Source organism: Candidatus Omnitrophota bacterium, from assembly GCA_028715415.1.
Lineage (GTDB): Bacteria > Omnitrophota > Gorgyraeia > Gygaellales > Profunditerraquicolaceae > JAQURX01.
The window spans coordinates 1-115,343 of the sequence record JAQURX010000004.1; the positions used below are offsets into that span (position 1 = coordinate 1).

Genomic DNA, 115,343 nt, shown 5'->3' on the forward strand with positions numbered 1-115,343 from the left:
ACAATGGAAATCCTTGCGATATCTTCATCCTGCAAAACATCTCCTGCCCCGATCTCGGAAGCAAGCCTTTTTGCAATCTTAAGAGTTTTAGCGCTATCAGCTTTATTTATAGTAAAAGAAATGTCTGTCTGGCGAAGGTGGCTTACATTCTGGACGATCATATCAACACTAACCCCATTGTCAGCTAGTTCTTTAAATATTTTTGCAGCAGCCCCGGGTTTATCGGGAACATCACAGATAGTAATCTTTGCTTCAGTTTTATTTAATGTTACAGCAGAAACCAAAACATCTTCCATTCTTTTAACCTCCTTAATAATCAACGTCCCGGAATTATGGGAAAATGATGATCTAACATGTATAGGAACATCAAATTTCTTTGCAACCTCAATTGAACGCGCCTGCATTACCTGTGCGCCTAATGACGCCATTTCAAGCATTTCATCATATGTAATGGACTCTATCTTCTTTGCCTTAGGCTCAATCCTTGGGTCTGTAGTATAGATTCCATCCACATCAGTATAAATTTCACATTCATCAGCGTGCAATTCTTTAGCAAGAGCAACGGCAGTCAAATCTGAACCGCCCCGGCCAAGTGTCGTAATATCCTGTCCAAGAGTTACTCCCTGAAAACCCGCAACAATGACAACTTTACCTTTTTTTATCTCTTCTTTAATTTTATCCCCGTTTATTTTTTTAATCCTCGCGCGTGTGTGGCTTGTATCAGTAATAATCCCGACCTGAGAGCCGGTAAAAGAAATCGCCTCAACTCCCAACTTATGGATTGCCATTGCCAAAAGAGCAACAGAAATCTGCTCGCCGGTTGAAAGCAGCATATCCATCTCACGCTCACTTGGCTCTGTGTTAATTTTCGCCGCTAGTTCAATCAATTCATCGGTAGTATCTCCCAACGCAGACACAACCACTACTAAATCATGGCCCTTCTTTTTATAACTAACCACTCTTTTTGCAACATTTTGAATCCTCTCAACATTCGCAACTGATGAACCGCCAAATTTTTGGACAATCAATTTCTTATGCATTAAAAATTCTCCTTACAATCACCCTTCGCTGTGTTTAATAAAATAATCCATTACTTCAGAACCTTTGTCAAAATACAATTCTGATTTCTGTGCTTCTTTTTCGCTATAATTTAAAAAACCCTTTCCGATGATACCGGTCCCGAAAATCCCGAAAAGCACAGGCTCGGGAGTATGTGTTTTTACCACAACGGGAGTTGCATGGTCCGGCATTACCAACACGCGGAAATTTTTTTTATCCTTAAAAGCGTTTAAAACCGTTCCGACGATTAATTGATCAAAACGCTCAATAGCCGTTATCTTCTCTCTTAAATCTCCATTATGCCCTGCTTCATCAGGAGCTTCAACGTGAACAAAAACAAAATCGTCAATTTCTAATGATTTTAACGCAGCCCGCGCTTTACCTGCATAATCAGTATCATAATACCCTGTTGCGCCCGGGACTTTAATCACATTTAACCCTAAGATTTTTCCCAAACCGTTTATCAGGTCAACCGCAGAAATAACGCTCCCGGTCAGGCCGAATTTTTCTTTAAAAGAAGGCAGCAATGGCTTTCTTCCCTGCCCCCAGAGCCAAATCATATTAGCAGGATTCTCTTTTAAATCAATCCTCACTTGGTTGATTTCGTTCTTCTCCAGAATCTTGCGCGATTCTTCCATTAATCTAATCAAAACCTCGCTTCCCGGGCCCGAAGGAAGATTTTTTGAAATACTTTGCCCGGTTATATCATGCGGAGGCCTACATCTTGTCTTTTCAAGCTCCTCTTTAATGCCGTTTTTAACAACCATCAAGTGCCGATAACTGATACCGGGATAGAATTTTATCCTGTCAATCCCAAGATTTTTATCAATAAATTTAATAATAAGGCTTGCCTCTTTGGTGCTGATATGCCCTGCACTGTAATCTACAAGCTTATCATTAGTCGCGGTAATAAGATTACACCTAAATGCCACATCCTCATCTTCAAGATTTACCCCAAGGTTTGCAGCTTCCAATGGGCCGCGCCCAGTGTAATATTTTTTTGGATCATAACCCAATATGGATAAATTAGCAACATCCGAAGCCGGGTTCATTTTTTCAGGAATGGTTTTTGCTCTTCCCAATTGCCCATGCATTGCTATAAAATCCATATTGGGAGTGCGTGCTGCTTCAAGAGGCGTCCGATTGCCAAGCTCTTCAACCGGGTAATCCGCCATCCCATCTCCAACTAAAACTAGATATTTCATTTTATAATAATTAGAATTTTACTTCAGGAACATTTTTCGCTGATTCCTGAGATTTAAAATATTCCGGAATTCCCCCGATTTTGGCAAATCCCGCTATGATATTTCCCGGAAAAGTCCTAATTGTAATATTATAATCTTTTACTGATTCATTATAGCGCATTCTTTCAACGGCAATTCTATTTTCGGTTCCCGCTAATTCATCCATCAACTTCAAAAATGTTTGGTCGGCTTTCAGATTTGGATAATTTTCCACAACTAAAAGCAATTTTGACAATGCATTATCAACTTCGGATGCAGCCTTTATTTTATCCCCCATTGTTTGAGCAGCTGCCCATTGAGAACGGGCATTAGTAACTTCTTCTAAAACAGTTTTTTCATGAGAAGCATAGCCCTTAACACTATTAACTAAATTTGGTATTAAATCATTCCTTCTTTGGAGCTGGCTTTCCACCTGTGCCCATCTGGATTGAATAGTCTCGTGCTTCGCAATAATGCCATTATATACTGAAACAAATACTCCAATGACTAACGCTGCGGCTACTGCTAATGTAATAAAGAAACCTTTCATTTCAAACCTCCATTTTTAAAAACCACCACCTGCTCCACCGCCTCCGCCTCCGCCACCGCCAAAACCGCCGCCACCTCCACCACCACCAAAACCTCCTCCTGAACTCCAGGAACCTCCGGAATACGTGCCTCCGTATGACTGCGGACCCCAGTAGCTGCCTTTCTTTGAAGCTGGTAATTTATTCCAGTAAAAATACCTGAATAACATAGAACAAACATAACCAAGAATTATCAAAATACCTGCAACAGGAGAAAAAGAGAAAAATATAAACGCAAAAAACAGAGTAAAAGGCAAACCAATAAAAATTGGCCAAGGTAAATTCCAAACTGCAAAGAAAACTGGGAGAAAAATATAAAAAAAGAACGGGACAGAATCACTTTGTTTTCTTGCGCCTTTCTTCTCAACACCGGCTAAACTTATCTTAGCTTCATTTGCTATTTCAGTTGCTATAGCATTTACCCCGTAATACAAACCTTCTGAATAGTTTCCGGTTTTAAAATAAGGCACCATATAATTCCGGCCAATTTCTCCGCAAAGCCCGTCAGGCAGGAATCCTTCAACCCCATAGCCTGTTTCAATGCGCCAGCGCCTTTCTTTTATCGCTAAAAGGACCAAGACTCCATTATCTTTTCCCTTTTTTCCCGGTTTCCAACTGTCAAAGATCTGCCTTGCGTATTCCTTTTCATCCAGAGGAGCAATTGAATTAACTGTAACTACCCCGATTTCTGATGATGTCTTCTCTTCTACTTCTTGTATTAAATTCTCTAATTTTGATTTATAAGGCTCGTTAATTACATTCGCGTAGTCATTGACCCAGCCCACAGGCTTTGGAAAATCCTGCGCAAAGGCGAACGCCGGAACAAAAAGAAAAACCAACAGATAAAAGAACTTTCGCATTAAATTTTATCCACGACACTAACTAAATTATCAAGCTCTTTTACAAATTCAATAAACAAAACATCTATTTCAGAAGGCTTAACTTCAATTTTTTTGTTTTTGGCTGATAAAAGGCGCTTCCAAACTTCATCATTAATTAAAAATTCCTTAGCTAAATCATTTATGATTTCATCTTTAGAATAAACCGGGGCCTTTCCTTTTAACCGTAAAAGATTCCTTGCAATATGCAAAGTTGAAGTAAACGACCTGAATAAGAAATCTTTAAGCTCAATATTATTCTTTGCTATCTTAATATATGATTGACGCAAGTTAATTAATTTAGCCTTAAGCTCATGCTCGCACTGAAACCTTAAATTCTTTAGGTCAATGTTTAAATCTTTTAATAAATCCTCCCCGTACAGAACCGCGTAATTCTCTTTCATATCAAGGAATTCTATTGGAAAAACATCCAAAGAAGAAATAATATAGTTTTTATCAAAGAACAAAGCGTTTATCTCGGGATATTTTTTAATTATGATTGCTGACTTTTTTAAATCAAGCAGATCCGCTTTTTTTAAAACGGCTAAAACATTTAGATTTGAATGCCTGTCAACAAACTCTCCGCTTGCTGCGCTTCCATAAAGAATAACGGAAATTAAATCAATTGAATAGATATCACTTAATCCTTTTACAAATTCTCCTAACCTAACTTTTAGCTTAACCGGGAGCTTTAATTCTTCCATAATTTTTTATCTATTGAATTAATTAACTTATCAACCATTTCTGCTTTATTATGTGCAGGGCTTGAAATATTATTCTTCTCCACAATATACGCGCTATAAACGCCTTTATTTTGCGAATTGGCAACCACTAAATCCGCTTTTGTCCGACTGATAAGCATCCGCGCTTCTTTGATAAGCGCCTCTTTTTTAGCACAAGGCTCATATTTAAAACCAACTAAGAACGAAGAAGGGCTTACCTTCTTAACCCTATCAATAATTTTTGGTAGCGGCACTAAATCCAATTTCCAGTATTTTAGGCTTGAACAAACCTTCTTCTTTGAAACTTTTTGTGCCCGATAATCAGAAACCGCTGCCGCGTGAATTACAACATCATATTTGCTTTTTAATTCTTTATTAACCAAATTCAATAACTCGTCAAAATACTTAAAATTAATTACTCTTATTTTTTTATCCACACAACATTTATTTACCGGGCCAAGTAAAAGCGTTACCTTTGCCCCTAAGCCAGCAAACTTTTTAGCTAAGATTAAGCCGGTTTCACCAGTTGAGATGTTGCTTATAACTCTCGTATTATCTATCGGAACCCAGGTTGGGCCTGAGGTGATTAAAATTTTTTTAGTAACCAATTTCTTTTAAAATTGATTTAAGCTGCGGTTTTACAATCTTTGGGGAACTAACGCTTTTTATCGCCCTGTCAGGATCTTTTAAGCCATGCCCAGTCAGGATACAAACAATCTTAGTTGTTTTTGATTTCTTTGCTCCCCTGAAATAACCTTTCTTTACAAGCTTAATTAAACCTGCAACTGAAGAAGCGCTTGCCGGTTCAGCAAAAACGCCTTCTTTTAAGGCCAATAATTGATACGCTTCAAGAATCTCCTTATCGCTGACTTTATCAATCAGTCCGCCTGATTCTTCTTTAGCTTCAACTGCTTGTTTCCAGCTGGCTGGATTTCCAATGCGAATCGCTGTAGCAATCGTTTCAGGATTCTTCACCGGATGACCCAAAACAATCGGAGCAGACCCGGAAGCTTGAAATCCAAGCATCTTTGGGAGGCTTTTTGATTTTTTTGCTGCTTTATATTCTTTATATCCTTTCCAGTATGCAGTAATATTTCCGGCATTTCCAACAGGCATAATTTGAAAATCAGGCGCATCCCCCAGAAAATCACAGATTTCAAAACTACCCGTCTTCTGGCCTTCAATGCGGTATGGATTTAACGAATTAACCAGAGTTATCGGATACTTCGCCGTAATATCCCTGACTAAGTCAAGCGCATCATCAAAATTACCATCAACTGCCAAAACAACTGCTCCATGGATAAGAGCTTGGCTTAATTTTCCTAAAGCAATTGCTCCGCTTGGAATTAATACAATACATTTTATCCCGGCCCTTGCAGCATAAGCAGCAGCAGAAGCTGAAGTGTTGCCCGTTGAGGCACACATTACCGCTTTTGAGCCTTCTTCACAAGCTTTAGAAATTGCCAGAGTCATCCCCCTGTCCTTGAAAGAACCTGTGGGATTTAATCCTTCATACTTTAAATAAACCTCAAATCCCCGGCCAACAAGTTTACTAAAATATTTGGCATAGATTAAAGGCGTATTGCCTTCATTTAATGTAATTACCGGAGTTTTGCTTGAAACCGGCAAATATTCTTTATATTTCTCAATTAGCCCCTGATATCTATTTTCTCTCATAGGAATTCTTCAATCCTGATTGCTATTGGTTTCTCGTTTATAACATCAAGCCTGCTGATAGCATCCAAAGACTGGCGCAAATTCTTTTCCTTGGCATCATGCACAACCATTACAATAGGAACAACCTGCGACCTGCTTCTTTCTTTTTGAGAAACAGAAGCAATGCTAATTCCATATTTTGCCAAAATCCCCGAAATCTTTGCCAACACTCCCGGTTTATCCACTGCCTGAAAACGGATATAATACCGGCTGACAAAATCGTCAATCTTACTTAAGCCCGAAATTGATTTATCTGCAATTATGTTTAAAGTTGGCTTAAATAGCCCGGCTTTAATATCCTGGGTCAAATCAACGATATCAGAGACAACAGCTGACGCAGCGGATAACTGCCCTGCTCCGGGCCCGTAAAAAAGCAAATCTCCTGCTAAATCGCTTGAAACATGGATTGCATTAAATACTCCGCTAACTGAAGCCAATAAATGAGACTCAGGAATTAATGTCGGATGAACCCTTACTTCCAAATTATCGTTTTCTTTTTTAGCAATTGCCAGAAGCTTTATTTCAAAACCTAATTCTTTGGCATAATTAATATCCGCTAAAGAGACTCTTTCAATCCCTTCAACAAAAACATCATCAAGCGGAATAAATTTACCAAAACATAGATAGGTCAATAAAACCAGCTTATGAGCGGAATCCATGCCTTCAATATCCAAAGAAGGATTTTGCTCGGCATAACCAAGCTTCTTGGCTTGGGCAAGCGCGTCCCCAAATGAACAGTTTTTCTCCGACATCTGCGACAGCACAAAGTTTGAGGTTCCATTTAAAATCCCAAAAATGCTTGCAAATTTGTTTGCAACCAAGCCTTCCCGCAAAGATTTAACGATAGGAATACCCGCTCCAACAGAAGCCTCAAAATAAATATTCTTTCCGCGGTCTTTTGCCTCAGCCAATAAACCATGCCCATCTTTTGCAAGCAAAGCTTTGTTTGCGGTAACAACATGCTTTCCTTTTTTCAAAGCCTCAAGGATAAATTCTTTCGCAGGATGCTCTCCTCCAATTAATTCCACCAGTATGTCAATTTGAGGGTCATCAATAATATCTTTTGCGTCTTTAGTTAATAACTGCTTATCGATATTTACATTTCTTTTACTAGAGAGGTCTTTATCGCAGATTTTCTTAATATTAATCTCTAAACCAATCTTCTCCGATAAAAAAGATTTTCTTTCCCTTAAGATCTTAACAACCCCTGAGCCGACATTTCCAAACCCGATCAGCCCTATATTAATACTGCGCATAATTTATCCTTTCTTTAAATAATAATCCACTGTCTCATTTAAAGCTTTTCTGTGCCTTTCATCAACTGCCAAAAATGTCAATCTTGTATCATAAATTAAATTTTTTGTAATTTCTTTTGATTCTATAACTTTCCCGATAAGCATTATCGGATTTGGGTCAAACGGCAACCTGATTTCTAAAGCAAGGTTAGTCCCAGGGTCAAGCTGCCTATTAGTAGTAAGAAGCATACCGCCAAGGCTGACATTCTTTGTCTGAGTTAAATCAGTGTTATCCATTTCCTCAAGAATTCTATAAGAAACTATAAACCGACCTGAAACACGCGGATTTCTACGCCTCTCTGGTCCACCATAAGCCATTTTGACCTCCTCAAAGTTTACGCAACTTATTTATAACTATAACGCATTATGTCATTCCCGCGAAAGCGGGAATCTACGCTTTTGTTTCTCCTTGCTCGCTTTGCTCGCAAGGATTTAATTCGCACAGCAACTTATGTTCACTTCGTTCCATAAGTTGCGTGCTCATTAAAATCGGGGCGACAGGACTTGCCCCGCTAAATCTCTACAAATACATGAAGCGGGACTGCGTCAACAGTCTGATACCCGTTAAAACATCGGGGCGACAGGACTTGAACCTGTGACCTCTTGAACCCCATTCAAGTGCTCTAGCCAAACTGAGCCACGCCCCGTAAATCTACTCTTCCTTCTTTTCTCTTGTCATTAAATCTTTTAATGCCTTAAGAGCAGATTTATTTTTATAAAGAACATAATAAATTTCCCTGGTTATAGGCATATCTACCTTATACTTTAAACTTAAAGCATAAGCTGATTTCGCAGTTGGAACACCTTCAGCAACCATCTGCATATGAGATTGTATCTGCTTAATGGTTTTGCCTTTGCCTACTTCCTCTCCTACAAATCTATTCCTGCTATACGAACTAACACAAGTAGTAACTAAATCACCTAATCCGGTTATCCCGCTAAAGGTAGCAATCTTAGCGCCCATTGCTGCCCCAAGGCGGGCAATTTCCGATAATCCTCTGGCAAGAAGCGCAGCTTTAGCGTTTGAGCCGAATCCCAACCCATCAGATATCCCGCAGGCAATTGCTATAACATTTTTAAGGCTTCCGCCTAATTCAACGCCTGTAACATCATCGCTTGTATAAATCCTAAAGCGGGGCGTCATAAATACTCCTTGCAGGAATTTTCTTGTCTTCTCGCAAGAAGAAGCGATAACTGAAACAGCGGGCAAACCCTTAGCAATTTCATGGGCGATAGTTGGCCCGGAAAGAACCGCTAATTTAACATTCCCAAGCTCTTCATGAATAACCTGAGACATTGTTTTGAGTGTCTCAATTTCAATTCCCTTGCTTACGCTTAAGAATACTGTATCGCGATCAAACCCAGCATTGCTAATTTTTCTTACAACTTCCCTCATATGCTGGGACGGCGATGCTAATACAATTAATTTTCGCCCTTTCAAAGCTTCACTTAAATCATTAGTAATCTTGATGCCTTTAGGAATCTTAATCCCCGGGAGAAATTTCTTATTCTCCCTATGTCTATTCATATACGAAACATTATCAGCAAAGACTCCCCACAAACAAACATTATTATTCTTCTTGCTCAACAAAATAGCAAGAGTTGTCCCCCAGCCACCATCTCCTATAACACAAACATTAAAGCTCGGCATATTAACTTTCAGCATTCTCCGGCATAAAATGGACTTTTGGATAGATATTTGTCAGGTTTTTTTCTTCCCTAGTCAAAAATTTAATACCCACTTCAAAAGTTTCACTACTAAGAGGCTTAGTTCTTACAACCTTTCCTACAATACCGTTTTGATAAATAAAAACATTCTTTTCTAATTCTTCACAAATAACCAAAGTTGCCCTGTCAAAACTTAACCAGAGAATTTCCCCCTCCGAAACATTCTCTTTTATTTTACAAAGAAGCCCGTTTTGGCTTACGTTTATAGTATATCCACTAAATAATTTTGATACCGTTTCTTGCTTACATACTTTATAATTAACAGGAGATGTATGCTCCAACCTTAAAAACTGCCTTCGTTCAGGCCCATGATAAGCTTCTTTCATATATAATAACCCTTAGTTCCTTTCCGATTATTTAGTTAAAGCTATTTTTTGAAGCGCCAAGGGCGCTTGTTTATTCGTCCTTAGTTTTGCCAAATCCCACGCATAATCATAAAGATGCAAACCCTTGCTTACTGCCACAATCTCTCCATCCTCAACTCCAATTTCTTCCGCCATATATTGTTTTACTAATTGCAGCCCGCCAAGATTAGAAGGAAAACCTCCCCAGAGGTCCCATGAACGGAAATATAGGATAAAATGGAGCTTCCCGTAGCGAACCCTCGTATCAATTATCCTAAGGCAAGGAGGGTCGTTTAATTTTATATCAGAGGGCATGCCAATCTCCATCGTCGCTTGGTTTGTGCCAAACCCCTGAGACTTATAAATCTTAATCACCTCTTCAACCTGATTGACATTAAGTGGCATTTCTTTAGTTAATTCCTTGCCATCAAGGTCCTGTTTAAATTTAACCTTCGGGTCAACAAGCCTTTCTCCGTATGTGTAATCTTCTGTCTCCGTTTTTGCTCCGGTAAGAAGATAGCTTAGATAACCTTGGATATAATCCATATCGGTAGGAGCGGGGATACTCATCCCTTCCGGGATTATAGGAATAATCTGATGGGAAGGTTTTTTAACTCTAATAGTTACAAAATCAAACTCAAGGCGCTTCTGGCCTTCATAACTTCCACGGGTAATTGTATATACATGCCCATTATCCAATATCTCAGATAAACACTGGAACCATGCATCATCCAAATCAAAAGCATCAATATATACCGGTTTTAAAGATTGCTCATTCATAGTTTCCTTATTTTTTTTCTTTCGCAGTTTTAACAAATAACCTGAAATTGCTCATAATCTGTGAAATGGGCATATTTTTTCCGATGTATCCAGAACAGCCAAACTCCCAAGACTTGGCAATCAAATCTTCATCGTAGCCAAATCCGGTAATCATGATTACTATTAATTCTGGCTTTATTTCTTTGAGCTTCTTTAAAACATCCAACCCGCTCATATCAAGAAGCTTGATATCAAGAAGGACAATGTCAAAAAGCTCTGTATTGATTATATCAATTGCGTCTTTCCCGCTAGAAACAGACTTAACAGTGCAATCTTCTTTTTTAAGCAAATCGGTGAACAATTCCCTCACAGGAGCTTCGTCATCAACCACTAATACATGATAAGGCATATAAACCCCCTTTTTTCCTTAAACAAACGGTAATTTAATGATAAAAGTTGTCCCTTTTCCCGGCTGGCTTTCTACATCAATTGAGCCATTATGATTCTTTACAATATTATAGCATATGGAAAGCCCAAGCCCAGTTCCTTCTTTTTTTGTGGAAAAAAACGGCATGAATAGATTTTTCAAGTTATCCTGAGAAATTCCGCTGCCGGTATCACTTATATTAATCTGAGCAAAGAGATTTTGGAAATTAGATGTGGTTATGCTCAAAGTCCCGCTTTCCGACATTGACTGCATAGCGTTAATGAATAAATTGACAAAAACCTCCTGCAGCTGATTAAGATCCCCCCTGACAGGCGGAAGGTCTTTCCCGAAATGTTTTTCAATAGAAATCTTTCCACGCTGTATCTTATGATAAGAAACTAACGGTAAGACGCTTTCAATAATTTCATTTACATCCAGAGTCTCAAGTTTAGGGGGTGTTTTGCGCGCAAACCTCAAAAGGCGTTCAACTAACTTTCTAATCCTTTCGGCCTGCTCGCTGATAGAATTAAGTTCTTTTTTTAAAGACTGTGAAATCCTTTTACGTGACAATAAAAGATCAACCTTACCGGAAATTACAAATAAAGGGTTATTTATCTCATGCCCCATACCAGCGGCAAGCTGGCCGATTGCAGCAAGTTTTTCAGACTGAAAAATCTGGTATTCTAACTTTTTCTTTTCTGTAATATCCTTAGCGATAAAAATATACCCCATCTGATTCCCATCGCTATCCAAGAATTGGCTGACAGTCAAGATAACAGGAAAAAGCTGGCCGTCTTTCTTTATCAAATCAATTTCTGTCTCATACTGCCCGCTTTTCCTAACCTGCTCCAAAATCAAAGGCAGCTTACCCGTGATGTCATCCGCGGCATGCAAGAGGCTAACATGTTTAAAGACGATTTTATTCTTATCCCAGCCAAACATAAGTTCTGAACCCATGCCAAAATAAGTAATATTACCGTCTAAATTAACTACATACAAAGCATATTCTTTTATGCTTGAAAGAATATTCTTAAGCGTATCGTCTATCTTTTTAAAGGCTGCTTCTCTTCTTATTAATTCAGTCCGGTCATAACCGATAAGAAGCACGCCTTCTAATTCATTCCTGTCTCCAAGTATTGGGCTAATGCTCCATAGAAAATGTTTCTCTTTCTTATCTCTTCCGGTAATGACATCTTCAAAGTCATTAGACCTCTTATATTTGATAGAATCATCCATCATGGCTAAAAACATTTGTTGTTTTATAAGATTGCCGTCATCGCCATATAATGCCTTTAGCCAATAAATCCCAAGGATATCTTTTCTTTTCTTACCGATAAATTCTTCGATATTCTTATTGCAAAGAACAATATTACCTAGTGAATTTAAATAAAGCAGATAAACATTCGCGTTGTCAATTATTTTATGGATTATCTTGTCTGTGTCTTGATTGTAAGGAGTCATTTATTAATTTAAGAGCGGGAGAAGGGAATCGAACCCTCATATATAGCTTGGAAGGCTATTGTTCTGCCATTGAACTACTCCCGCATGGTGGACAGGAGAGGATTCGGACCTCTGAAGCACAAGTGCAGCAGATTTACAGTCTGCCCCCTTTGGCCACTTGGGTACCTGTCCATGATTTCATTTAACTTTAAGCCGGCGAGAGGAATCGAACCCCCGACCCGCTGTTTACAAAACAGCTGCTCTACCAACTGAGCTACGCCGGCGTTAATTACACCTCTTGATTGCCTCTGGGATTTTAGCAATAATGTCCGATGCAATCAAGGAAATTTGTGTTTTTTTCAAAGCAGCAAGGTCGCCTGCAACGCCATGCAAATAAACTCCGTATTTAGCAGCCTCAAAACCAGTTAAACCTTGTCCCAAAAAAGCCCCGATTATCCCACTTAAAACATCTCCACTGCCTGCAGTAGCCATTCCCGGGTTACCGGTTGTGTTTAAAAAAGTTTTTCCTTTTGAATCCGCTACTATCGTCTTGTGGCCCTTGAGGACAACTATGCAATTATAATCTTTTGCTAATTCCTTAGCAAGCTTTTTTCTATTTTTCTGCACGTCGGAAACTTCAATTCCCAAAAGCCTTGCCATTTCCCCGGGATGAGGAGTAAGTATTTTTGTCCCCTGGAAAACATCAAGATTTCCGACAAGGGCGTTTAAGCCGTCTGCATCAATAACCGTAGGCTTTTTTATCGTATAAACAATCTTGCGTGCGAGCTGCAAAGTTTGGTTATCTTGAGAAAGGCCCGGCCCAAGCACTAAAACATCGGCCTTAACCATAAAATCTTTTATCAAACTAAAAGCTTTTATCCCCAGGCTTACCTGTTTTGTTTCAGGTAAAGGCAAGGTCATTACTTCTTTAGGCTTAATTTTAATTATCGGATTATTTAAGCTTTTAGGAATCCCTAATGTAACTAACCCTGCTCCGCTGCGTATCGCTGCTTCGGAACATAATACTGCCGCCCCGGAATACCGCGAGCTTCCCGCCAAGATAAAAATATGGCCAAAATTGCTTTTGTTGGAATCAGGCTTTCTTCGTAACAACTGCGTTGGCAACCGCATAATTTTTTACGTGTGAAATAGACAAAAGAACTAAAAGTTTATCAGCCCTGCCGTTTAGGATTTTACAAACAGGCTTGCCTTGTTTATCATTAATAATTTCTACGTCTTTCCAGTTTAAGTTCGGGTCCCCCACTGCTTTAAACACAGCCTCTTTTGCGGCGAACCTTCCGGCAAGATGCTGATAAAACGAACCGCGAGTCTTAGCATTTTCTAACTCATTCTTAGTGAAAACGCGTTCCAGGAATGACTTTCCCCATTTCTCAACCACTTTTCTCAAACGCTGGACTTCGGTTATATCTACACCTGTTCCTAAAATCATATTTAATTAAACGCGAACTTCATCTCTTTTACCGCCCGGTCCAAGCCAACAAAAACCGCACGGCAAATTATTGAATATCCGATATTCAATTCTTCAATTTGTTTGATTTTCGCTATTTCTTTTACATTGTTATAATCCAAGCCATGCCCGGCAAAAACATTCAGCCCGCATTTACTTGCAAATATTGACGCCTTTTTAATCTCTTTGTAATATTTAACCTGCTCTTTTTTATTTTTAGCATCAGCATACTTTCCGGTATGCAATTCTATCATCTTGACTCCGGATTTCTTTGCAGCATCAATCTGCCTTAACTCAGGGTCAATAAACAAACTAACATCTATTCCGCAAGACTGTAATTTTTTAACTGCTGATTTTACTTTCTCAAAGTTAGATACAACATCCAACCCGCCCTCAGTAGTCAACTCCTGCCTCTTCTCCGGGACAAGAGTTGCCTGGTCAGGGCTAACTCTACAAGCAATTTCTACAATTTCCTTTGCAATAGACATTTCTAAATTCAATCTTGATCTGACTGTCTTTCTTAGGACAAAAACATCATTATCATTTATATGCCTGCGGTCTTCTCTTAAATGAACCACAATACTATCAGCCCCTGCTGCTTCACAGATTCTTGCGGCAATAACAGGATCCGGCACATCACCTTTTCTTGCCTCCCTTAATGTTGCAACGTGGTCTATATTTACTCCTAATAACGGCATAATATTTATATTAATAGTTAAACCTGCCGATTTCATCCCTCACAAAAATCCAAAGAATGACTGCCAGAATCAATGCAACAATCTTTAGCCAAGGGTGATAAACAAACCAATGTTTAATCCGATATACAATCGTAACTTTTTCTTTAGGCATCTTTATCCACAAGTTTCATTGTTTCTTTTATTTTCGTTAGCAATTCTTCTCTACCTAAATCTTTGTAAAGCCTGCCCTTGTAAACAAAAGAAAAATCCTGTCTCTCCTCAGAAACAACAATAATAAGAGCGTCAGTCTCTTCGCTTAGGCCTAAAGCCGCCCTATGCCTTGTGCCATATATACGGCTCAAATCTTGATTCTGCGTAAGCGGGAAAAGGCACCCTGCTGCCGCAATCCTTCCATGCTGAATAATCAATCCTCCATCGTGCAACGGGTTATTCGGAGTAAAAATTGCCTCTATCAATTCAGCACTCACATGGCCATCAATAACAGCGCCACTTTCCACATAAATGGAAAGCGGGTCCTTTTTCTCAATAGCAATTAATGCCCCAAACTTATTATCCGCAAGCCTAATAACACAACTGGCAATTTCTTTTAAAACAACGTCTAACTCTTCTCCTCTAATTGAAGCGCCGAAAAAATGCCTTTGTCCTAAACGGGCTAACCCATGCCTAATCTCTGGATGGAAAATTATTAAAATCGCAATGACTGAAATACCAAATAATTTAGTTAATAACCAATCGAGAGTCTGCAGGCCGAATTTTTCAAATATAAAAAATGCCAATAAAAGAACAATTATCCCACGCAAGACCTGAACCGCGCGGGTTCCTTCAAAAAAAAGCATAATATGGTAAATCACCAACCAGAGTATCGCAATCTCAACTACCGGCTTCCAGTATAAAATAAACATGTCTACTATCATATTTTATCTTAGCTTCGCAGCTCCATTTACAGCATCTGATATTCTTAACGCTTGTTTTACTTCTTTAACATCATGGACCCTGACAAGGCTTGCTCCATTAGCTGCAGCAAGGACACAACTAGACACGGTCCCAAAAACTCTTTCCTTTGGAGGCGCATCCAACATCTTACCGATAAAAGATTTTCGGGAAGTCCCAACAAGAATCGGGAATCCCAACACTTTAAACTCTCTAAGATTCTTCAACAATTCCAAATTATGCCCTATAGTTTTACCAAACCCAATTCCCGGATCAATAATAATTTTATCTTTTTCAATACCATCTCTGATTGACTCAACTACAGATTGCTCCAAGTATTGAATTATATCGGTAATCAAACAGTCATAATTCGGGTTGCGTTGCATATTAGCGGGCCTACCCTTCATATGCATAATCACAACACCTGCTTTATATTTTGCTGCCAATTTTCGCATACGGGAATCGCGCATCCCGGAGATATCATTAACCATGCTTGCACCACTTTCTAAAGCAGCTCTGGCGACTTCCGGCTTAGAAGTATCTATTGATACCGGAATATTGACTTTCTTAACTAATTCTTTTACAACAGGGATCGTCCTTGAAATTTCCTCCTTAGCGGAAACAGGCTTTGCTTTTGGCCGGCTTGACTCTCCTCCGACATCAAGCACATCAGCTCCGTCATCTGCTAATTTTTGTGCATAGCGCACTATAGAATCTTTAGAAAGATTAAGGAGCCCATCACCGCTAAAAGAATCAGGCGTAATGTTTAAAATTCCCATGATATGAGTTCTCTTACTCAAGTCAAGTTTATGCTTACCCAGATTCAGGATGAATTTTTCTTTTTGATAGTTAGCCAAAGCTTCCGCTAAATCTTCGGAAATCTTCTTTAGGCCAAAGGGTTGCAATTTAAGCTTTTGAACCAAATTATTGTATTGGGAAAAATTTCCCATAAGCAGGCATCCGGTTTCTTTTGTTTTCCCAGTCAATGCTCCCCTTGCAATAGCAGTATCTCCCCCTAAAGAAAGCATTTCTTGTTTAAGTATGTTTGCTGCGATATTTGAAACAGAATTGATTTTTACCAGGTATGGCTGTGCTTTTGGAAGCATAATTTTAATGCCATAAGGATCCACGCAAATATCTTCCATGCAACGCAATAAACTTTCCCTATTTAAATACTGAAGGATCTGGATCATCTGATAATTATCTTAAACAAGGTCCTGTTTCTCAATGCCTAACAACTTCTTAACCTCTTCGCCGTTTAATACTTCTTTTTCAAGCAAAGCATTTGAAAGAATCTTTAATTTATCGTTATTCGCCAATAAAATTTCTTTGGATTTTACATAAGAGTCATCTACTATCTTTTTAACTTCCTCATCAATGAGCCGCGCTGTATCGTCGCTGTAATTCCTTTCTTCCATAAGGTCGCGCCCTAAGAAAACCAAACCTTCTCTTTTGCCTAATGTCATGTGGCCTAACTTTTCAGACATCCCGAACTGAGTTACCATGCGCCGGGCCATTTGCGTTGCCATCTCTAAATCGTTCTGGGCTCCGGTAGTAACTTCACTTAAGTTTATTTCTTCTGAAGCACGGCCCCCTAACATCATAGTAATTTCGGCCATTAACTCTCTCTTGGTCCAATAATGCCTATCCTCCAGAGGAGGGGTAAAAGTATACCCTCCAGCAAGGCCTCTTGGGATAATAGAAACTTTTTTAAGAGGATTTACTTCGGGCAGCAAAAGAGATAACAAAGCATGCCCTGATTCGTGAAGAGAGGTGATTTCTTTCTCTTTCTTAGACATAATGTGGCTCTTTTTTTCCGGACCCATCAAGACTCTTTCAACAGACTTCTCAAATTCTATAATCTCTACAGAATCCTTATTGTGCCTTGCCGCAAGAAGGGCGGCTTCATTACAAAGATTAGCCAAATCAGCACCGGAAAAGCCCGGTGTCTGAGCAGCTATTGACCTTAAATCTACAGTAGGCCCAAGCTTGATTTTCCTAGTATGAACCTTGAGGATTTCTTCTCTTCCTTTTATATCAGGCAGGTTTACAATGATATTACGGTCAAATCTTCCCGGCCTAAGCAATGCCGGATCTAATGTGTCAGGGCGATTTGTTGCTGCGATAAGTATTAAACCTTGCTGTGCATCAAACCCATCCATCTCAACCAAAAGTGCATTCAAAGTCTGTTCGCGCTCATCATGGCCGCCGCCAATACCGGAAAAACGAAGCCTTCCAACTGCATCAATTTCATCAATAAAAATAATTGCCCCTTTACCGGAAACTTTTCCAGCACGCCTTCCTTGTTCAAATAAATCTCTCACCCTGCTTGCGCCAACTCCCACAAACATCTCCACAAAATCAGAACCAGAGATACTAAAGAATGGGACGCCTGCTTCACCGGCGACTGCTCGGGCAATTAAAGTTTTTCCACAGCCGGGAGGCCCAACCAACAAAACTCCTTTAGGAATTTTTCCGCCCAAACGCTGAAATTTCTTAGGGTCTTTTAAAAACTCAATGACTTCCTTGAGTTCCTCTTTTGCCTCATCAACTCCCGCAACATCGTTAAAAGTAGCTTTTTCAGTCTCGCCTTGTATTTTCGGCCTGACTTTCCCAAAACTTAAAATCCTGCTTCCAAGCTGTTCGCCACGGGCAGCCATCATCCACCAGAAAAATATCAAGAGCAAAATTGGCCCTAAATTAAATAACAAACTCATCCAGAAAGTCCGTGGAGGTTTAACTTCAAAACTCTTCAGGTTCTGACGCATTAAACTCAGTAAATCTTTATCATCATTTGGAATATGTAAAAAGAATTTCTGTGAACTTGTAAATTCGCCCTGAAGTATAGTCTCAGTCATAGTTACGGACTTAATCTTGGAAGGATCGTTTTTTAAGGTATCATAAAAAGCACTATAGCTAATCTCCTTAGGAATTTCTGAAACCGGGACATTAATAAAACGCATCAACAAGAAGAAAAGCAAGATAGGCAATATCCAATTGAAAGGAAGCTTTTTGAGGAATTTATTATTCTTAAACTTAGAATGATTTTTTGTCATATTTTCCTTTAGTTTTTTGTTTATTTTATCGGTTTTTAGAACGTAATTGAGATTTTTATTATATACTTAACTATTACTAAAATCAAGTATTTATTAGCGATTTTTTAGATAAAACTGGAGGGAATTCCTCTTCTTAGCTACTGAAACGCCTTTTGGAAGGTCAACTATAGAATTTAATGGCCTGTTCAAAATCAAATCCTCTATTTCTTTAATATGGCCGAATGTAATTCTGCGGGTATCCCCTTTAATTTGCGCAATTGCATTACGTAAAACAAGCCTTTGCAAGGCTGGATGGAGCCTAAGGAACTTTCTTAATTGAATATTCCCGTTTAACACCTTCATCTTCTTCTTGGCAGAAAAACTTAAATAATCATAGTCTAAAGAAACGCTCTGAGCTAAACTTGCAAGCACATCTTTAATATTTTTATTGTAATATTTCTTTAATAAAACCAAAAGCTTATTCCTGATTTTATTCCTGAAATAAATATCCTCAAAATTAGTCTCGTCAATCCGTGCCTTAATCCTTCTTTTCTTTAAGAAAGACTCAATATCTTTACGCTTCACCTCAATAAGAGGCCGGACTATTGAAAAGCCATAAATTTCCCGCTTGGCTGATATGCCTCCCAACCCATACAAACCGGTCCCTCTTAAAATACGCATAAGCACTGTTTCCGCCTGATCGTCCAAATTATGTCCTAATGCAATTTTACGGGCTTTGATTTTCTTTGCAACTTTAAATAAAAAATCCAAACGGGAATTCCTGGCATTTTCTTCAATTGAGCCACTTTTAAGGATATCCTTGCTTTTTGCCTTTGTTATGGTTACCGGGATGTTTAAATCCTCGGCAATATTCCTCACAAAATCCGCATCCTTAGAAGAATTTTTTCTTAAATTATGGTCAAAATGAGCAATATGCAAACTTAAGCCAAATTCATTCTTTAGTTTGTTTAAGATTAAAAGCAAAGTTAGAGAATCAGGCCCCCCGGAAACTCCAATTAATACCTTGTCTTTTTTTGCAAAAAGGCCATATCTTCTGATCGTGTTTTTTACTTGGTCTATAATCATTTATTATCAGATTCCAGTGTTAATACGCGAATGCTTAATTTCCGGCTTGGTAGATTCTGAATGCTTAGAAAATGCCCCTTTTTTCTTTTTGCAGTGGTGCAGATCACAAGCCTGTTTTTTGCTTGGTCCAAATGCTTTTCTACCTTTAGACATACATTCTCCTTTCTGATTTGATACTTTTATGATTTTACCACACACAGAAGATGTTTAACACTAATTTCTGCTAATAAATTTACTAACTTTTTAATTTTGTTAGTGATATAATACTCCTACAAGGAGGTAACATGAAAATACTTTTTATTTTAATAATATTTCTTTCAATCTTTCCTTTTATCAGCTCTGCAGAAATTATTATTAATACAACCAGCCCCACAGATGATCCAAGCGTAAACAGTAGCTTCTCTGATTTAGTCTACCGTGATTATTCTACGGGCCAAAGGATTGCTTTTGATAAACTAGTATTAATCAAAAACCTAAAAGACAAAACTTATCTTTTAGGTTTTATTGTTGACGAGAGCTCAAAATTCACAATAAAATCGGTTGAAGCAAAATTTCCAACCACAACTTACCAATTAGCATTCTTGGGAAATTCTTTTGAAAATGCGATTAAAGGCGATACCATAACTAGTAAGGCTGGTTTTGATTTTACCGCAGCAACTTCAACACTTCTTCTTTCAGACAACCTTAAATTGACTTTAAAAACCAAAGAAGCTGGAAATCTTACCTTTATTTTACCTAAAGATATACTCCTGGAATGGAAAAACTTAGTTAGAGATTATTAAATAAAAATAAATAAAAGGGACGGTTCTATTTTATTCAAAGAATTAGGATTAAAAAATAGAACCGTCCCTTTTATTTCCAAGACCAGACTTAAACAATCATACGCCACTATCTATTGAGAATTAGTGGCGGCGACTGGATTTAAACCAGTGACAAATCGGGTATGAGCCGACTACTCTATCAGGCTGAGTTACGCCGCCAAATCTATAAAAATAACTTAATTATCTTCTTTCCTTGAAATTTTTGAGCTTACGTTGATATCTATTCAACCCTAGCTTCAAAAATTATCAAGGATAAATTCGCACAATAAGTTATGTCGCAAAACTTTAATTTAAGGCTCCATAACTTATGTGCTCATTTAAGTTACGCCGCCAAAAAAATTACTTATTCCTCTTCTTGTCGTTACTGCAGAAACAATCGAAATGAATTCCCGCTATTAACTGGGATTATAAAGTTTAACACAAAAACCGTAAAATACAAGAAGACTCTTTTAAGAAGAATAAAACTTGAACAATAACAAAAATAACCCAATCAAAGCTCTAATGACTCTAAACGTCTGATAAGATGCCTTCTTGTCCTTACATAGGAATAAAGAAAATAAGCCGTCGAAAAAAAGCCATAACCCAATCAGTTTTAGCGCTATATTCACAGCTTCCTCTCCTCTTTTTTCTGTTCCGAACTCTTGAGACTAATAATCTTAATATCTCCATGGATAGTCTCAGATACCGGCCTTGATAAATTAAGCATATCATTAGTTACATCTACAATCCGTTTGCAATTATTTTTTACTTGCTCAATTCTTTCTTTAGCAGCAGGAGATAAACCGCTTTTCTCAAAATCATCTTTTAAGAGTTCAAGATTCCCCTGAATGATAAACAGCGGATTACTGATTTCATGGCTCAAAGTAAGAACAGTTTCCGTAACTGCAGCAAGTTTGTTCTTTTTTATTAATTCATCCTGCAAAACTATAATCTTGTGGTTATAATCAAAAAGGCTATTGATTAGATTTTGCAGGCTTTCCCTGCCAGTAACTACCCCCATAAGGAAAACAGTTGTAGCTGTAAGTATAATACCCCAAACGTCGGTAGTAAACTTTTCAAAAGTACCGATTTTATTAATAAGAAGATACAAGAAAACCAGAAAGGGTATTACCCCTATAAGGCAAATTGTATTAGCATAATCCCTACCAGTCCTTTTTTTTAATTGGATTACTTCCATGGCGGCTCCTTATTTTATTATTTTCCGGATAAAAATAATATAACCTATAGCTATGGCGTTTAGGCAAGCAAGCACCACAACACCTGCAGCTATATCTTTTACCAATTTAATTTTAATATGGAACTTTTCTGTAATGGTATCCATTAGAAGCTCAATTGCAGTATTAAATATCTCCGCCATAAAAACAAGCGTTATAGTTATACAAAGAGCTATCAATTCAATCCCCTTAAGTTTAAAATAAATCCCTGCTAAAAAAGCCAGGATTCCGAAAATAAAAATTAACCGCATATTGTGATGGTATAAAAATAAATAAATAATGCCTTGCAAAGCAATTCTTAAACTTGTAAAGAAACCCTTTACCTTAAAAACATTCCTAAAGAAACTGTCCTTAGCCATACTTAACGCCTCCTATAGGCTTCAAGAAAAGAGTCGCAATAAATATTTTTATTAAGCAACAGCTCCGCCGTGATTACCGAATCCATCAATTCTTTGTCAAGAGGATCTAAAATTGCCGCGTCTAACCCGGAAGCAACTGCCATAGTCAAAAAAGTCCGATTAATAAGATTCCTTGCAATCGTACCCTGTGAAACATTGCTCAATCCAATAATAGTTTTAGGGCTTGGGTCAGAAATAATCTTAAATTCGTGGATTGAATCTAAAATATCCTTCATCTGGGCTTGAGCGACGTTAACCGGCATAACTATAGGGTCAATATACAGGTCCTCGATAGGAAAACCCTTATCTGAACAAGTTGCGACAATAGTAGCTGCCAACTCAAGGCGCTGATCCTTGTTTTGAGGAATCCCTTTTGAGCTTATAGTTAAACCAATAAGTTTAGCATTATACTTTTTCGCAAGGGGAATCAAAACTTCCATTTTTTCAATATCTGCAGTTGTAGAATTAATTATAACTTTGTTCTTCGCAATTCTTAAACCAGCTTCTATAACAAGAGGCTTGCTTGAATCTAAACAAAGCGGTTTATCAGTTACTTCTTGAATAACTTCAACGAGCCAAGGCAAATCCTGAACCGGCTGTTTTGAGGCAGGGCCGCAATTAATATCCAAAACATCGCTGCCTGAATTAACCTGATCCAAGGCACATTTTTGTATAACTGATTTATCTTTTTCTTTTATCGCCTTTGCGATATTTTGATACATCCCGTTAATTAATTCCCCGATAATAAGCATACAGCTACCTCTTTGTATTTATGAATAAATTATCCAAATACATATTAACTTTTTCAATTGCTTTAGGATGGCGCATAACTAAAATATCTGCCCCAGCCTGGATAAGAGCGGTGGCAGTAATAATTTCCCAAGCGATTCCCCGTTCTGACTCCATCCCCCAAGAAGGGAATTCCGCATGGCTGACCTTAGCTTCTTTAGCTCTCCATGATTCTTGGGCAACGAAACAAATAAATGGGTTAGCAACAGTTTTATCTCCTGACAAAGCCGCAAGGCGGGCTCTTTCCATTATTGAATACGCGTATTCTAAACCATAACCCAATGCCCCTATCGTCGGATTAATCACAATCCGGTCCAGTGGCAAACCCATGTCGGAAATAAGGATATTTAATTGCTTGGCAATATTAATATCAATGGGAGACTCTGCTATAATACTATGCCCATCAGCTAATACGCTTGCGGCAATCGTTTTATAATTATCCTGCACAGCAGAACCAATTAAGCATTTCTCTCCCTTTGCCGCTTCAGAACAAGCCGGTAAAATGATATTATCCTTGGCATCATCTCCGCAGCCTAAAATAATCAGAGGAACCCCGACTTTTTTTAATAGGCTGGAAATCAATTTTGCTTCCGAATCAGCCGGCTTATTTCCAAAATCAGGATGCGCTGCCTGCAACCTAACGCATAGCGCCTTAGCTTTATACTCTTTAACACATTTATCAGCCCAGGCTAAAGGGTCAGAAAATACATCTTTATAGGGCTTTACTAATTCATCCGGCCAATCGCTGGGGGCAGAATCCCAGATCTCAAAGACAACCTGAGGCTTATTAGGTATTGCACCCTCCTCAAACAAAAACGGCAATGCCTTCTCTCCCCCGACGGTTAAAGTATTTTCTCTTGTCCCTCCGCTAGCCTTATTAGCTCCAATACTTAACGTATAAACTTCCCCTGCCCAATTTTCCAACATTAGCTGACTTGCCATATACTTTCTCCTATTCTCCGCAGCGTATCTAAACTTATGCCTTTATCATTTAAATCCATCAACGAACAACCATTAATACAAATTTTCTCAATTTCTTTATCTTGAGGAATAGAACCGAGATAATTTAGCCCTAAATCCTGAATCTTCCCCGAATCTATCATATCGTTATAACAGTTTACAATCAAAAATGATTTTTTAATCTTGATCTCTAAATCTTTAGTTAAATCCTTTATCCTTTTTGCAGCCTTAAGTCCAACCACAGAAGCATTTGATACAATTACAAGTGCATCCGCTGACCGGGTTGTCCTTCTGGAAAGATGTTCAAGGCCTGCCTCATTATCAATAATAATAAAATCGTAATCATTGATCAGCTTTCCCATAATATTTCTCAAAGAATTATTCACATAGCAGTAACATCCGGGGCCTTCAGGCTTGCCCATTGTAAGAAGATCAAATCCATCAGCTTCAACTATTGCTGTTTGTACTTGAAATTCAATAAACCTGTCTTTTGGCATTCCGCTGGGGATTTTTTCAGGATGGGCTGAAATGCCATCAAGAATATTCCCTATCGTTGCCTTTACTTCAAGCCCAAGGCTTTCCGCCAGATTACTATTCGGGTCAGCATCAATCGCCAAAACAGAACCTAATTTCTTTTCTTTGATTATCCTGACAATTAAAGCAGCAATGGTAGTTTTTCCTACTCCACCCTTTCCTGCCATTGCAATAACATAACCCATAGCCTAAAATCTAACCGAAGAAAACTTTGTTAAATCCGTATGCGGAAAAAACAATGCTGCCATATATTCATCCATATAACACGGATCAACCGATAACTCAAAATAAGTGATTTTCTTGGCAATCTCATCGGCAATCTTAATTGCTTCACTGGAAAGGAGCATCATACGAGAGCCTGCCAAAGAGCTATTCCCGATAAAGAAAAACCGTTTTCTATCAATATCCGGCAATAGGCCAATTTCAACCGCTGATTCTATATTTAGAGAAGTGCCAAACCCCCCAGCAATAAAGATTTTTTTTACGTCTTTAAAATCAAATCCCATATGTTTGACTAAAATTGATGTCGCGGAATAAATCGCAGCTTTAGCACGTTTCAGATTGTCAATATCAGCTTCAGTGATTACTATATCCTGCGTTGAATTTGCCTCCTCTTTAAAAACGAGGATAAATTCCTTTCCCATTTCAACGTTACGAACGCGCTTATGATTGCTGACGTTAATCCTTCCGTTTTTATCAATAATTCCTGCCTTAAGCATCTGAGGAATTGCTGAAATATACCCCGAGCCACAAATCCCGCGTGGTTTTTCATCAGCAATTGTCTCAACTTTTACCTCAAGATTTTTTGGGTTAATTGTTACATTTTGAATTGCGCCATGGCTTGCCCTCATGCCACAAGTTACTCCGCTTCCTTCAAACGCAGGCCCCGCAGAAGCAGCGCAAGCAACCAAGAAATCATTATTACCCAGGCAGATTTCACCGTTTGTGCCGATATCAATCAAGATGCTTAAATCCTTTTCTTTATAAACTCCACTTGAAAGAACACCTGCAGTTGTGTCTCCTCCGACGTAACTGGCCACTCCGGGAACACATGACAATAAACCTCTTGGATTTATATTAATCCCTGCTTCTTGCGCGCGAATCGTTGGAATAAAATTTGCCGTAGGAACATACGGCTCTTTCCTGATATAAGTCGGGTCAACACCCAACAAAAGATGGATCATAGTGGTATTTCCCGCACAGATTATACAAGTAGCATCATTTAAATCAATTTTATGCTCTGTAATTAATTCCGTAATAATTTCGTTCATTGTATCGGTAACAGCATCATGCAATTTTGCCAATCCGTCTTCTTCTTTTGCATAAATAATACGCGTAATCACATCAGAGCCAAAACTTGCCTGCTTATTATAAGCAGCTTTAGTCCCTAACACTTTTTTATCGTTTAAATTAACCAGTTGCCCGGAAATCGTGGTTGTCCCTATATCAAAAGCAAGGCCAAAATTTTTTAAAGACGTATCCCCCGGCTCAATCAAAACAATTTCAACAGAATCATTTCTTTTCCCCAGTGTTACAGTAACCTTCCAGTTTGAATCACGTAATAGCTCCCCAAGCTGTTTAATATTTGAAAGCCCTGTTTGAGAAACGGACAGTTTCTTCTTCTTCTGGATTTCGCTATACAACCTTTCCAGGTCACTGACTCTATCTTCTAAGTTTGGCTCAGGAAGTTCTAAATAAGCCTTTGTCGCAAGTGGAGAATGCTCAAATAATTCTCCCCCTAAAATAAACTTAATCGGCTCAATTTCCTCTGCTTCAGAGTAAAGCCCTTTAAGCCTTGCTTCCAATTCTTGAGGAGATAATTTCTCTAAACTTTGACGTGATTCCGGGGGAACTTCAACCTCTAAGTCGCTATGGATTGTGGTTAGGCAAGCCAAATAAATATGCCTTCTTTTTTCTTCAAGGCTTAAGACTCCGGAAGATTGAGTTGAAACATTGCCTTTCTTTAATACAACCTTACACCTTCCGCAAACCCCATCTCCCCCGCAGGCAGAATTAATATGAACCCCTGCCGAAATTGCCGCTGAAAGTATAGTTTTGTCCTTTTCAACCTCTACAGTTTTGTTATCAGGATAAAACGTAACTTTAAATTTTTCCATTTTACAGATTTTTTAGAAAACTTGGGATTCCAGCTGCTTCCTTGGGGCCAACGATAACATTTAAACCACAAGCCTCCTCCAATTCTCCGCTTAAAACAGCAACATATCCGGGAATGATAATTTTCTTATGGGTTACAGCTTCTTTAACGCCAAATTTATCAATTGATTGGCTGATCTTCTCTGGCGTAAACTTTTCCGCCGCCCAGGCAGTCAAAACAGACATGCCTTCAGTATCAACGCTTAAGATATAAGACGGAATTTTACTCGCCTCTACTTCGCCAAGCACAGTATAATAGCTAAGAGAAAAGTTAGTGGTAATCAACACAGGTGATTTATCATTAGCAGCGCCTATAGGATAAAGTTTTGGCTCTATCTGTAAAGGCTTTTGCGGGTCAGTATAGATATTTTGCCGCAAAGTCAGGAGAGAAAGTGTTTGCCAGGAATCAATTCCTTTTAACAAAACAATCCCGGCGTATTTTGAGATATAAGTCGCAGCCTCCATCGCTTCCTCAAATGGGTCAGTATTCTCAACAATCGTTAAAAGCGGGTAGCCCAAAGAACGATTAGACTTTTTTAAAGCCTGTCTCCTAACCTGGGTAAGGTCCCATAATTTTTCTGAAATTGGTTTTACTTCGGTATCAATCACTAAATCGCTAATGCCTTGCTTGGCTAATTCTTGAGTTAAAACAGACACCTCTTCTAAATTCGGAGCAGAAACCACCAATGCTGATTTATACTCTTTTGCCAAAAGCCCGATTTCAGAAAGATTGCCTTTAACCGCACGGTAAATTAAGGGATTCTTCCCTTTTAAAATTTCAAGAGCCTGCTTTAAAGCTGATAAATCATTACTCATCAATACAAGAGGAAGATTGATATTGCTTGTTACAATCTTTAACACATCAATAAATCTTTTTGCGTCGGTATTTTGCTTGAGGGCAATAAGATTAACATTCAACTGCTGTCCGACCCTTTCAAACGCAAGCTCTTTGATTTTTGAAAGTTTCTTCTTAATCTCATCATCCTTAATGTTATCTTCTATAATAAAACCGATTCCGCAAGGATTCCTGAACTTCTCTTCGTGCCGGAACATTACTGTTTCATTCCCAATATCTATTTTGGTTTCACCGGTTCCAATACTAATTAATTTTATTGGAGGCTGAGCTGACGCTTCCAAAGCATCCTTAGCCTCTTTGCTTAAATATGGGCATTTTTCAATCGCCACAGCTTTCTTTGCCAACTGCATGGCAAAGGCAAGGCAAGTAGCAAAGCCACATTCACGGCAATTGGTTTTTGGTAATAACTTATAGATGTCAAGTCCTGAAAGCGCCATTTTTACTCTCCGGTTAGATTAAATAAATTTAGTGGGTTGGATTTAAATAATTCCTTCGCAAAATTCTCAGAAACCTTGTGTCCTTTTATTTTATTCAGCTGTTCAATCAAGCCTTCCTTTAAACTTATTTCAATATTTCTCTTACTATCTAAATTCTTAAATAGAATACGGATTCTTTTCCCATCAATCTTCTGGATATTTCCTTTGCCATACGTAGCCCCGCTTGAAAGCTGCAAGCCGTCAATAAGGCAAGATTTAGGCCTTTGATTTGCCCCCCAAACCAAAACATCCAAACCAAAATACTTTTTGCACTTTAATTTCTTTAACGCAATATTTCCGGCCATAAGCCCTAAAACAAGATATGGGCCCAAGTGGCCATGGAATTTAACAGCTTCCTTAAGAGTTATCCTATTGTTGTTCATTTTAAGCTTTATCCTTTATTAATTAGGCTGGCTAGATAACCGGCACCAAAACCATTATCGATATTTACAACTGCCACACCCGGAGAACAACTGTTTAACATTGTTAGTAGTGCTGACAGGCCACCAAAACTTGCTCCATACCCACAGCTTGTTGGAACGCTCACCACAGGACAACTCACCAAACCGCTTACCAAGCTTGCCAAAGCCCCTTCCATCCCTGCTACAATTACAATAACTTTGGCCTTACGTAAAACATCCATATGGTGCATTAATCTATGCACCCCGGCAACTCCAACATCAAAAAGCCTTACTACCAGATTACCCATTATTTCCAAAGTAACAACTGCCTCTTGAGCTACTGGAATATCAGATGTACCGGCAGACATAACCACAACTAAACCTTTTTTTAAGTTCTTACCATGATTATAAAATCCGAGCTTTGCTAAAGAATCGTACTTAAGGCAGGTAATTGATTTCTTAAGATAAGTAAAAGTGCTTTTATCTAATCTGGTAAGAAGAAGGTCCTGCTTATTCTTAAGCAGTTCCTTACAGATTGATTTAATATTTTCTTTTGTTTTTCCGGGGCAATATACAACTTCCGGAAAACCTTTACGCTTTTGCCTGTCTATATCTACCTTAGCAAAACCAAGGTCAGAGAAACCATGCCGAGAAACCATTGTTTATTTATCCCCGGAAAATAATAAAAAGCAAAACAAGAACTATCAGGGTGGATAATATATAAAAATCGTTAAAATAAATAAAATCACTAAATTTATCGCTAAAGGAATATTCTACCTCTTTTTCGCTCTTTGGCGAATGCATACGGCCTTGCCTCTGAAAAGAAGTTACTTGTTCCCGCTTAAAACGAAGGTACACTCCCCCAATTTTATACGCCGGGATAGAACCCTTTTCAGCCAACTCCATTACATCCTTCTCAGAAACGCCTAAGATTAAAGAAACATCTCTTACAGTCAAAAGTTTTTCTTCTGCCATTTTGATTTACCTTACTTGATGATATTATTTTTCAATTTTTCCCGAAGCAACCCAACTGTCAATTGCTTTTCTTTCAAATCTCCAGTCGCTTCCTTCTTTACTACCGGGCATTCTTCCTGAATTAGCCCACTCCATGATTGAATTAAGGTCAACTTCCAAATACCGCGCTAATTCTTCCGAATTCATCAGGTCATGAAGCATTAAACATTTACCTTCGAGTATCGCTCCCTCTGCAACATTCAATTTAGCAGGACAGATATCTCCTTCAACAAGAGCGGAAGGCAAAAGCGTTAATCTTTCTTTAGCTACTATCTTTCCTTTAACTTTGCCTCCAATAATGATATTATCTCCGACGATATCAGCAAACACTGTTGCGGTATTCCCGATTGTCAAATTACCTTTAGTCTCTAAATTTCCTTCAAATTTACCATTTATGCGCAGGTTGACCGGGTCCTTAAAAACCAAACTTCCCTGCATAGAAGCATCAACATCTAAAGTCTTTTCTTCAACTTTCTTTTTACTAAACGCCATAGCTAACCTCCTTTTTTAGGAGTTGTGTTCGTGTTTATCTTCACTAAAAACTCTTTTCTCAAAATGCCTAAACAAAAATAACACTATCAAAGAAATTACAGTAGCCACAAAACTTGCGCGAATAAAACCCACTCCAACCGCAAGCCCTATTGCAGAAGCCACCCATAAACTTGCCGCCGTAGTTAATCCACGGACACCCTCTGTATCTCTCATTATAGTGCCAGCACCTAAGAAACCGATACCAGTGATAACTCCAGCAGCTATACGGGAAGGGTCTGCCTTATCTTTATATATATCAAAAACATATAAAGATGTCAACATTATAAGACAAGAGCCCATTGTTACTAAAATATGCGTCCTGAGCCCTGCGTTTCTACGCTTAAATTGACGCTCCAAACCAATAAGCCCACCGAGAAAAACCGATAAAAGCAACCTCAATATAATCTGATAATCTGATAACATAAGTCTTCCTCCGCTAATTTAGTTCTGCGTTTAAATATAAACCAGATTTATGCCCTTTTTTATATAAACGATAGCCAAAACCGGCAACCATAGCCGCATTATCCATACAAAGCAATTTAGGAGGGAAAAAACATTTAACGCCCTGTGCCTTCGCCGACTCAAAGAATTTATTTCTAAGACGGTTATTCGCAGCAACGCCACCTCCAATAACCAGCGTTTTTATTTTTTTAACCTTACAGGCTAAAAAAGCTTTGCTTATCAATGAATCAATAACAGTTTCCTGAAAAGACGCGGCAATATCTAATTCTTGATCTTTATGTTTCTGATAATAATACAATACCGCGGTTTTGATCCCGCTAAAACTAAAATTTAAAGGCTTTTTAGTCCCTGAACAACGGAATTTAATATTCTTTGGGTTTCCCTTTTGCGCAATTTTTTCAATAATCGGCCCCCCGGGATAGCCTAAACCCAAAATCTTTGCTACTTTATCAAAAGCCTCTCCACAGGCATCATCCTGAGTTTCTCCTAGAATCTCAATTTTATCAAAATCTTTTACATAAAATAAGCTGGTATGCCCTCCGGAGACAACCAAAGCAATAAATGGAAGCTTAATATTTTCCCCATTTAAAAAGTTAGCATAGATATGGCTATGCACATGGTTAACCCCAAGCAAAGGCCTCCCAAGGCTCATACTAACTGACTTTGCAAAGGTTATCCCTATTAAAAGCGAACCTAAAAGCCCTGGAGTATTTGTTACGCTTATTAAATCAATATCCTTTAAGCTAACCCCGGACTCCTCTATTGCGCAATTGGCGACTTTAGCAATTGTTTCCAGTTGCGCCCTAAAAGCAATCTCAGGAACAATGCCCCCGTATTTCTTATGCTCTTTTAAACTAGAATATACTATATTAGATAAAATCTTTCTGCCTTCCGAAACAACAGAAACAGAAGTTTCATCGCACGAAGACTCAATACCTAAAGTATACATTTATTAATTCCTTTTTAAATCCGAAACAAAAACAAATTTAAATCCTTCTTTTGCCATCTCAGGCATCGAAGCCTTTAAAACTTCCAAAGTAACCTTACGGTCATGGCCGATACCGATTGCTTTTCCTTGCGCCATAGCCTTGATTTTAAGTTTATAAAGCTGCTTTTTTATATATTCGGCTTCTTCAATATTATCCAAAAAGATATCCCTCTTAGCAAAGCTCAAACCAATTTTTTTAGCCATTGCAGGGCAAACTGATTTTCCTGTAACATAGCTATCCAAAAAATACAAATGCCTTTTCTTTAAATCGCTCATGACAATTTCCGTTGTTTTTGCATCCTCTGTAGCTAATGAACCCATATGATTAGAAACACCTTTTGCATAACCTATGCTTGCTAAATCCTTATCTAGCACATCCAAGATTTTTTCTTTTGAAGAATTAACCATTATAGTATTTTTCTCAAGCCTAACCTTTTCATGCGGCTGCATAGGAAGATGCAAAATAACCTCAAAACCACAGCTGTTTAATTCTTCGGCTATTTGTTTTGTAAAAGCAAGATTAGGCAAAACTGCGCCTGTAATAGGATATTTAAATTCTTTCAAAATATGAGCATTATTTAAATTATAACCCCAATCATCAATTACAATCGCAATTTTACCTTTAAAAACAACCGGTTTTACTTCTTTAGGCTTAGCAATCTCCTTGGGCTTTTGCCTACTGGTCAACAAAGAAATACCCAGCATAAAAATAATACCAATCAAGACTACAATTGTAATTTTGTATTTTTTATCTTTTTCCATAAAAACCTACTGCTTCTTATTATTTTCTTTATATAACTTAAGTGCTTTTAAAATATCAACCGCGCGCATAAGCTGATTATCCAAATGATAATCGTAACCAGAGATATTTTTATCCTTGCCTTCCTTCTCTTTTTCTTTCTTTTCAATTTCCTCAAAAACATCCTGAGGCTTTACCAATTTTTCATCTTTATCATCGGCAAGTTCAATTTTGCCAGCCTCAACAATAATATCAGGGACAACTCCTTTTCCATGGATAATCTTACCTGAAGGAGTAAAATATTTGCTTGTCGTAAGCCTTAAAGCCGAACCATCGCCCAAGGGGACAACTGTTTGGACAGAACCTTTTCCGAAAGATGTCTTTCCGACAATAATCGCACGCTTATAATCCTGAAGGCAACCGGCAACAATTTCACTTCCTGAAGCAGAGCCTTCATTAATCAATACAATCATAGGGATTCCTGTTATTGGCTTTGCAACCCTTGAATAGAATTTCATATCCTGATCAGGTTTGCGCCCTTTTGTATATACAATCAACTTCCCTTTTTCAACAAACTCACCGGAAACATTAACCGCAACATCCAGAAGCCCTCCGGGATTGTTGCGCAGATCAAGGATTAATGCATTCATTCCTTCTTTAGATAATTTTTCTAAAGCTGCCTTGATATCCCTTGCGGTGTTCTCTCTAAACTCAATTAAGCGGATATATCCAATCCCGTCTTCAAGAATCTTAGCCTCTTTTATATCCCTAATCTTAATTACATCCCGCACAATCCTGATTTCTAAAAGCTTCTTCTCCGATTCTCTTAAAATTGTCAAGACGACTGCTTCCCCCGGCTTTCCGCGCATTTTTTTTACTGCTTCAGTTAAAGTAAGGTCCCGGGTCAAATCCTTATTAATCTTAACAATCCTATCTCCTGCTTTAATGCCAGCTTTCCAGGCAGGAGTATCTTCAATGGGGGTAACGACTGTCAGTAAGCCGTCTTTAATTGTTATTTCAATCCCCAACCCTCCAAACTTTCCTTCTGTATCAACTTTTAATTCATTATAAGTATCCGGATCCATAAACTGGCTATGCGCATCCAAAGAAGCAAGCATTCCCTTTAAAGCGCCGTATATAAGGTCTTTTGGTTTTGTTTCATCAACATAATCGGATTGTATAAGCGCTAACGAATCGGCAAATAATTCAACCTGACGGTATAATTCATCTTTTTTCTTTTTCTCAGTAGCTGACAAAGCAAAGGAATAAAAAGAAAAAGACAAAACTAAAATCAAAGCAATAAAACAAAAAAGTTTCTTACGCATTATCCATCCTCCGTTTTAACATATCAGGCACGACTTTAGGATTGGCTTTCCCTTTTGTTTTCTTCATTACTTGGCCTACCAGAAACATCAAAGCATTAGCCTTACCTTGCTTAAAATCATCCACCGATTTCTTGTTTTCTCTGATAACCTCATCAATAGTGCTTTCAAGGCTGCCCATATCAGAAATCTGAAATAAATTTTTGTCCTGAATAATTTTTGAGGATGGCGTTCCCGAAGAAATTGATTCGCTGAAAACCGCCTTTGCGGTAAGGTTTGAAATCTTGCCTTCCTCAACAAACTTAATTAAATTAATAAACTCTTCATCCCCTCCGGGGATATTAAGATCTTCCGGGTTGCAATTCAAATTATTCGCCTCCTGAAACAAAGGCCCGGTTGACCAATTTACTACTATCTTCTTATCCTTACCCGGATATAAATTCATACGTTTTTCTGTTATATCGGCAAATTTTTTAAAAGCGGTTACTACCTTCGCATCATATTCAGATAAACCGTATTCTTTTATAAAACGCGCGCTTTTCTCTTTCGGTAGTTCAGGTATAGTTTTCCGGATAGCTTCTACTAAATCACTCTCAATAACAAAAGCAGTTAAATCCGGCTCGGGAAAATAACGGTAGTCTTTTGCTTCTTCTTTAGTGCGCATTGGAACTGTGCATAAAGACTTAGTATCCCAAGCCATAGTCTGCTGAATAATCTTTTCACCATTTTCTAAGGCTTCAATCTGCCGCTTTATCTCATAATCAAGAGCGTCTCGCACCCCCTTAAAGGAGTTCATGTTTTTTAATTCTGTCTTTGTCCCTAATTTTGTTTCACCCTTTTTTCTAACTGAAACATTAGCATCGCAACGCAATGAGCCTTTCTCCATATCGCAGTCGGAAACTTCCAGATATTCAAGAATGCTTTTTAGCAAGCTTAAATATTCATATGCTTCCTGCGGAGAATGGATATCGGGTTCGCTAACTATTTCTAAAAGAGGAATTCCAGTGCGATTGAAATCAACCAAACTCACATTGTCTTTATGAATCAATTTCCCAGCATCTTCCTCCAGATGAGCGCGGGTTATCCCGATACGCACAGGCTTTCCCTCAACATCTATATCCAAAAAGCCACCGCTTGAAATCGGCTGGTCATACTGAGAAATCTGATAGTCCTTCGGCAGGTCAGGATAAAAATAATTCTTTCTGTCAAACTTTGTATGTTTCTGAATCTTGCAATTTAATGCTAAGCCAACCTTAATCGCAAATTCAAAAGCTTTTTTGTTTAAAACCGGAAGTGTCCCCGGAAACCCGAGGCAAATTGGGCAAACCTGCGTATTAGGTTTTGCTCCAAATTCCGTTGAGCAGCCGCAAAAAGCTTTCGTCTGAGTTTTTAAGTGAGTGTGAACTTCTAAACCAATAACCGGTTCATATTCCATTATTATAAATTTAACTTTGGCTTCTGTTTATACCACGAAGCACTTTGTTCATAATTAAAACCTACCCTGAGAAGCATCTCTTCATCAAAAGCCTTTCCTAGAATTTGCAGGCCAACCGGAAGATTATTCTTGGTAAAACCGCAAGGAACTGAAATTGCAGGAATCCCTGCAAGATTAGCCGAAATAGTATATATATCCGAAAGGTACATCTTAAGAGGGTCTTCCATTTTTTCTCCGATTTTAAAAGCTTCTGTCGGGGAAGTAGGAGTAATAATACAATCGAACTCCTTGAAAACAGCGTCAAAATCCTGCTTAATCAGGTTGCGCACTTTTAAAGCGCGCAAATAATAAGCATCATAGTAACCATGGGAAAGAGCAAAAGTCCCCAATATAATCCTTCTTTTAGCCTCCTGGCCAAAACCAATGCCGCGAGTCTTCATATACATCTCAATTAAAGATTCTGTCTTCTCGCGAAAGCCATACTGCACACCATCAAACCTCGCTAAGTTTGAACTTGCTTCAGCTGTAGCAACAATATAGTAAACCGCAACTGCGTATTCTGTATGCGGAAGGCTTACCTCTTTAAACTGCGCTCCTTTTGCTTTTAAAGAATTAATTGCCTCATCCAAAACACTCTTTACACTTGGGTCAAGCCCTTCAATAAAGTATTCCTTAGGAAGAGCTATCTTCAAACCTTTGATATCTTTTCCTAAAGATTTGGTATAATCAGGCACATCAATATTAGCTGATGTAGAATCAAACGGATCATGCCCGGAAATCACATTCATCAGTAAAGCAGAATCTTGAACGTCCTTAGTTAAAGGGCCAATCTGGTCAAGGCTGGAAGCAAAAGCAATTAAGCCATACCGGGAAACTCTTCCGTAAGTCGGCTTAAGGCCGACGACCCCGCAAAAAGAAGCCGGCTGACGGATAGAACCACCTGTATCAGAACCTAAAGCCATGATTGCTTCATCCGCAGCCACAGCTGCAGCAGATCCTCCTGAAGAACCTCCCGGGACACAACCTAGATTCCAAGGATTACTAGTCGGCCCAAAATGGGAATTTTCAGTAGAGGAGCCGAAAGCAAACTCATCCATATTCGTTTTGGCAGGCAAGATTACCGCACCGGCGCCTTTTAGCTTATTAATTACCGTTGCGTCATATGGAGGCTTAAAAGACTCTAAAATTTTTGAACAGCATTCGGTATTGAAACCTTCGGTACAAATATTATCTTTAATTGAAACAGGTATGCCTTTAAGGCACCCTTCGCCTGATGATTTAGGAGGATTAGAATCCAAAACACCGCTATCTAACCTTACATAAGCATGGACTTTTTCATCCGATTCTTTAATCCTGTCTGTTAACGAACGCAGGATTTCCCCGGAAGTTAGTTGATTATTAGATAATTTATCTCGTAGCTCGTGAGCAGTTAGTTTAAAATATTCCATTTTAATAGAAATTATTCAATTACTTTCGGCACAATAAAGAAATTACCATCTTTAGATGGTGCGTTCATCAAAGCCTTTTCGCTTGGGATAGATTCACGAAGAAGATCTTCTCTTAACACATTGGTAATTGGCAAGATATGGCTCATCGGGCTGACTGATTCGGTATCCAGCTTACTAAGCTGATCAATGAAATTTAAAATGCCCTGCAACTGGCTTGATAGCTTCTCAAGCTCATTTTGCGTAAGCTCTAAACGCGCCAAATGTGCAACTTTTTCTACTGTTTCTTTTGTTATTGACATAGACGTATTTTCCTCAAATTTAAGGTTTTATAATAACAAACTTTGCCTAAAAAGTCAACCAGATAAGATTTTTATAGACAAAATCCGTAAAGCATGTAAAATATTCTAACTAAGCAAGGAATTCAAAAACATGCATAAAAGCATTAAAAACAAACAACCAAATTACAAATTAACTAAAAACGGCGAATTTATTATTGATAACTACAACCACGCAAAGCCGTTTGCTAATTTCTTCCCCGGGATTGCCGGAAAATATGGCATACCGATGTGGGCTTTTTATGTAAACCGCGGGCAAGGAATCTGTAGCTTTGGGACTAAAGACAAAGACCATGCAATTTTAGAGTTCTTTCCAGCAAACAAAGCCTGGGCTACTACTTCAATCTTAGGTTTCCGGACATTTATAAAAATCCTACGAGGCAACAATACGCTATTTTACGAGCCATTCCATAATGGAGCAACAAACTTAAATTTTGACCTCTCCAATAGAATGATCATTACTTCTCAAGGCATGTCCTTAGAAGAAACTAACCAAACCTTGGGATTAAAGGTTAAGGTAGAATTTTTTACTATACCAAATGATTCCTACGCTGGCCTAGGCAGAATAATATCAATTCAGAACCTAAAGAAAACCCCAATTAATATGCAGATTCTAGACGGCCTACCGCAGATACAGCCGTTTGGAATGAATAGCTGGCTTGTCAAAGAAATGAGCCGTACTATAGAAGCATGGATGAATGTAGAAAATTTAGAAAACAAGGCTCCTTTTTTTAGGCTTGCGGTTGACCCACAAGACAGGCCGGAAGTAATTCACATAAAAGAAGGAAATTTTTATTTAGGCTACTATCATGATGGCAAAAATACCAAAATCATAAAACCTATAGTTAATCCATATCATATCTTTGGTGAAATTACCGACTTCTCTTTCCCAAAAGAATTCTTAAAAACAAAGAAATTTGGCTATCCAAAGAATGAATTTGCAAATGGGATAACCCCCTGTGCATTCTCTCTATTTGATATTAACCTATCCTCAAACAAAACAATTGTGTTTAACTCAATAGCTGGTTACATGCGTAGCGTGGAAGCTTTAAACAAATCAATAGATAGGTTATCTACCCTTGAATACCTGACAAACAAAAAAGAAGAAAACAGAAACATAATTAATGAGCTAAAGAATGACATCATAACCAACTCAGACTCAAATGAATTCAATCATTACGTTACGCAAACTTACCTTGATAATATTATGCGCGGAGGATATCCTTTAGTCTTTGAATCTAAAAATCAGAAATCGGTCTTCTATCTTTACTCCCGCAAGCATGGAGACTTAGAAAGGGATTACAATAGGTTCCAACTGCAACCAACGTATTTTTCTCAAGGAAATGGTAATTATCGTGACGTAAACCAAAATAGGCGCATGGACGTATGGTTCAATCCTGAAGTTAAAGATGAAATTTTAATTAACCTAATTAATCTTCTGCAAACTGACGGGTTCAATCCCTTAGTAGTAAAAGGGCTGAATTTTGTATTAACCAACCCTGAAACTTTAAAATCAAAATTATCTAGGATTATTTCTGAAACTACCAAGATAGACTCTTTAATCTCTTTTCTAAAAAAGCCTTTTTCTCCCGGAGACGTTATACTTTTCTTAGAAGACCATTCAATCAAGATTGCTTCTTCTTATGATGAGTTGTTAAACACTATTATATCCTCCTCATCCAAAATCAATGAAGCTGAGCATGGCGAAGGTTTTTGGACTGACCACTGGACATACAACTTGGATCTTATAGAGAATTATTTGAAAGTCTACCCGGAAGATTTATGTAATATTATTTTTGACAAGCGTGTTTTTACCTTCTTTGATAACACTGAAACAGTCAAGCACCGCTCTGAAAAATATGTCCTTTACAATGGGCTTCCAAGGCAATTACATTCAGTGGGGCTTGATATTGCAAAAAAAGATTTGATTAAAAAACGCTCCACACTTGCCCATGTAGTAAGAAGCAATTTCGGGGAAGGAGAAATTTACGAAACGACGCTTATCAATAAACTACTGTGCTTAGCAGTAAACAAACTCTCTTCAATAGATCCTTTTGGGATAGGCATTGAAATGGAAGCCAATAAACCAAACTGGTATGACTCTTTAAATGGCCTTCCTGCCCTCTTTGGATCTTCCAGCTGCGAAACTTTTGAATTAAAGAGGCTTTGTGAATTCTTAAAAGAAGCCCTTGCTAAAACAAACCACAAGAAGATTACTATCACTGAAGAGATTTATCATTTCTTAAACTCGCTAAATAAATTACTTGAAGACTATCTAACAAGCAATGGGACAGACAAAGACCTTATCTATTGGGATAAAAGCAATACTTTAAAAGAAAGCTACAGAGATAGCACTAAACTGGGGCTTAGCGGGGCTGAATTAGACATTAGCTCTGATGAATTACTCCGCTTTCTTAACAATTCAATCACTAAACTTAATTCGGGCCTTAAAAAAGCGTTTGATAAAAGTGAGCAGATGTATTACTCGTATTTTATCAATGAGGTTACTGAGTTTGATACAATAAAAGATAACTCTATAAAGCCTAAGAAATTTAAACAAATTAAATTGCCTTTCTTTTTAGAATCCCAAGTCCATGCATTAAGGACTTTGGACGACAAAACTTCAATAACAAACCTATCAAAAGCCGTATCCAAAGGAAGCCTTTTTGATAAGAAATTGAAGCATTATAAAGTTAACAGCCCTTTAAAAGAAATGCCTGAAGAAATTGGAAGAACAAGGATATTTACACCCGGCTGGCTTGAAAATGAATCTATATGGATGCACATGGAATATAAATATCTTCTCGAGCTGTTAAAAAAAGGACTGTTCGAAGATTTTTACCGGGATTTCAAGAATGTACTAATCCCCTTCCAATCCCCTAAAAGATACGGCAGGAGCATTTTAGAGAATTCCTCATTTATTGTTAGCAGCGCTTATCCAGACAAAAACTTACATGGTAACGGTTTTGTTGCCAGGCTTTCAGGCTCAACTGCAGAATTTCTTCAGATATGGCTCATCATGAATACGGGGTTAAATCCCTTCTTTCTTAATGAAAAAGGTGAGCTAAATTTACGATTTTCTCCGATACTAGCCGGATGGTTATTTGACAAGAAAAATAGGACATATACTTTTAATTTTTTAAGTAAAGTTAAAGTTTGCTACCATAACTTAAAAAAGAAGGACACATTTGGGATTAATGCAGCAAAGATTAAAAAGATTATCTTTATTGATCAGAAAGAAACCTTGGTAGAATTGAATACTAATGTTATTCCCGCCCCCTATGCCAATCAAATAAGAAAGCGCCAAATCCAGAAAATAGATATTTATTTAGATTAAAATCAAAAAAAACGAAGGATTAAAACTTCTTGCGGTAGTATAAACGGAAGATTTGCTGCGTGTCAATTGTCCTTAAGGATCCGCCATAAGGATCCCAGCCGATATCAAGAACTCCTCCCATGTAAGGATCCCTGCTTGCTTCGCCGTATTGAAAGCTAAAATCTTCATTCTCCGACTTGCGATAAATTAATTCCACGAATGCATTATGGTGGCCAGTAACTTTATTTATATTTTGTACTATATTATCCAAATCCTGCCAACGTGAATAGGTATATTTCAAAAATATCGCTAGTTTCTTCATTGGTGCATAGCTAACTTCGAAACCCACATGATTCATATTATCATCCACTTGCCCAGCTTTTTCAAAAGGATTACGCGTATAATCAAGATATAGCTGCAGATTATCCAAAGGGCTTAACCTTAGGCCTGCTTTAAAAATATTGTAATACGGATAAGGTGCACGGGCAAAATGCTGCTGATCAGTAAGAAAATTTAACACATCCCTATAAGCATTTCCATTTTGATATGTTAATAAGGAATTACTCCCATCGTTTAAAATCCCCCTTGGGAAATTATCATACGCAAGCGAAATATCATTTGTAAATTCCCAAATTCCGTTTAAAGAAATCCAATCCAAGAACTGGTATTCAGCACCCAGAGAACTGGTAACAATGCTTGGATCTTTATTGTCTTCAATATAAGTATTAACATAATACTCTCTGCTAACAGGATTAAAAATAAAGGGATCTTTATTGCCATAGGTTTGATGCATTTTTTGATATATGCCCAGGCCTTTAGTAGTCAGCTTGTCATTTACTTCCCAGCTAAATTCATCCCTAAAAACATTTTCAATAAACTTGCCTTCACTGGAATGCACATTACGCACATCAACAAGGTTACTTACTTTTTTATCCCAAAGAAGGCTTTCTACTCTAAGGCCGAATGTACTGCGACCTATATCAATGCCATTCCCGACGCCATAATTCCTAACATCATCCCAGCTTAAACCCTGGCCTTCTCCTTGATAATAATATTGGAACGGCTTACGAAAATGAATATGCCTAGACCACCATTCGTCATCGCGTGTTTCCACATAAGAAGAAAGAGGCTCATCAAAAGATTTATCCATGCGCGCAGCAAAAATTCTAAATTTGGTAAAAAATCTCTCCCCTTCTTCAGGCTGAATTCCAAAATAATCGTATTTGGTATCCATAATGCTTGCAGAAGGAAACCTTCCCAAAATAGCAAACTGGTAAGCATTGCCATTTTCTTTTGTCTGGAAATCAGATTGGGTTGTATCATTTGATGAATTAGAATAAGCGAATTCAGCTGTTGTTTTAATACCTTCAATAGGCTCAAAACCTAAATCCATAGCACCGACATAATTTTGTGCATCAACATTCATATTATCGGGTTGATTGTAACCTATTCTTGTCGTTGCAGTAAAACCTACGGCCAAATTATCCATAATGGACTGCTTAACGCGCGTCGCAGTAAGAAAATTATCCATAACCGAATAATCCTGCCAAAGGTCTTTAGGAGAAGCAATGTTGGTAGTAATAGAAGTCTTTTCTCCCAGAGAATAATCAAAATTAAAGCCGCGTAAAGCAGTCAGGCGCTGGCCCTCACTATCTCTTGTATAAAACGACAATGTATTATCCCAATATCCCTTAGTAAAATCAGCCCCTGCGTTATTAACTGTTCCCCTTGTCCATTTATTCAACCAAGGGCTGTTTTCCCACCAAATACGATTATTGGATAATCTCAAAGGATCATCAAAAGTCACTGCTTGATTTTCATAGGCAATAGGATAAGCCCTAAATTTTAAATTATCTTGATTGTAATCATACCAAAGTTCACGAACAGGTTGAAACTGACGATAAATTTTTAATGATGGGATTTGAAATGTATCAGAAGATGGATCGGTAAAACCACCACTAATAGTGGTAGCGTCTGTCTGATTATTTTTTACTTTCATTTCAGGCAGGTTAAAAGAATTTCCAAAACGATTCGTATCTACTGTTTGATTAATTGTATATCCTGTATTCGACCAATATTTTAATTCAATATCAGCGCTATCGCCGAACGCGCTATGCACCGTTGTCCTAGCGCTTTTTCCAGTAAAACTCCAGGGGTCAACCACTATGTTGCTATAAAAATTAGAGCCTTCTTTGTTCTCTGTATTAAGTTTTACTGCTAATCTATCAAATATCCTAGGATCATAGGTATTTTCCCTATTATCAAGTGCAGTATTTGAACGCATACGGTAATTCTTTTCATTTAAATCCCAATTAGCGCGTTTCCAATAGTCATCCTTACTTGTTGCGCCCATTCTCGTCTGAGCCTCTCCGCTAATTTTAATTCCCGCAACTTTAATTCCGTCTTCTTTTTTTTCAGTTTTTTCTTCTTTAACTACATAATCATCAGCCCGAATAACATTATTTTCTTCTTTTGCTGTACCTTTATTACTTTTGCTGGCCAAATTAAACGCATTATCCATCTCCCGCTCTCTAAGCTGGCTTTCTCTTACCACACGAACCCTATCAGAAGCTTTTTGAGGAATCACTTCCTCTTGTTTAAAGGATTCGGACTGCGCATTGGTTGATTTAAAAATATTATTTATATACGATTTTGCTACCTTATTATTAGGCTCAACAAGCAAAACCTTATTGAATTCGGCCAAAGCTTCATCGTATCTTCCCATCTTATAGAAAGTAATACCGAATTCACAGAGATAATCAGCAGCTTGAGGCCCGGCAAAAACAACGGAAAAAGAAAATAGGATTGAAACAATACTGCAGAATAAAATAACCAGATGTAGTCGCTTAAATGGAAGGAATTTCATAATTGAAATTATTATAACTTAGAGCATTATATTTTGTCAATATAATAATTAAAAAAACCGGCGTAAATCCGCCGGTTTAGACAAACCTTCTTTTTCTTAAAAAAATTAAATTGCTGTTATCTGGTTGCTTGAAAGATTAATCCTAAGCGAGTGCATAAACAAAATTAAAAATAACTTACCATGCGAAACTACATAGGTGCTACTCTTAATCCTGCAGAAAAATTTCTCTTTGCGCTCTTTGGTATTGTGTTCTTTCAAAATATACAAATATGGCAAGGGCTTTTCAAGTTTTGCGCCGACAACCTCTCTAACCATGCAGATAAAATGCCTTCGGATAATGCTATGAATTCCCTGATTATCCGTAATCTCAGAGCTGGAGATTATCCGTTTTTTCTTATCCGCTGAAGTTAAATTTTTAAACAATAGGTCGCGCATTTTATTACTCCCTGGGCACAAGCCCGCCCTGTTCCATCCGATAAGAACAGGGGCTAATATTCATGGAGCCGGGCTGCATCAAAATATACTCTCCTCTAATTACAACCCGGCTTATCCCCTTGTGGCTGGTGGGGACATTAGTTAAGCTTTTATAAAGCTTTTAAAAACAGCACAAATAATAAGCCCAAGGTATTTTTACCTATTGGGCGAAAATCCAGCTTACTTCTTTAATCTTTCCTCAATCAATTAAGTATAGCATAATAAAACAAGCGCTTTCAATGCCCGCAGAGTTTAAATTGAAAGCGCTTTCATTCTTTAGCTCGACGCTAAAAAATTAAAATTATTTTTTTCTGGTATTATTTTTTCTTAAATGATAGCCGAGGCTCTTTGCCCTGAAGAAGCCTCTTGAGGTTGGATTTATGCCTTACAATAATAAAACTTGCGGTAAGAAGGCTAAAGATGAGCAGTGCTCTTGAATGATTTAAAAAAATAGCCAAAACAGGGAATATTAAAGCAGAGACCAGAGAAGCAAGCGAGACTATCCTTGAAATAAAAAATGTTACAAACCAACTCAAAATCACCAAACCTAAGATTAAAGCAAATCCTTGTATCCTAAATGAAAGACCTATCAACACCCCAAATGTTGTAGCAACTCCTTTACCGCCTTTGAAATTTAAGAATACCGTCCAGTTATGCCCTAATATGCTACTGACACCAAAAAGTATTCTTACTAATTCAGGATTAAAACCTGGCATTTTTGAAAGGATGATATCCGAAATAAATACAACAGGAATTACCCCTTTAAGACAATCAATCAATAATACAATTATCCCTGCTCTTTTCCCTAAAACTCTTAAAGCATTAGTGGCTCCCACATTCCCTGAGCCATGCTTTCTAATATCAATTCCCTTTAATAATTTTCCAGCAAGATAAGCGGTAGGAGTTGAGCCAATAAAGTAGCTAACGATGATTCCGAGAATTATCCAAAGCATAAAGAGTTTTAAACCCCCTCATTATATAATCAATCCCAGAAAGAATAGTAAAAAATAAAGCTGCATTCCATAAAACTAATGAATACTTATACTGCAATAAGACTGCAATTACCGAAAGCATCTGGAAAGCAGTGGTTAATTTACCCCATTTTGTAGGAAAAATATTAATTGTCTGTTTAACCATGTAAATCACAACCGCTCCCATTAAGATAATCACATCCCTGCTAATTACAATTATAGTAACCCAAAGCGGAAATTTAATTCCTGAGGGGAAATCAGTAACCATATAACACATGATAAAGGCGCTCATAAGAAGCAGCTTGTCCCCTAAAGGATCAAGCACCATCCCTGCCTTTGAAATCTGCTTTGCTTTTCTGGCAATATAGCCGTCAACAGCATCTGAAATAACTCCCAGTATAAAGATACCCAATGCTACAAAACGAAGATAATCCTTTTCAGGATATTTGTAGTAAACCAGGCTTGATATAAAGAAAGGGACTGTAAGAATTCTAAAAGTGGAAATCTTATTAGCTATGTTCACTTTATTATCCTTATCCTTTGAGGGGGCCAATAAATCAACATTGCCTTCCCGAGTACATTTTTACGGGGAACAAAACCCCAGTAACGGCTGTCTTTAGAAGACGAAGAATTATCCCCTAAAACAAAATAACTATCCTCCGGAACAGTTATCTTTTGACCTTCTTTTGCAAAATCCCCGCGGTTATAATAATAAATTTTATTAAATTTGCTGTCAGTTAGAGGCTTATCATTAATATAAATTGTCCCGTTTTTAACCTCTACTATTTCTCCCGGCAACCCCACTAATCTTTTAATAAAATCTTTTTTCGGGTCTTCAGGATAAATGAACACTACAACATCCCCTCTCTTTATTTCAGATACAGCCGGAAGCCTTGAGTTACTAAAGGGTATTTTAGCACCATATATGAATTTATTCACTAAAATTAAATCCCCTTCTAACAAAGTCATGCGCATTGAACCGGTGGGGATTTTAAAGGCCTGAACAACAAAAGTCCGGATAACCATCGCTAACAAGAAAGCAATAACTATTGATTCAATCCATTCATAAATCGCAGACTTTTTCTTTCCGTCTTTAGTTCTAGTCTTGAACATCATATTTTTAACACCTCCAGAAATGCTTCCTGTGGAATCTCAACTTTACCAAATTGTTTTAATTTCTTTTTTCCTTCCTTTTGACTCTCCCAGAGTTTTCTCTTACGGGTAATATCTCCTCCATAGCATTTCGCGGTGACATGCTTACCTACGGACTTGACTTTTTCCGATGCAATAATCTGGCTACCGATAACCGCCTGGATTGCTACTTCAAATAACTGGCGGGGAATTGATTCTTTTAGCTTATCTGTTAAGACATGCGCCCGGCTTGCGGCTTTATCCTTAAATATTAACGATGAAAAAGCATCGCAAATATTTCCATTAATAAGGATATCTAACTTAACTAACCTTGTTGGCAGGTAATCCTTGAATTCATAATCTAAAGAGCCATACCCCCTTGTCAATGACTTCATACGGTCATAAAAATCAACGATAATCTCAGAAAGAGGAATAGAAAAAATTACCTTAACCCTGTCTTCACTAAGGTATTCGTTTGACTGGAAAACCCCTCTTCTTGACTTGGTGAAATCACACACCGCCTCAATTGAGTCAACCGGAACAATCATAAGCAAGGTTGCATACGGCTCAAATGATTCCTGGATATCCTGGATTGGAGGAAGCTTTGCCGGGGTATCAACTTCAATCAACTCCCCTTCTTTAGTCCTGACTTTATAAACTACATTTGGGACAGTTAATATTAAATTTAAATCGTATTCTCTCTTTAACCGCTCTTGCACAATCTCCATATGTAAAAGGCCTAAAAATCCACAGCGGAAACCTGAACCAAAAGACTGAGAGCTCTCCGGCTCAAACACAAAAGAAGCATCCGACAATTTCAATTTATCCATTGCCTCGCGCAAATCAGGAAAATCTCCGGGGTTAATCGGATAGATCCCGCAGAAAACAAGCGGCTTTAACTTACGAAATCCGGGAAGAGCCTCTTCACATGGATTCTTAACATCAGTTATCGTATCGCCAACCATAATTTCACGCGCGTCTCTTATATTAGCAGTAAAATATCCAACCTCACCACAAGTTAAAGAATCAGCTTCATTATATTTCAAATTAAAAAATCCTAATTCTTCTATTTTATAAACCGTTCCGGAATGCATCATTTTCAATTGAGTTTTTTTGTCAATACGGCCATCCATAATCCTCACAAAAACAACAACACCTTTATAGGCATCAAACCGGCAATCAAAAACAAGCGCTTTTAAAGGATGGTTCTCTTCACCTGAAGGAGGAGGGATAACTTCAATTATTTTATCTAAAATATCTTCAATCCCTATGCTCTCCTTGGCTGAAGCTAAAATCATATCTTCATCTTTGTAACCTAAAACACTCTCTATCTGCCTTTTAACGCGTGGAATATCAGCCTGGCTTAAATCAATTTTATTTATTACAGGGATAACCTCTAAGTCATTATCCATCGCAAGGTAATAATTAGCAACAGTCTGGGCTTCTATGCCTTGCCCGGCATCAACGACAAGCACTGCCCCCTCACAGGCTGACAAAGATTTAGAGACTTCATAAGTAAAATCAACATGGCCCGGAGTATCAATCAAATTAAAAACATAATCCTGATCAAACTTTTTTGAATGATACGTTAAGCGCACCATTGAAGCTTTGATAGTAATACCTCGCTCTCTTTCAAGATCCATATCATCAAGAAGCTGGTCCCCTTTATGGCTGCGTTCTACAACACCCGTTATTTCCAATATACGGTCAGCTAAAGTAGACTTGCCGTGATCAATATGCGCTATAATAGAAAAATTTCTGATTAATGATTTATCCATTAGATATTTTATTTGAAAGTGCTTCTGCTACTTCTTCAATAGTCATATTTGTTGTATCAACGTATATTGCGTCTTTAGCTTGCTTTAAAGGAGCAAACTCCCTGGTTGAATCAATTTTATCTCTATTAATTAAGTCTGCTTTTACATCTTGTAAAGTTACATTTTGGCCTGATTCTTTTAATTCTTTATACCTGCGGTTTGTTCTCTCGTCTAAGCTGGCATCAACATAAAACTTATTGTCGGCATCCGGAAAAACAACAGTACCTATATCCCTGCCATCAAGCACGCAATCTCTTTTTTTTCCCAACTCCCGCTGCAAAGAAAGCATAACAAGCCGCACGCCTTTTATTTTCGCAACGTCAGACACATGTTTGGTAATCCTGGGTTCCCTGATTTCTTTGGAAACATCCTTACCGTCTAGTAAAACTTTTAAAGAACCATCAGGATTGTTAATTAAATCAATACTCGTATTATGCGCCAGGTCAATGAGATCATTCTCTAAGCTTATATTAATACTATTAATAATGGCTTTTAAGGTAAGTGCCCGGTACATAGCACCGGTATCAATGTAAAGAAACCCTAATTTTTTAGCGATTATTTTTGCCACTGTGCTTTTACCAGCTCCGGCAGGCCCATCAATTGCGATAATCATGCAAGAATCTCTCTTTTGGCTTTTGCTTTCTTTAAAAACCCGCAAAGGGCTTTTCTATCGTTTCTTTGAATTGCGTGCTTTAAGCCTGATATCTCATCCTGATAAATATCTATTGCCTTAATTAAGTTTTTACGGTTACTTAAAAGGATATCCGCCCAAATCTGGCCATCCGAAGAAGCGATCCGCGTTGTATCTTTTAAACCGGTAGAACCGAATTTTAATAAATCCGAAGGGATACTGCTTATCAGCGAAAAGGCAGCAATGTGCGGCAAATGGCTTACAAACGAAAGAATAAAATCGTGTTTTTCAGGATTAAGCAAAATAACCTTAGCGCCTAACTTTTCCCAGAAATTACCCAGTGCTTCTATAACCTTTTTTTCTGATTTTTTTGTCGGAGTCAGGAAACAAATTGTATTTTTAAAAATCCCTGCATTAGCATTAACAACACCTCTTTTTTCAGAACCAGCCATAGGGTGACTTCCTACATAATTTGAGAAATTCTTCTCCAAAACTGAAACGATTTCTCCTTTAGTACTACCTACATCCGTAACAATGCAGTTCTTTGGGATTATTTTAGAGATTCTTTCAGATAGATTAATAATAACATTTACGGGAGTTGCTAAAATCAAAAAATCAACATCTTTAAGTACTTCTAATGACAAAGACGCCTCGTCAACTATTCTATTTTTTTTGGCTAACAATAAACTTTCTTTGTGCCGGCATACCCCAACAATCCTCTTGGCAATGCCGCTCTTTTTTATTGCAATAGCGATTGATCCGCCAATTAATCCGGTTCCTACAATTCCAACTTTCTTAAACATAGTAATTATATCTCTCTTCCAACAACATTTGCTATGGCTTTTAATTCCTCAACCAAGGTTGAAAAATTTTTCGGAGTAAGCGATTGAGCCCCATCCGACAACGCCTCTTCCGGGCGACTGTGCACTTCAATAATCAGGCCATCGCAACCTGAGGCGACCGCTGCCTTGGATAAAGGTGCAACCAAACCCCACTTACCAGCGGCATGGGATGGATCCACAACAATCGGTAAATGCGAAAGCTGCTTAACAAGAGGGACTGCGCTTATATCCAAAGTATTGCGCGTTGCATCTTCAAATGTCCTGATCCCGCGCTCACATAAAGCAACATTAAAGTTTCCACCCGCTAAAATATATTCCGCTGACATTAACAATTCTTTAATTGTGGAAGACAAGCCTCTTTTTAACAAAACCGGCTTTTTAGTCATGCCTACTTCTTTCAGTAAATTAAAATTCTGCATATTACGGGCGCCAATCTGCAGAACATCAACATATCTTGCTACCAAATCAACATCACGAGGGTCCATCACCTCTGTAATCGTAACTAAATCTAACTCTTTGCCAACTTGCTGCAGGTATTTCAAACCCTCTTCTCCTAAACCTTGAAAGCTATACGGAGAAGTCCGAGGCTTAAAAGCCCCTCCTCTTAAAACTTTTACACCGGCATTTTTTATCTCTTTTGCGATAGTAAATAATGTATCAAGGTTCTCTATAGCACAAGGCCCTGCCATAAGCACAATCTTTTTCCCGCCAATCTTTACGCCCTTACCTAAGTCAATTACAGAATAATCTTGCTTAAATTCCCTAGAAACTAATTTATAGGGAGCCAAAACCGGCATGACCTTTTCTACACCCGGAAAAGCTTCAAGAGGCGTAACACGTAATATATCCTCGGGCCCGATAACTCCAATAATTGTTCTTTCGGTTCCTTTTGAAACATGTGGCGTTAAACCTAACTTCTTTACGCGTTCAATAATATGCTCTACTTCACTATCTTGTGCTCCGGGCTTAAGGACAATAATCATTTTTAAGCTCTCCTATTGCTTTTATTTTAAAACTTTCTTGATCACTGCTATGAATTTTTCGTTTTCTTTCCGTGTTCCGATAGTAACCCTGATAAAACTTTTTAAGCCATATTGCTGCATGTCTCTTACTATGACCCCGTATTTAAGCATTTCTTTAAATACTTCCACTCCATCTTTTCCCGTATCAATAAGTATAAAATTGGTAACAGTAGGGACAAAAGAAACATTTAAATCCCTTAAGTTCTTATAAAGAAACTTTTTCTCAATTAAATTGTTCTTCTTAGTAGCAGCCAAAAATTTGGAATCTTCCAATGCAGCAACAGCTGCCACCTGAGCCAAGCTATTTACGTTAAAAGGCTGCCTTACTCTTTCCATAAAAGAAACTAATTCCTCTTTAGCAATAGCAAATCCAATTCTAAGGCCGGCTAACCCGTAAGCCTTGGAGAAAGTTTTCATAACAATACAGTTATTCATTTGAAAATAGTTTATGCCAAAGGGGTAATCAGAGGTATCAATAAAAGTATCGTACGCTTCATCCAAAACAAGGATTACGCTATTCGGGAGAGTAGATAAGAAATCTTCCAATTCAGCCTTTGAAACAAAAGTCCCTGTGGGGTTATTTGGATTAGCAATAAAAACCAACTTTGTTTTTCTGTTAATCTTATTTTTAATTGCCGTTAAGTCATATTTAAAATTCTTTAAAGGGACAGTTATGACCTCTTTATTGTTTACCTTGGCAATAATTTCATATTCCAAAAAAGTTGACCCGGAAATAATGATATTTTCATCATCCTCAACGAAAGTCTTAATAATTATATCAATAATCTCATCAGAACCATTCCCTAAGATTAAATTCTGAGGATTAAGACGAAGTTTCTTGGCTAGTTTATTCTTTAGATAAAAAGAGTTGCTATCAGGATACCTATTTATATTTACCAGGAAATCTTTAATCGCCTTAAGTGCTTTTGGAGAAGCGCCCAGCGGATTCTCATTGGAAGCAAGCTTAATTACTTCCTTTAGGCCAAATTGGCGTTTTGTTTCCTCAATCGGCTTTCCGCCAACATATGGAGTAACTTTAAGAATATTTTTCCTAACTAACATTTTTACTTTCCTTTACTCACTAACCGGATAAGAACCTAAAACTTTTAAAAACTTACATTTATTTTCTAATTCCTGAAGCGCTTTTTTTACTTTTGGATTCTCAACATGCCCTTCCAAATCAACAAAGAAATAATAATCCCATGCTTTTCTTTTTGAAGGGCGGGATTCTATTTTCGTCAAATTTATTTTATATTTCTTAAAAGGCAGCAGCATCTCATGCAAAGCGCCTACCTTATCTTTAATCAAAAAGAGGATTGATGTTTTATCGTGCCCGGTCGGGCCGGCATCAGTGTTTCCAATAACCATAAAACGGGTAATATTATGCGGGGAATCTTCAATGTCTCTTGCCAACACTCCCAGCTTATATTTCTTTGCCGCAAGCAAAGAAGCAATGCAACCGGAATTTTTTTCTTTTGTTGCAATCTGGGCAGCTCTAGTAGTGCTTGAAACTTCAATCTTTTCAACCGCCGGCATATTCTCCTGCAGCCAAATCCTGCATTGGCCGAATACCTGTTGGATTGTATAGACGCGTTTAATTTTATTTTTAGGGCAATTCGCCAAAAGATTATGCGAAATATCCAAAACTATCTGGCTGCAAATCCTTAAATCAGATTCCACAAACATATCCAGAGTATAACTAACTGCCCCTTCAATGGAATTTTCTATAGGGACTACAGCATAATCAGCATTGCCTCTTTCAACCTCAAGAAAACAATCAGTAATATTCTCACAAGGGATATATTCAACCTGCGAACCAAATCTTTTTAAAGCAGCTAAATTACTGAAACTTGCTTCCGGTCCTAAATAAGCAATCCTTAACGACTTTCCAAGGCTAAGGCTGCTTGACATTATCTCTCTATAAACAGCCCAAAGCGCTTCTTTAGGCAAAGGCCCTTTATTTAACAAGCTGATTCTTTTTAATACCTCAATTTCACGATCCGGAGAATAAGAGCTCTTTCCATTTTCATGTTTTATTTTTGAAATTTTAAGCGCCAAATCCGTACGGGCATTCATTAAATCAATAAGCCGCTTATCAATACTATCAATTTTATTACGCAATTTGTTTAGGCTCATCAACTAACTCCTTTGCCTTTTCTTGCTCTACATTGTCTTCAGCAAGATTCTGATTTTGCGCAGTTAATTCATCTAACCCATTTTTTAGATCCTGCGCCTCCAATTTTGTAAAATCTTCCATTTTTGGCAAATCATTTAAAGACATTAAACCGAAATGCTCCAAAAATTTCTTTGTTGTGCCATATACATAGGGAGAACCGGGTGCTTTTTTTCTACCTGCTATCTTTATAAGGTCTTTCTCTACCAACGAAGACATAACGCCATCAATATTAACTCCTCTTAAAGATTCAATCTCAATGCGGGTTATCGGCTGCTTATAAGCAATTATTGCCAAGGTTTCTAAAGCTGGTTTTGACAACCTTTCAGTATGGCGCTCTTTAAATAGCTTCTTTAAGAATGGCGCAAAGTTTAAAGAGGAAATCATTTGATAGCCTCCGGCAACCTCAATAATCGCCATTCCGCGGTTTGAGTCCTTATATTCTGTTTTTAGATCCTCAATTGCTTTTCGGATAACTGAAACATCAATACCATCAAGGGCTTTTTTAATCTGCTCTAATAGAAGCGGCTTTTCACACGCAAAAAGCAAAGCTTCGATTGCACTTTTAATATTATTTTCTTCCATAAGAATATCCCCTAGCTGTTGTTATCCAACCCTTTTTTGCTTATAGACGAAATTTAACAAATCCTCGGCTGTTTTAATACTATTAGATTCCTCAAGAGCCTTCTTAATCATAGACAAGGCTTCTGATTTTTTATATTCCAGCTGCATAAGCACAGCAAGAGCTTCTTCTTCAAAATCTTTGGTTTCTTTTATTTCAAGGCTTATTTTATTATCCTGAATCAGCCCAAATTTTCCCACTTTATTCTGCAACTTAGCAACGATTTCTCTTGCTCTTTGCTCGCCTATACCCGGCAAAGATTTCAAAAAAGACACATTCCCCTCATCTATTGCTTGGGCAATCTGTGAAATCGGCTTATTAAGCGCCTTTAATGCAGCCCGAGGGCCGATACCGGAAACCGTAATAAAGACTTGAAAAAAATCTTTTTCAATATCATTTAAAAAACCGATTAAAACCGGAATACTTTTTGATTGTTCAACCTGATGATAATGGAAGGTAATTAGATTGATATTTCCGTCCGGAGCCGTAAACTCATCCATTCTTTGCATCACGGCTTGAGGAATAAGCACCTCGTAACAAAAGCCTCCAACGCTAACCGTCAAATAATTATTGCCTTTTTCAACTATTTTTCCGGAAATCCGCGAGATCATATTTTTAACCTCGATATATAGCTATGCGAAATAGCTAACGCCAAAGCATCGGTAACATCAAAAAATTTCGGGACAGAATCCAAATTTAAAATATTTACTACCATACTCTGGACCTGCGCCTTGGAAGCAAGCCCTCTTCCAACAATAGCTTTTTTAACTCTCGTTGCCGCATACTCAAAAACGGGAATGTTTTTTTTAGCACAAGCTAAAGTTATTACCCCGCGGGCATGCCCCAAAATAAAAGCTGTAGTCGGATGGGCATAATGCGCGTATAATTTTTCAAGAACTGCTACATCCGGCTTTGTATCATCTATCAATTTCGTGATGCCGGTATAAATTTTATCAAGGCGCTTTGCCAAAACCTCTTTCGGAGAGGTAGAAATTACCCCTGCTTCAAGCAGATTAAAAAATCTCTTATCTGCTTGGATAACGCCATAACCTGTAATTGCTAATGCCGGGTCAATACCCAGTATTATCATTTAGTCTTCGTTTGCTGCCTGTTCAAGGATTTCATCAGGAATATCAAAATTAGCATACACCTGCTCTACATCATCATGCTCTTCTAATGAATCAATTAACGACAAAACCTGCTTGGCTTCGCCGCCAGTTACTTTTACTGTTGAAGAAGGAATCATGGTTACTTCTGCATCCTGGCATTTAATACCCTTTTCATCAATAGCCTGTTTAACTTTTTCAAAGTTCTGGGGAGAAGTTGTGATTTCATAATTTTTCTCATCAACCTTCATATCCTCAGCACCAGCTTCAAGAACCAAATTCATCAAATCATCTTCTTTGGCAAGCGACTTTTCAATTAAAAAATAGCCTTTCTTTGTAAACATCCAGCTTACAGCTCCGGCGCCTGCGAAACTTCCGCCTTTTTTAGACATGATATTCCTCAATTCGGCGCTTGTGCGATTCTTATTGTCGGTCAAAGCTTCAACGATAATCGCAACACCTCCCGGGGCATATGCTTCATAAACTACATTCTCATAAATAACTCCAGGGAGTTCTCCTGTTCCACGCTTAATTGCCATTTTCACGTTGTCCGAAGGCATATTTGCTTCTTTTGCTTTCTGCATTATAGCGCGAAGCCTCGGATTAGTATCCGGGTTTCCTCCGCCATCACGTGCGACAACAGTTAACTCTTTAATAATTTTTGTGTAAGTAGCTCCCTTTTTAGCATCAGCTACCGCTTTTTTACCTTTATTTGTCTTCCATTTAGAGTGACCTGACATTTCATTTCCCCCTTGTTTATTTCTGTTTTAAAAAGATACTTTCCAAAAATTTAAAAGGCAAGCAGAATAAGCCGAGTTTTGTATCAATGCGAATTCTTGCGCATCCAAGTGATCATTTCTCTCGATCCTGGGCTTTTTCCCAGGACTCTAGCAGTTTACCCTCCCGTCCAGATATCTTTTCCATAATATCTAAAAGCGGACCACTTTCAACTCGCTTTAATAGCGAGAAAAACGGGACTATTGCACCTTACTCCACGCGGGGTTTTCCGTCCAAACTGCATCACTGCAGCTTAGGGTAGTCTCTTACACTGCCTTTTCACCTTTACCCCCACACCAATTTTTATATAGCAGATGCTATAGCAAAATTGGTGTGGGGGAAGTTTATTTTCTGTGGCACTTTCCATGGCTTTGAAAAATTTCAAAACCCCTCTCAATTAAAGAGCGCGTTTGTCCTCTGGAGCCCGGACTTTCCTCCCCCGCACCAATTAAGTGCGGAAGCGACCACCTTCTGCTTGCCTTAATTTTTACTTTTTACTGCCTTCTTAATCGCTAAATTAGCCAATTTATCCGCGCCAGAATTTTCTTCTCTTGGGATATGCTTCACGCAGACTTCTTCAAACCCCTGTATCAAACGAATTGCTTGGTTATACAAAGGTATGATGTTAGGATGTTTGACTTTATAATCTTTGTTAATCTGCCTTGCGAGCAATTGGCTATCTGTATTAATCTGAAGAATTCTTGCCTTTAAAATTAATGCTTCCTGCAATCCATAGATAAGCGCTGTATATTCAGCAACATTATTTGTAGCATTCCCAATAAAATCAGAAATATTTTTTACAACTTCCCCACCTGAACACAAAACCACCCCTATACCAGCAGGCCCGGGATTTCCTTTTGACGCGCCATCTATATATAAATCAATCTTATTCATTGATAAAGATTATTCCACAAACAAGATCCTATTGCATATTTCACAAGTAACCAAACGTTCATACATTTTTATTAAATTTATTACCTGAGGAGGGACAAACATATTGCAGCCTCCGCAATTATTCCCTTTTACCGCAACAATTGCCAGGCCATCGCGGTTTAGAAGAATCCTATCGTATTGAGATAATATCTTTGGGTCAATTTCAGGCAAAACTTGTTTTCGCTGTGCTTCTAATTGGGAAAGCCTATCGTCAATTTCTTTAATCCTGTCTTCAACTTTTTTCTTTTCACCAACAAAAACCTTTTCTTCTCCCTTAAGCCTTTCTTTTTCAGCTTCAACTTCTTTTTTCGCTTTATCCGAAAGGTCAAACAATTCTAAAATCTTATCTTCAATAACAGAACCGTCTGCTTTTGAATCCTGGATCTGCTGCAGCATCGCCTGATATTCTTTATTTGTCTTAAGAGCATATAGTTGGCCTTGAAGTTTCTTTCCTGCTTCTTCCTTTGAAGCCAACTCCAACTCTTTATCTTTTCTCTGTTTCTGAAAATCAAGAAATTTCTTTTCTAACTCCGCTAATCCTTGTTTTTTAGCCTCAAATGATGCTTCCATTACCTTAATTTCAGCAGGCTTAGCGGTTTTTTCGTTATTTAGAGTATAAATCTCACTATCAATTGCCTGTAATTTTACAAGGCTACCTATCTGTGTTCTTAAATCAACATTAGACAAGATATACTCTCCTTTTTTATAAATATGGGCGCAATAGGACTCGGACCTATGACCTCTACAATGTGAATGTAGCGCTCTAACCAACTGAGCTATGCGCCCGTAATCTGGGCCCACAGGGATTTGAACCCCGGACCAAGTGATTATGAGTCACCTGCTCTGACCACTGAGCTATGGGCCCCGAAGCAGATTAGTTAGAATGATCCCCACAGCAGACTAAATTCATAGCCATAGGACCATATTATAAATCATTATTACCTTAAGATTTAAAATTATACACGAAATTTAAGTATAAGGCAAGAAAAAATAAGCACCGCAATGGGTTAGAGAAGCTTATTCTTTAATAAACCTATCCCCGGTCCAAACCCATGTAGCCCATTTAATCTCTTTAATCTGGCAGGACCCATCTACTTTGGTAATATTCCTAGCTACTCTTATACGCGGGATAGTTGAATCAAATTCTGTTTCTATCCCTGAATCACTGCTAATTTCAAAAATCTTAACTAAGTTCATATTCTTTAGCTTATGGATCGTAAAATAAGTACGGTTACTATCATCTTTTGACCGGACAGCAATTTGTTTACATCCATCCATATCTAATTCTATAAGCTCCAGATTAGAAAAATGGCCGGGAACAGAAAAACTCCCGATTTCACCCTTGTCTTTTCTCATTACCGCAACACGGCCCTTAGATACCTGGTCTTTTTGATCTTCAGCGGTAACAATCTCAATCAACATATCACCATTTAAATCGGCTTTCTTAACTACAAATACTTTATTATCCTTCGTTTTATTATTAACACTTCCACTTGAAGTAAGGCAACCAGAAAGAAATAACGCTAAAAATAGATAAAGAAACTTTACTCGCATTGCTATCCTCGCTTTCCCCTTCTTTTATTGGGTTTTTTTGCTTGGAGAATCTTTAAGAATATTGAAACAATTGAAGGGTCAAACTGCGAACCTGCCCCCTCCTCGATAATCTTTATCGCGTCTTTCTTGGAAAATGCTTTACGATAAGGCCTGTCGCTTATTAACGCCTGGAAAACATCAGCAATAGCGATAATGCGAGCGCCCATCGGTATTTCTTCTCCTTTAATTCCACTCGGATAACCCTTTCCATCCCATCTTTCATGATGATAAAAAATAAAAGGTATCAAACCATGCAAAAACTGAATTGGCCTTATAATATCAGCGCCAATCTGAGGATGCTTCTTTATCTCTTCAAATTCCTTTTTTGAAAGCTTTGATTCTTTAAGTAAGATCTTCTCGCTAATTCCAATTTTTCCTAAATCATGCAGCATAGCTGCTTGTTTAACCAATTCTATTTCTTCTTTAGGCAGTGCGAGTGCTCTTGCGATATCCGTAGCATACTGGACGGTGTTTTCCACATGCTCTCCAGTATAACGGTCTTTTAACTCAATCGTCTTTGCAAAAGCGAATATTGATTCTACAAGGCTTTGATTGGCTTTTTTTGTAAGTTTATCAATCCTGCCTTTAAGCACTTTAACTACCGGAGTTTCTTTGGCTTTAGAAACCTTATTTTGTTTTTCTTTTTTCAAATCCAAAGATGAATAAACCCTATTGCCGCCAAATTCTTTAACTTTATTTAAAATATGATCTGCCAAATTAATTAAATCAACTCCTTTAATTGCTTTATCTTCAGGGTAGCTTGATACTGACAAGCTAAGTTTCAATTTAACAGTATGTTCCTTATCGCCAAAGTTATAAAGATTTAATGCATCTAACAACCTTTGAGCTAAATTTAGCGCCTGCGGCCTGTCAATACCCGGAGAGACAATAACAAATTCCTCTCCTCCGTATCTAACCACAATATCATAACGGCGAACCATATTCTTCAATTGTTTTGCAAATTGTTTTAATACCAAATCTCCAAACTGATGACCATAAACATCATTTATAGATTTGAAATAATCAATATCCAGCATAATAACGGCAAGCCCATGCGCATATCTTCTTGCGCGGAAAAACTCTGCTTCAATTGCGTTCTCCAAATAGCGGTGATTATAAAGGCCGGTATAAGAATCAAAGAGAGACAATTCTTTAAGTTTTACATTAGAATTAAGAAGCTCTTCATTTAGCTCAGCTAACTTTTTATCTGCTAATTTTCTATATGTAATATCCCTGATTATTGTTAGCACCTGCCGCACTTCCCCTTCAATAAAAATAGGGATTTTGCGCGTCTCAGTAACAATTTCTCTATTAGAAAACTTAGTGACTTCTTCACTAAGGAGAGACTCTCCTGTTTTGAAGACTTTACTATATTCATTTTTAACTTTTTCAGGGAGAAAAGGGAAAACTTCAAAAATACTCTTCCCCGCCATTTCTACATCCAGGCCTAAATTCTTATTCCAATCTACAAAAGAAGAATTAAAAAGAACAATCTTTAAATCTTTATCAACTACGTGTATGGCGTCGGAAATTGAATCAATGGTAGTGCGGTACTGTTGTTCCGAATTACGCAAAGAGACTTCAATCTTTTTTCTTTCTTTAACTTCCTTTAGCAAGTCTTCGTTTGTTTTAGTTAATTCTGCTGTTCTTACCTTAACCCGGATTTCCAACTCCGACCTTGCCTCGCGTAATCTGTCCTCGATTAGCTTGCGTTGGCTAATATCCCTTGCAATGCCGGTAGTCCCGATTACATCTCCATTGCTATTATAAATCGGTGTTTTAACGGTCTCTATCCATTTCACATTTCCTTGTTTATCAATTAATTTTTCTTCAAAACTCTCGCGTTTCTTTTTATCCATTACTTCTTTATCATCATTTCTGTATTTTTCTGCTAGCTCACGCGGCCAAATGTCAAAGTCAGTCTTGCCAGCCAACTCTTCCGAACTTAAACCGCATGACTTACTGAACGAATCGTTAACGGCGACAAACCTGCTTTCTTTATCCTTAAGCCAGGCGATATCTGGAATATTATTAAGGATGGCGCGTTGCTGAAGTTCAATCTTACGAAGCTCATCTTCAACACACTTAAACTTGGATTCTGTCTTTTCCAGTTCCGTCAAACGGCTCTGCAAAGATTTTATCTCTTCGTTTAACTGCTCTTCGGTCTTGTTATCAAAATTTGACTGCCCGGGCATATTTTTTAATATTCTCTCTGATGTTCAAGTGTCATATCCAAGAAAGTGCGCAACCTTCTTGAACGAGTTGGATGCCTTAATTTCTTCAAAGCCTTAGCTTCAATCTGGCGGACTCTTTCACGAGTTACCTTAAATACATTGCCGACCTCCTCCAGAGTCCGAGGGCAGCCATCAGTGATACCAAAACGCAAAATCAATATTTTCTTCTCCCTGTCGGTTAATGTCCCTAACGCAGAATTCATTTCATCTTTTAACATTGAATGAACAGTTGCGTTAGCAGGAGAAACAGCCTTCTTATCCTGAATAAAATCTCCGAAATGAGTGTCTCCCTCATCACCAATAGGCATCTGCAGAGAAATTGGCTCTTGGGCGATTTTCAATATTGATTTTACTTTATCCTGAGGCATCCTCATCTTCTGAGCAATCTCTTCCGGAGTCGGCTCGCGGCCATTTTCCTGCACAAAGATTCTTGAATACCTAATGATTTTATTGATTGTTTCTGTCATATGCACAGGTATACGGATCGTCCTGGCCTGGTCCGCGATAGAACGCGTTATTGCCTGCCTTATCCACCAAGTAGCATAAGTAGAGAATTTATACCCTCTTTTATATTCAAATTTCTCAACGGCACGCATAAGGCCGATATTCCCTTCTTGAATTAAATCCAGGAAAGACAGCCCTCTGTTTGTATATTTCTTCGCAATGCTGACAACAAGCCTTAAGTTTGCCTCAACCAAACGCTTCTTTGTGCGATTGAACTTTAGATGCGCTGAACGAATTAATTTTATCTGTTCTTTAAGTTTCGGATACGGCACGCCTAACTGCCTCAATAATTCACGGCTTCTTGCGTTAGGGCGCTTACTTTTGTGACGCAGCTTATCAAGTTCCCTGATTAAACTAAAGTATTTACGTACTATAGTTTCAACAACCGAAGTAGTAAAATTAAGCTTCAGCAACAACTCAAGGACGCCTGCTTCACTACGCGTATGTTTAACATTAGAAATAATTCTTTTAATCCTTAGTTGCACGCTCTTTCTTACTTTTACATCCTCTTTAACCAGCTCTTCCAAACTTAATTTCTCTTCCAAGATATCTTCCGCCACAAGAATCATCTCAGTGCGGGCAAACCTGGTTACCAAAGCTGCTCTTTTAAATTTATCCTCAGCATCCTCTATTTTCTTAGCTAAATCAATTTCATTCTCCCGGGAAAGCAAAGATATTGAACCCATCTGTTTAAGATACATTTTAACCGGATCATCCAATGGCAAGAAACGATCCTCAACCTTAATCTGCTCGTTGATAGGATCATCCTTAAGCTCGTCCTTAATATCGTCTTTGGGTTCATCCTTAAGATCATCTTTCAAGTCTTCCTTTGAAACATTGTCTGACTTATCAGCAACTTTCTCTTCCGAATTTTCAATAACCTCTATATCTTCATTACCTAAAAGCTCAAACAAGCGGTCAATATCACTAGAACTTGACATATCTTCAGGCAGCATCTCATTTACTTCATCGTAAGTCAAAAAACCTTTTTGCTTGCCTAATGCTATGATCTTCTCCATCTCTTTTGAATTAACTTCTTTTTTCTTTATTGCCATTTAACTCCTCCGTGAAAATTTAATTAAATTTTTTGATTAAATTATGAAATTCCTCAGTAAGCTCCGAGAGCCGCTGCTCATCTCCTAACTTCTGAGCCCGGGCTATCTCATTATGAAGGTTTTTCTTTTTTAGTTTCACCTTCTCTTCTTTTAAACGCTTCACGCAATCATCAGCCACTTTCTCCTTGCTATCCATTGATAATTCCGGAAGAAACAACGACTCGCATAAAATCTGGTCTATGTCTACATCGTTAAAATGCTGCATCAAAGAACTTGTTTCAATATTTTTTCCTTTTTCAAATAGCTCAAACATTGTTGAAACAATCTTGGAAACCCTTTGATCCTGAAAATCATCCGGGGCAAGAGTATTTCTTAGCTTATCAATTAAATTCTTTTCTTCAAGCATCAACTTTATTAAAAGCCTCTCCGTAGGATTAATTTGAAGATTTCTTTTAGAAACTTCCTTAACAGGCTCAAAACGGGAAGCCGGAGCCTTGATTTTGCCCAATTCTTCAAGGATATGCTCTTCTCCAATTCCAATTTCTTCAGAAAGCCTGTTTATGTATTCAGCTTTAATAATAGAATTCTTGAATTTGTTAATTGTTAAGAGCATCTCAAGCGCCACATCCCTTTTCCCCTCTGCTTCTTTAATATTATGCCGGTTTCGCAATATCTTCAACTTGTAATCAAACAGATTGTAAGCATTTAAAACTACTTCTCTAAATTTAGCAACTCCTTCTTTTAACACAAATGAATCAGGGTCATGTCCTTGGGGGAGTATCACAACCTTAACATCCATGCCCTCTTCAATAAAAATATCGAGGCTTCGCAATGACGCCAGCTCCCCTGCTTTATCTCCGTCGTAAACCATTACAACTTTATTTGTGTATCTTTTTAAGAGGCGCGCCTGCTCATTGGTAAGTGCTGTACCGCAAGAAGCAATTATATTCTTAAAGCCCTCCTGGAAAGGCATAATAAAATCCATATAGCCTTCAACAATAACAACAAAATCATTCTCTCTGATGCTATCTTTTGCTAAATTTAACCCGTATAAATTCCTTCCCTTAACATAAACAGGCGTCTCCGGAGAATTAAGATACTTAGGGGTTGAATTATCCAAAACTCTGCCTCCAAAAGCAAGTACCCGGGATCTTATATCAAAAATAGGGAATATTATCCTATTCCTAAATCTATCGTAGTAACCACCATTTTCTTTTGGCAGGATTAACCCGGCTTTTTCAATTAAAGATAAATTAATACTTTTATTCCTTAAGTAAGTAATAAGCGCATCCCACTTATCAAAAGTAACCCCAAGCTTAAACAATTTTAAGGTTTCCTGTTTTACCCCCCGTTTGAGAAAATAATCCTTTGCTTTTGCGCCTAATTGGGAATTTAAGTTTGCCTCAAAAAATAAAGCTGCTAATTCATTTATCTTAAAGAGTTCTGTTGAGATACTATTAGCACCGTTATCGGAAGATTTGGTTTCCGGCAAAATCACGCCGCTCTTTCTTGCCAAAAGCTGGACAGCCTCTGGAAAATCCATTCTCTCATGGCGCATAAGGAATTTAAAAGCGTTTCCCGATTCTCCGCAACCAAAACAATGGTATATCTGCCGGTCCGGAGACACCATAAAGGAAGGCGTCTTTTCATGATGAAACGGGCAACAAGCCCTAAAATTCCTTCCTGCTTTTTTAAGGGGAATATAGCCGGAAATTATTTCAACTATATCAACCCTGCTTAAAATATCTTCTAAAATATTATCCGGGATTCTACCAATCATTTTAATAAATTATGTTTAAGTTTTAAGAAAGGAAATGTTGGTTAATTTCTCTTAATCCTGTTAAACCCAGAGAAGCTGGTTATTTGGAATGCCTCTTCTCTTTCAATATTATCCAAAAGAAGATTAAGGCCTAACGTATCAGAAGAGATGTGGCCTGCGATAACTACATTAAGATTGGCGTCCTTAACCTTTTTAAAATGCTCTTCACCCAAATGCATTGCTATTAAGGTTCTCACACCTGCTTTATATAGTTTATCAAAGACATCTTTAGACCCTTCAGTTCCTCCTGTCATATCAACAAGGATTTTTCCAGACATCCTATGCGGAGAACCTGCGATAATCTTTGGCCCGGTAAAACTCTTTTCAGCAAGCTGATACTCAGGAACATCTAAAAGCACTGAAACAATATCTTTTACCGTTTTAGGTTTTCTCTTGGCCATTAAATTATTAATAAATGCATAAACATGGTTGTCCGCGGGAGTATGTACACACATAAATGGTAAATCTAATAATCTTGCGGCATCAACCGGCCTTGTATGATTCTGAGGAAGAAGCCTTCTTTCAACCTCCAGTTTTCTTTCATCAAGCAGTTTTTGAGCAATAGCTTCATTTACACCTGCTTTTTTTAACACATCAACCTGAAGTTGCATAACCTGATAAAGGCTTGCATAAGCGAAACCTTCGGGATGATGCGACATAACCAAATCAAGCCCTTGCTTTTTACGAATTTCTTCGGCAAGCAAAAGTTCACCTACTTCAACGTCTATGCCAACGATAATCTTTTTAACTTCCGTATCCGCTCTCCCGTAAAGTATAGCGGAATCGGCATAATTAAAACTGCGATTCCTATTCCTAGGATCACGCAAGCTCCCATATTTAATAGCTAATTGATATAAACGCGATAATTTCATTTCTTCTCTTCTTTCTTCTTTTGGATGCCAAAATCTAAAACCATATTATTGAAACTTTCATTACTGATTAATTTACAAAGCAAACCATTCCAAATCGCACTGTAAACTGCAGAAGGCACCCTATAAAAGAAATTTGCAGAATACGAATTCCTAATACTCTTCTCAAGATAAGCGCTTGAACTAAAAACAAGTATAAATATAATTAAACCGCTAAGGAGCAAACTTCTTAACGCACCAAGGATAACCCCGCCCCACTTATTAAGGCCGGGAGCTTCTTCAAGCTTTAAGAACTTTATTAAAAGTTTGCGCAAAAAAGCAAAAAATAAATACCCAATGGTACTTAAAAGAAGTAAAGACGGAAAATAAAACAGGTGTTCCGGGATACTACCTAAAATTACGTTGCCTCTTAGGAAATTAGCGAGTTGAACAAAATAATGTAACGACAAATAAGTTGCAAGAATGGTGCCCAGAAGTTTAAAAGATTCAACAGCCAAACCTTTTTCCTGAGCAATAAATATTACCCGGCAAATGATGACAAAAATTGAAATATCAACCCAATTAATCTGTCTTAAAATTTCAGGCATATTTTTTTGATAAACTCTTCACTCTAACTTATAACCAGGTAGGAAATTTGCTCAAGTATAACATATTAAAAATGGGTTGTCAAGGAAAGCGCTTTCTTTTTTATAACTTTAAGAATTGCTGCGGGTTAGAAGAATATAAGCAGTAAGAATTCTTAGTTTTATCGATTATTCTTGAACCAATCAATAGTTTTGCTTAACCCCTCTTCCAGCAATATCTTAGGCTTCCATTTAAGTAATTCATTAGCTTTCTTAATATTAGGCTGGCGCTGGCGTGGGTCATCCTGAGGTAGCGGTTTGTATATTAATTTGCTTTTTGTGGCAGTCATCTTAATTACAAACCTTGCTAACTCTAAAATGGTAAATTCATTTGGGTTTCCTAAATTAACTGGGTCATTGATTTTGGATTTCATCAGGCGGACAATGCCTTCAACCAAGTCATCAACATAACAAAAACTCCTCGTTTGTTCCCCTCTTCCATAAACTGTTAAGGGCTTGTTATGAAGCGCTTGATTGATAAAATTCGGCACTACCCTGCCATCATTAATCCTCATTCTTTCCCCGTAGGTATTAAAAATCCTTACTATTTTCGTATTTACATTATGAATTCTATGGTATGCCATTGTAATCGCTTCGGCAAAACGCTTTGATTCATCATAACAACCGCGAACGCCAACAGGATTAACATTCCCCCAATAGCTCTCTGGTTGAGGATGGACCAAAGGATCGCCATAGACTTCAGAAGTAGAAGCAAGCAAAAACACTGATTTCTTGGCTTTAGATAAACCTAAAGCATTATGCGTTCCCAGGGAGCCCACCTTTAAAGTTTGAATAGGATACTTTAGATAATCTTCCGGCGAGGCAAGAGATGCAAAATGCAGGCAATAATCAACCCTTCCTTTAATTTCAATATATTTCGTAACATCCCTATTTTCAAATCGGAAATATTTATGTTTAAGGATATGCTTGATATTTTCAATATTCCCAGTCTTAAGATTGTCTAAGCAGACAACCTTAAAATCATCTTTTAAAAGCCGATCACATAAATGCGAGCCTATAAACCCGGCTCCCCCAGTAATTACAACTACTCTTTTTTCCATTAAACTAACCTTCCTTGCATTAAAAGTTTTTCTGAAAATATTCAACCGTAGTCTTTAACCCCTCGATAAAAGAAACTTTGGGGTTAAAACCTAAAACTTTCTTTGAATTAGTCAAATCAGCTAAAGTCCTAAAAACATCTCCTGGGCGTTTATCTAAGAATTTAGGGCTGACATTCTTGTTTAATATAACATTTAAATACTTAACCAGCTCTAATATTGTATAGTCTTTACCGCTTGCGACATTAAAAACCCCGCCGTATGCTTTTTTTGTTTTTGCAGCAAGGATATTTGCCTGAACAACATTATCAACATATGTAAAATCGCGCGATTGTTTTCCTGTCCCGAAAATTGGAGGCGCTTCATTCTTTAACATATTAGTTATAAATTTAGGTATTACTACAGCATATTCATCATCTAGCGATTGGCGCGGGCCAAAAACATTAAAATACCTAAGGCTAACCGTCGGCAATCCGTGATGGCCGCTAAAAATCTTACAATAATATTCCCCGGTTAATTTAGATAATGCATAAGGAGAAATAGGATCGGGAAAAAAGGATTCTTTCTCGGGAAAATTCTTTGTTTCCCCGTAAACGGAGCTTGATGAAGCGCACACAAAAGATTTTATCTTATTATCCCGGGAGGCATAAAGCATGTTTAATGTCCCGTTTATATTTACGTCATTATATTCGTAAGGGTTATTCATTGATTTTGGCACGCTTCTTAATGCTGCCTGATGCAGGCAATAATCCATTCCTTTAGTAGCCTTAAGGCAAGTATTAAAGCAACGTATATCCCCCTTAATCAAATCAATTTCTTTAAGCACGCCTTCTAAGTTTTGAGTCTTACCGCTTGAAAAATCATCTAATACCCTCACTGAATGCTTAGCTTTTACCAAAGCATGAACAATATGCGAACCGATAAAACCTGCTCCACCCGTTACAAGGAATTTACTCATAATATTACCACCTTCCTATCCTTTATATGCTTATAGACATTCCGAGTATCAAAAATAAGCTTTGAATTATTAAGAATGAATTCGTAATCCAAACAAGAATGGTTAGTTGCAATTACCACGCAATCAAATTTTCCTAAAGCCTCTTTTTTCAGCTCCACTGATTTAAGATTTATATTCCCAACTTTTAAATATGGGATAAGAGGGTCGAAGTAAGAAACCTGTACATTCTTGGCCTGAAGCTCACGGATTATATCTATGCTGGGCGACTTACGTAAATCTTTTATATCTTTTTTGTAAGTTACCCCCACAACCAAAACTTTTGCATTCGTTAAATGCTTGCCAGAATTCTTTAAGCATCCTTCTATGCGCGAAACAACATACTCCGGCATGTAATTAATCACATCAGAGGCAAGCTTGATAAATTTAGAACGAAATCCGAAATGCTTAGCCTTCCAATAAAGATACAAAGGATCCTTCGGTATGCAATGGCCTCCCACTCCCGGGCCGGGATAAAACGGCATAAACCCAAAAGGTTTTGTGCTTGCAGCATCAATAACCTCCCAGATATCTATACCCATCTTATGCGCCATCATTGCCATCTCATCAATTAACCCGATATTTACAAGTCGAAAGGTATTTTCAAGTAATTTTGCTACTTCCGCAGTCCTTGCGTTAGAAACAGGTACAACCTTTTCAATTATCCTTCCATACAAAGCGACCCCCAGCCTGGTTGCTTCTTTACTAATTCCTCCAATAATCTTTGGAATTTTATTTACAGGATATTTAACATTACCCGGATCAATCCTCTCCGGAGAAAAACAAAGATAGAAATCTTTATTGTGCACTAACCCGTCTTTTTCCAAAAGAGGCAGTATTATTTCATCCGTAGTCCCGGGATAAGTTGTGCTTTCCAGAATAACCAAACAACCAACCTTTAAATTCTTCGCAATTGATTTGACAGCTTCCTGTATATAGGAAATATTGGGATGATACTTCCTCTTTAACGGGGTAGGAACACAAATAATTACCGCATCAATATTCTTTAATTTTCCGAAATCAGAAGTCGCGCTGAATTTATTTTTATTAATAGCATTCTTCAATTCTTCGGTAGTAACGTCTGTAATATAAGATTCTTTTCTTGCGATGTGCGAAAGCCTGTCCTTGTCAATCTCAATGCCTAAAACTTCAAAATTCTTCTTTGCGAATTCAAGCGCTAAAGGCAAACCTACATAACCTAAGCCTACAACAGCTAATTTTGCCTGCTTTTTTAAAATCTTTTTTTCTAATTCTGCGATGTTAACCATTCTTACCTTTCCCTATCCCCACACAGACAAACCCTAATTTTTTCATCTTTTCACAATCGTAAATATTGCGGCCATCAAAAACCAAAGGCCGTCTTAATAATTTTTTAATCTTTAAAAAATCTAACTCCCTAAATTCATCCCACTCGGTTGCAACTATCAAGCAATCAGCCCCCTTGGCTGTTTCGTACGAATTCTTACAGAAAGTAACCCCTTTTAAATCTTCTTTTGCCTTTTCCATTGCCTGGGGATCATAAACCTTGACCTTTGCCCCTTCCAATTTAAGCTTACTAATTAAATCTAACGCAGGAGCATTTCGCAAATCATCAGTATCAGGCTTAAAGGCTAAACCTAGAATAGCTACAGTCTTATCTTTAATTACCCACAATACATCTTTTATTTTTCTAAAGAAATACTCTTTCTGTTGCTCATTAATATCCTTAACACTTTCAAGCATATTAAACTTTAGGCCCAATTTTTCTGAAATCGTAATGAACGCGTCTAAATCCTTAGGAAAGCATGACCCCCCATACCCCAAACCGGCTTTTAAGAAACTTGGGCCGATTCTCTTATCCAAACCTATTCCCTTGGCAACCTCTTCAACATTAGCCCCTACCTCATCGCAGATACGTGAAACTGCATTGATAAAGGAAATCTTGGTGGCTAGGAAAGCATTAGAGGCATGCTTGATTAGTTCTGCCGATTTGATATTGGTAACTACTATCGGCGCTTTAAGCGGCTCATATAAATCCATCAGGATTTCCCGGGCTTTTTTTGATTCAACTCCGATAACAATCCTATCGGGATGCATAAAATCATTAATTGCAGTCCCTTCCTTTAAGAATTCCGGGTTAGACGCAACGTCAAACTTAATATTACGCTTGATATAAGTTGAGATGGTCTTTTCAACCCATTTTCCGGTTTCAACAGGAACGGTTGACTTCTCAACAATCAACCTATAACTATCCATATTAATGGCGATATTCCGAGCGACATTTTCTATCCCCGTAAGATCAGCCTCGCCGTTTTCCAAAGAAGGAGTCCCCACAGCAATAAAAATTACCTCTGAATTCTTAACTGCATCTTTAATGCTTGTGCTAAAGATAAGCCTTTTGCTTTTTACATTGCTTAAAACTAACTCCTTTAAACCAGGCTCATATATCGGGATAATACCTTTCTTTAGGCTATTTACCTTTTTAGGATTATTATCCACGCAAATAACTTTATTGCCTAATTGCGCAAGGCATGTACCTGTAACTAACCCAACGTATCCTGAACCAACAATTGATATTTTCATTTAATTTGTTTCTCCTTATTATTTAGGAATGTTTTGAGTCCCGGGAGTCGGCGTACTGTAACTCTTATTAAATTCAAATTCCATTTCAGGGAAAGCCTTAAGCCTAAAAATCAACCAAAATGTATTTCCATGATTATACCTGGAATTGAAAGTAAAATCTGCTTCCCAACAATGTAAATCCCTTGTAATAGTATACTGTTGCTCCCTCATCCCTCTTTTAATACCCGGCTTATGCCCTCTCTCGCGAGTCTGGAAAAGCGAAACCTTCCATTTGGGATTAGCCCTCCAGTCAAAATTATATGTTATCCAATTTTGGCCTTTTCTTTCATAATGCTGGCTGATACCAAAACCTCGGTCTGTGCCAAAATTGAAATTGACATCTAGATTAACATTGGCAAAACGGCCGTACCCTGAATCAGAACGGTTCCCTGAATGCTTGTACTTAGCGTCCGCACTTACTCTTAACCAAGAATAAGGGATCAAATCAAGATCAAAATCAATATCGGAGAAATTACTCCCCAGTTTATCTCCAGTTTTTGGTTTAATTATGTAAGGAGTTGAAACAAGGAAATTGACCAAATCAACACTTTGCCCATTTCTTTTTGTCTGTAATTTATTTGTTAAGCCAAGGGAGGCCTGATTAGTTTGAGTGATTGAATCAACTCCGTCTAACTGCCTTATCCTAGAATTAACTATAGTAGGCTGATGGTTATAACTATAACCTATGGTCGGGGTAATAACATGCCTTAAGCTATTGATATCCAACCCGATGAAATTTGTTTTTATATTAAATACTCTATAGAATTTCGTACTGATGTCAGACCCTGTTATAAGCATATTCCGGATTACCGCTTGGCCATAGACATCATTGTCATAAAAAGTTTGCCTGCTTCCGACAAAAGGCGTAAAAGAAAAGATTGACACTTTCATAGGAAAAGAAAACTTATTAGTTGTATCAATCCTATTAACGTGCGTATCAGGATTACCCGGATTCTTTAGGTTCAAATTGGCAGCAGTGGTATCATTTCCAAAATAAAACCGGGTTGAACCTAATTTAACAGAAGGCAGGGAAAATCTTGCCTCAGGAATCTTCTCTAAATAACTACTTGTATACCAGCTATTCGTCCTATTCTGCAAAATGATATCTAAAGAAGAATTGCTAAAATTGTGGTGCATTGAAGCATAGCTCGGAGGCTGTGAATCTATGTCATATTCATTGCGAAAATAATCTTTTAAAACATTAAAGTCCTGGCCAAGCATCTTTCTTTTTTGGTCTACAGTCTTATAGAATTCAAACATGGCATTAGTATTATCATCAATATCCCATTTATGCCGCCACCGTCCAAAATACCGGTTGAATTTATTAGGTGACCCATCAGGAAGCCCGCTTGGAGTTTCATGAGTATAATAGAATTTAAAATCACCCTTGCCAACCCAGGGAGTTTTATAGTTGGCTCCGAATCCTTCGGCTATGCCCATCTTCTGCCTGACATCAAAGAAAATCTGCCCATCCAAATTCTCATTAAGATTATACCTCCATGCACTTGTTACAAATTTTCCCCAATCCTTACTGCTTCCGGGAGTAACCTGCACATGCATAAAAGGGTCATGAAAACTCTTGCTGAACTGAGGCAAATATAAAAGAGGGACAGGGCCTATAAAAAAAGATGCATCCTTCATCTGCACCCTATCTTTCATAAAGAAATCAACTTTTCTTGTCTTCATCTTCCAATGAGGCTGGTCAAAATTACAAGTTGTCATGTAACCTCTATGAGAAATAAACTCATTGTCATCAACCTTAACTACACTTTCAGACTTACCAAAATAAGGATTAGCCCTAAAAGCCGCATCAAGTATTATCCCGGTTTTATTCTCAAAGTTATAACTAATCTTCTCTCCTTCTATTTCTCCCTTTTTGTCCTCAAGCCGGGCTTTTCCTTCCGCTTGCCCTTCTTTTGTCTGGGTATTTAAAGTAAGTTTTTGACAAGTAAGTTTTGCGCCTTTATAAACCACCTCTACATTGCCCGTGATAACCACTTCTCTGCTATCGGTTAAATATTCAACCCTGTCTCCGTTTAAAGTAATTGGCTCGATGTTAACGCCTTTGGAAGGAATATCTATGGCATTTTCCTGCACGGCTAGAGGTGTTGCTATTTGTTCAACATTATCAGCGGCTACCTCAACGATAGGTTTTTGTTCTTCTGCGGGTTTTTCCTGAGCTAAACAAAGATTTCCAAGAATAAAAACAGATAACACACTAACTACGCTTGGTATTACCTTAATCTTGAATTTTAAATTTGAGCTTCTATTAATTATCATTATTTCTGAGGGATCTTTTTATAATCTTCTAAGAATCTTGCAATTCCAATATCCGTTAAAGGATGTTTAATCAATTGTTCAATAACCGCAAACGGAATAGTAGAAATATGGGCTCCAATTTTTGCGGCATTAACAACATGCATAGGATTACGCACTGAAGCAACAATAATCTGTGTTGCAAAATTATAATTTGAATAAATCTGCTTTATATCTGCAATCAACTGCATGCCTTCCTGGCTTATGTTATCAAGCCTGCCTATAAAAGGCGATATATAAGTAGCGCCGCACTTAGCAGCTAATAAAGCCTGAGAAGGAGAAAAACAAAGAGTAACATTGGTTTTAATGCCTTCATCGGATAAAATTTTAACTGCTTTTAAGCCTTCCTTAACAAGAGGCACCTTTATAACAATATTTTTAGCTATCTTGACCAATTCTCTTGCTTCCTTAACCATTCCCTGTGCTTCAAGGCTGATAACTTCAGCGCTGACCGGGCCAGCTACCAAAGAACAAATTTCTTTTAAAACATCTATTGAAGGCTTTTTTTCTTTAGCGATTAATGATGGATTAGTTGTTACCCCATCAATAACACCCAGGCTTATCGCTTCTTTTATCTCAAGGACATTGGCAGTATCAATAAAAATTTTCATATGATTAAAAACCCTCCCTAGCAAGAATGGCTGCCCCAATAAAACCCGCTTCATTTCCTAATTTAGCTTTTAAAACTTTAACGTGTTTTGCCTGAACATGCATTCCACGCGATCTTATTGTTTTTCTTACCTCATCAAATAAAATCTTTCCGGCCTTTGATACTCCCCCGCCAATTACAACAGCATCAAGATTCAATATATTCGTTACTCCAGTTAAAGCCAAACCTAAACAAAAACCCACCCTCTTCCAAACATCAATTGCAAGCTTATTTTGTTTTTTAGCTAATAAACTAACTTCTTCAAGGGTGATATTGCGTTTAAATACTTTTCTAGCAAATTCTTGGATTCTTGAATTGCCAATATATGTTTCAAGGCAAGCCTTCCCGCCACAATTGCATTTCGGGCCATCTTCATTTAAAAGCAAATGCCCAATTTCACCCGCAGCATTATTTGTCCCGCGAAAGATTTTCCCATCAAGGATAAAAGCTCCGCCAACACCGGTGCCCAACGTAAGGCAAAGCGAATTCTTAAATTTTCTTGCGCTTCCTAATTTAAACTCAGCAAGAGTCATAACCTTAACATCATTATCTATAAAAACTTTCAGTGCCAGCTTCTTTTCCAAAATATTCCTAAGCTTTACATTTCTCCAGCCAGCTATGTTAGTAAGGGAATGCACCACCCCGTGCTCAGCATCAATTGGCCCGGGCAAACCAATCCCAATTGCATAGATATCTTTTTTATTTAAATAATTATCTTTGATGATTTTATTAACTAAATAACAGATTGCGTTAATCAGTTTCTCTTTGTTATTATAACTCTGTGTAGGAAGGAATTGTTTGGATTTAATCTTGTAATTTAAATCCAAGAGGGCTACTTTTAAATTTGTGCCGCCTAAATCTATTCCTATTAAATATCTAGCTGCCATATCTAAGAATTATGATACCTTTAAAGTTGCCTTAAATTGTTAAATTATTAAATTAAGGTATTTTATCCTAAAATCAAACCAATTGCAATAGTTATAGTTAGTGAGGCCACAATTTACGGAAGAGCCGAAGGCGATGAACGTAAATTGTATGGCCGAACTAATCCCGCAAGCTTTTTGCGGGATAGCTATCAATTATTATTTGGATACAGGCAAACTCTGTTCTTACCTGAATGCTTTGCCATATACAAAGCCTTATCAGCGTTCTCTATCAAACGTTCCGGATTTGCAGCGCTATTTGGGAAGGCTGCAATTCCTATGCTTACCGTAATCATAATCTCTTCATCGTAAATCTTGATCTTCCTTGATTCAATTTCCTTCCTGATACGCTCTGAGGCAAGGCGGGCTTGCTCAATACTAGTTTCAGTCAGCCCAATAGCAATCTCCTCTCCTCCATACCTGCCTACAAAATCCACCTGCCTTATATTCTCTTTTATAATCCTTGAAACTTCCCTTAAGATCGCGTCTCCCACCAAATGGCCGAAATGGTCATTATATGATTTAAAATTATCAATATCTACCATTAAGAAAGAAAGATTAAGCCTAAGCTTCTTTGAACGCTTAAATTCTTCAAAAAACCTTTCCAAGAAGTATCTCCGGTTAAAAACTTTAGTCAAGGAATCTATAATGGTCATTTCCTGAATCTTTTTATAAAGTTGTATCCTTTTATACCCAAGAAGAAACTGATGCGCTAATATATCGAACTTCTCCATATCTTCTTTTGATAAATTATTTACTGCAAGATACGCGTAAGTTTTTCTCTGTAAAACAAGAGGGAATAAAGTATATTTTTTGTATTTAGCAACATCTGCTTCTTCTTTAATAAACACACAATCATCAATATTAATAAACTTCTTGATATTATCTTTAAAAAACACAAACATCTTGTCTTCATCCAGAGTTTTGTTAATAGCTTTTGTGATATCATACAAGGCAATAATTTCGTAAGCTTTATTATCCAGGAAAATATTTTCTTTCTTTACTAATTCATTTTTACTGCTCACCTCTTCAAATTCACGCTTAATCTTTTCATGAAGGCAAAGTTCTTTGCTAAACCTTGCATTAAGCTCTCTATCCAAATGAAAATACAAAATTATGGTTAATATAATTAAAAAGATTACTAACACCAAAACATTCTCCTTGCCTTAGGCAGAAACTACCCTGTTTCTTCCATTCTGTTTTGCTTCATACATGGCGCAATCAGCTTTTTTTATCAAACCGTCTTCATCGGACGCATCAGACGGGAAACTTGCAACCCCTATTGAAACACTAATATGAGTTTCCTGCCTTCTTAACACAATTTTCTCATCCCTGATTTCTTCGCAGAGTTTTGTTGCTATTTCAAGAGCTTTATCTTTTTCCGTATCCGGAAGAATCACGCAAAATTCTTCTCCCCCAAAACGGCTTACTTCAGGGTTATAATTTTTCAAGGAATCAACTATTTTTTGGCTAATTTTCTTTAATACAATATCTCCTGCAGAATGCCCATACAAATCGTTATAGTTCTTAAAATAATCAACATCCAGCATCAGCAAGGAAAAAGCTATATTCTGTCTTAAGCCTTTCTTGCATTTTTCCTTTAGATGCTCAATCAAATATCCTTTCGTAAACAACAAAGTCAAGCCGTCATGCATTGCTAATTGCTCTGTTTGCTGGTAAAATTCTCCATTTTCCAAAGCCACGGCCCCTAAATCGCAAATTGTAGAAAGCAGCCTTAAATCATCTTGAGAATAAGCATTGGGTTTAGGATTATCAAGCCTCATTAATCCTAACAATCTATTTTCACTTACAAAGGGAGAGCTGATTAACGAAGAAACAACACGCCCTTCGCTATGCAAAACCAACTTTTCCAGGTCAAAACGAAAATCCTTTTTTATATCCTCAATTAAAAGAGGGTTCGAATGCCTTAATACCCAAAAATCAAAAACATCCCCTTCCTTTTCTTTAACGATAAAATCTTTTTCTTTTTTTGTCTTAAAGAGGGTTGGTTTTTGCGTGTGGGGATCTACTAAGTACAAAAGGCAGACACCTTTATTGTTGGCTATAAGCGAAGAGGCGATATCAGCGAGTTTTTGACCAACAGTATCTAATTCCAGACTTTGATTAATAACTTCGGCTACTTCTTTGAGGCGGTTATAACGGCTGATCTTCTCGTTTAAAGCCAGGTTATTTTTTATCTCAAGGGAATCTTCATGCAAGACAACATTCAGCTTCTCCTGGATAACCTGCGTCCTATAAACAAGATTATACTTTTTGTCAATGTATCTTCTTAAGAATAAAGAAATAACAACTACTACCGCCAAAATATACAAGGCTGAAATAATAAATGGATGCTGGCAAAATGCCACAATCAGAATCAAAGGAAGGATAAAATACAAAAAAACAAAAAATAAAAAAGGAAAGATTATTTTAAAGAAACTGGGGGATTGATTAATTCCAGAATTATCATTGTTGGTGGCCCGCTTTAAATTGCATTTCTTGTTATTTTTGAAAAATGCGGGTAATGGCATAATTTCAACTATGCTTTTTTATATATTAACAAATTGTCTCTTCGGTGGTTTTATCAAAAAAATGGACTTTGCTCATATCAAAAACAACATCCAAATCCTGATTGACCTTTGGCTTATCATGTGCGCCGACACGGGCGATAAATGTATGCTTCCCCGTATTCAAATATAAATACACTTCTGAACCCATCGGTTCGTACACTTCGCAATTAACCCTTACAATATTCTCGGGAGGAGCCTCTGAAACAAAAAGCTTATCGTAAATATCTTCAGAACGGATACCAAGAACTATTTCTTTACCTACATATTTTGCCAAAACCTTATACATATCCTCAACTATCTTTACAAAAACTTTCCCTTCGTCAAAATAGAGCTTTCCTTCTTTTTTGATAATTTTACCGGCCATAAAATTCATTGGCGGCGAACCAATAAAGCCCGCGACAAATTTATTCTTAGGGTGGTCATAAATACTGATAGGATCTGCTACCTGCTGCAATAACCCGTCTTTCATCACTGCAATCCTATCGCCCATAGTCATAGCTTCAACCTGGTCATGGGTTACATAAATAATTGTGGTTTGAAGGCGGATATGTAATTTATGAATCTCTGTGCGCATCTGAACTCTCATCTTCGCATCAAGATTGCTTAGCGGCTCATCAAACAAGAAAACCTTGGGTTTTCTTACTATTGCACGCCCTACCGCAACGCGCTGCCTTTCTCCGCCGGAGAGTTCTTTTGGTTTGCGGTGAAGAAGCCGCTTAATGCTTAAAATTTCAGCCGCATCATTAACTCTTTGAATTATTTCTTTTTTTGGGATATGGCGCAATTTAAGCCCAAATGACATATTCTCTAGAACTGTCATATGTGGATAAAGCGCATAATTCTGAAATACCATAGCGATGTCGCGGTCTTTTGCAGGAACGTCATTTACCCTCTTATCACCGATATAAACGTCCCCTTCGCTTATATCCTCCAACCCCGCAATCATCCTTAAAGTAGTAGACTTGCCGCAACCTGAGGGGCCAACTAGAACCATGAATTCTTTATTCTCAATACCTAAATTGATTTGATCAACAGCACGGATTTGGCCCGAATAAATTTTTGAAACATCCTTTAAGCTTACTTGTGCCATTTTCTCATCAACTCAGATAAACTAATAATTTAGCCAAAGTCTCTTTTAGATTTTTACGGTTTACTATCATATCAACCATACCGTGCTCTAGAAGAAATTCAGAACGCTGAAATCCGGCGGGTAATTTATGCCTTATTGTCTGCTCAATAACGCGTGGCCCGGCAAACCCAATCAAAGCCTTAGGCTCAGCAATAATTATATCCCCGATACCAGCAAAAGAAGCCATAACTCCACCCATAGTTGGATTTGTCAATATAGAAATAAATGGGAGCTTAGCTTGTTTATGATAAGAAAGCGCAGCGCAGGTCTTCGCCATCTGCATAAGACTAAGTATACCTTCATACATTCTTGCCCCTCCCCCGGAACCGGAAACAATTATAAGAGGCAGTTTATTTTTAGTTGCAGCTTCTATCGCACGGGAAATCTTCTCCCCGACTACAGAACCCATAGAACCCATTATAAAGCGTGAATCAGTAACACAGATGATTACATTTTTTTTATCTAACAGGCCTTCCCCGGAGACAACAGCATCTTTAAGCCCTGTTGACTTTTGGTCCGCAGCTAATTTATCTTTATAAGTCTTTGGCCCTTTAAAATCCAAAGGATCAGCTGAAATTAAATCTTTGTCAAATTCTTTAAAGCTGTCTTTATCAAGAATTGAATCAAGGCGTTCATAGGCAGTCAGAGGAAAATGATAGCTGCATTTTGGGCAAACCTTAAGGTTCTCCTCCAATGTTTTATTATACAAAGCCTCGGAACAATTCTCGCATTTTGTCCAAAGCCCATCGGGAATTTCTTTTTTCTTTAAGCGGACTATCGTGTATTTTGGCTTTCCAAACAGTGCCATATTTATTCCTTATCTTCCTTAAATTTATGAATAAGCAAACCCGAAAGCACCTTAGGATAAAAGAAAGTTGATTTGGCAGGCATCTTGTTTCCATTTAATGCGACAGAAATTATCTGCTGCATCTTAACCGGGTTTAAGAAGAATGCGACATATTTGCTGTTTGCGTCCACTTCCTCAATAAATTTCTCCGCATCGTTGCTGAATGTGAGATTTTCATGATTATCGATTTCTTCTAATTTAAACCCAAAAGCATTTCTTAGAATTAAATAATTAAGGATTGAGACATCCAAAGACCTTGATTCTTTTGGCTTGTCAGAAATAACCTTATCAAGCATTTTAACATTTTTTAATCTTAATAACCAAAACTTTTTATCCTTATACATACCCAACACATGCTCTGAATTGCCGCATTTTTCCAAAAGAAAGAAAAACCTGGTTTTATCTTTAATTTCTTCAATATCAAAATAATCCTTAATATTCGCTTTAAAATTTTCTAAATCAAACTTGGTTTCCATCTTTACAAGGCGATGAATCGGTAAAATCGTAAGCCCGCGAAGGTCGGTATTCGTAAAATAAGCTAAGACATAATTAAAACTCTCATCCCCGGTAAGTTTTCCAAGCTTCTGCCTCATCTCCTCACGATAATTACAAGCAACTTCATAGCGATGATGGCCGTCGGCAATAAATATATTCTCATCCTCCATACCTGATTGAATCAAATCAATCTGTTCGGGGGAATCCAGCCTCCAGATTTTATGCACGCATTTATCCCTATCGGTTACTTCAATAAAAGGTTCTTTATTTTGGATATGCTGACGGTATAAACGCTGAATTACGCGTTTATTATCTGCAAAAATAGCAAATATCGGGCTTAAATTAGCTTTCACCTGCCTTAAAAGTTTAAACCTGTCTTCTTTGGGGCCGGTCCGGGTATGTTCATGCCCAAAAACCCCAGCGCTCCTCTCAGGGAGACGTAAAAGAGATATAAACCCAAGCCTTACCTTTGTCTCACCTTTAATCTTATATTGATGGCTGTAAAAATATATCGCGGGAGACTTATCTTGAACCAACACCTCTTCTTTTATCCAATCCCTGAAGCATTCAGCTGAAGCCTTATACTTGTCTTCAATGCTTGAATCTTTTCTAAATAATACGTGAATAAAATTATGCGGGTCTGCTTCAAGATAATATTTCTGGTCGGCTGGAGAAATTACATCATATGGAGGACAGACAACTTTGGACAAATTCTTGTTCTTATCTTGATTAAAAATTAAAGCTGAAAAAGGAAGTATTTTAGTCATTAAATTATCCTGCAACTTTCTTTAAATTAAATAGTGGAAAAAATGTCCCCCCGATTAAAGCACCAAAACCGTCAATAAACACATCCAACCCGGAACAATACCGGTTTGGAACAAACAACTGGTGGTATTCGTCGCTGACTCCGTAAGTAACTCCAAAAAGACAGGTAAAAACAGCAAGGCTAATTAACGTTACGTTTAAATAAGAAGTCTTTAGTGCGCGCGCAAAAAACAAACCAAGGACAAAATAAGCAAGAAAATGGAATATCGTATCCTGATAAGTTACCACATGAGGGATTTTCTGTCCGGGAATTGAAGAAGCATAGAATATTGCTCCCATGCCAATTAAAACCGGCAGCCAAAGATTTAAGATCTTTTTCATAACTTTTACTATTTGCTATGCGGGCACGAACCGCATCCGTCATGCGACTTAGGGCAACTACCAGTATTTTTCTTGTGCTCTTGTGCGCTTGTGCTCTTTTTGTAGTCTGTCGCGTAGAAACCAGAACCTTTAAAAATTATCCCTGCGCCGCTTCCTATAAGCCGTTTTACTTTTTTATTGCACTCGGGGCATTTTTTTAACGGTTCGTCGCTCATTTTCTGGAATTTTTCAAATTTATGTCCGCAAGACAAACATTCATAATCATAAGTAGGCATTATTTCTCCTGTATTCTTACCTGAAAGTTCTTTTTATTTTATCAGTAAAGCTTTCTTTGTTTATATTATCCCCAGAGGCTTTGGCAAATTCTTCAATTAAACGCCGCTGCTCCGCATTAAGGCTTTTAGGTATATCCACATCAACCTTAACTAATTCATCTCCAATCCCTTTTGAGTGCACATCAGGAATTCCTTTTTCTTTAAGCCTGAATATGCTTCCCGATTGGGTTCCCGCAGGAATCTTCATCTCTACTTTACCGCCTAAAGTCGGGACTTCAACTTGAGAGCCCAAAATCGCCTTTGATAAACTTATTTTAATCTCTGTCAAAATATCGTTATTATGCCTTTCAAAAACCGGATGTGGATGGATTTCAATAACTACATATAAATCCCCCCTGTTGCCGGCTGTTCCGGATTCACCTTCGCCTCTTACACGCAGGCTTGAACCGGTATCAACCCCAGCAGGAATCTTTACTTTAATTTTTCTGGAAACTTTTGTCCGGCCTTCTCCATTACATTCAGAGCAAGGAGTTTGGATTATCGATCCTTCGCCTCCACAGCGGGAACAAGTTTGTGCAATTTGAAAAAATCCATTAGAAACTACCGTTCGTCCGCTTCCTTTGCATTGAGGGCAAGTATTTTTCTTGCTTCCGGGCTTTGCACCGGTGCCGGAACAATTAGAGCAAACTTCATATCTAGGCAAAGTAATTGTTTTCTCTGTACCAGTTGCGGCTTCTTCCAAAGTAATACTTACAGCAACCTCAAGATCCCTTCCCCGTTTTGCGCGCCTTCCTCCTCGAGTTCTCCCTCCAGAAATATCATACCCAAGGTCGCCGAAGATTTCATCAAACAATCCTCCACCAACGCCAAAATCTCCAAGATCCTGAAATACGCTGTTAAAATCCGCTCCCTTAAAGATATCTTCATAAGCATATTTCTGGTCGATACCAGAGTGTCCGTATTGATCATAAAGAGCACGCTTCTGCGAGTCAGAAAGAACCGCATAAGCCTCTGAGATTTCTTTAAATTTTTCCTCAGCTTCTTTTTTCTGCTCATGAGGAACCCTATCAGGATGATATTTTAAAACTGCTTCCCTGTAGTTTTTCTTTATCTCATCAAGGCTGGCATTCTTCTGAACACCCAATATTTCATAGTAATCACGCTTAGTAGACATGTATTTAAACCGTTTCAAGTTTCAAGTTGCAAGTTTCAAGAAAAACAGTTTCGGCATTCACCTGAAACCTGAAACTTGAAACCTGAAACATTCTTATTTATTTCTTATCATCTTCCTCTTTAAACTCCGCATCAATTACATCATCTTTCTTGCCTTTTTCCTCTGTTGGCCCTTCCTGCTCCTGGCCACCTTGAGGCCCAGCTCCGCCTGCTTGCTGCTGTTGCTGTTGTTGCTGCTGTTGCTTTTGCGAAGCCTGCTTATAAATTTCTTCGGCTAATTTATGAGAAGCCTTGGTCAGGTCTTCCATTCCTTTCTTAATTCTTTCAATATTCTTATCTTTTATCGCAGTCTTTAAATCATTGGCTTTAGCTTCAATATCAGCGCGTTCAGCTTGGCTGACTTTATCGCCATAATCTTTCAATGATTTTTCTGTTGCATATACCAGATTATCCGCCTGATTGACTGCTTCAACTTCTTCTTTTTTCTTGGCATCATCCGCTGCAAACTTCTCAGCATCCTTAACCATCTTTTCAATTTCTTCCTTAGAAAGTTTCTTAGGAGCGGTAATCCTAATTGATTGTTCCTTACCAGTTCCTAAATCTTTTGCCAAAACATGCACGATACCATTTGCATCAATATCAAAAGAAACTTCTACTTGAGGAACTCCGCGAGGAGCTGCGGGGATACCCACTAAATCAAACCTTCCCAACTCAACGTTATCATCTGCCATCTGTCGCTCGCCTTGAAGAACACGAATAGTAACAGCAGTTTGATTATCCGCAGCAGTAGAGAATACCTGTGACTTACGAGTTGGAATTGTTGTGTTTCTATCAATTAATTTTGTATTAACCCCGCCTAAAGTTTCAATACCCAAAGACAATGGAGTAACGTCTAACAAAAGAACATCCTTTACATCGCCTTTAATAATTGCCGCTTGTATTGCAGCGCCCAAAGCAACGCATTCCATTGGGTCAACGCCACGTTCAATCTTTTTGCCAAAATAATCTTCAACAAATTTCTGAACAATGGGCATCCTGGTCGGGCCACCTACCATAATTATTTTATCTACGCCTTTATCGGTAAAACTAACGCCTTCCTTTTCAAAAGAATTCTTGGCATCTTTTAATGCCTGCTCAAGAGGGCCGCGGCATCTATCAATAATGGGGCCAACTAACTCTTCAAGCTTAGCGCGGTTAATTGACATGGTTAAATGCTTTGGTCCAGTTGCATCAGCAGTAATAAAAGGAAGATTTATATCAGTAGTTAATGTGCTTGAGAGTTCAACCTTTGCTTTTTCTGCTGCTTCGCGCAAACGCTGCATTGCCATCTTGTCATTTTTTAAATCAATACCTGTGTCACGCTTAAACTGATTGGCGATATAATCAATTATCACATTATCCATATCAGTTCCGCCGAGCTGAGTATCTCCACTCGTTGCCATTACTTTAAATCCGCCCTCTTTCCACATTTCCATAATGGTAACGTCAAGAGTTCCTCCACCAAAGTCAAAAACTAATATTTTTAATTCTTTTCCTGCTTTTTCCAGCCCATATGCAAGGCATGCTGCCGTAGGCTCATTAATAATACGTAAAACTTTTAATCCTGCAATTTCTCCTGCATCTTTAGTTGCCGTTCTTTGGTTATCATCAAAATAAGCAGGACAAGTGATAACTACTTCTTCTACTTTATCACCTAAATAAGCTTCTGCATCCTGTTTAACTTTCTGTAAAATAAATGAAGAAATCTGCTGAGGGGAATATTCTTTTCCATAGACCTTAAAGTGATAATCTGAACCCATCTTTCGTTTAGCTGCCTGGATTGTTCCTTCTGGGTTAATCGCAGCCTGACGCCTTGCGGGTTCTCCAACCAAGCGTTGCCCGTCTTTCGTAAAAGCAACATAAGAAGGAAATGCTTTTCCTGAAGCAACCCCAGCGCCTTCAGCAGAAGGTATGATTACAGGCCTTCCACCTTCCATAACCGCAGCAGCTGAATTTGAAGTCCCTAAGTCGATTCCAATAACTTTAGCCATATTATCCTCCCTTTTTGGAAACTTTAACTTTTGAAGTCCTTATAATTCTATCGTTTAATAAATACCCTTTTTGCAATTCTTCTACAACTGTGTGATCCGGGAAATTCTTATCTTCAACCTGCATCAATGCTTCGTGGAAATTTGGATCAAATATTTTTCCTTTCGCCTCAATTGGCTTAACGCCATGTTTCTTAAGCGTCTCATAAAAATGCGCTAAAATCATCTCAACGCCTTTTAAGAATGCCGGCAAATCTTCATGCTTGGCTTGCGCCAATTCAACTGTGCGTTCCAGATCATCCAAAACATTTAATAGTTCAAAAATAATATCCTCATTAGCAAACTTTATAAAATCCTGCTTTTCTCTTTCTATGCGTTTACGCGTATTGTCAACATCTGCCTGCATCCTGAGCATTTTATCCCAAGACTCTTGCCCTTTGGCAGCGTCTTCTTTCAGCTTGAGATACTCAGCTTCTTTAAGAGTAATAATGTTTTCTTCTTTCTTGTGGTTCTCTTTGTGATTTTCTTTTACGTTTTCTTTATGCTCTTCCATATTAAATAGTCTCCAAAACCTCTGTTAAGACGTCCGAGATATAACTTAGAGCAGGAATGATATGATTATATTCCATGCGCATTGGCCCTAATACCGCAAGTTTGCCCGATGGCTTATCTTTTCTGCGATAATTAGAAACAATTAAAGAACAATTCTCCATCCCCGGACAGCCTAATTCACTGCCTATATAAACCTTAACCTTTTCATTAAAATCCCTGTTAATAACATCCAATAGCCGCTCTTTATCTTCTATCATTTTAATCAATATGCGAATTTTTTCAGAATCATTAAATTCCGGCTGCTCAAGGACACGGCTTAACCCTTTATAAAAAAGCTTATCATGCCAATCAAGAAATGAAACTATGCCTGCGTAACGGGTAATCGTAGAAATAATTACTGAAGTGTTTTCAAGAGCGTCTTCCAATCGCCGCATTTCTTTTTTGTATTCCTTGACTATACAGTCCTTTTCCTCGTCCAATAGCTCCATCTGAGAAATCAAAAAATCAACATAATAGCGATAACCCTTGCTTGTAGGAATTCTTCCGCCAGAAGTATAAGGATGTGCAAGATAACCTGACTCTTCAAGCTCCGCAAATATATTTCTTATTGTAGCAGAGCTTAAATCAAATTCTTCCGCAATATCATCCGAAGCAACAGGCGAAGCGTTGCCTATATACCGGTTGATCGCCGCCCTTAAAATTGACCTTCTTCTTGTATCGTAATCTACGTTTTTAACCATATTTTTGCTTTAAATTAGCACTTTTCAATAAAAAGTGCTAGCCGATTCCTCTTTTTCTTTTAACTGCTTACTTCCCATAGGATAAGGTTAGATTTTATCATAATTCTTTAGTTTGTCAATCCTTTGGATTAACTGTCATCTGGCTTAATGTCATTCCCGCGAAAGCGGGAATCCACGCTATTGCCTGGATCCCTGCTTTCGCAGGGATGACAAAAGAAACTCAGAAACGACAACAACGCTTCCCGCTTAACGAAAAACTATCTTTCCGTCCTTACCTAAATCAGCTATTACCTTCTTTCCTTCTTTAAGGCTGCCGTCTAAGAGCTTTACAGAAAGCGGATCCTGCAAACTTCTTTGAATCGCCCTTCTTAGCGGGCGAGCTCCAAAATTAACGTCAAAACCGTTCTCTGCAAGATAATCTTTGGCTGCCTGAGATATCTCAAGTTCAATGCCAAGGAGCGCTAATTTCTTATAAAGCGGCTCTAATTCAATATCCACAATCTTCCCAATATCGCTTTTTGATAGCGGATTAAATACAATGATATCGTCAATACGGTTTAAGAACTCCGGACGGAAGTATTTTTTTACTTCAGATAACAACTTATTTTTAACTTCTTTAAATGCAACATTTTCTTCCTTTTGCGTGCGGAATCCAATTGAGCCATGCTGCTGAATAATTTCAGCACCGATATTAGAAGTCATAATTATAACCGTATTCTTAAAATTTACCGTCCTTCCTTGTCCGTCAGTTAGCCTGCCATCATCAAGAATCTGGAGCAATAAATTAAAGACTTCCGGATGAGCCTTTTCTATTTCGTCAAAAAGTATTACTGAATACGGCCTGCGACGCACTTTTTCAGTTAATTGCCCGCCTTCATCATAGCCAACATATCCCGGAGGAGCGCCGATTAACCGGGAAACACTGAATTTTTCCATATATTCAGACATATCAATCCTGATTAAAGCATCTTCATCGTCAAACAGAAACCAAGCCAAAGTTTTCGCAAGCTTAGTTTTTCCAACTCCTGTAGGCCCCATAAATATAAATGAACCCATAGGCTTTAATTCATCTCCTAATCCGGAACGAGACCTTCTGACGCAAGATGAAATAACATCAATTGCTTCATCTTGCCCGACAATTTTTGTTTTAAGGCGCTCTTCCATTTGAATAAGCTTTTGGGCATCCTGCTCCATGAGCTTAGTTAAAGGAATTCCCGTCCATTCGGCAACAACACTTGCCACATCCTCATCACTAACTTCCTGCCTTAACATACCCGATTCCTTATTAAGCGCTGCGAATTCTTCGTTAAACTTTTTTAGCTCTTTCTCTAATTCAACTAATTTGCCATATTTGATTTCTGCAGCTTTGTCTAAATCTCCGACTTTTTCCGCATTAACAGCTTCATTCTTAAATTGCTCAATCTTTTCTTTTACTTCCTGAATTTTTACGATAACAGCCTTTTCCTTATCCCACTGTTTTTTCTTTTGCTCTAAGGTTTTTTTAAGAGAATCAATCTCGGCTTCAATTTTTTTAAGTCTATCCTGAGAAATTTTATCCTTTTCCTTCTTTAATGCCTGTTTTTCAATTTCAAGCTGCATGATTTTTCTTTTTGCAGAATCAATCTCAACCGGCATACTATCAATTTCAATTCTTAGACGAGAGGCAGCTTCATCAATTAAATCAACCGCTTTATCCGGCAAGTGCCTGTCGGTAATATAACGATTTGACAAAGTTGCGGCTGCAATAATCGCAGAATCCTGAATACGCACACCGTGATGAATCTCATATTTTTCTTTTAGGCCTCTTAAAATTGCAATCGTATCCTGCACATCCGGCTCTTCCACAAAAATCGGCTGGAATCTTCTTTCAAGAGCGCTGTCTTTTTCAATGTATTTCCTGTACTCATTAAGCGTCGTTGCTCCAATGCAGCGCAATTGCCCGCGGGCAAGCAAAGGCTTAAGCATATTTGAAGCATCAATTGCTCCTTCTGCTGCCCCTGCTCCTACAATAGTATGAAGTTCATCTATAAACAAAATTACCTGTCCGTTCTTACTTTTTATTTCATTTAAGACAGCCTTCAAGCGATTTTCAAATTCCCCTCGGAATTTTGTACCAGCGACCAAAGAACCCATATCTAAAGCAATAATCCTTTTATTTTTTAAACCCTCAGGCACATCATCAGAAGTTATACGCAAAGCCAAGCCTTCAACAATCGCAGTTTTTCCAACGCCAGCTTCACCGATTAAAACAGGATTATTCTTTGTCCTTCTGGAAAGAACCTGCATCAGGCGCCTAATCTCTTTATCTCTTCCAATAACAGGATCAAGCTTAGATTTCTGGGCAAGGTCAGTTAAGTCAAGCCCGTATTTTTCCAAAGCATTAAATTTTTCTTCAGGATTTTCATCAGTAATCCTATGGCTTCCGCGAATCTCAGTTAAGCTTGATAAAATTTTATCCTTATCAATTCCTTTTTTCTTTAACTCCTTAGTAAATACAGAATCAGTATCTGATAAAAAAGCCAATAATATATGTTCGCCCGAAACAAAATCATCTTTTAAATGCTTTGCCTCAAGACTTGCACTAGATAATAATTTATTCATCCTTGATGAAAGATAAACTTGCGAATTCCCACCGCTTACCGCGGGCTTTGAATTTAAATCTTCTTTTAACAGTTTAAGCGTTGAAGAAACTGAAATTTTTAATTTCTCTAAAGTTTGAGCGACAATACTATCCTGCTGTTTTAATAAAGCAACTAGCAAATGTTCAGGCTCAACTTGTTGATGGCCTGATTCTGTTGCAAGGCTAATCGCATCCTGAAGAGCTTCCTGTAATTTAGTTGTAAATTTATCTAATCTCATATTTTCTCCTTATTAGCACTAACCATACTAGAGTGCTAATGACAAGTTAAAAAAAATTTACTCTTCTACTTCTCTTTGTAAGATTATTTTAATTCCGTGAATATTAACACGTTTATCTTCCATTAGATAATGAACATATTCTAACCGCTTAACATCTTTAAGGGAATAAAGACGGCTCTTTTTCCCAATGCGTTTGGGACAAACAACCCCTGACTTATCCAGTTGCCTTAATGTCCAAATCGGCAAATCAACCAGCTTGCTCACAACGCTGATTACATAAACCGGTTCATCAGGACTAATATAAATATCAAAAAGAGGCATTCTTCCCCTCCATGCTCTAACCAAGAAGAGTATACATTACCTAACAAATTTGTCAAGTAAAATTAATAAATTTTGTTAGGTATTCTAACAGACATCTTCTAAGTCTTTGTTATGTAGCAACTTATTGTATAGGACTTTTGGGAGAGAAACTTCAACTTTTATGCCTTTTTGGAGATATTTAATCTGTTTGACCTTCCCTTCTTTATGAAAAAGATTCACAAGATCCATCCTTGAATGAGGAAGCACAACTTTAACCTGAACCATTCTACCTGCGAAATTATCCGCAATCTTCTTCAACAATACATCAATATGCGTTTTAAATTTAGCGGATATCTCCACCGTATCATCAAACTCTGCTTTTAATTTTGAAATCCACAATTTCTCATCAACAAGATCTATTTTATTTAAAACTGTTATCATTTTTTTCTTATCAGCTCCTAATTCTTTTAAAACCTGCAGCACTGCCTTATTCTGATCCAATACGCGCGGGCTGCTCACATCTAAGACATGAAGCAATAAATCAGCCTCCACGACTTCTTCAAGCGTTGCCTTAAACGCCTCAATTAAATGGTGCGGAAGATTGTGCAAGAAACCAACCGTATCTGAGATTACAATATTCTCTCCGGTCGGCAATTGCAGAGCCTTATAAAGAGTATCCAGGGTTGTAAAAAGCCCGTTAGATTCAACCTGGCCTGCATCGGTTAATGCATTTAATAATGTAGATTTACCTGCATTTGTGTAACCAACCAACGCAACTGACGGCGTGAGATTATCTTTGCGCTTTTTCCGCATGGTTGTGCGGTGTTTTACAAACTGCGAAATTTCTTCTCTTAACCTATCAATACGTTTCCTAATTATTCGCCTGTCAACTTCAAGTTTTGTTTCTCCGGGGCCGCTTGTACCGATTCCACCGCCTGTCCGGGAAAGTATAATCCCCTTTCCTATTAATTTTGGCATTAGATATTGCAGCTGAGCCAATTCAACCTGCATTTTCCCTTCCTGGCTCTTGGCATGCCGGGCAAATATATGTAAGATTAGCTGAGTCCTGTCTATAGTCTTTTTCCCAATCACATCCTCTAAATTACGCTGCTGGGTCCCGGAAAGATCATGGCTAAAAATTACTACATCAATTTCCTGCACTTGGACAAGGGCTGCGAGCTCTTCAGCCTTTCCGCTTCCGATAAAATAACCCGGAGTCGGTTTATCGCAATTGCAGATTATATTATCAATTGCTTCAACGCCGCAGGCAGCAACTAATTCTTCAAGCTCATAGGCGACATCTTCTTCATCCCAGGCTTCTTTTTCACTTCTTAATTTTATCGTTACCAATAAAGCTTTTTCCATTTAGCTCCTTAACAAATTACTGATTTTTTTAGCTGTCCCTGCCGGTTTATCCTTACTCTCAACCTTAACCCAATTAATGCGCTTGTCTTTTCTAAACCATGTTAATTGCCTTTTGGCATAATTTCTGGTATTCTGCTTCATCAATTTTTTTGCTTCTTCTAAATCATAAAGCCCGTCAAGAGAACCTTTTATCTCTTTTATCCCTATTGCGTAAGAAGCGGTTTTACTTAATTTTTTCTTCAACAGCTTCTTAACTTCGTTAACTAAACCCTGTTCAAACATTTTATCAACCCGCTCTTCAATTCTTTGGTAGAGTTTATCACGCTGCATATCCAAACAGAATATCCTGACATCATATTTATCTGTAAGGCCGACCCTTTCTTTTTGTAATTCTGAAATAGGTTTGCCCGTTGCTTCAAAAACTTCAAGAGCCCTCACAACCCTCTTTAGGTCATTCAGATGAATCTTCTCTGCAGAAATCTTATCAACCTCTTTTAACCTATCATATAAATACGCGTTTCCTTTTTCCTGCGCTAATTTAAAAAGATTTTCCCGGATACTCTTCTTTGGAGGCTTCATTTTAAAGATGCCATCAACCACCACAGACATATAAAGCCCGGTGCCTCCGACAAATATGGGAGTTTTTTTCTTCTTTACAATACCAGCAATTAATTTATCCGCTTCTTTATAATATTTTGAAGCATCGTATTCTTTTTCAGGTGCAATCGCGGCAATTAGATGATGAGGAACTTTTTTTAACAATCCCTGTGATGGCTTTGAAGAAATAATCTCCATCCCTTGATAAACCTGCATAGAATCACAGGATATTATTTCTGCGTTAATTTTCTTAGCCAGGCACACTGCTGTTGCGGATTTTCCGACAGCAGTCGGACCTACGATAAAAACAACTTTTTGTTTCATAAATTATGGGATTATCTTTGTAGGATAGCCTTCTTGCTCAAGCTTGTCCCGGAGTTCTTTAGCATCATTGTGGCTTGTAAGTTTTCCGACTCGGACTTTATAATATTTCTTCCCCCGGCTGGAAAGGCCTTCTTCAATATACGCGGAATATCCTTTGGCGGATAGCTTTGCGATAAGATTCTTTGCATTTAATTCGCTGGAAAATGAACCGACTTGGATAGTATACGAGTAATCGCCTTTTGCATCAGGCACAGTATTTAAATCCTTGATTAATTCTTCCCCGGAATAAAGAGGAAATTCTTTTTTAAGCTTAGCCAGATATTCCTTTGCCTGCTCAGTATCTCCCTTTTTAAAACCAACCTGTCCTAATAAAGAATAAAGCTCTGGTTTTAATTTTGTATTTGGGCTGTCTTTAAGTATCTCCTTATAGCACTCTTCGGCTTTAGAAAAATCCCCTCTTAAGAAATAAGTATTCCCTAATGCAAGCTTTGCGTCATCCTTAAATTTACTATTCTTAAATTCCCTTAAGATTATCTCAAAAATATCAGAAGCCCGCAGAATATTGCCGTCTTTTAAATAACTTAACCCAAGGATATAATATAATTCGTCGAGCTCAGAAGTATCACTAGCTTGAGCCAAAATATTTTCTCCTTCTTTGATTGCTTCTTTATAATTGCCTTCCATTAAATTTATTTTGATTCTTTCAGTATCCGAGGCATAGGCCATCTTGAAACTCAAAGCAATTAACAAACAAGCTGCCAATGTTATTATCCTGAAACTTCTCATTTTTTCCCCTTAGATATTTTAAGCTGTAAATCCAATATTAAAGCATGCCTTTTTTCTTTTTCTTCTTTAGGCACATCATCAGGCATACTTGCGGCAGCTGTGTGCGGACGCGGCGAATATTTAAAAATAAAAGCCGCATTAAATTTAACTTCTTTTACCAAATCAAAAGTATCCTGAATATCTTTTTCGGTTTCAGAAGGGAAACCCACAATGATATCAGAAGTTAACTCTCCACCCTTAACAATTCTACGGTAATTCTTTACTAATTCCAAGTAATATTCTTTTGTATATCCGCGGTTCATTAATTTTAAAACCCTATCCGAGCCTGATTGAATCGGTAAGTGTAAATATTTTCTTAACTTCTCAAGCTCTGCCATCGCCTTAAATAATTCTACCGAAGCATCCTTGGGATGCGATGTCACAAAACTAAATTGTTTAAGCCCGTCTATATCGTTGACTTTTCTTAAGAGCTCCGTAAATCGAGGATAGCTGTTCACATTCTGCCCTAAGAGCGTGATTTTAGTTATCCCGGCAGCAATATCTTCTTTGATTTCTTTTAAAATGTCTTCACTTGGCCGATGCCTTAAAGCGCCCCGGACAAACGGCACAACGCAATATGAACAATAATTCTCGCATCCTTCAGAAATAACTACAAACGCATGTTCTTTATCTAAATGAAAGCCGGTGTGATAAATTTCATTTTCTCTGAAATCCGCATCAGTTTCATAGATTTTCTTTTCGTAGGGGCTATTCTTATGCTTCTCAATTTCTTTTAAGATTTTTGGAATCTTTGCGATGTCGCGCGTGCCAACTACAAAATCAACTTCCGGAGCCCGCTCAAAAATTGATTCACGATAATTCTGAGCCATGCATCCTACAATCCCAATAACAGGAATTGTATTTATTTTTCGAGAACTACCTTTAAGCTGTTTAGACCTAGTTTTTGCTATCTTTCCTATCCCACTCCACACTTTTTCTTCCGCCAACTGCCGCACAGAACAAGTATTAAAAATAACAATATCTGCCTCATCAGGCTCGTCAATAATCTTATAGCCTTCTTTCTCAAGAAGCCCAGCAATTACCTCCGAATCCCGCACGTTCATTTGGCAGCCGAAAGTACGTATATACACTCGCTTATTTCCAGTCATTTTCCGCATAAAAATTAGAATTACTCTCTAAAAAGCGCTACTAACGTACGGTTACCGAACATTTCTACAATTCTAACTTATTTTTTTATATTAAAATTACGCTATGTGTTCTCAAAATTTTCACAAACATGTATCAAAAAATAAATTACTTAACAGAACTACCTTGTTTAATATTAAATCCTTTTCGCCAAATCAGGGGAATTCTATATACAGCACTTTTAGGTATATATTTAAGGAATCCAATAGATCTCAACTCTTCAATCCTTTTTGCACAATCTTGACCTAAAATTCTTTCTAAGGAAGCGTTGTCGTGTTCGACTCGACTATTTTCAAATTTCAAGAAGCATTCTTTCAAATGATTAAATTCTGCAAACAAAAAGTTATTTTTCTTATTGATCGATAATATTCCCAATGCCTTTTTAAAAGAATCTTCTTCAATTAAATATTCTTGGGCTTCCGGTTGGGATCGAAAATTCTTCAGTTGAACTGATTTTGCAAACTTAAAAAAGTCAATAATATCCCTGGGTGTCACAATATCATTACCATCCGAACAGCAACTATATAACCAATCAAATGTTTTACTTTTTCCAATCTTAGGGGGAAAAAGTCTATAAAATATTTCTTCACGATAAGACTTATCTCGATCGATTCTTTCTGAATTAAAGCCAAAGAAATTTCTAACATGCTCAATTGATGACAAACGCTTAGTAATTAAAAAAAGTATGTCATCTTTAGACCAAGACATCGCTGATGAACATCTATCTGCTATATGTGTCATTGCAGCAAACCCATCCGAGGCCAAGTAATCGAGAATATCCTCCCGAAGAAATATCTTAACTCTAAGGAATGGGTCTGAAAAGTTATAAGCGGCTCTCAACAAACCGCGTAACCCATATTTTTCCGTGACGCTTCTATGCAAGAAAATTTCGTCTAATCTATCAAGCATAATCCAAATTCTAATATTATTCTTTTTAAGAATTTCTACAATTAAATCCTTGAACTCGGTAAGATATAGTGGCCTTTTAGATATTTCTTCCCTTGCAAGCGGTTCTATTTCTAGGATAGGCTTAAAAGACTCTGGCAATGAAGTAATAGGATTTATTTTGGTTTCAACCCCAACTTTCTTTTTTGCGTTTCTAAATAGATCAATGAGCGACATGGGTGCTTCTTTGAAATCGAATCCTGACTTTACAATTTTTAAACCCATGTTCGATAAAAGTCCATCTATTCTTTTAATATCATCGTCCAGTAGTTGTCTTCTCAATTGCTCAGCATTAAAAATAAGCTTATATACTAAAACAATAAAATAGAGACTCCAAAAATTGATAAATTCTATTTCAGAATAATCTTCGAACTCTTTTTGGTATAATTTGAAGATAGGATCTCCTGTGGCCTCTACACCAAAAATAGGGTAAAGGTTCTGCTTCTGTATCATCATATCTCTTATGAAAAATAACAATCTATATAATGCAGTCTTCCCAGACCCTTTCATCCCCTTAACAATATCTATCCGATCATAATAATATAAATCACTAAATTCTTGAGTTTCAATTCTAGCGATTTCCAAAAGCGCATCTTTCTCAGCAGTAGAAGCCCCTAAATCAAAGGAGTTCAAGAGACTATCGACATCATTGGGTTTAAACATTTCGCACTCCTTTCTCTGCTTGCAAAAAAAGTCATTCCAAAATAAACTTGCAAAACAAATCACCTAATTCTGTAATCTGATAAATATTTCTAACACCCTCACCTCTCACCTGTGGAATTACTTCAAGTTCAACTAGGCCAGCCGAAGAAAGTATTTGTGCTTCGTGAGGTTCCAAATGAAGACGTTTATTGCCCCTTTCAAGCTTATGCAAATCTTGTATTATGCAGCGATCAATAGCTACTGCTAAACGATGAAAAATTAAATAATCGTACCTATTATTTACAAAACCCGAGAATGCCCGTGCAAGTAATTCTGATTTATCCATATCATCGAGTTTATTAATTAACAAAATAAGATTTTCTCCTACTCGTACACGAAACTTAAGATCTGAATCAAGACGAGCTGTAAATGCTTGACGTTCTTGAAAAGAGATATCCGATAGTGCAAATAAAAATCTTTGTAGCTTCTTCGTGAATATGTACCCTTGAGTCTTTATCCCAATGCTGAATAAGTTAGCTACTGTACCTACCACAGGGATATCTTTCAATATTCCTTCCTGCAAAAAATGATCAATAGCGATTTCGCTAGCCTCTTTAATCAAATCCTTTCCTCCTGAGTTACCTATAACGGCCAACAAAGAATTCTCTATTGAAATCTGCTTTTCCATTCTAATCACCGAAGCCACTTACGTTCGGTTCCCAATACAATATTTTCTTTAACTCATTATCAGGGTGATCGTTATCGTAACCGTACAAGCCTCTCAAAAATTGTAAAACTGAGTTGTAATAACTCGCCATACGGTCAGCCGAAGGTCTTTATGTAATCCTATTCTTCTTCATAATTACCATACATAGTCCGTTATTCCTGCAAAATCAGGAATCCATAACCTCATCATTAGTTGATTATGTAACCTACATACTGATTCACTAAAGATGTTGCGTTGTAGAAAAATATCCCAGCTCATCTATTATATCAGGCTTAGCAAAATCCTTTAGTAATTCCTTAGCAACTAAAAGAACCTGATTATCGGTATGATATTTGAAAACAATACTACTAATAACCTTATCCAGATCTAAAGATGATGGGGAATCACTAAAAATTACCGTTATCGTTAGACTCATTCTTTGTGTTGGATAAAGCGTCCCCATTCTCTCTGCAATTATTCGATAACTTTTTTCACTGAGATTTATTTCTCTTGCTTCATCAGATAGTAAAATTTCTGGTTTTTCTATAGTTACAGCATACTTCCCAGAGTTAAAACAATTATACCTTATCTCAATTGTTTTCTTGGCTTTTAGCACTTCTTTATCAACATTGAATTCTATCTTTGGCATTATGTCGTTTATTAAATCGATAACATTTACAGATGTTTGCACTCTTTTTTGTGACAATTCTATCTTCGATTCAATCGCTTTAAGATAAATACCTCCAAAGACTGTCGCTACACAAATGCAAAACGTATTAATAATCCCTACTACCAATTGCCACTTCTCTATTCCACTATTGTTCTGTTCGGTCATTGACCACCACCTCCATTCTTAGCGCCCTTTCTTACAAATTGCTAGAACACATTATTTATTTACACAATTGGATATTGTGTCCCTGCAATACGTTACACCAATTTACGCTTAACTTATAGTTACAAATAATTTAACTTCTTTAATATCCCCAAAATCATCACGCAGTACTTGCACCAACCGCCAAACTTTTTTCCGTTGGCATTAAATCACAGAAATAATAACGGTTATCTCTCAAAACAACCTCACCCTTTTCGCATTGTATTTGCCTTGAGAATATTGGACCATCATACACAAATGAATGGAATTCCCCATTTTCACCGCAAGGATCAAATTAGAAAACTGTTTCCGAATTGTTCGGGAAAATGGACCATACCCACTGTCCCGATTAGGTACAAAACAGTTTCCGCTTTAAATTAAAAACAGTTAACTATTCCCATTACTTCCTGCGCCCTCGTAATTTATTTTCTCAATCTCTCAATCAACACCGGCATAAGCCCTGAATTTACAGAGTCATCAACCTGCACCACATTTATCGGAGCGCTCTTCCAATCCGACTCTAAGCGCTTTTTTATCTTGGGATTTGTCTTCCTCGCGTTAAGTATTTTATGCTTAGTCGTTGTCATTGCCTGCAGCACCCGCAGTTTACCGGCGCAATCACCCCGCCGCCAACCGGATATTACTTTAGCATTAAGCGCGTTAGTAAGCTTATCCGGATCTTGTTTATCCATCCACTTAGTATCAACCTGATGCTCATACCAGATAAACGGCTGTAATGAACTTTGGACATCCGCGATGACAATAATATTAGCGCCTGCTGCCCAAATATCACCAGGGGTCGTAGAAGCAAAATCTCCTCGCGTAGCAAGGGAAGCGCCAAACTCTTTATTTATTAACTGAAAATAATCTTCTGTTTCATCGCTATTCATCCTGCCGGTTTCAGAATAAAGCTCCTGCATATGAAGAATGATAATTTCCTGCGGATACTCGCGTAAGAAATCTTCAATCTGAGTAAACACCCCTCCTTCTCCAAGTAACGGTGTTGACATCCACATATGCTCAATCTGATAAGCCCCATCCTGCCAGGCAACTCGCAGGTCAAGATAACGGACGCCATAACGCAATTGATCCTTAATTGATGCTGATTGGCACCTAGCACTTGCAACATCAGAACCTCTTGGCATTCTGTGAATATGATGCCCGGAATGCGTCAGGTATCCATGACAAGGAGGGCTATCAAAACTTACATCACAAGAACCCGCATCATGGCTGCCCAATAAAGGTATTTGATTAATCGGCAAATCTTTAATGGTATCCTTATTTTTAACCATCCAATCCGCATAGGTTACGTCAATATCATTCGAATCGGTATAAATTATTTCACTCGAATCATACTGGTCGAAAGACTTATTATGTTTTTTTGCCCATGAATAAGTGCTTGCCAAGAAAATAGCAAGAAATAGAATCGCGCACCCTGCAGTTATAGGTAACATCTTACTTTTATTCATACAATTCCTTTCTCTCTGCAACAACCAACATCTCAAAATCTTCCGGAGTTAATTTATCGTTTCTTGAGTAGGCGCCGAGCTTAGCCCCAAAGATTTCGATTTTCTTAAACCCGAGCGACTTTAAAAGCCATGTTATCTCGCTTGGTACGTAATAACGCTCGTTACATTTTAATTCCTTTTTATTTCCCGCATCGTCCTCAAACACGACGGTGTTGTGGTCTCTAAAGGTCATCAGGTCAAAGGAACAGTCTTTACACACTGAATTCCCTTCTTTGGCCGCGGATTCATAAAATTCTTTGACGGAATGAAAAAGCGGGAATAACCCGTTTAATGTTGTAAATATAAACTTGCCCTTATCATTTAACGCTTTTGCCGCGTTCTTTAATATTTCAAAATTCATTTCATCGGTTTCCATTAAAGAAAAACCACCCTCACAGAGCATGATTGCCAAATCGAACTCGCCCTCAAAAGGAAGATTTCTAGCGTCATGTTTCTGAAAATCAATGCTCAGATCAAGTTCTTTTGCTTTCTCTTTTGCCCTTGCAATTTGAGACTCGGACAAATCAACACCAATCACGCTATACCCTCTTTTCGTTAGTTCAATTGAATGCCTTCCGGTCCCGCAACCAATATCTATGATCTTTAATGATTTGTTGCGATTAACCTCCTGCTCGATAAAGTCGCATTCTCCCACAGTTCCCTGGACATAACACTCCTTGTCATATTTATGCGCGTAATTTTCAAATAATGATTCGTACCATTGTTTCATTATATCTTCTCCAATTTTTTACTTTTGAGAAAATCCATCACAGCACTTGTAAACAGCTTTGGATTCTCTATGTGTATTGAATGCGCAACGCCATCCAACAATTTAAAAACACTTTTGTGAATTCTTTTAGCTAACGCTCCAGCTTCTTGCGGAGTTATCAAAATATCATCTCTTCCTTCAAGGATTAAAGTTTTTGCTTTAATTGTGCCTATCTTTGCGCGCGCGTCAAACGAAGCAATCGCATCTATCTGGCTCTTAAATCCATCCGCTTTCTGAAGATAAGGGTATTCAATTGAGTTCTTAATAAATGTTTCGATAAAATTACTGTCATTAATAATTTTTTTAGAAAATAACAACGGCACCCACCTCTCAAACCACTCCCGGCAATAACCTTGCCTTTTAAGCTGAGTGTAAATATCCTTAAAAAGAACATTATTCTTTTTAGAAGAGACTGTTGCTGTGCTTACCAAAACAAGTTTAGCCACGCGTTCAGGATAGCTCATAGCAAGCTCTTGGGCGATATATCCTCCCATTGAATGGCCAATCACGTGTGCCTGTTTTATCTTTAAATAATCAAGCAGCCTTACAGCATCCTCAGCCATATGGTGGATAGTGTGCGGTTTTTTCATAGCGCTGCTTCGGCCTGTTCCCCGATTATCAAAAATAATCGTCTTAAAGTGCGAAGATAATTTCTTAACCACACCTAGCCAACTTGAACTATCAGAACCAAGACCGCCGATTAATAAAAGTGGCGCGCCTTTTCCATAAACTTCATAGTAAAGCGAGATATCATTTAATTTAACTTTTGGCATTTCAGAATTAAATCTCCATTAAGCCTTAATCTATTTTACTTCCGGCATCATAGATGAATGATGGCTGACGATGAGCCACTGCGAGCCATCCCACCGATATACAAAACTATACCTTCCTCTTACCACCTCACCAGTCTTAGCAAAAGTAAATGTATATAATCCGGAGTCAACTGCCATATTACAGCCTATCTGGATTTGGCGAAGGTCAATTTTCGCAACAGGTTTCTTCTCAAGGAAATGATGAAAGTAACCTTCTTTTTCCTCCGCGGTTAATCTCGGCTTGTTGGATACTGTAGGCAGCAGAATTGACTTTTCAGCATAAAGCTCCACAACCTTACGGGAATCTCCAGTCTGCAATGTTTTATTCCAACGATCAAAAAGCTGTGCAATTTCATCTTCACTAACAGACTTACAGTATTCAGTGTATGCGGCTATTTGTGAAGCATTTCCTCTTTGGCAGGCAGAGCATCCGAAAATCCCTAACAGAGCAACTGAAACAACTGCAATTTTAATTATTTTCATACACTTCTCCTCTTACGCAATACTTGCACCAACTGCCAAACTTTTTTCGGTTGGCATCAAATCACAAAAATAATAACGGTTATCTCTCAAAACAACTTCACCCTTTTCGCATTGTATTTGCCTTGAGAATATCGGCCCATCATACACAAATGAATGGAATTCCCCATTTTCACCGCAAGGATCTACATTAGCAGGAAGCTCGGATAAAAATTGCTTATCAAAATCCCTACCGGCAAAAGATTTATCAAGAATCTTTGAATCAATGCAAGTGATAACCGCCTTAAAACCTAAATCGATAAACGTATTAGCGAGCTCAAGAGAATTTCTTTTCCAGATGGGGAAAATGCCTTTCATACCTAACTTTGACAGATTGCCTTCGCGGTATTTCTTTAAATCTTCAAGGAAAATATCTCCGAAAGCTACAGAAGAAACGCCCATGCCCTGATAGCGCATCAACGCATCCTTCATCTTGGCTTCATATTCTTCATTTGATGATTTCTTTGTGATATAGATTTTCTCCAAAGGCAATCCCAAGAATTCCGCCTGCTGTTCAAGAAGAATTTTCCGCACACCATGCATACTTATCCTCTCGTAATCTTCTGTAACAGTGGTAAGAAGTGCAACTATTTCATAATCGCGGCTCTTTTTTAATTCATAAAGAGCCATAGCGCTGTCTTTTCCTCCGCTCCATGCAAAAAGAATTTTTTCCATAATCATTTTATCCCCTTTTCACGCTATTATCTCAAAAGCATCCTTAACATCCATCCCAACGGAAATACCCAATGCTTTTGCTTTTGAATTAACTTTTGTAATTTTCCTGTTTGGGAACCGCTCCAAATTACCGATAGGATTATCCGGCGTGCTCTCTACTATGGCAGCTGCTGCTCCAAAAGCTTCAATAGCATCCAAGTCAAAAACGCCACATGTTAAAAACGCCTTTTTACCGGTAACAAGAAGAATGCTAAAATTCGACCATTTAACATGGGCCCCTTCAACCAAGCCATTCTTAGTTTGATACGACCGTGTAATAATGTCCATAATCAAATCTCCTGTTATTTCTGCATTGCTTTTGCCTTGTGTTCTTTTGACATTTTTTCAATCGCATACCGTAAAGCAGTCCTTGGCATGGCAGACTTATTCTTTAAAACATAATCAAAAACCTGTTTTTCATGAGCTTGGCTTGCCGCTTTAAGCACCCAGCCATAACCTTTTTGCACAAGATCATCTTCATCGCGAAGAAGAATATCGGAGATTGCGAAGATTTCATTTAAGAATTTACCGCGTTTTGCCGGAACAATAAGTGTAACTGCCGCAGCCCTGCGCATCCAGCGGTTTTCTGATTTTGCCCAATTCTTTAAATTCACCAGGAATTTAGGATATTTTTCTACAAATGCACCGATAGTATGATTACAAAGCGTATCACACGATGCCCAATTAGAAACATAATTCGCAAGCCATCTTTCAAATATCTTTATATCCTTCTCTTCATAATCGTTGTGTAAATAATAAGACCAGTTGCATGCAATAAACGACTCTTCCATGTATCCAGAACGCCATAATTCTTCGCATAACTTAAAAATCTTATCTTTTCCTAAAGCCCGAACTGTTTTGAAATATTCTTTATCGATTTTTCTTACAAAAGAAGTCTTTAGACCATAAACCTTCACTTTTTCCTTAAAAAATCTCCCAACGCTATCTTTAATCTTTTTATCGGAGTTTAGCTTTAATTGATGGCGTATATCTTTTAAGATTTTTTCCATAACTTTTTAATCTTCTATAGTGCTATTTACAATTTCTTTGATTATATCATCCAACTGGCGGTTAAATTCATCGGGAGACTCCAACATAAGGAAGTGCCCAACCCCCGGCATGATACGAAGATTAAATTCCGGAACATATTTGCGGTTAACTTTCTCCTTAGTCGGCCACAAATCAGAATTAAGCGCCCAAACCGGCACATTGATTTCTGGCGGATGGTCAACATATGAAGCGCTAAACATTTCTTTCATAGCACTGATTCCCACCTTTGGATCGGCATTAGACATTATCCCAACAATCCCCTCAATAAATTTTGGGTCGGTATTTTTAACAAACATGCTCTGGAGGAAAGACCCAGTCTCTTTCTTAAAATCTTCTTTAAAAGGCTTGATAATTTGTTCAACTTGCTCAGGAGTATATTTCTCATCAAAATCATGCAGAGTATCAATTCCAATTAAAGCAACGACGTTATCAGGGATAATTTGAGCTGCCTCGATAATTACCGGGCCTCCCATTGAATGCCCGATAAGGATTACTTCCGAAGCTTTAACTGCACGGACAACACAAGCCACATCTTCTCCAAAAGCCTTTAAAGAATAAACTTTTCTTTCCTTTCCCGAAGCCCCGTGCCCTGCTAAATCTAATGTAACTACGCGATATTTCTTTTCAAAATAAGGAACCTGGTTTTTCCATACCGAACGGTTACAACTCCAGCCATGGATAAAAACTAAAACCGGCTCGCCCTTGCCATAGACTGAATAATGGATAGGCACGCCGTCTTTTGAAACAGCAACCCCTTCTTGCGCTTTTACATGAATTGGATTAAATAATGCTACTACTAAACAAATTATGAAAACCATTAACCATCTTTTCCTATCCATAACCACAAACCCGTCCTTTCTTTGATAATTCCTATCTACCCTCTAAATCATCCAATGTTGCCAAAGCGCTTTGCAGCGACTTAAGATCCTCCTCATTCGCAAGCACAAGCAAGACATCTCCGCCTTCCAGCAAAGTAGGCCCGGCAGGGATAATATATTTATCTCCCCGGGAAATTAACATAATAAGGCATTTCTCAGGAGTGTTTAAATCTGCGATCTTTTTGCCTACTGCCCAGGAATTATATGGGATAATTACATCTGTCAATTCAACATCCAAACCCGGCCTTTTTTCAAATTCAATCGGATGATTTTTCCTTTTAGCAAAAGGGACATTGAGTTTCAATATCTTTGAAACAACCGGGATAGTTGTCCCTTGGATAAGGACGGAGGCACAGACTACAAAAAACACAACATTAAAGATAGTATCCGCCTGAGAAATACCTGCCATAAAAGGGAATGTCGCCAGGATAATAGGGACTGAACCTCTAAGGCCAACCCAGGCAACCATAAGTTTCTTACGCATAGTCATATTATACGGCAACAAGCAAACAAGAACACTGACCGGACGAGCAACCAACATAAGAAGCAATGTTAGCAATACTCCAGCTCCAACTAAAGGAATAATTTGCGAAGGAGAAACAAGCAAACCTAACGTTACAAACATGGCGATTTGCATAAGCCACGCTAAACCATCGTGGAATTTCATAATCATTCTTTTGTTTGGAAAATCCGCCTGAGCCAGCATTAAACCCGTAAGATAAACCGCAAGAAATCCATTGCCTCTTGAGAAAACAGCAATTACATATGTTAACAGAACAAGAGAAATCATTATTACCGGATAAAGCCCTTCGTATTCCAGCTTCAGGCGATTGACAAGGAATATTGTAAGCCTCGCCATTGAATACCCTACAAGCGCCCCCATACCCATATCAAGGATAAATCTGGGGATCAATGCAGCAAAACTCATATCCTTAACAGTTAGAAGGCTGATAAAACTCACAGTCAAGAAGACAGCCATAGGATCATTGCTGGCAGATTCAAACTCAAGCAAAGGCTTTAATGGCTGCTTTAAACCAATCTGCCTTGACCGTAAAATAGTGAATACTGCCGCAGCATCGGTTGATGACACAATAGAACCAAGAAGCATACCTTCCAGTAAAGAAAACTTCAAAATGTAGACAGCAAAAAATCCTGTTACGAGCGCCGTCATTAAAACTCCGAGTGTTGAAAGTAAAATTCCCGGCCAAACAATTGATTTTGTCTCCTTCCAATTAGTATCAAAACCTCCCGAGAAAATAATAAAAATAAGGGCAACAATACCTATGGATTTAGCTACCTGTGCATTGTCAAAATAAATCTTGCCTATGCCTTCTGACCCGGCAAGTATCCCTATTCCTAAAAACAGCAATAAAACAGGTATGGCGAACCTATCCGAGAGCTTGCTTGAGACAACACTTACGAAAATCAATACCGCAACCCACAATAAAATAGTTTCAATTGTTAACATAGTAAAATTGACTCCTTAAGTTTTCATTCTCCTTTAGTATTCCAGATATTCTTAAGTTTTTCATAAATAAATTCAGCACATAATGAATGGCCACGAATATTCATATGCCAATCATCTGCAAATATAATTTTTTGATAATATATACCTTCTCTTGATAAGAAATCGCTAAAATTAAGAATATTTTTAATATTCAATTCTTTGTTAATCTTTAAAGGCTCAGTATCAAAAAACCCTGCTGAAACAAACTCAATATTATTCTTCTTAAGAAAATTATTTATATTTGATAAATGAATTCTATAATTTTTCAACCCTAACATATACCAATATTTAGAAGGTACGCGTTTTTGCAGATATATTGGATTAACTTGAATACAGCTTACTGCTTCAAGCTCGGGATAAGGATAGATTCTCTGTTCATAATAAAACATCCTTAATATTTTCTTCTTAAACAAAATCCAAGCCTTGTCCCTATACCATAAACAAAATTTATTTAAATCGCGAATCAAGGTAATTAAAGAGCCCTTCCAAACAAACGTTGGCCTCGGGCCTAACGGAATATCATTCTTCTCTTTAGGAATAATGGCTGAATCTATTCTATATAATAAATAATGAATAAAGAATGAACGATTGTATAAATAATTAAGAATAGATAAATCCGGCTGAATAAGGTTGCAAAGATATATATCATTACTACAATAGCACAATATAACTAAATCCGGGTTAAATTTTACTACTTTTTCTTTTAATACTGCGAGTTCTTGTGCAGTATTATACCCCGGGACAGAAAAATTAATCACTTCATATCTGTCATATCGCTGGCTTTTTCCTTCGTTCAACCTGCGCTCTAGAATCTTTGGGAAACTGTTTTCTGAGCCAACCTTCCAACCAAAAGAAGTTGAATCTCCAATTACAGCAATTCTATATACACCTTGCGGCTTAATAAGGCTATAATAACGGTCATTTAACCCCTGGGAACTGATTTCTGCATTTATTTCCTTTATTTTATAACCAGGCTGAAGCTCAAAAACAAGCTTTTGATTTCTTACTGGCCTATATCCCAGACAATACAAATGCGGGCTTAGCCTAATAAACAACTCAAAGCAAAAAAATAAAAAAACAACTGAAAAAAGTAAAACGAGGACATCTTTCTTCCTGGGCATCTTCCCTTATTTTTCCATTCAAGCATTCCCTAAGCCAAAATAATACTTAAAAAAATATCATGCAAAATGCTTCCTTTTAAAATAAAGCGCAACGTTAACCAGGCTAATTAAGACAGGCACTTCCACTAACGGGCCAATTACCGCAGCAAATGCCGCTCCTGAGTTAATTCCGAATACCGCAACTGCAACAGCTATTGCAAGTTCAAAATTATTGCTTGCCGCGGTGAATGACAATGTTGCTGTCTTAGGATAACCAGCCTTGAATTTCTTTCCCATATAAAAAGAAACCAAAAACATAAGTACAAAATAGATTAAGAGCGGAATTGCTATCCTTACCACATCAAAAGGTATCTTAACAATATATTCCCCTTTTAATGAAAACATAACCACTATAGTAAATAATAAAGCGATTAAAGTTATCGGGCTTATTTTAGGGATAAACTTTTCTTCATACCAAGCTTTGCTCTTAATTTTTAACAAAGCAATGCGGGTAATAATCCCGGCTAGAAACGGAATACCAAGATAGATAAAAACACTATTCGCAATTTGAGCAATAGTGACATTAACCTGAACGCCTTTTAGGCCAAAATACGGTGGCAGAATAGTTATAAAAAACCAAGCATAAACTGAATAAAACACCACTTGAAAAAGCGAATTAAAAGCAACAAGCCCTGCGCAATATTCCGTGTCGCCTTTCGCAAGCTCATTCCAGACAATCACCATTGCAATACATCGGGCAAGCCCAATCATAATTAACCCAACCATATATTCCGGATAACCCCTTAAGAATATAATGGCAAGCAGAAACATAAGAATCGGACCAATTATCCAGTTTTGAACAAGAGAAAGAGTCAATATTTTTATATCCTTAAACACACTTCCCATCTCTTCATATTTAACCTTTGCTAATGGAGGATACATCATAAGTATTAAACCAACAGCAATAGGAATATTCGTTGTCCCGACCTGGAATTTATTCCAAAATCCGACAATTTGAGGATAAAGATACCCTGATAAAACCCCAATCCCCATGGCCAAAAAAATCCATAGGGTTAAGAATCGATCAAGAAAAGATAATTTCTTCATGGCATCCTCCTACTCGTAACCATACTTTCTGATAAACCAGCGCTTGACCCGCTGAACCATAAACAGGTACGCTGTCACAATCAAAATTAAGGCGAGGAAATATCCGGGAGGCGGAGTAACAAAACCAAAATGCTTACCCAAAGGAATAAACGGTATTACCAATGCAATCGTGACAATATAAATTGAAGTAAATATCAGAAACTGGCTGGGCTTACTTTCAATAAACGGAATTTTTCCGGTACGGATCACATGTATTACTAAAGTCTGGGTGCAAAGCGATTCTAAAAACCAACCCGTATGAAAAAGCTGTTCGGGCGCTTTAAATACCCATAAGAGTACGCCAAAAGTAATAAAATCAAATAAAGAACTTACAGGGCCGATGGTAATCATAAATTTCTTGATATAATTAATATTCCATGGCCTTGACTTTAGCAAATATTCCTTATCAACATCATCAGAAGGTATAGCGATCTGCGAAATATCATAAAGCAAATTATTCAAAAGGATTTGTATAGGCAGCATTGGCAGGAATGGTAGGAACAAACTTGCCCCTGTCATACTAAGCATATTCCCAAAATTTGAACTTGAGCCCATTTTAATATACTTAAGGATATTCCCAAAAGTTCTTCTCCCCTCCAAAATACCATCTTCAAGAACCAAAAGGCTTTTCTTCAAAAGAATGATATCTGCTGATTCTTTGGCAATATCTACGGCATTATTAACCGAAATCCCGACATCGGATGCCTTCAATGCAGGCGCATCATTAATCCCATCCCCAAGATAACCAACTATATGTTTATTCTTATGCAAAGCCCGAATTACCCTTTCTTTCTGTAATGGAGAAAGCCGAGCGAAAACTGTTGTTACCTTTACTAACTCACATAATTGATCATCAGTTATCTTCTCTACCTCTTCTCCTGTGGCAAGCCCTTTTACATCCAATCCGACATCCCCACAGATCTTCTTAGTTACTAATTCATTATCCCCTGTTAAAACTTTGAAAACTATTCCCAGATTCTTTAAGGTTTCAATAGTCTTTCTTGCGGTTGGCTTCGGAGGATCAAGAAAAGCAATATAACCCTTAAGAATTAATTCCTGCTCATCATCTTTGGTATATTTGTCTTTTTGCTGATCAAAATCTTTGTAAGCCACCGCCAGAACCCTGAAACCTTCAGCGCTAAGGTTATCGTATTCTTCCTTTAACTCTAAAAGCATCAAATTGCCAGTGCCTAAATCAAGTATTTCGCCTTCAAGTTCAAACTTAGTGCAACGCCTATAAATCTCTTCAGGTGCACCCTTTACAATTAATCTATGTTTACCCTCATTCTCAACTACAACAGACATAAGCTTCCTTGAGAAATCAAAAGGGACTTCGTCAACTTTCTTATATTGCTTTACGACAAGCTTTCCATGTTTAAGGATTGCCCTATCTAAAATATTTTTTAATCCGGTTTGATAATAGCTATTTATGAACGCAAAACGAAGGACATCTTCATCTTCCTTACGGACTACATCACAGTGCCTCTCCAAAATGATCCTATCCATTGTTAAAGTGCCGGTCTTATCAGTACAAAGCACATCCATGGCCCCGAAATTCTGGATTGCATTTAAGCGTTTAACAATAACATCCTTCTTAGACATGGCAATCGCACCTTTTGACAGGTTTATTGCAACAAGCATCGGAAGCATCTCAGGGGTAAGCCCCACAGCAACAGAAAGAGCAAAAAGAAGCGCTTGGATAATATTCCCTTTGTTAAAAGCATTAATAGCAAAGATTACAGCGACCAACACAAGCATGGCGCGAATCATTAGCCACGTAAACTGGCGTATGCCTTTATCAAAACTACTTTCAACAACAATTGAAGCTAATTTTCTTGAAAGCTCTCCAAACTCTGTAGCAATCCCGGTTTTTACAACAACACCTAAACCCGTGCCGCTAACAACACTTGAGCCCATGAAAGCGATATTAGTTAAATCTGCCGGGGATCGTTTACGCGGATCGCTTACTTCGCAAGCCTTTTCAACCGGAAATGACTCTCCCGTTAAAGATGCCTGGTTGATAAACAGGTCTTTGCAAGAAATTATCCTTAGATCAGCCGGAATCATATCTCCTGCAAATAAATCTATGATATCTCCGGGAACAATCTCACGGATATTTACTTCTTTTGATTTTCCGTTTCTATAGACGGTGGCTGTTGCCCGCACCATTTCACTTAAACGCTCAGCTTCCTTTCCAGCTCGATGTTCCTGAATAAAAGACAGGAATACGCTGATAAACGCCATGGCAATTACCAAAATTGCGCTTATCCTCTCTCCGAAGAATAGTGAGAAGGCAGCAATAATAAGAAGAACTATAACCAGGGGGTTAACAAATTTAGAGGCGATCTCAAATATAACGGTACGCTTTTTTTTCTTGGCAGGCTCATTAAAACCAAATTCTTCAATTCTCTTAGCAGCTTCTTGTTCACTCAAGCCCTTGGGAGAAGAATTTAGTTTTTCAAATAATACATTTTGAGGAGAAGTGATATAATCAAAATCCCAGTTTTGAATTTTAATATTCCCATCCATGACTTTATATCTTGATAAAACAAATTAAAAAACTTCCAAAATTTTCTTTTTAGGCATAAAAATCTTCCAAATTTCCATTAACCATAATGGTAGGGAAGAAATTACAATTACAAGGGCCCAGTCAAATATGCCTAAGGCCTCAGTCTTAAAAACCTTCTGTAAAAAAGGAATATACACTACTGCCATTTGTAAACAGAATGAAACCAAGGTAGCAACAACTAATTTCATATTAGTGCCAACTCCAAGCTTGAACAAAGATTCTGTTACGCTTCTACAGTTAAAAGAATGAAACAACTGCGAGCAGGAAAGCACGATAAATGCCGCTGTCCGTGCACGCACAATACCTTCTTTTTCTATGAACAAAACAAGAACAAACGCCAACAAACTACAAAAAGCGATAAAGAATCCTTGAACCAACATTAGGAATCCTCTTTGTTTTGTAATGACACCCTCTGTAGTTTTGCGCGGCGGGCGGCTCATTATGTTTGGATCTACCGGATCAACCCCTAAAGCAAGCGCAGGAAGCCCGTCAGTTACAAGATTAACCCAAAGGATATGTATTGGAAGCAGAGGAACTGGAAAACCCAACAAAGAAGAAATAAACATAACAAGGATTTCTCCAGCATTACAAGAAAGAAGATAATGAATAAACTTCTTTATATTATCATATATACCTCTTCCTTCTTCAACTGCTGAAACAATTGAAGCAAAATTATCATCGGTTATTACCATGTCGGAAACTTCTTTAGTTACATCTGTCCCGGTAATTCCCATAGCAACCCCAATATCAGCTTCTTTAACCGCAGGCGCATCATTAACCCCATCTCCTGTCATTGCCACAATCTCACCATGCTTTCGCCAGGCGCGCACAACTCTTAATTTATGCTCAGGGGAAACCCTCGCGTAGACTGAAATCTTTTTTACTTCCTTAAATAAATCATCATCGCTTAATTTATCCAGCTCTTCTCCGCTTAACGCCAATGATTCTTCGGTAAAAAACCCGAGTTCCCGCGCAATCGCAACTGCTGTATTCTTATGGTCTCCGGTAATCATAACTGTTTTAATGCCGGCACTCTTACACTCCCGGATAGCAGCCTTGACTTCTTCACGGGGAGGATCTATCATCGCAACCAAACCTAAAAATGTAAGATCCTGCTCAATTTGAGCTGCTTCATATTTTTCGTAAGAATTATCTAAATCCCTTGAAGCAATAGCCAGTACCCTCATCGCTTGTCCGGCTAACTCATCGTTAATCTTCTGTATAGCTTGCCTATCCTGACTAGTTAATTTTCTGACTGTTCCATTTTCTTCAATATTAACGCAATCATTCAAAAGCATATCAGGAGCACCCTTGGTAAAAGCAACTATCTTACCATTGTATTTTCTGACAACCGTCATCTTCTTGCGCTCGGAATCAAAAGGAATTTCATCAACAAAAACGAATTCTTCTTCTAATTTCTCCTTCATAATTCCTGTTTTTCCAGCGGCTGTTAACAAAGCGCCTTCAGTAGGATCTCCAACAATCTTAAAAACCCCTTCTTTCTCAACTAACTGAGCTCCATTACATAACACACCTGAACGCAATAAATTATTAAGGCTTACGTTCTCAGCGCTATTAATTTGCTTCTTATCAAGCAGGATTTCGCCTTTAGGTTCGTAACCAATCCCGGTTACCGCAAAAAGTTTTCCTGCTGTATATAATTTCTGGACTGTCATTTCATTTTTAGTCAAGGTCCCTGTCTTATCAGAACAAATTACGGTGGCACATCCTAAAGTCTCAACCGAAGGAAGCTTTCTAATAAGAGCATTACGCTTTACCATCCGGTGAACACCTAATGCCAACGCAATTGTTACAACCGCAGGAAGCCCTTCTGGAATAGCAGCTACAGCTAAGCTTACCGAGGTCAAAAATACATCAATAATTTTCCCTCCCCGCAGCCATTCCAGCAAAAATACCATTCCTACTAAAACAAAACATAGATAAACAATCCATTTACCGAATTCTTCAAGCTTTCTTTGTAAAGGAGTAGTTTGTCGCTCTACCCCTTGAACCATACCGGCTATTTTACCAAGCTCCGTTTTCATTCCTGTGTAAACAACCAGCGCCTTTGCCTTCCCTGAGGCAACCGAAGTACCCATGTAAACCATATTCGCGCGGTCAGCAAGCGGAATCTCTTTTTCTTCCAAAGCATGAATTGTTTTAATAACTGGCGAGGATTCCCCTGTTAAACTTGCTTCTTGCGCGCTAAAATTTGAACTAACCCAAACCAAGCGGCAATCCGCAGGCACGCTATCCCCTGCTTCTAGCTCAATCAAATCTCCCGGAACAAGCAAAAAAGAAGGAACTATTCTGTGCTCATTATCGCGGATAACTTTTGAATTCGGGCTGGAGAGTTTCTTTAACGCCGCTAATGATTTTTCCGCGCGGAATTCCTGAACAAACCCTAAAATTGCGTTAATAATTACGATTGCAATTATTGCCAATGCATCAACCCATTCCTGCAAGAAACCGGAAACCAAAGCAGCTCCGATTAAAATCCAAACAATAAAATCTTTAAACTGCTCAAGGAAAATCTCAAAAGGGCCCACACCCTTCTTCTCAAGGAGCTGATTAGCTCCGAATTCTTCAAGACGATTCTTAGCATCTTCCTCGCTAAGCCCTGACTTGATATTGCTTTTTAAAGCCAAAACAGCATCATCACTATTTAAACTATAGAATCTTTCATCATTCATTAATACGTATCCTCTCTAAAATATTATTATTTCTTTTTACCCTGTTGATTGATCGCTGTTACTTTTACAACATATTCATTACCGAAGGTTTTTAATAACTCTACTTTAAACTCTTTCCCTGCAATTCGTTCAATATCAACCAAACAGGACTTCTTGATTACGCCATAGGTAACTGGTTGCGTTTTTAAGAACGCAAAGGTTTTTTCATCAGTATCAAAATATCCAATCGGATGAGCGCTGAAGAAATTTCTCCCGCCAACATTAATTACCGCAACCGGCTTATCAGTATAAAACCTGACCCCTCTGGCATAAGCTTTGGTACAAAGAATAGTGTTATCAACTTTTAGCTCGTTTAATATGTAAGCTCCTACATTCTTACAAGAAACATAATCTCGGTAATGCTTCTCCCAAGAAAAAGTAAATATTAAAAGTATCGGCACAATAAGCGAAGTCAAGAATAAGCTTACTAAAAGCTTTTTCTGGGAAGCCGACAAAAAGATGAAAAAAATCAGAAAAACAAGGATAAAAACCGCTGAATACACAAAAGCCATAGGAGGTAAATACATTGAGAACAGGAATGAATTAACAACTAAACCGATAGGCAGGATTAAAAAAAGCACACTTGATAATTGCATAAGCCTTACAAGCAAGCTGGGTTTATCTGTCAGCTTCCTATAAATAAAATCTCCTGCAAGGACTGCTAAAGCAGGAAATAACGGCAAAATATAACTGGTTAGTTTTGAATGAGCTGCCTGGAACACAACAAAAACAACAATAATCCAGCTGATCAAAAATAAATCAAGTGTTCGCAAAGTCTTCTTCAACGCTTTCATAAAAACTTCTGCAATTGAAGCTAAAACAAACAAGCTCCAGGGGAACATACAAAGAATCATCGTCATGGGATAAAAATACCATGTATCATTTCCTTTATGCTCAGCTTCAATAACCCTTCTTATATGGTCATTATAAAAAAATTCATCAATAAACTCTCTTCCGTATTTTTTAATCATAAGTGCATACCAGGGAACAGAGATTAACAAAAACACCAGGAATCCTAACCCAAATGATCCGCAAAACAAAAACTTAAGGTCTTTTTTAAACAACAAAAACAGAATAACCGCTAAAAGCGGAATGAAAAATCCAAGCGGTCCCTTGGTCAAAACAGCCAAAGCGCTAAATACAAAAAACAGCATTACTCCAATAAATTTCCTATTGCTATTTACATAGGCCCAGAAAAACGCAACTAACGACAGCAAGATTAATACAGTAAAAATCATATCGGTAAAAACCGTCCTTGACATGCCTATATAAAGGCCTGCTGAAGATAGTATGCCCCCGCAAATAAACGCATTCTTTTCACTCTTTGCCCCAAGCAAAACCAAAAGATAAACAGCAATAACCCCCATAATGGCAAAAAGAGCAGGGAAAAATCTAGCCGAAAAGTTTGAAATCCCGAATAACTCAAAACCAAAACGAAGCAGCCAAAAAGTAAAAATAGGCTTCTCAAATTGGGGTTTTCCGAATAGTATCGGAACTTCCCAAGTATTCTGCTGCATCATCTCCTTCGCAGAGCCAGAATAAAATACTTCATCAGGATTAGTCTGGCTTAACATATGATTCCCCAACATCAAGAAACAAAAAGCAAGAACTGTTAAAATCAATACATTCTTAAGATTGCCTGCTTTAATCATTCTTCTTCTCCATTTCTATTAGCTCAGTGACTGTTACAAATCTATACCCTAGCCTCTTTAGTTCCTCAATAAGCCTTTTAATAGTCCTGACTGTCTCATACCTGCTTCCGCCTTCTTTACCAAAAACCGCACCGCTATCATGAAAAAGAATTATATCTCCGGGCCTGACATGATTTAATATATACTTGATAATGTATTTGTAATCAAAAGTTACCCAATCTTTAGAATTAATAGTCCAGAGGACAATCTCAAACCCAAGGCTTCTGATCTCCTCTTTAGTTCTTTTATTCAGCCATGCCTTTGGCGGCCTGAACAATTTCGTAGACCTACCCGTAGCGGACTTTATTGCTTTTTCAGTATCCAATATCTCTTTCTTAAGCAGCCCGCTGCTTGAAAAATTAACTAACCGATGATCATAAGTATGATTCCCTATCTCATGGCCTTCATCAGCAACACGCTTGGCAATCTCCGGGTATTTACTTACATGTTCACCAAGCATAAAAAACGTAGCCTTTACATTATCCTCTTTTAATTCATCAAGGATCTTTGGCGTCCACTCCGTTGAAGGGCCGTCATCAAAAGTCAAAGCAACGACTTTTTCGGAAACATCCGCATGGTAAAAAGTGCCTTTTCTATTAAGGACGCTTTGATCAAAAAAGACCATAACCGAAGCAAAAATAAATATAGCCAAAAATAAGAATATTGAAATACGCACAATCTTTTTTCTCATAAGTAAATTAAGATATTAGAAATCACTTTTTTTCGGAAGACGGGACTTGCTGTAATCCCTTAGCTTAGTTAGATAATTTGTATATTTTCGCAGTTTGATATTTACTTTCTCAAGTTTTGGCCTGATTACCGTTGCAATCAAAAGTTGCCCGATGAAAATACTAAAACAGTCGGTTGCGATATCTTTTAACTCAAAATTATGCCCGCCTAAGTTAGAAAGCTGGAGCAATTCATCAAAAACAGCAAAAACCGTAACAATTAAAAAACTCCACAAATAAAGCATCATGGTCCCGAAATTGTGCCTTAATGCGAAGAAAATAACCAAACTTAAGATTCCGTAGCCGACAAAATGTAAACGGTCCATGGTAGTTTCAACTTTTGTCAGGAAATAAACACAAGAAGCAAAAATGACGCATAACCAAGCATACTGAGAAAATACAGCCTTATCTTTCTTGCATATCAGATAGAACAACAATATTAAGCACGTTACGCCTATGGAAACATTAATAATAAAATTTAAGGTCCTATCAACCGTCCCCGGATTCAAATGAGGGAAAATCTTATCTGAAACCGGCATAAGCAAAAGCACCCCTAAATATATAAGGACTACAAATAACCAATCCCGGATTATCCTGTATTTTTGACGCATTATTATTTACGGTTAGATTTAATGATATTGGTGAGTACCATGGCCTTGAGCTGATCCAAAGAAAACGGCTTTACCAGATAACTAGACGCACCCGATTCAAGAGCTTCCCTACAAACTGAATCATCTTTTAAGCCAGTCATCATAATTACACTAATACCAGAGTCTAATTTCTTAATTTCTTTTAATAACTCTATTCCGTCCGTGTCAGGCATCACTATATCCATAATCACCACAGATGGTTTTAAAGTCTTAATCTGATTAAGCACGTCTTTTGCTTTTGTGATAACGACAACCTTGTAACCTTCTTTAGAAAGATACCTTGCGCTATATTCACAGATATCAGCATCATCATCAACTATAAGAACATAATCACCGAAAAGTGCAGCTTCTTTAACACCCCTCTTCCCGTCAAAACTTAAAACCATTTCATAGATAATTGAAATAAGATTATATGTATCAACGTGGCTCTGTACAAACATGCAATTACCATATTCATCAATTTTATTTAACAACTCGTCGTTAACGCCCTGCTTTAAGATTACCAAAATAGGCAGTCCCGGGAAAGCTTCCTTATATTTTTCAATAATCCCGATATTCTCTTCGCCTATCATATCAAACCTGATAACCACAACGCTAAAATGATCCGGCTCAATCTTTGAGCCTTCCGACATATCACGGACAATTTTTACCTTATATTTCTTTTTCTCCAGGAAATCCAACACCAAGCTTATTTTTTTCTCATCTTGTTCAAATGCTAAAATATCAGCCTGGCCTTTGTGCATAATACTAGCCTGTTTTGCCCACACACGAAGGCTTCGTTTCAAGAGCTCAAAATTAACCGGCTTCTCAATAAAACTTACTGCCCCTGCCTTAATAGCTTTTTGGGAAAGCTCGGAATCTTTTACTGCTGAAATTATTATTACAATGGAATCCTGATTAGACTGTTTTATTTTCTCTAAGGTCTTAAGGCCGTCCATTTCTGACATAACAATATCCAAAAGCACGATTTGAGGCTTCTCCCACTTCACTTTCTCAAGTGCTTCAGAAGTTGAATTTACAATAATAAATTCGTAACCTTCGCCTTTTAGGTTTTCTTCAATTTCTTTACAAAACTCCAGATTATCATCAGCTAATAGAATCTTAACCATTATTTTCCCTTTATTGATAAATCGCTTAAGCTCCAATAATTCAACTATTTAGCAAATAATTATACCATAAAAATTATTTTTTACAATGAACTGCTTTTAACGGTGGCTTCAAATAAAAAGCCCCACGCTTTGCAGTAAAGCGCGGGGCTTTTTATTAAAACCTTTGGTCTATTTCTTTTTCATTTTATCAATAGATTCACTTACAAATTTACCTGCTATATCTTTACATCCCAAACCAAATGCGAGTGCAAAACCAAGCCCTACAGAACCTAAAATTATACTTACGGTCAGCTCGGTAATACGGATTCCGATTCTTAGCTGTTCAAGAGCTACAAATACTGAGAAAGCAATTACGACCACATCAACTACATTGCCTAAGATTTTACTTTGAGAAATGCCCGCATTATTAGCGGCTGTCTGCACGATATTCTTTAACAGCGTCGCAGCAAACATACCTAAAACTAGAATAAATAGAGCTGCAATAATATTCGGGACATAAAGAACGACTTTATTCAATAGCTCTGCGGCGATAGTCAAACCAACAGCATTAATTGCTACCATAAATGCTATCAACAATGACAACCAATAGCACATAACTCCAAATAACTCGGAAAGTGAATATGTAATGCCACCTTTTTTAAGGAGAGCTTCTAATTCAATACGTTCGGAAAGGTCATCAATTTTGATTGCTTTTAAGCCGTTGACAACAACCACCTTAATCAACTTTGAGATTATCCAGCCGATTATAAGGATGACAATAACAAGCAAGATGTTGACTAAGAACTGGCCGATCTGCGCAAGAACTGTCCTGGCAGGTTCCAACAACACGATTTGCCAACTACTCATGTTCTACCTCCTTTTTAGGCTACAAGATTAAACATATTCTTTATAACATTAACATATTCATTGGTTTATGTCAAGAAGAAACTTACTTTATACCTTAAGCGACATCCCATCATAAGCAGCAACAACTTCAATCCCCAATTCTTTTGTTAAGATTTCTGCCTGGATGCGCGGCTTTGCTTTTAGCATTGACATCCCAAAATGCGTAAGGATAACTTTTTTAGGTTTAAGCTTCATAATGATTTTTCTCACATCAGGCAAACTTAAATGCTCAACATCCGGCCTCTCGTTTAAGAACACAACAGAAATTATCAAGATATCGCATTTATAAAAATTTTCCAGCTCTTTAAAATACCTTGTGTCCGTAAGAAGCGCTATTTTTTGTTTTCCTAATTTAAACTTGATGCCATAAGTTTCACTTGGGTGCCGATGCTTCATTGAAGTAGTAAATTTAAAATCTTTTATCTTATATGAACTTCTTGGCTTTAAAATTCTAATTTCTTCGGGAAAATTAACCAAGTGCTTTAATATAACAGAATCATCGTGGATAGCGTCATACGGACAAAAAACTACCCCTCTTTTCTTAAATCCTCCTTCGGTCATTGCTTCAATCATCACATTGATATCCCCAGAATGATCTAAGTGCCTATGGCTAAGGATAATCCCGTCTAATTTAGAAGGGTCTAATTTAGGCCTTGCGTTAGCACATCTCACAACACAACCCGGGCCGGGATCAATTAGAATGTTGATATTATTATAAGAAATCCAAATCCCGCCTGAGGCACGCAACTGTTTAATCATTACAAAACGAGCACCCGCAGTACCTAAAAATTTAATAAAATTATCGCTTTGAATGCTTTTTTTATTCTTCAAGAGTGTCATTATTTTTCTTTTAGCCAAAGTTTTTTTAGCTCTTCTGTAATATAATGCTTTTGGGAATAATTAAGCTCATATGAAGAAGCTTCTTTACTATCCATTGCTTCTTGCCTATTTTTACCCAGAAAATCCTCAACACACATTGACTTTGCGCCAAGTGATTTTATAACAAAACTAACTTCTTTATCGTTTGTCACAACTATCATATTCCTTCTTACGCCAGACTCCTCAATAATTTTTTTAATTTTTTCATCAGCATCAATTTTACGGGAAAAAACAACCATGATATTCTCATAATCACTGGTTACTGGAGCAGGATAACCGTCAAAAACTATGATTACTTTGTTTTTTAAGCTTCCGCAGAGCCTTCTCTTTATAATGGTAGACAAAAGCAAGGATTGCGAATTCTGGTTTTGT

113 protein-coding genes, 7 tRNA genes, 1 other RNA gene and 1 pseudogene (1 of these 122 running past the window's edge) are annotated in these 115,343 nt (G+C 37.7%); 2 read left to right on the forward strand and 120 right to left on the reverse strand.

Annotated features, from left to right (window positions below; translation table 11 throughout):
* The 27 genes from PHO70_02035 to PHO70_02165 all read right to left on the reverse strand — a co-directional run.
* On the reverse strand, positions 1–1,040 hold a 1,040-nt coding region (locus PHO70_02035; protein MDD5431754.1), incomplete at its 3' end, for an aspartate kinase.
* An 18-nt stretch (positions 1,041–1,058) separates the two neighbouring features.
* Positions 1,059–2,264, reverse strand: a complete 1,206-nt coding sequence (locus tag PHO70_02040) for a cofactor-independent phosphoglycerate mutase (GenBank protein ID MDD5431755.1) — start codon at positions 2,262–2,264, stop codon at positions 1,059–1,061.
* 10 nt (positions 2,265–2,274) lie between these two features.
* On the reverse strand, positions 2,275–2,832 hold the full coding sequence (locus tag PHO70_02045; GenBank protein MDD5431756.1) for a LemA family protein: 558 nt from the start codon (positions 2,830–2,832) through the stop codon (positions 2,275–2,277).
* 15 nt (positions 2,833–2,847) lie between these two features.
* Complete coding sequence (locus PHO70_02050) at positions 2,848–3,729, reverse strand: TPM domain-containing protein (GenBank protein ID MDD5431757.1); 882 nt, start codon at positions 3,727–3,729, stop codon at positions 2,848–2,850.
* Positions 3,729–4,451, reverse strand: a complete 723-nt coding sequence (locus tag PHO70_02055; protein MDD5431758.1) for a hypothetical protein — start codon at positions 4,449–4,451, stop codon at positions 3,729–3,731. The genes PHO70_02050 and PHO70_02055 overlap by 1 nt, the downstream gene beginning before the upstream one ends.
* On the reverse strand, positions 4,439–5,077 hold the full coding sequence (locus PHO70_02060) for a phosphopantothenoylcysteine decarboxylase (GenBank protein ID MDD5431759.1): 639 nt from the start codon (positions 5,075–5,077) through the stop codon (positions 4,439–4,441). The genes PHO70_02055 and PHO70_02060 overlap by 13 nt, the downstream gene beginning before the upstream one ends.
* Positions 5,067–6,146, reverse strand: a complete 1,080-nt coding sequence (thrC, locus tag PHO70_02065; GenBank protein ID MDD5431760.1) for a threonine synthase — start codon at positions 6,144–6,146, stop codon at positions 5,067–5,069. Before thrC ends, PHO70_02060 begins: the two co-directional genes overlap by 11 nt.
* Positions 6,143–7,441, reverse strand: coding sequence for a homoserine dehydrogenase (locus PHO70_02070; protein MDD5431761.1), 1,299 nt, complete (start codon positions 7,439–7,441; stop codon positions 6,143–6,145). Before PHO70_02070 ends, thrC begins: the two co-directional genes overlap by 4 nt.
* Before the next feature lie 3 nt (positions 7,442–7,444).
* Complete coding sequence (locus PHO70_02075) at positions 7,445–7,798, reverse strand: PilZ domain-containing protein (GenBank protein MDD5431762.1); 354 nt, start codon at positions 7,796–7,798, stop codon at positions 7,445–7,447.
* Between the two features lie 254 nt (positions 7,799–8,052).
* Positions 8,053–8,127 (reverse strand) — tRNA-Pro (locus tag PHO70_02080).
* A 5-nt stretch (positions 8,128–8,132) separates the two neighbouring features.
* Positions 8,133–9,146 (reverse strand): NAD(P)-dependent glycerol-3-phosphate dehydrogenase, encoded by a 1,014-nt coding sequence (locus PHO70_02085; protein MDD5431763.1) that lies wholly within the window; start codon positions 9,144–9,146, stop codon positions 8,133–8,135.
* Positions 9,133–9,534: a PilZ domain-containing protein gene (locus tag PHO70_02090; GenBank protein MDD5431764.1), complete on the reverse strand. Its 402-nt coding sequence runs from the start codon at positions 9,532–9,534 to the stop codon at positions 9,133–9,135. Before PHO70_02090 ends, PHO70_02085 begins: the two co-directional genes overlap by 14 nt.
* Before the next feature lie 27 nt (positions 9,535–9,561).
* Positions 9,562–10,332, reverse strand: coding sequence for a thymidylate synthase (locus PHO70_02095; GenBank protein MDD5431765.1), 771 nt, complete (start codon positions 10,330–10,332; stop codon positions 9,562–9,564).
* A 7-nt stretch (positions 10,333–10,339) separates the two neighbouring features.
* Positions 10,340–10,720 (reverse strand): response regulator, encoded by a 381-nt coding sequence (locus PHO70_02100; protein MDD5431766.1) that lies wholly within the window; start codon positions 10,718–10,720, stop codon positions 10,340–10,342.
* Positions 10,721–10,738: 18 nt separating this feature from the next.
* A complete protein-coding gene (locus PHO70_02105; protein ID MDD5431767.1) occupies positions 10,739–12,199 on the reverse strand; it encodes a PAS domain-containing protein in 1,461 nt (486 codons plus the stop codon).
* A gap of 13 nt (positions 12,200–12,212) precedes the next feature.
* Positions 12,213–12,283, reverse strand: a tRNA-Gly gene (locus PHO70_02110).
* A gap of 1 nt (position 12,284) precedes the next feature.
* Positions 12,285–12,370: transfer RNA gene (locus tag PHO70_02115), tRNA-Tyr, on the reverse strand.
* A gap of 19 nt (positions 12,371–12,389) precedes the next feature.
* Positions 12,390–12,462, reverse strand: a tRNA-Thr gene (locus PHO70_02120).
* Between the two features lies 1 nt (position 12,463).
* Positions 12,464–13,309 (reverse strand): NAD(P)H-hydrate dehydratase, encoded by an 846-nt coding sequence (locus tag PHO70_02125; GenBank protein ID MDD5431768.1) that lies wholly within the window; start codon positions 13,307–13,309, stop codon positions 12,464–12,466.
* Positions 13,272–13,628, reverse strand: a complete 357-nt coding sequence (acpS, locus tag PHO70_02130) for a holo-ACP synthase (protein ID MDD5431769.1) — start codon at positions 13,626–13,628, stop codon at positions 13,272–13,274. The genes PHO70_02125 and acpS overlap by 38 nt, the downstream gene beginning before the upstream one ends.
* Before the next feature lie 2 nt (positions 13,629–13,630).
* The gene (locus PHO70_02135) at positions 13,631–14,344 is read right to left on the reverse strand and encodes a pyridoxine 5'-phosphate synthase (GenBank protein MDD5431770.1); all 714 of its coding nucleotides are present in this window, start codon (positions 14,342–14,344) and stop codon (positions 13,631–13,633) included.
* A gap of 10 nt (positions 14,345–14,354) precedes the next feature.
* Complete coding sequence (locus PHO70_02140; GenBank protein ID MDD5431771.1) at positions 14,355–14,495, reverse strand: hypothetical protein; 141 nt, start codon at positions 14,493–14,495, stop codon at positions 14,355–14,357.
* Positions 14,488–15,258, reverse strand: coding sequence for a diadenylate cyclase CdaA (cdaA, locus tag PHO70_02145; protein ID MDD5431772.1), 771 nt, complete (start codon positions 15,256–15,258; stop codon positions 14,488–14,490). The genes PHO70_02140 and cdaA overlap by 8 nt, the downstream gene beginning before the upstream one ends.
* Positions 15,259–15,261: 3 nt before the next feature.
* Positions 15,262–16,419 carry a dihydropteroate synthase gene (folP, locus tag PHO70_02150; protein ID MDD5431773.1) on the reverse strand — a complete coding sequence of 386 codons (1,158 nt, stop codon included), beginning with the start codon at positions 16,417–16,419 and terminating at the stop codon, positions 15,262–15,264.
* Positions 16,420–16,479: 60 nt separating this feature from the next.
* A complete protein-coding gene (gene ftsH / locus PHO70_02155) occupies positions 16,480–18,330 on the reverse strand; it encodes an ATP-dependent zinc metalloprotease FtsH (protein ID MDD5431774.1) in 1,851 nt (616 codons plus the stop codon).
* 93 nt (positions 18,331–18,423) lie between these two features.
* Entirely contained in the window at positions 18,424–19,395 is a 972-nt protein-coding gene (gene tilS / locus PHO70_02160; GenBank protein ID MDD5431775.1) for a tRNA lysidine(34) synthetase TilS, read from the reverse strand.
* A 6-nt stretch (positions 19,396–19,401) separates the two neighbouring features.
* Positions 19,402–19,548: a hypothetical protein gene (locus PHO70_02165; GenBank protein MDD5431776.1), complete on the reverse strand. Its 147-nt coding sequence runs from the start codon at positions 19,546–19,548 to the stop codon at positions 19,402–19,404.
* 131 nt (positions 19,549–19,679) lie between these two features.
* Here PHO70_02165 and PHO70_02170 point away from each other — a divergent pair, with 131 nt between their 5' ends.
* On the forward strand, positions 19,680–20,177 hold the full coding sequence (locus PHO70_02170; GenBank protein ID MDD5431777.1) for a hypothetical protein: 498 nt from the start codon (positions 19,680–19,682) through the stop codon (positions 20,175–20,177).
* 124 nt (positions 20,178–20,301) lie between these two features.
* Here PHO70_02170 and PHO70_02175 read toward each other — a convergent pair.
* The 19 genes from PHO70_02175 to gatC form a co-directional block, all read right to left on the reverse strand.
* A tRNA-Met gene (locus tag PHO70_02175) sits at positions 20,302–20,375 on the reverse strand.
* Positions 20,376–20,820: 445 nt separating this feature from the next.
* Positions 20,821–21,393 carry a histidine kinase dimerization/phospho-acceptor domain-containing protein gene (locus tag PHO70_02180; GenBank protein ID MDD5431778.1) on the reverse strand — a complete coding sequence of 191 codons (573 nt, stop codon included), beginning with the start codon at positions 21,391–21,393 and terminating at the stop codon, positions 20,821–20,823.
* 9 nt (positions 21,394–21,402) lie between these two features.
* Positions 21,403–21,789, reverse strand: coding sequence for a diacylglycerol kinase family protein (locus tag PHO70_02185; protein ID MDD5431779.1), 387 nt, complete (start codon positions 21,787–21,789; stop codon positions 21,403–21,405).
* A 2-nt stretch (positions 21,790–21,791) separates the two neighbouring features.
* Positions 21,792–22,580, reverse strand: a complete 789-nt coding sequence (locus PHO70_02190; protein MDD5431780.1) for a dihydropteroate synthase — start codon at positions 22,578–22,580, stop codon at positions 21,792–21,794.
* 4 nt (positions 22,581–22,584) lie between these two features.
* Positions 22,585–23,559, reverse strand: a complete 975-nt coding sequence (locus PHO70_02195; protein ID MDD5431781.1) for an acetyl-CoA decarbonylase/synthase complex subunit delta — start codon at positions 23,557–23,559, stop codon at positions 22,585–22,587.
* Positions 23,544–24,296, reverse strand: a complete 753-nt coding sequence (locus PHO70_02200; protein ID MDD5431782.1) for an AAA family ATPase — start codon at positions 24,294–24,296, stop codon at positions 23,544–23,546. Before PHO70_02200 ends, PHO70_02195 begins: the two co-directional genes overlap by 16 nt.
* Positions 24,297–24,299: 3 nt before the next feature.
* Positions 24,300–26,228: an ASKHA domain-containing protein gene (locus PHO70_02205; protein MDD5431783.1), complete on the reverse strand. Its 1,929-nt coding sequence runs from the start codon at positions 26,226–26,228 to the stop codon at positions 24,300–24,302.
* Between the two features lies 1 nt (position 26,229).
* Positions 26,230–27,558 carry an acetyl-CoA decarbonylase/synthase complex subunit gamma gene (gene acsC / locus PHO70_02210; protein MDD5431784.1) on the reverse strand — a complete coding sequence of 443 codons (1,329 nt, stop codon included), beginning with the start codon at positions 27,556–27,558 and terminating at the stop codon, positions 26,230–26,232.
* A gap of 2 nt (positions 27,559–27,560) precedes the next feature.
* Positions 27,561–27,980: a formylmethanofuran dehydrogenase subunit E family protein gene (locus PHO70_02215; GenBank protein ID MDD5431785.1), complete on the reverse strand. Its 420-nt coding sequence runs from the start codon at positions 27,978–27,980 to the stop codon at positions 27,561–27,563.
* An 8-nt stretch (positions 27,981–27,988) separates the two neighbouring features.
* The gene (gene larB / locus PHO70_02220) at positions 27,989–28,657 is read right to left on the reverse strand and encodes a nickel pincer cofactor biosynthesis protein LarB (GenBank protein ID MDD5431786.1); all 669 of its coding nucleotides are present in this window, start codon (positions 28,655–28,657) and stop codon (positions 27,989–27,991) included.
* A 7-nt stretch (positions 28,658–28,664) separates the two neighbouring features.
* Positions 28,665–28,973, reverse strand: a complete 309-nt coding sequence (locus tag PHO70_02225; protein MDD5431787.1) for a helix-turn-helix domain-containing protein — start codon at positions 28,971–28,973, stop codon at positions 28,665–28,667.
* A gap of 24 nt (positions 28,974–28,997) precedes the next feature.
* Positions 28,998–29,504, reverse strand: a complete 507-nt coding sequence (locus PHO70_02230; protein ID MDD5431788.1) for a polymer-forming cytoskeletal protein — start codon at positions 29,502–29,504, stop codon at positions 28,998–29,000.
* Positions 29,505–29,519: 15 nt separating this feature from the next.
* The gene (locus PHO70_02235; GenBank protein ID MDD5431789.1) at positions 29,520–29,966 is read right to left on the reverse strand and encodes an MgtC/SapB family protein; all 447 of its coding nucleotides are present in this window, start codon (positions 29,964–29,966) and stop codon (positions 29,520–29,522) included.
* 13 nt (positions 29,967–29,979) lie between these two features.
* Complete coding sequence (gene tsaD, locus PHO70_02240) at positions 29,980–30,954, reverse strand: tRNA (adenosine(37)-N6)-threonylcarbamoyltransferase complex transferase subunit TsaD (GenBank protein MDD5431790.1); 975 nt, start codon at positions 30,952–30,954, stop codon at positions 29,980–29,982.
* 3 nt (positions 30,955–30,957) lie between these two features.
* A complete protein-coding gene (locus PHO70_02245) occupies positions 30,958–31,755 on the reverse strand; it encodes a divergent polysaccharide deacetylase family protein (protein ID MDD5431791.1) in 798 nt (265 codons plus the stop codon).
* Positions 31,756–31,761: 6 nt separating this feature from the next.
* Complete coding sequence (locus PHO70_02250) at positions 31,762–33,057, reverse strand: S41 family peptidase (GenBank protein ID MDD5431792.1); 1,296 nt, start codon at positions 33,055–33,057, stop codon at positions 31,762–31,764.
* Entirely contained in the window at positions 33,050–34,489 is a 1,440-nt protein-coding gene (gene gatB / locus PHO70_02255; protein MDD5431793.1) for an Asp-tRNA(Asn)/Glu-tRNA(Gln) amidotransferase subunit GatB, read from the reverse strand. Before gatB ends, PHO70_02250 begins: the two co-directional genes overlap by 8 nt.
* Before the next feature lie 2 nt (positions 34,490–34,491).
* Complete coding sequence (gatA, locus tag PHO70_02260; GenBank protein MDD5431794.1) at positions 34,492–35,937, reverse strand: Asp-tRNA(Asn)/Glu-tRNA(Gln) amidotransferase subunit GatA; 1,446 nt, start codon at positions 35,935–35,937, stop codon at positions 34,492–34,494.
* Between the two features lie 11 nt (positions 35,938–35,948).
* Complete coding sequence (gene gatC / locus PHO70_02265; protein ID MDD5431795.1) at positions 35,949–36,236, reverse strand: Asp-tRNA(Asn)/Glu-tRNA(Gln) amidotransferase subunit GatC; 288 nt, start codon at positions 36,234–36,236, stop codon at positions 35,949–35,951.
* A gap of 130 nt (positions 36,237–36,366) precedes the next feature.
* Here gatC and PHO70_02270 point away from each other — a divergent pair, with 130 nt between their 5' ends.
* Positions 36,367–39,609: a cellobiose phosphorylase gene (locus PHO70_02270; GenBank protein MDD5431796.1), complete on the forward strand. Its 3,243-nt coding sequence runs from the start codon at positions 36,367–36,369 to the stop codon at positions 39,607–39,609.
* 19 nt (positions 39,610–39,628) lie between these two features.
* On the opposite strand, the gene PHO70_02275 is transcribed toward PHO70_02270, so the two are convergent.
* From PHO70_02275 to PHO70_02640, 74 genes and pseudogenes are all read right to left on the reverse strand, one after another.
* Entirely contained in the window at positions 39,629–42,454 is a 2,826-nt protein-coding gene (locus tag PHO70_02275) for a tetratricopeptide repeat protein (protein MDD5431797.1), read from the reverse strand.
* Positions 42,455–42,559: 105 nt separating this feature from the next.
* On the reverse strand, positions 42,560–42,889 hold the full coding sequence (locus tag PHO70_02280; GenBank protein MDD5431798.1) for a hypothetical protein: 330 nt from the start codon (positions 42,887–42,889) through the stop codon (positions 42,560–42,562).
* A 356-nt stretch (positions 42,890–43,245) separates the two neighbouring features.
* On the reverse strand, positions 43,246–43,881 hold the full coding sequence (gene plsY, locus PHO70_02285) for a glycerol-3-phosphate 1-O-acyltransferase PlsY (GenBank protein ID MDD5431799.1): 636 nt from the start codon (positions 43,879–43,881) through the stop codon (positions 43,246–43,248).
* Entirely contained in the window at positions 43,850–44,422 is a 573-nt protein-coding gene (locus PHO70_02290) for a CDP-alcohol phosphatidyltransferase family protein (GenBank protein MDD5431800.1), read from the reverse strand. Before PHO70_02290 ends, plsY begins: the two co-directional genes overlap by 32 nt.
* The gene (gene lepB, locus PHO70_02295) at positions 44,419–45,015 is read right to left on the reverse strand and encodes a signal peptidase I (protein ID MDD5431801.1); all 597 of its coding nucleotides are present in this window, start codon (positions 45,013–45,015) and stop codon (positions 44,419–44,421) included. The genes PHO70_02290 and lepB overlap by 4 nt, the downstream gene beginning before the upstream one ends.
* Positions 45,012–46,808, reverse strand: a complete 1,797-nt coding sequence (gene lepA, locus PHO70_02300) for a translation elongation factor 4 (protein ID MDD5431802.1) — start codon at positions 46,806–46,808, stop codon at positions 45,012–45,014. The genes lepB and lepA overlap by 4 nt, the downstream gene beginning before the upstream one ends.
* A complete protein-coding gene (gene cmk, locus PHO70_02305) occupies positions 46,801–47,460 on the reverse strand; it encodes a (d)CMP kinase (protein MDD5431803.1) in 660 nt (219 codons plus the stop codon). Before cmk ends, lepA begins: the two co-directional genes overlap by 8 nt.
* On the reverse strand, positions 47,457–48,281 hold the full coding sequence (locus PHO70_02310; protein MDD5431804.1) for a prephenate dehydrogenase: 825 nt from the start codon (positions 48,279–48,281) through the stop codon (positions 47,457–47,459). Before PHO70_02310 ends, cmk begins: the two co-directional genes overlap by 4 nt.
* 5 nt (positions 48,282–48,286) lie before the next feature.
* Positions 48,287–49,303 (reverse strand): 3-deoxy-7-phosphoheptulonate synthase, encoded by a 1,017-nt coding sequence (gene aroF / locus PHO70_02315; protein ID MDD5431805.1) that lies wholly within the window; start codon positions 49,301–49,303, stop codon positions 48,287–48,289.
* A 21-nt stretch (positions 49,304–49,324) separates the two neighbouring features.
* Positions 49,325–50,404, reverse strand: a complete 1,080-nt coding sequence (gene hisC / locus PHO70_02320; GenBank protein MDD5431806.1) for a histidinol-phosphate transaminase — start codon at positions 50,402–50,404, stop codon at positions 49,325–49,327.
* A 12-nt stretch (positions 50,405–50,416) separates the two neighbouring features.
* Positions 50,417–51,478 (reverse strand): prephenate dehydratase, encoded by a 1,062-nt coding sequence (pheA, locus tag PHO70_02325; GenBank protein MDD5431807.1) that lies wholly within the window; start codon positions 51,476–51,478, stop codon positions 50,417–50,419.
* Positions 51,456–52,100: an SMC-Scp complex subunit ScpB gene (gene scpB / locus PHO70_02330; protein ID MDD5431808.1), complete on the reverse strand. Its 645-nt coding sequence runs from the start codon at positions 52,098–52,100 to the stop codon at positions 51,456–51,458. Before scpB ends, pheA begins: the two co-directional genes overlap by 23 nt.
* Positions 52,101–52,121: 21 nt before the next feature.
* Complete coding sequence (locus tag PHO70_02335) at positions 52,122–52,748, reverse strand: OB-fold domain-containing protein (protein ID MDD5431809.1); 627 nt, start codon at positions 52,746–52,748, stop codon at positions 52,122–52,124.
* Complete coding sequence (ruvC, locus tag PHO70_02340) at positions 52,745–53,227, reverse strand: crossover junction endodeoxyribonuclease RuvC (GenBank protein MDD5431810.1); 483 nt, start codon at positions 53,225–53,227, stop codon at positions 52,745–52,747. The genes PHO70_02335 and ruvC overlap by 4 nt, the downstream gene beginning before the upstream one ends.
* Complete coding sequence (locus PHO70_02345) at positions 53,228–53,983, reverse strand: YebC/PmpR family DNA-binding transcriptional regulator (protein MDD5431811.1); 756 nt, start codon at positions 53,981–53,983, stop codon at positions 53,228–53,230. It abuts the gene before it with no gap.
* Positions 53,984–54,034: 51 nt separating this feature from the next.
* Positions 54,035–54,501, reverse strand: an RNA gene (gene rnpB / locus PHO70_02350) — RNase P RNA component class A.
* Positions 54,501–54,914, reverse strand: coding sequence for a ribonuclease HI family protein (locus tag PHO70_02355; GenBank protein MDD5431812.1), 414 nt, complete (start codon positions 54,912–54,914; stop codon positions 54,501–54,503). The genes rnpB and PHO70_02355 overlap by 1 nt, the downstream gene beginning before the upstream one ends.
* Before the next feature lie 9 nt (positions 54,915–54,923).
* Complete coding sequence (locus PHO70_02360; protein MDD5431813.1) at positions 54,924–55,640, reverse strand: C4-type zinc ribbon domain-containing protein; 717 nt, start codon at positions 55,638–55,640, stop codon at positions 54,924–54,926.
* A 25-nt stretch (positions 55,641–55,665) separates the two neighbouring features.
* Positions 55,666–55,739, reverse strand: a tRNA-Val gene (locus tag PHO70_02365).
* Positions 55,740–55,745: 6 nt separating this feature from the next.
* A tRNA-Ile gene (locus tag PHO70_02370) sits at positions 55,746–55,818 on the reverse strand.
* 152 nt (positions 55,819–55,970) lie between these two features.
* Positions 55,971–56,507, reverse strand: coding sequence for a hypothetical protein (locus PHO70_02375; protein MDD5431814.1), 537 nt, complete (start codon positions 56,505–56,507; stop codon positions 55,971–55,973).
* A gap of 2 nt (positions 56,508–56,509) precedes the next feature.
* Positions 56,510–58,741, reverse strand: coding sequence for a diguanylate cyclase (locus tag PHO70_02380; GenBank protein MDD5431815.1), 2,232 nt, complete (start codon positions 58,739–58,741; stop codon positions 56,510–56,512).
* Positions 58,742–58,746: 5 nt separating this feature from the next.
* Positions 58,747–60,339, reverse strand: a complete 1,593-nt coding sequence (gene rpoD / locus PHO70_02385; protein ID MDD5431816.1) for an RNA polymerase sigma factor RpoD — start codon at positions 60,337–60,339, stop codon at positions 58,747–58,749.
* A gap of 19 nt (positions 60,340–60,358) precedes the next feature.
* Positions 60,359–62,119 (reverse strand): DNA primase, encoded by a 1,761-nt coding sequence (dnaG, locus tag PHO70_02390; protein ID MDD5431817.1) that lies wholly within the window; start codon positions 62,117–62,119, stop codon positions 60,359–60,361.
* Between the two features lie 41 nt (positions 62,120–62,160).
* Positions 62,161–63,030, reverse strand: coding sequence for an NGG1p interacting factor NIF3 (locus PHO70_02395; GenBank protein ID MDD5431818.1), 870 nt, complete (start codon positions 63,028–63,030; stop codon positions 62,161–62,163).
* A complete protein-coding gene (locus tag PHO70_02400) occupies positions 63,027–63,614 on the reverse strand; it encodes a CvpA family protein (protein MDD5431819.1) in 588 nt (195 codons plus the stop codon). Before PHO70_02400 ends, PHO70_02395 begins: the two co-directional genes overlap by 4 nt.
* 158 nt (positions 63,615–63,772) lie before the next feature.
* A complete protein-coding gene (locus PHO70_02405) occupies positions 63,773–64,711 on the reverse strand; it encodes an SDR family oxidoreductase (protein MDD5431820.1) in 939 nt (312 codons plus the stop codon).
* Between the two features lie 19 nt (positions 64,712–64,730).
* A complete protein-coding gene (locus PHO70_02410; GenBank protein ID MDD5431821.1) occupies positions 64,731–65,666 on the reverse strand; it encodes an SDR family oxidoreductase in 936 nt (311 codons plus the stop codon).
* On the reverse strand, positions 65,663–66,970 hold the full coding sequence (locus tag PHO70_02415; GenBank protein MDD5431822.1) for a nucleotide sugar dehydrogenase: 1,308 nt from the start codon (positions 66,968–66,970) through the stop codon (positions 65,663–65,665). The genes PHO70_02410 and PHO70_02415 overlap by 4 nt, the downstream gene beginning before the upstream one ends.
* Positions 66,963–68,264 carry a UDP-glucose/GDP-mannose dehydrogenase family protein gene (locus PHO70_02420; protein ID MDD5431823.1) on the reverse strand — a complete coding sequence of 434 codons (1,302 nt, stop codon included), beginning with the start codon at positions 68,262–68,264 and terminating at the stop codon, positions 66,963–66,965. Before PHO70_02420 ends, PHO70_02415 begins: the two co-directional genes overlap by 8 nt.
* Positions 68,265–68,282: 18 nt before the next feature.
* Entirely contained in the window at positions 68,283–70,583 is a 2,301-nt protein-coding gene (lptD, locus tag PHO70_02425; GenBank protein MDD5431824.1) for an LPS assembly protein LptD, read from the reverse strand.
* The gene (gene fsa / locus PHO70_02430; protein ID MDD5431825.1) at positions 70,583–71,230 is read right to left on the reverse strand and encodes a fructose-6-phosphate aldolase; all 648 of its coding nucleotides are present in this window, start codon (positions 71,228–71,230) and stop codon (positions 70,583–70,585) included. The genes lptD and fsa overlap by 1 nt, the downstream gene beginning before the upstream one ends.
* A 4-nt stretch (positions 71,231–71,234) precedes the next feature.
* Complete coding sequence (locus PHO70_02435) at positions 71,235–72,155, reverse strand: ROK family protein (GenBank protein MDD5431826.1); 921 nt, start codon at positions 72,153–72,155, stop codon at positions 71,235–71,237.
* Positions 72,156–72,343: 188 nt separating this feature from the next.
* On the reverse strand, positions 72,344–73,339 hold the full coding sequence (locus tag PHO70_02440) for a GGDEF domain-containing protein (protein MDD5431827.1): 996 nt from the start codon (positions 73,337–73,339) through the stop codon (positions 72,344–72,346).
* Between the two features lie 18 nt (positions 73,340–73,357).
* Positions 73,358–74,722, reverse strand: a complete 1,365-nt coding sequence (locus PHO70_02445; GenBank protein ID MDD5431828.1) for a sensor domain-containing diguanylate cyclase — start codon at positions 74,720–74,722, stop codon at positions 73,358–73,360.
* A gap of 25 nt (positions 74,723–74,747) precedes the next feature.
* The gene (ugpC, locus tag PHO70_02450; protein MDD5431829.1) at positions 74,748–75,851 is read right to left on the reverse strand and encodes a sn-glycerol-3-phosphate ABC transporter ATP-binding protein UgpC; all 1,104 of its coding nucleotides are present in this window, start codon (positions 75,849–75,851) and stop codon (positions 74,748–74,750) included.
* 7 nt (positions 75,852–75,858) lie between these two features.
* A complete protein-coding gene (gene accD, locus PHO70_02455; GenBank protein MDD5431830.1) occupies positions 75,859–76,704 on the reverse strand; it encodes an acetyl-CoA carboxylase, carboxyltransferase subunit beta in 846 nt (281 codons plus the stop codon).
* A complete protein-coding gene (locus tag PHO70_02460) occupies positions 76,701–77,999 on the reverse strand; it encodes a DUF1015 domain-containing protein (GenBank protein MDD5431831.1) in 1,299 nt (432 codons plus the stop codon). The genes accD and PHO70_02460 overlap by 4 nt, the downstream gene beginning before the upstream one ends.
* 4 nt (positions 78,000–78,003) lie before the next feature.
* The gene (locus PHO70_02465) at positions 78,004–78,378 is read right to left on the reverse strand and encodes a VanZ family protein (GenBank protein ID MDD5431832.1); all 375 of its coding nucleotides are present in this window, start codon (positions 78,376–78,378) and stop codon (positions 78,004–78,006) included.
* Between the two features lie 8 nt (positions 78,379–78,386).
* A complete protein-coding gene (locus tag PHO70_02470) occupies positions 78,387–78,653 on the reverse strand; it encodes a zinc ribbon domain-containing protein (protein MDD5431833.1) in 267 nt (88 codons plus the stop codon).
* Positions 78,654–78,669: 16 nt separating this feature from the next.
* Positions 78,670–79,827, reverse strand: a complete 1,158-nt coding sequence (dnaJ, locus tag PHO70_02475; GenBank protein ID MDD5431834.1) for a molecular chaperone DnaJ — start codon at positions 79,825–79,827, stop codon at positions 78,670–78,672.
* A gap of 97 nt (positions 79,828–79,924) precedes the next feature.
* The gene (gene dnaK, locus PHO70_02480) at positions 79,925–81,856 is read right to left on the reverse strand and encodes a molecular chaperone DnaK (GenBank protein MDD5431835.1); all 1,932 of its coding nucleotides are present in this window, start codon (positions 81,854–81,856) and stop codon (positions 79,925–79,927) included.
* A gap of 1 nt (position 81,857) precedes the next feature.
* Positions 81,858–82,406 carry a nucleotide exchange factor GrpE gene (gene grpE, locus PHO70_02485; GenBank protein MDD5431836.1) on the reverse strand — a complete coding sequence of 183 codons (549 nt, stop codon included), beginning with the start codon at positions 82,404–82,406 and terminating at the stop codon, positions 81,858–81,860.
* Between the two features lies 1 nt (position 82,407).
* The gene (locus PHO70_02490) at positions 82,408–83,145 is read right to left on the reverse strand and encodes a hypothetical protein (protein ID MDD5431837.1); all 738 of its coding nucleotides are present in this window, start codon (positions 83,143–83,145) and stop codon (positions 82,408–82,410) included.
* Positions 83,146–83,391: 246 nt separating this feature from the next.
* On the reverse strand, positions 83,392–86,004 hold the full coding sequence (clpB, locus tag PHO70_02495) for an ATP-dependent chaperone ClpB (protein ID MDD5431838.1): 2,613 nt from the start codon (positions 86,002–86,004) through the stop codon (positions 83,392–83,394).
* Between the two features lie 57 nt (positions 86,005–86,061).
* Positions 86,062–86,325 (reverse strand): MerR family transcriptional regulator, encoded by a 264-nt coding sequence (locus PHO70_02500; protein ID MDD5431839.1) that lies wholly within the window; start codon positions 86,323–86,325, stop codon positions 86,062–86,064.
* 84 nt (positions 86,326–86,409) lie between these two features.
* Entirely contained in the window at positions 86,410–87,669 is a 1,260-nt protein-coding gene (gene hflX / locus PHO70_02505; protein ID MDD5431840.1) for a GTPase HflX, read from the reverse strand.
* On the reverse strand, positions 87,670–88,590 hold the full coding sequence (gene miaA, locus PHO70_02510; GenBank protein MDD5431841.1) for a tRNA (adenosine(37)-N6)-dimethylallyltransferase MiaA: 921 nt from the start codon (positions 88,588–88,590) through the stop codon (positions 87,670–87,672).
* Between the two features lie 3 nt (positions 88,591–88,593).
* Positions 88,594–89,376, reverse strand: coding sequence for an SPOR domain-containing protein (locus tag PHO70_02515; protein ID MDD5431842.1), 783 nt, complete (start codon positions 89,374–89,376; stop codon positions 88,594–88,596).
* Entirely contained in the window at positions 89,373–90,524 is a 1,152-nt protein-coding gene (gene miaB, locus PHO70_02520) for a tRNA (N6-isopentenyl adenosine(37)-C2)-methylthiotransferase MiaB (GenBank protein ID MDD5431843.1), read from the reverse strand. The genes PHO70_02515 and miaB overlap by 4 nt, the downstream gene beginning before the upstream one ends.
* 145 nt (positions 90,525–90,669) lie before the next feature.
* Complete coding sequence (locus PHO70_02525) at positions 90,670–92,169, reverse strand: hypothetical protein (GenBank protein ID MDD5431844.1); 1,500 nt, start codon at positions 92,167–92,169, stop codon at positions 90,670–90,672.
* Positions 92,170–92,200: 31 nt separating this feature from the next.
* Positions 92,201–92,836, reverse strand: coding sequence for a hypothetical protein (locus tag PHO70_02530; protein ID MDD5431845.1), 636 nt, complete (start codon positions 92,834–92,836; stop codon positions 92,201–92,203).
* A gap of 259 nt (positions 92,837–93,095) precedes the next feature.
* On the reverse strand, positions 93,096–93,689 hold the full coding sequence (locus PHO70_02535) for a hypothetical protein (protein MDD5431846.1): 594 nt from the start codon (positions 93,687–93,689) through the stop codon (positions 93,096–93,098).
* A gap of 157 nt (positions 93,690–93,846) precedes the next feature.
* A pseudogene (locus PHO70_02540) lies at positions 93,847–94,017 on the reverse strand (hypothetical protein).
* A gap of 130 nt (positions 94,018–94,147) precedes the next feature.
* On the reverse strand, positions 94,148–95,194 hold the full coding sequence (locus tag PHO70_02545) for a hypothetical protein (protein MDD5431847.1): 1,047 nt from the start codon (positions 95,192–95,194) through the stop codon (positions 94,148–94,150).
* Entirely contained in the window at positions 95,187–95,963 is a 777-nt protein-coding gene (locus tag PHO70_02550) for a class I SAM-dependent methyltransferase (GenBank protein ID MDD5431848.1), read from the reverse strand. The genes PHO70_02545 and PHO70_02550 overlap by 8 nt, the downstream gene beginning before the upstream one ends.
* A complete protein-coding gene (locus tag PHO70_02555; protein MDD5431849.1) occupies positions 95,963–96,775 on the reverse strand; it encodes an alpha/beta hydrolase in 813 nt (270 codons plus the stop codon). The genes PHO70_02550 and PHO70_02555 overlap by 1 nt, the downstream gene beginning before the upstream one ends.
* Before the next feature lie 30 nt (positions 96,776–96,805).
* Positions 96,806–97,297, reverse strand: coding sequence for an SgcJ/EcaC family oxidoreductase (locus tag PHO70_02560; protein ID MDD5431850.1), 492 nt, complete (start codon positions 97,295–97,297; stop codon positions 96,806–96,808).
* Positions 97,298–97,309: 12 nt separating this feature from the next.
* Complete coding sequence (locus PHO70_02565; protein MDD5431851.1) at positions 97,310–98,014, reverse strand: diphthine--ammonia ligase; 705 nt, start codon at positions 98,012–98,014, stop codon at positions 97,310–97,312.
* Between the two features lie 12 nt (positions 98,015–98,026).
* Positions 98,027–98,335, reverse strand: coding sequence for a DUF1805 domain-containing protein (locus tag PHO70_02570; GenBank protein ID MDD5431852.1), 309 nt, complete (start codon positions 98,333–98,335; stop codon positions 98,027–98,029).
* A gap of 14 nt (positions 98,336–98,349) precedes the next feature.
* Positions 98,350–99,057: a DNA alkylation repair protein gene (locus PHO70_02575; GenBank protein MDD5431853.1), complete on the reverse strand. Its 708-nt coding sequence runs from the start codon at positions 99,055–99,057 to the stop codon at positions 98,350–98,352.
* Between the two features lie 6 nt (positions 99,058–99,063).
* Positions 99,064–99,915 (reverse strand): alpha/beta hydrolase, encoded by an 852-nt coding sequence (locus tag PHO70_02580; GenBank protein MDD5431854.1) that lies wholly within the window; start codon positions 99,913–99,915, stop codon positions 99,064–99,066.
* Between the two features lie 52 nt (positions 99,916–99,967).
* Complete coding sequence (locus PHO70_02585) at positions 99,968–101,443, reverse strand: potassium/proton antiporter (protein MDD5431855.1); 1,476 nt, start codon at positions 101,441–101,443, stop codon at positions 99,968–99,970.
* A 23-nt stretch (positions 101,444–101,466) separates the two neighbouring features.
* Positions 101,467–102,603 carry an SGNH/GDSL hydrolase family protein gene (locus PHO70_02590; protein ID MDD5431856.1) on the reverse strand — a complete coding sequence of 379 codons (1,137 nt, stop codon included), beginning with the start codon at positions 102,601–102,603 and terminating at the stop codon, positions 101,467–101,469.
* Positions 102,604–102,660: 57 nt separating this feature from the next.
* Positions 102,661–103,689, reverse strand: a complete 1,029-nt coding sequence (gene arsB, locus PHO70_02595; protein ID MDD5431857.1) for an ACR3 family arsenite efflux transporter — start codon at positions 103,687–103,689, stop codon at positions 102,661–102,663.
* A 9-nt stretch (positions 103,690–103,698) separates the two neighbouring features.
* Entirely contained in the window at positions 103,699–106,257 is a 2,559-nt protein-coding gene (mgtA, locus tag PHO70_02600; protein ID MDD5431858.1) for a magnesium-translocating P-type ATPase, read from the reverse strand.
* A 24-nt stretch (positions 106,258–106,281) separates the two neighbouring features.
* Positions 106,282–108,990 carry a calcium-transporting P-type ATPase, PMR1-type gene (locus PHO70_02605; protein ID MDD5431859.1) on the reverse strand — a complete coding sequence of 903 codons (2,709 nt, stop codon included), beginning with the start codon at positions 108,988–108,990 and terminating at the stop codon, positions 106,282–106,284.
* A 26-nt stretch (positions 108,991–109,016) separates the two neighbouring features.
* The gene (locus PHO70_02610) at positions 109,017–110,681 is read right to left on the reverse strand and encodes a glycosyltransferase family 39 protein (GenBank protein ID MDD5431860.1); all 1,665 of its coding nucleotides are present in this window, start codon (positions 110,679–110,681) and stop codon (positions 109,017–109,019) included.
* Positions 110,674–111,411 carry a polysaccharide deacetylase family protein gene (locus PHO70_02615; GenBank protein ID MDD5431861.1) on the reverse strand — a complete coding sequence of 246 codons (738 nt, stop codon included), beginning with the start codon at positions 111,409–111,411 and terminating at the stop codon, positions 110,674–110,676. Before PHO70_02615 ends, PHO70_02610 begins: the two co-directional genes overlap by 8 nt.
* A gap of 15 nt (positions 111,412–111,426) precedes the next feature.
* Positions 111,427–112,059: a VanZ family protein gene (locus PHO70_02620; protein ID MDD5431862.1), complete on the reverse strand. Its 633-nt coding sequence runs from the start codon at positions 112,057–112,059 to the stop codon at positions 111,427–111,429.
* A gap of 2 nt (positions 112,060–112,061) precedes the next feature.
* On the reverse strand, positions 112,062–113,207 hold the full coding sequence (locus PHO70_02625; protein ID MDD5431863.1) for a response regulator: 1,146 nt from the start codon (positions 113,205–113,207) through the stop codon (positions 112,062–112,064).
* 168 nt (positions 113,208–113,375) lie between these two features.
* Entirely contained in the window at positions 113,376–114,053 is a 678-nt protein-coding gene (locus tag PHO70_02630; protein MDD5431864.1) for a hypothetical protein, read from the reverse strand.
* A gap of 87 nt (positions 114,054–114,140) precedes the next feature.
* Complete coding sequence (locus tag PHO70_02635) at positions 114,141–114,932, reverse strand: MBL fold metallo-hydrolase (GenBank protein MDD5431865.1); 792 nt, start codon at positions 114,930–114,932, stop codon at positions 114,141–114,143.
* Positions 114,932–115,343: the 3' portion of an NYN domain-containing protein gene (locus PHO70_02640; GenBank protein MDD5431866.1), read on the reverse strand. 68 nt of this gene lie beyond the right edge of the window; the window shows 412 of its 480 coding nt (coding positions 69–480); the start codon falls outside the window, past its right edge; it ends in the stop codon at positions 114,932–114,934. Before PHO70_02640 ends, PHO70_02635 begins: the two co-directional genes overlap by 1 nt.

Coding starts and splice junctions, on each gene's coding strand:
- PHO70_02040 (MDD5431755.1), bottom strand. CDS start 2,264: ATGAAATATCTAGTTTTAGTTGGAGATGGGATGGCGGATTACCCGGTT.
- PHO70_02045 (MDD5431756.1), bottom strand. CDS start 2,832: ATGAAAGGTTTCTTTATTACATTAGCAGTAGCCGCAGCGTTAGTCATT.
- PHO70_02050 (MDD5431757.1), bottom strand. CDS start 3,729: ATGCGAAAGTTCTTTTATCTGTTGGTTTTTCTTTTTGTTCCGGCGTTC.
- PHO70_02055 (MDD5431758.1), bottom strand. CDS start 4,451: ATGGAAGAATTAAAGCTCCCGGTTAAGCTAAAAGTTAGGTTAGGAGAA.
- thrC (MDD5431760.1), bottom strand. CDS start 6,146: ATGAGAGAAAATAGATATCAGGGGCTAATTGAGAAATATAAAGAATAT.
- PHO70_02070 (MDD5431761.1), bottom strand. CDS start 7,441: ATGCGCAGTATTAATATAGGGCTGATCGGGTTTGGAAATGTCGGCTCA.
- PHO70_02075 (MDD5431762.1), bottom strand. CDS start 7,798: ATGGCTTATGGTGGACCAGAGAGGCGTAGAAATCCGCGTGTTTCAGGT.
- PHO70_02085 (MDD5431763.1), bottom strand. CDS start 9,146: ATGCTGAAAGTTAATATGCCGAGCTTTAATGTTTGTGTTATAGGAGAT.
- PHO70_02090 (MDD5431764.1), bottom strand. CDS start 9,534: ATGAAAGAAGCTTATCATGGGCCTGAACGAAGGCAGTTTTTAAGGTTG.
- PHO70_02095 (MDD5431765.1), bottom strand. CDS start 10,332: ATGAATGAGCAATCTTTAAAACCGGTATATATTGATGCTTTTGATTTG.
- PHO70_02100 (MDD5431766.1), bottom strand. CDS start 10,720: ATGCCTTATCATGTATTAGTGGTTGATGACGAAGCTCCTGTGAGGGAA.
- PHO70_02105 (MDD5431767.1), bottom strand. CDS start 12,199: ATGACTCCTTACAATCAAGACACAGACAAGATAATCCATAAAATAATT.
- PHO70_02125 (MDD5431768.1), bottom strand. CDS start 13,309: ATGCGGTTGCCAACGCAGTTGTTACGAAGAAAGCCTGATTCCAACAAA.
- acpS (MDD5431769.1), bottom strand. CDS start 13,628: ATGATTTTAGGAACAGGTGTAGATATAACCGAAGTCCAGCGTTTGAGA.
- PHO70_02135 (MDD5431770.1), bottom strand. CDS start 14,344: ATGCCGTTATTAGGAGTAAATATAGACCACGTTGCAACATTAAGGGAG.
- PHO70_02140 (MDD5431771.1), bottom strand. CDS start 14,495: ATGCCTAAAGAAAAAGTTACGATTGTATATCGGATTAAACATTGGTTT.
- cdaA (MDD5431772.1), bottom strand. CDS start 15,258: ATGATAGTAGACATGTTTATTTTATACTGGAAGCCGGTAGTTGAGATT.
- folP (MDD5431773.1), bottom strand. CDS start 16,419: ATGGAAGATATTTGCGTGGATCCTTATGGCATTAAAATTATGCTTCCA.
- ftsH (MDD5431774.1), bottom strand. CDS start 18,330: ATGACAAAAAATCATTCTAAGTTTAAGAATAATAAATTCCTCAAAAAG.
- tilS (MDD5431775.1), bottom strand. CDS start 19,395: ATGATTATAGACCAAGTAAAAAACACGATCAGAAGATATGGCCTTTTT.
- PHO70_02165 (MDD5431776.1), bottom strand. CDS start 19,548: ATGTCTAAAGGTAGAAAAGCATTTGGACCAAGCAAAAAACAGGCTTGT.
- PHO70_02170 (MDD5431777.1), top strand. CDS start 19,680: ATGAAAATACTTTTTATTTTAATAATATTTCTTTCAATCTTTCCTTTT.
- PHO70_02180 (MDD5431778.1), bottom strand. CDS start 21,393: ATGGAAGTAATCCAATTAAAAAAAAGGACTGGTAGGGATTATGCTAAT.
- PHO70_02185 (MDD5431779.1), bottom strand. CDS start 21,789: ATGGCTAAGGACAGTTTCTTTAGGAATGTTTTTAAGGTAAAGGGTTTC.
- PHO70_02190 (MDD5431780.1), bottom strand. CDS start 22,580: ATGCTTATTATCGGGGAATTAATTAACGGGATGTATCAAAATATCGCA.
- PHO70_02195 (MDD5431781.1), bottom strand. CDS start 23,559: ATGGCAAGTCAGCTAATGTTGGAAAATTGGGCAGGGGAAGTTTATACG.
- PHO70_02200 (MDD5431782.1), bottom strand. CDS start 24,296: ATGGGTTATGTTATTGCAATGGCAGGAAAGGGTGGAGTAGGAAAAACT.
- PHO70_02205 (MDD5431783.1), bottom strand. CDS start 26,228: ATGGAAAAATTTAAAGTTACGTTTTATCCTGATAACAAAACTGTAGAG.
- acsC (MDD5431784.1), bottom strand. CDS start 27,558: ATGGCGCTTTCAGGACTTGACATCTATAAGTTATTACCAAAAACCAAT.
- PHO70_02215 (MDD5431785.1), bottom strand. CDS start 27,980: ATGAACAACAATAGGATAACTCTTAAGGAAGCTGTTAAATTCCATGGC.
- larB (MDD5431786.1), bottom strand. CDS start 28,657: ATGGTTTCTCGGCATGGTTTCTCTGACCTTGGTTTTGCTAAGGTAGAT.
- PHO70_02225 (MDD5431787.1), bottom strand. CDS start 28,973: ATGGCAGAAGAAAAACTTTTGACTGTAAGAGATGTTTCTTTAATCTTA.
- PHO70_02230 (MDD5431788.1), bottom strand. CDS start 29,504: ATGGCGTTTAGTAAAAAGAAAGTTGAAGAAAAGACTTTAGATGTTGAT.
- PHO70_02235 (MDD5431789.1), bottom strand. CDS start 29,966: ATGTTATCAGATTATCAGATTATATTGAGGTTGCTTTTATCGGTTTTT.
- tsaD (MDD5431790.1), bottom strand. CDS start 30,954: ATGTATACTTTAGGTATTGAGTCTTCGTGCGATGAAACTTCTGTTTCT.
- PHO70_02245 (MDD5431791.1), bottom strand. CDS start 31,755: ATGGAAAAAGATAAAAAATACAAAATTACAATTGTAGTCTTGATTGGT.
- PHO70_02250 (MDD5431792.1), bottom strand. CDS start 33,057: ATGCGTAAGAAACTTTTTTGTTTTATTGCTTTGATTTTAGTTTTGTCT.
- gatB (MDD5431793.1), bottom strand. CDS start 34,489: ATGGAATATGAACCGGTTATTGGTTTAGAAGTTCACACTCACTTAAAA.
- gatA (MDD5431794.1), bottom strand. CDS start 35,937: ATGGAATATTTTAAACTAACTGCTCACGAGCTACGAGATAAATTATCT.
- gatC (MDD5431795.1), bottom strand. CDS start 36,236: ATGTCAATAACAAAAGAAACAGTAGAAAAAGTTGCACATTTGGCGCGT.
- PHO70_02270 (MDD5431796.1), top strand. CDS start 36,367: ATGCATAAAAGCATTAAAAACAAACAACCAAATTACAAATTAACTAAA.
- PHO70_02275 (MDD5431797.1), bottom strand. CDS start 42,454: ATGAAATTCCTTCCATTTAAGCGACTACATCTGGTTATTTTATTCTGC.
- PHO70_02280 (MDD5431798.1), bottom strand. CDS start 42,889: ATGCGCGACCTATTGTTTAAAAATTTAACTTCAGCGGATAAGAAAAAA.
- plsY (MDD5431799.1), bottom strand. CDS start 43,881: ATGCTTTGGATAATTCTCGGAATCATCGTTAGCTACTTTATTGGCTCA.
- lepB (MDD5431801.1), bottom strand. CDS start 45,015: ATGATGTTCAAGACTAGAACTAAAGACGGAAAGAAAAAGTCTGCGATT.
- lepA (MDD5431802.1), bottom strand. CDS start 46,808: ATGGATAAATCATTAATCAGAAATTTTTCTATTATAGCGCATATTGAT.
- cmk (MDD5431803.1), bottom strand. CDS start 47,460: ATGATTATCGCAATTGATGGGCCTGCCGGAGCTGGTAAAAGCACAGTG.
- PHO70_02310 (MDD5431804.1), bottom strand. CDS start 48,281: ATGTTTAAGAAAGTTGGAATTGTAGGAACCGGATTAATTGGCGGATCA.
- aroF (MDD5431805.1), bottom strand. CDS start 49,303: ATGATTATTGTCCTTAAGCCCGGAGCACAAGATAGTGAAGTAGAGCAT.
- hisC (MDD5431806.1), bottom strand. CDS start 50,404: ATGTTAGTTAGGAAAAATATTCTTAAAGTTACTCCATATGTTGGCGGA.
- pheA (MDD5431807.1), bottom strand. CDS start 51,478: ATGAGCCTAAACAAATTGCGTAATAAAATTGATAGTATTGATAAGCGG.
- scpB (MDD5431808.1), bottom strand. CDS start 52,100: ATGGAAGAAAATAATATTAAAAGTGCAATCGAAGCTTTGCTTTTTGCG.
- PHO70_02335 (MDD5431809.1), bottom strand. CDS start 52,748: ATGATCTCGCGGATTTCCGGAAAAATAGTTGAAAAAGGCAATAATTAT.
- ruvC (MDD5431810.1), bottom strand. CDS start 53,227: ATGATAATACTGGGTATTGACCCGGCATTAGCAATTACAGGTTATGGC.
- PHO70_02345 (MDD5431811.1), bottom strand. CDS start 53,983: ATGTCAGGTCACTCTAAATGGAAGACAAATAAAGGTAAAAAAGCGGTA.
- PHO70_02355 (MDD5431812.1), bottom strand. CDS start 54,914: ATGAATAAGATTGATTTATATATAGATGGCGCGTCAAAAGGAAATCCC.
- PHO70_02375 (MDD5431814.1), bottom strand. CDS start 56,507: ATGCGAGTAAAGTTTCTTTATCTATTTTTAGCGTTATTTCTTTCTGGT.
- PHO70_02380 (MDD5431815.1), bottom strand. CDS start 58,741: ATGCCCGGGCAGTCAAATTTTGATAACAAGACCGAAGAGCAGTTAAAC.
- rpoD (MDD5431816.1), bottom strand. CDS start 60,339: ATGGCAATAAAGAAAAAAGAAGTTAATTCAAAAGAGATGGAGAAGATC.
- dnaG (MDD5431817.1), bottom strand. CDS start 62,119: ATGATTGGTAGAATCCCGGATAATATTTTAGAAGATATTTTAAGCAGG.
- PHO70_02395 (MDD5431818.1), bottom strand. CDS start 63,030: ATGAAATTATCGCGTTTATATCAATTAGCTATTAAATATGGGAGCTTG.
- PHO70_02400 (MDD5431819.1), bottom strand. CDS start 63,614: ATGCCTGAAATTTTAAGACAGATTAATTGGGTTGATATTTCAATTTTT.
- PHO70_02405 (MDD5431820.1), bottom strand. CDS start 64,711: ATGGAAAAAAGAGTAGTTGTAATTACTGGGGGAGCCGGGTTTATAGGC.
- PHO70_02410 (MDD5431821.1), bottom strand. CDS start 65,666: ATGAGTAAATTCCTTGTAACGGGTGGAGCAGGTTTTATCGGTTCGCAT.
- PHO70_02415 (MDD5431822.1), bottom strand. CDS start 66,970: ATGGTTAACATCGCAGAATTAGAAAAAAAGATTTTAAAAAAGCAGGCA.
- PHO70_02420 (MDD5431823.1), bottom strand. CDS start 68,264: ATGAAAATATCAATTGTTGGTTCAGGATACGTTGGGTTAGTTACAGGT.
- lptD (MDD5431824.1), bottom strand. CDS start 70,583: ATGATAATTAATAGAAGCTCAAATTTAAAATTCAAGATTAAGGTAATA.
- fsa (MDD5431825.1), bottom strand. CDS start 71,230: ATGAAAATTTTTATTGATACTGCCAATGTCCTTGAGATAAAAGAAGCG.
- PHO70_02435 (MDD5431826.1), bottom strand. CDS start 72,155: ATGGCAGCTAGATATTTAATAGGAATAGATTTAGGCGGCACAAATTTA.
- PHO70_02445 (MDD5431828.1), bottom strand. CDS start 74,722: ATGCCATTACCCGCATTTTTCAAAAATAACAAGAAATGCAATTTAAAG.
- ugpC (MDD5431829.1), bottom strand. CDS start 75,851: ATGGCACAAGTAAGCTTAAAGGATGTTTCAAAAATTTATTCGGGCCAA.
- PHO70_02460 (MDD5431831.1), bottom strand. CDS start 77,999: ATGACTAAAATACTTCCTTTTTCAGCTTTAATTTTTAATCAAGATAAG.
- PHO70_02465 (MDD5431832.1), bottom strand. CDS start 78,378: ATGAAAAAGATCTTAAATCTTTGGCTGCCGGTTTTAATTGGCATGGGA.
- PHO70_02470 (MDD5431833.1), bottom strand. CDS start 78,653: ATGCCTACTTATGATTATGAATGTTTGTCTTGCGGACATAAATTTGAA.
- dnaJ (MDD5431834.1), bottom strand. CDS start 79,827: ATGTCTACTAAGCGTGATTACTATGAAATATTGGGTGTTCAGAAGAAT.
- dnaK (MDD5431835.1), bottom strand. CDS start 81,856: ATGGCTAAAGTTATTGGAATCGACTTAGGGACTTCAAATTCAGCTGCT.
- grpE (MDD5431836.1), bottom strand. CDS start 82,406: ATGGAAGAGCATAAAGAAAACGTAAAAGAAAATCACAAAGAGAACCAC.
- PHO70_02490 (MDD5431837.1), bottom strand. CDS start 83,145: ATGGTTAAAAACGTAGATTACGATACAAGAAGAAGGTCAATTTTAAGG.
- clpB (MDD5431838.1), bottom strand. CDS start 86,004: ATGAGATTAGATAAATTTACAACTAAATTACAGGAAGCTCTTCAGGAT.
- PHO70_02500 (MDD5431839.1), bottom strand. CDS start 86,325: ATGCCTCTTTTTGATATTTATATTAGTCCTGATGAACCGGTTTATGTA.
- hflX (MDD5431840.1), bottom strand. CDS start 87,669: ATGGAAAAAGCTTTATTGGTAACGATAAAATTAAGAAGTGAAAAAGAA.
- miaA (MDD5431841.1), bottom strand. CDS start 88,590: ATGAAACAAAAAGTTGTTTTTATCGTAGGTCCGACTGCTGTCGGAAAA.
- PHO70_02515 (MDD5431842.1), bottom strand. CDS start 89,376: ATGAGAAGTTTCAGGATAATAACATTGGCAGCTTGTTTGTTAATTGCT.
- miaB (MDD5431843.1), bottom strand. CDS start 90,524: ATGACTGGAAATAAGCGAGTGTATATACGTACTTTCGGCTGCCAAATG.
- PHO70_02525 (MDD5431844.1), bottom strand. CDS start 92,169: ATGTTTAAACCCAATGATGTCGATAGTCTCTTGAACTCCTTTGATTTA.
- PHO70_02530 (MDD5431845.1), bottom strand. CDS start 92,836: ATGGAAAAGCAGATTTCAATAGAGAATTCTTTGTTGGCCGTTATAGGT.
- PHO70_02535 (MDD5431846.1), bottom strand. CDS start 93,689: ATGACCGAACAGAACAATAGTGGAATAGAGAAGTGGCAATTGGTAGTA.
- PHO70_02545 (MDD5431847.1), bottom strand. CDS start 95,194: ATGAATAAAAGTAAGATGTTACCTATAACTGCAGGGTGCGCGATTCTA.
- PHO70_02550 (MDD5431848.1), bottom strand. CDS start 95,963: ATGAAACAATGGTACGAATCATTATTTGAAAATTACGCGCATAAATAT.
- PHO70_02555 (MDD5431849.1), bottom strand. CDS start 96,775: ATGCCAAAAGTTAAATTAAATGATATCTCGCTTTACTATGAAGTTTAT.
- PHO70_02560 (MDD5431850.1), bottom strand. CDS start 97,297: ATGAAAATAATTAAAATTGCAGTTGTTTCAGTTGCTCTGTTAGGGATT.
- PHO70_02565 (MDD5431851.1), bottom strand. CDS start 98,014: ATGATTATGGAAAAAATTCTTTTTGCATGGAGCGGAGGAAAAGACAGC.
- PHO70_02570 (MDD5431852.1), bottom strand. CDS start 98,335: ATGGACATTATTACACGGTCGTATCAAACTAAGAATGGCTTGGTTGAA.
- PHO70_02575 (MDD5431853.1), bottom strand. CDS start 99,057: ATGGAAAAAATCTTAAAAGATATACGCCATCAATTAAAGCTAAACTCC.
- PHO70_02580 (MDD5431854.1), bottom strand. CDS start 99,915: ATGGTTTTCATAATTTGTTTAGTAGTAGCATTATTTAATCCAATTCAT.
- PHO70_02585 (MDD5431855.1), bottom strand. CDS start 101,443: ATGTTAACAATTGAAACTATTTTATTGTGGGTTGCGGTATTGATTTTC.
- PHO70_02590 (MDD5431856.1), bottom strand. CDS start 102,603: ATGCCCAGGAAGAAAGATGTCCTCGTTTTACTTTTTTCAGTTGTTTTT.
- arsB (MDD5431857.1), bottom strand. CDS start 103,689: ATGAAGAAATTATCTTTTCTTGATCGATTCTTAACCCTATGGATTTTT.
- mgtA (MDD5431858.1), bottom strand. CDS start 106,257: ATGGATGGGAATATTAAAATTCAAAACTGGGATTTTGATTATATCACT.
- PHO70_02605 (MDD5431859.1), bottom strand. CDS start 108,990: ATGAATGATGAAAGATTCTATAGTTTAAATAGTGATGATGCTGTTTTG.
- PHO70_02610 (MDD5431860.1), bottom strand. CDS start 110,681: ATGATTAAAGCAGGCAATCTTAAGAATGTATTGATTTTAACAGTTCTT.
- PHO70_02615 (MDD5431861.1), bottom strand. CDS start 111,411: ATGAGAAAAAAGATTGTGCGTATTTCAATATTCTTATTTTTGGCTATA.
- PHO70_02620 (MDD5431862.1), bottom strand. CDS start 112,059: ATGCGTCAAAAATACAGGATAATCCGGGATTGGTTATTTGTAGTCCTT.
- PHO70_02625 (MDD5431863.1), bottom strand. CDS start 113,207: ATGGTTAAGATTCTATTAGCTGATGATAATCTGGAGTTTTGTAAAGAA.
- PHO70_02630 (MDD5431864.1), bottom strand. CDS start 114,053: ATGAGTAGTTGGCAAATCGTGTTGTTGGAACCTGCCAGGACAGTTCTT.
- PHO70_02635 (MDD5431865.1), bottom strand. CDS start 114,932: ATGACACTCTTGAAGAATAAAAAAAGCATTCAAAGCGATAATTTTATT.